The organism is Sphingopyxis sp. BE259 (genome assembly GCF_031457495.1).
Classification (GTDB): Bacteria; Pseudomonadota; Alphaproteobacteria; order Sphingomonadales; family Sphingomonadaceae; genus Sphingopyxis.
Window position 1 is genome coordinate 3,175,449 of record NZ_JAVDWM010000001.1, and the last position, 109,112, is coordinate 3,284,560.

At 65.1% G+C, this 109,112-nt stretch carries 120 protein-coding genes and 1 tRNA gene (2 of these 121 cut by a window edge); 67 read left to right on the forward strand and 54 right to left on the reverse strand.

What is annotated here, in order from left to right; translation table 11 throughout:
* From J2X44_RS15215 to J2X44_RS15245, 7 genes are all read right to left on the reverse strand, one after another.
* Nucleotides 1-135, reverse strand: the 5' portion of a protein-coding gene (locus tag J2X44_RS15215; protein WP_310085829.1) for a DUF2283 domain-containing protein. 81 nt of this gene lie to the left of the window's left edge; 135 of the gene's 216 nt are visible here — the first part of the coding sequence; its start codon is at nt 133-135; its stop codon lies beyond the left edge, outside the window.
* Nucleotides 132-383, reverse strand: a complete 252-nt coding sequence (locus tag J2X44_RS15220; RefSeq protein ID WP_310085830.1) for a hypothetical protein — start codon at nt 381-383, stop codon at nt 132-134. The genes J2X44_RS15215 and J2X44_RS15220 overlap by 4 nt, the downstream gene beginning before the upstream one ends.
* On the reverse strand, nt 380-1,705 hold the full coding sequence (locus tag J2X44_RS15225; RefSeq protein WP_310085833.1) for a site-specific DNA-methyltransferase: 1,326 nt from the start codon (nt 1,703-1,705) through the stop codon (nt 380-382). Before J2X44_RS15225 ends, J2X44_RS15220 begins: the two co-directional genes overlap by 4 nt.
* A gap of 198 nt (nt 1,706-1,903) precedes the next feature.
* Nucleotides 1,904-2,311, reverse strand: a complete 408-nt coding sequence (locus J2X44_RS15230) for a site-specific DNA-methyltransferase (protein WP_310085836.1) — start codon at nt 2,309-2,311, stop codon at nt 1,904-1,906.
* Nucleotides 2,312-2,533: 222 nt separating this feature from the next.
* Nucleotides 2,534-3,445: a transposase gene (locus tag J2X44_RS15235; protein WP_310085838.1), complete on the reverse strand. Its 912-nt coding sequence runs from the start codon at nt 3,443-3,445 to the stop codon at nt 2,534-2,536.
* A gap of 90 nt (nt 3,446-3,535) precedes the next feature.
* Nucleotides 3,536-4,561, reverse strand: coding sequence for a HEAT repeat domain-containing protein (locus tag J2X44_RS15240; protein WP_310249337.1), 1,026 nt, complete (start codon nt 4,559-4,561; stop codon nt 3,536-3,538).
* Between the two features lie 54 nt (nt 4,562-4,615).
* Nucleotides 4,616-4,762: a hypothetical protein gene (locus J2X44_RS15245; protein WP_310085844.1), complete on the reverse strand. Its 147-nt coding sequence runs from the start codon at nt 4,760-4,762 to the stop codon at nt 4,616-4,618.
* A 165-nt stretch (nt 4,763-4,927) separates the two neighbouring features.
* On the opposite strand from J2X44_RS15245, the gene J2X44_RS15250 reads away from it, so the two are divergent.
* Nucleotides 4,928-5,875 carry a hypothetical protein gene (locus tag J2X44_RS15250; RefSeq protein WP_310085847.1) on the forward strand — a complete coding sequence of 316 codons (948 nt, stop codon included), beginning with the start codon at nt 4,928-4,930 and terminating at the stop codon, nt 5,873-5,875.
* Here the strand turns inward: J2X44_RS15250 and J2X44_RS15255 are convergent.
* From J2X44_RS15255 to argH, 5 genes are all read right to left on the reverse strand, one after another.
* The gene (locus J2X44_RS15255) at nt 5,872-6,240 is read right to left on the reverse strand and encodes a hypothetical protein (RefSeq protein WP_310085848.1); all 369 of its coding nucleotides are present in this window, start codon (nt 6,238-6,240) and stop codon (nt 5,872-5,874) included. The two genes, J2X44_RS15250 and J2X44_RS15255, sit on opposite strands and share 4 nt — an antisense overlap.
* Nucleotides 6,241-6,278: 38 nt before the next feature.
* Complete coding sequence (locus J2X44_RS15260) at nt 6,279-7,046, reverse strand: siroheme synthase (protein WP_310085851.1); 768 nt, start codon at nt 7,044-7,046, stop codon at nt 6,279-6,281.
* Between the two features lie 141 nt (nt 7,047-7,187).
* Nucleotides 7,188-8,447 (reverse strand): diaminopimelate decarboxylase, encoded by a 1,260-nt coding sequence (lysA, locus tag J2X44_RS15265; protein WP_310085854.1) that lies wholly within the window; start codon nt 8,445-8,447, stop codon nt 7,188-7,190.
* Between the two features lie 182 nt (nt 8,448-8,629).
* Nucleotides 8,630-8,893, reverse strand: a complete 264-nt coding sequence (locus J2X44_RS15270) for a hypothetical protein (protein WP_405053377.1) — start codon at nt 8,891-8,893, stop codon at nt 8,630-8,632.
* Nucleotides 8,890-10,293, reverse strand: coding sequence for an argininosuccinate lyase (gene argH / locus J2X44_RS15275; protein WP_310085857.1), 1,404 nt, complete (start codon nt 10,291-10,293; stop codon nt 8,890-8,892). The genes J2X44_RS15270 and argH overlap by 4 nt, the downstream gene beginning before the upstream one ends.
* On the opposite strand from argH, the gene J2X44_RS15280 reads away from it, so the two are divergent.
* Nucleotides 10,265-10,885, forward strand: coding sequence for a TlpA disulfide reductase family protein (locus J2X44_RS15280; protein ID WP_310085859.1), 621 nt, complete (start codon nt 10,265-10,267; stop codon nt 10,883-10,885). The genes argH and J2X44_RS15280 overlap by 29 nt on opposite strands.
* Nucleotides 10,886-11,085: 200 nt before the next feature.
* Here J2X44_RS15280 and J2X44_RS15285 read toward each other — a convergent pair whose 3' ends face one another.
* From J2X44_RS15285 to zwf, 11 genes are all read right to left on the reverse strand, one after another.
* Entirely contained in the window at nt 11,086-11,424 is a 339-nt protein-coding gene (locus tag J2X44_RS15285; RefSeq protein WP_310085862.1) for a hypothetical protein, read from the reverse strand.
* 225 nt (nt 11,425-11,649) lie between these two features.
* Nucleotides 11,650-12,651, reverse strand: coding sequence for an NAD(P)H-dependent glycerol-3-phosphate dehydrogenase (locus J2X44_RS15290; RefSeq protein ID WP_310085865.1), 1,002 nt, complete (start codon nt 12,649-12,651; stop codon nt 11,650-11,652).
* A gap of 93 nt (nt 12,652-12,744) precedes the next feature.
* Complete coding sequence (locus J2X44_RS15295) at nt 12,745-13,731, reverse strand: alpha/beta fold hydrolase (RefSeq protein ID WP_310085867.1); 987 nt, start codon at nt 13,729-13,731, stop codon at nt 12,745-12,747.
* Between the two features lie 118 nt (nt 13,732-13,849).
* Complete coding sequence (locus J2X44_RS15300) at nt 13,850-14,695, reverse strand: alpha/beta hydrolase (RefSeq protein ID WP_310085870.1); 846 nt, start codon at nt 14,693-14,695, stop codon at nt 13,850-13,852.
* A gap of 2 nt (nt 14,696-14,697) precedes the next feature.
* Nucleotides 14,698-16,149, reverse strand: a complete 1,452-nt coding sequence (locus J2X44_RS15305; protein ID WP_310085873.1) for a DUF3336 domain-containing protein — start codon at nt 16,147-16,149, stop codon at nt 14,698-14,700.
* A gap of 147 nt (nt 16,150-16,296) precedes the next feature.
* On the reverse strand, nt 16,297-17,883 hold the full coding sequence (locus J2X44_RS15310; protein ID WP_310085876.1) for a wax ester/triacylglycerol synthase family O-acyltransferase: 1,587 nt from the start codon (nt 17,881-17,883) through the stop codon (nt 16,297-16,299).
* Between the two features lie 112 nt (nt 17,884-17,995).
* A complete protein-coding gene (locus J2X44_RS15315) occupies nt 17,996-20,341 on the reverse strand; it encodes a glycerol-3-phosphate 1-O-acyltransferase (protein WP_310085880.1) in 2,346 nt (781 codons plus the stop codon).
* A 117-nt stretch (nt 20,342-20,458) separates the two neighbouring features.
* Nucleotides 20,459-22,054 carry an HAD-IB family hydrolase gene (locus J2X44_RS15320; RefSeq protein WP_310085882.1) on the reverse strand — a complete coding sequence of 532 codons (1,596 nt, stop codon included), beginning with the start codon at nt 22,052-22,054 and terminating at the stop codon, nt 20,459-20,461.
* 167 nt (nt 22,055-22,221) lie between these two features.
* The gene (gene eda / locus J2X44_RS15325; RefSeq protein WP_310085886.1) at nt 22,222-22,842 is read right to left on the reverse strand and encodes a bifunctional 4-hydroxy-2-oxoglutarate aldolase/2-dehydro-3-deoxy-phosphogluconate aldolase; all 621 of its coding nucleotides are present in this window, start codon (nt 22,840-22,842) and stop codon (nt 22,222-22,224) included.
* A 170-nt stretch (nt 22,843-23,012) separates the two neighbouring features.
* Nucleotides 23,013-24,854, reverse strand: coding sequence for a phosphogluconate dehydratase (gene edd / locus J2X44_RS15330; RefSeq protein WP_310085889.1), 1,842 nt, complete (start codon nt 24,852-24,854; stop codon nt 23,013-23,015).
* On the reverse strand, nt 24,847-26,316 hold the full coding sequence (gene zwf, locus J2X44_RS15335; RefSeq protein ID WP_405053405.1) for a glucose-6-phosphate dehydrogenase: 1,470 nt from the start codon (nt 26,314-26,316) through the stop codon (nt 24,847-24,849). Before zwf ends, edd begins: the two co-directional genes overlap by 8 nt.
* A gap of 117 nt (nt 26,317-26,433) precedes the next feature.
* On the opposite strand from zwf, the gene glpD reads away from it, so the two are divergent.
* Nucleotides 26,434-27,942 (forward strand): glycerol-3-phosphate dehydrogenase, encoded by a 1,509-nt coding sequence (gene glpD / locus J2X44_RS15340; protein WP_310085892.1) that lies wholly within the window; start codon nt 26,434-26,436, stop codon nt 27,940-27,942.
* A 126-nt stretch (nt 27,943-28,068) separates the two neighbouring features.
* On the opposite strand, the gene J2X44_RS15345 is transcribed toward glpD, so the two are convergent.
* Complete coding sequence (locus J2X44_RS15345; protein WP_310085894.1) at nt 28,069-28,734, reverse strand: MOSC domain-containing protein; 666 nt, start codon at nt 28,732-28,734, stop codon at nt 28,069-28,071.
* Between the two features lie 82 nt (nt 28,735-28,816).
* Between J2X44_RS15345 and fdhD the strand changes: the two genes are divergently transcribed.
* A complete protein-coding gene (gene fdhD, locus J2X44_RS15350) occupies nt 28,817-29,620 on the forward strand; it encodes a formate dehydrogenase accessory sulfurtransferase FdhD (protein WP_310085896.1) in 804 nt (267 codons plus the stop codon).
* Nucleotides 29,617-30,129, forward strand: coding sequence for a molybdenum cofactor guanylyltransferase (locus tag J2X44_RS15355; RefSeq protein ID WP_310085899.1), 513 nt, complete (start codon nt 29,617-29,619; stop codon nt 30,127-30,129). The genes fdhD and J2X44_RS15355 overlap by 4 nt, the downstream gene beginning before the upstream one ends.
* Here the strand turns inward: J2X44_RS15355 and J2X44_RS15360 are convergent.
* From J2X44_RS15360 to J2X44_RS15375, 4 genes are read right to left on the reverse strand one after another with little or no spacing between them, the layout of a single operon-like run.
* Nucleotides 30,124-30,774: a DUF1345 domain-containing protein gene (locus J2X44_RS15360; protein ID WP_310085901.1), complete on the reverse strand. Its 651-nt coding sequence runs from the start codon at nt 30,772-30,774 to the stop codon at nt 30,124-30,126. The genes J2X44_RS15355 and J2X44_RS15360 overlap by 6 nt on opposite strands.
* Entirely contained in the window at nt 30,771-33,035 is a 2,265-nt protein-coding gene (locus J2X44_RS15365; RefSeq protein WP_310085904.1) for an FdhF/YdeP family oxidoreductase, read from the reverse strand. Before J2X44_RS15365 ends, J2X44_RS15360 begins: the two co-directional genes overlap by 4 nt.
* Nucleotides 33,036-33,068: 33 nt before the next feature.
* Entirely contained in the window at nt 33,069-34,361 is a 1,293-nt protein-coding gene (locus J2X44_RS15370) for a HAMP domain-containing sensor histidine kinase (protein WP_310085907.1), read from the reverse strand.
* Entirely contained in the window at nt 34,358-35,044 is a 687-nt protein-coding gene (locus J2X44_RS15375; protein ID WP_310085910.1) for a response regulator transcription factor, read from the reverse strand. The genes J2X44_RS15370 and J2X44_RS15375 overlap by 4 nt, the downstream gene beginning before the upstream one ends.
* A gap of 145 nt (nt 35,045-35,189) precedes the next feature.
* Here J2X44_RS15375 and J2X44_RS15380 point away from each other — a divergent pair, with 145 nt between their 5' ends.
* A complete protein-coding gene (locus tag J2X44_RS15380; protein WP_310085913.1) occupies nt 35,190-36,242 on the forward strand; it encodes a type 1 glutamine amidotransferase domain-containing protein in 1,053 nt (350 codons plus the stop codon).
* A gap of 1 nt (nt 36,243) precedes the next feature.
* Here the strand turns inward: J2X44_RS15380 and J2X44_RS15385 are convergent.
* Nucleotides 36,244-36,320 (reverse strand) — tRNA-Arg (locus tag J2X44_RS15385).
* 71 nt (nt 36,321-36,391) lie between these two features.
* On the opposite strand from J2X44_RS15385, the gene J2X44_RS15390 reads away from it, so the two are divergent.
* Nucleotides 36,392-37,180 carry a queuosine precursor transporter gene (locus J2X44_RS15390; RefSeq protein WP_310085916.1) on the forward strand — a complete coding sequence of 263 codons (789 nt, stop codon included), beginning with the start codon at nt 36,392-36,394 and terminating at the stop codon, nt 37,178-37,180.
* 3 nt (nt 37,181-37,183) lie between these two features.
* Nucleotides 37,184-37,582, forward strand: a complete 399-nt coding sequence (locus J2X44_RS15395; protein ID WP_310085918.1) for a hypothetical protein — start codon at nt 37,184-37,186, stop codon at nt 37,580-37,582.
* Here J2X44_RS15395 and purQ read toward each other — a convergent pair.
* Both purQ and purS read right to left on the reverse strand, forming a co-directional pair.
* Nucleotides 37,544-38,209, reverse strand: a complete 666-nt coding sequence (purQ, locus tag J2X44_RS15400) for a phosphoribosylformylglycinamidine synthase subunit PurQ (RefSeq protein WP_310085920.1) — start codon at nt 38,207-38,209, stop codon at nt 37,544-37,546. The genes J2X44_RS15395 and purQ overlap by 39 nt on opposite strands.
* Before the next feature lie 15 nt (nt 38,210-38,224).
* Complete coding sequence (purS, locus tag J2X44_RS15405; protein ID WP_310085923.1) at nt 38,225-38,455, reverse strand: phosphoribosylformylglycinamidine synthase subunit PurS; 231 nt, start codon at nt 38,453-38,455, stop codon at nt 38,225-38,227.
* Nucleotides 38,456-38,649: 194 nt separating this feature from the next.
* Here purS and J2X44_RS15410 point away from each other — a divergent pair, with 194 nt between their 5' ends.
* The 3 genes from J2X44_RS15410 to J2X44_RS15420 all read left to right on the forward strand — a co-directional run bounded on the left by J2X44_RS15410 (nt 38,650) and on the right by J2X44_RS15420 (nt 40,116).
* Nucleotides 38,650-38,823: a bacterioferritin-associated ferredoxin gene (locus J2X44_RS15410; RefSeq protein ID WP_088442455.1), complete on the forward strand. Its 174-nt coding sequence runs from the start codon at nt 38,650-38,652 to the stop codon at nt 38,821-38,823.
* Between the two features lie 99 nt (nt 38,824-38,922).
* Nucleotides 38,923-39,405, forward strand: coding sequence for a bacterioferritin (gene bfr, locus J2X44_RS15415; RefSeq protein ID WP_310085927.1), 483 nt, complete (start codon nt 38,923-38,925; stop codon nt 39,403-39,405).
* A gap of 291 nt (nt 39,406-39,696) precedes the next feature.
* Complete coding sequence (locus tag J2X44_RS15420) at nt 39,697-40,116, forward strand: addiction module antidote protein (RefSeq protein ID WP_310085930.1); 420 nt, start codon at nt 39,697-39,699, stop codon at nt 40,114-40,116.
* A 175-nt stretch (nt 40,117-40,291) separates the two neighbouring features.
* Here J2X44_RS15420 and J2X44_RS15425 read toward each other — a convergent pair whose 3' ends face one another.
* From J2X44_RS15425 to purC, 5 genes are all read right to left on the reverse strand, one after another.
* Entirely contained in the window at nt 40,292-43,186 is a 2,895-nt protein-coding gene (locus J2X44_RS15425; RefSeq protein ID WP_310085933.1) for an insulinase family protein, read from the reverse strand.
* 43 nt (nt 43,187-43,229) lie between these two features.
* A complete protein-coding gene (locus J2X44_RS15430; protein WP_310085936.1) occupies nt 43,230-44,375 on the reverse strand; it encodes a diguanylate cyclase domain-containing protein in 1,146 nt (381 codons plus the stop codon).
* A 100-nt stretch (nt 44,376-44,475) separates the two neighbouring features.
* Entirely contained in the window at nt 44,476-45,312 is an 837-nt protein-coding gene (locus tag J2X44_RS15435; protein WP_310085938.1) for a sterol desaturase family protein, read from the reverse strand.
* A gap of 15 nt (nt 45,313-45,327) precedes the next feature.
* Nucleotides 45,328-45,969, reverse strand: a complete 642-nt coding sequence (locus J2X44_RS15440) for an isoprenylcysteine carboxylmethyltransferase family protein (RefSeq protein WP_310085940.1) — start codon at nt 45,967-45,969, stop codon at nt 45,328-45,330.
* Between the two features lie 89 nt (nt 45,970-46,058).
* A complete protein-coding gene (gene purC / locus J2X44_RS15445) occupies nt 46,059-46,838 on the reverse strand; it encodes a phosphoribosylaminoimidazolesuccinocarboxamide synthase (RefSeq protein ID WP_310085943.1) in 780 nt (259 codons plus the stop codon).
* Nucleotides 46,839-47,096: 258 nt separating this feature from the next.
* On the opposite strand from purC, the gene J2X44_RS15450 reads away from it, so the two are divergent.
* On the forward strand, nt 47,097-48,020 hold the full coding sequence (locus J2X44_RS15450) for a crotonase/enoyl-CoA hydratase family protein (protein WP_310085947.1): 924 nt from the start codon (nt 47,097-47,099) through the stop codon (nt 48,018-48,020).
* 189 nt (nt 48,021-48,209) lie between these two features.
* Here the strand turns inward: J2X44_RS15450 and J2X44_RS15455 are convergent, their stop codons facing one another.
* The gene (locus tag J2X44_RS15455; protein ID WP_310085949.1) at nt 48,210-49,841 is read right to left on the reverse strand and encodes an alkaline phosphatase D family protein; all 1,632 of its coding nucleotides are present in this window, start codon (nt 49,839-49,841) and stop codon (nt 48,210-48,212) included.
* Between the two features lie 83 nt (nt 49,842-49,924).
* A complete protein-coding gene (locus J2X44_RS15460) occupies nt 49,925-51,049 on the reverse strand; it encodes a DUF3667 domain-containing protein (protein WP_310085950.1) in 1,125 nt (374 codons plus the stop codon).
* Nucleotides 51,050-51,128: 79 nt separating this feature from the next.
* On the opposite strand from J2X44_RS15460, the gene J2X44_RS15465 reads away from it, so the two are divergent.
* From J2X44_RS15465 to J2X44_RS15515, 11 genes are all read left to right on the forward strand, one after another.
* Nucleotides 51,129-52,415, forward strand: a complete 1,287-nt coding sequence (locus J2X44_RS15465) for a glutamate-5-semialdehyde dehydrogenase (protein WP_310085953.1) — start codon at nt 51,129-51,131, stop codon at nt 52,413-52,415.
* 31 nt (nt 52,416-52,446) lie between these two features.
* The gene (locus J2X44_RS15470) at nt 52,447-52,710 is read left to right on the forward strand and encodes a ribbon-helix-helix protein, CopG family (RefSeq protein ID WP_310085955.1); all 264 of its coding nucleotides are present in this window, start codon (nt 52,447-52,449) and stop codon (nt 52,708-52,710) included.
* Complete coding sequence (locus J2X44_RS15475; RefSeq protein ID WP_310085957.1) at nt 52,710-52,985, forward strand: type II toxin-antitoxin system RelE/ParE family toxin; 276 nt, start codon at nt 52,710-52,712, stop codon at nt 52,983-52,985. The genes J2X44_RS15470 and J2X44_RS15475 overlap by 1 nt, the downstream gene beginning before the upstream one ends.
* A complete protein-coding gene (locus tag J2X44_RS15480; RefSeq protein ID WP_310085960.1) occupies nt 52,982-53,635 on the forward strand; it encodes a nicotinate-nucleotide adenylyltransferase in 654 nt (217 codons plus the stop codon). The genes J2X44_RS15475 and J2X44_RS15480 overlap by 4 nt, the downstream gene beginning before the upstream one ends.
* A complete protein-coding gene (rsfS, locus tag J2X44_RS15485) occupies nt 53,632-54,042 on the forward strand; it encodes a ribosome silencing factor (RefSeq protein ID WP_310085963.1) in 411 nt (136 codons plus the stop codon). The genes J2X44_RS15480 and rsfS overlap by 4 nt, the downstream gene beginning before the upstream one ends.
* 145 nt (nt 54,043-54,187) lie before the next feature.
* A complete protein-coding gene (locus J2X44_RS15490; RefSeq protein ID WP_310087085.1) occupies nt 54,188-54,616 on the forward strand; it encodes a 23S rRNA (pseudouridine(1915)-N(3))-methyltransferase RlmH in 429 nt (142 codons plus the stop codon).
* Complete coding sequence (locus J2X44_RS15495) at nt 54,613-55,827, forward strand: peptidoglycan DD-metalloendopeptidase family protein (RefSeq protein WP_310085966.1); 1,215 nt, start codon at nt 54,613-54,615, stop codon at nt 55,825-55,827. Before J2X44_RS15490 ends, J2X44_RS15495 begins: the two co-directional genes overlap by 4 nt.
* Before the next feature lie 283 nt (nt 55,828-56,110).
* A complete protein-coding gene (locus tag J2X44_RS15500) occupies nt 56,111-57,511 on the forward strand; it encodes a S41 family peptidase (protein WP_310085969.1) in 1,401 nt (466 codons plus the stop codon).
* 12 nt (nt 57,512-57,523) lie between these two features.
* The gene (locus J2X44_RS15505; protein WP_310085972.1) at nt 57,524-58,006 is read left to right on the forward strand and encodes a disulfide bond formation protein B; all 483 of its coding nucleotides are present in this window, start codon (nt 57,524-57,526) and stop codon (nt 58,004-58,006) included.
* Nucleotides 58,003-58,536 carry a demethoxyubiquinone hydroxylase family protein gene (locus J2X44_RS15510; protein ID WP_310085975.1) on the forward strand — a complete coding sequence of 178 codons (534 nt, stop codon included), beginning with the start codon at nt 58,003-58,005 and terminating at the stop codon, nt 58,534-58,536. Before J2X44_RS15505 ends, J2X44_RS15510 begins: the two co-directional genes overlap by 4 nt.
* 170 nt (nt 58,537-58,706) lie before the next feature.
* Nucleotides 58,707-59,315, forward strand: coding sequence for a hypothetical protein (locus J2X44_RS15515; protein ID WP_310085978.1), 609 nt, complete (start codon nt 58,707-58,709; stop codon nt 59,313-59,315).
* Between the two features lie 148 nt (nt 59,316-59,463).
* Here the strand turns inward: J2X44_RS15515 and J2X44_RS15520 are convergent, their stop codons facing one another.
* Nucleotides 59,464-61,401, reverse strand: a complete 1,938-nt coding sequence (locus J2X44_RS15520) for a prolyl oligopeptidase family serine peptidase (protein WP_310085980.1) — start codon at nt 61,399-61,401, stop codon at nt 59,464-59,466.
* A gap of 316 nt (nt 61,402-61,717) precedes the next feature.
* Between J2X44_RS15520 and J2X44_RS15525 the strand changes: the two genes are divergently transcribed.
* Genes J2X44_RS15525 through J2X44_RS15540 form a run of 4 tightly spaced genes read left to right on the forward strand, consistent with a single transcriptional unit; the run spans nt 61,718 to nt 64,792 of the window.
* Nucleotides 61,718-62,116 carry a hypothetical protein gene (locus J2X44_RS15525; RefSeq protein WP_310085983.1) on the forward strand — a complete coding sequence of 133 codons (399 nt, stop codon included), beginning with the start codon at nt 61,718-61,720 and terminating at the stop codon, nt 62,114-62,116.
* Nucleotides 62,117-62,167: 51 nt separating this feature from the next.
* Nucleotides 62,168-63,511 carry a metallopeptidase TldD-related protein gene (locus tag J2X44_RS15530; protein ID WP_310085986.1) on the forward strand — a complete coding sequence of 448 codons (1,344 nt, stop codon included), beginning with the start codon at nt 62,168-62,170 and terminating at the stop codon, nt 63,509-63,511.
* The gene (locus J2X44_RS15535; RefSeq protein WP_310085989.1) at nt 63,511-64,323 is read left to right on the forward strand and encodes an inositol monophosphatase family protein; all 813 of its coding nucleotides are present in this window, start codon (nt 63,511-63,513) and stop codon (nt 64,321-64,323) included. The genes J2X44_RS15530 and J2X44_RS15535 overlap by 1 nt, the downstream gene beginning before the upstream one ends.
* Nucleotides 64,324-64,378: 55 nt before the next feature.
* Nucleotides 64,379-64,792 (forward strand): hypothetical protein, encoded by a 414-nt coding sequence (locus tag J2X44_RS15540; protein ID WP_310085992.1) that lies wholly within the window; start codon nt 64,379-64,381, stop codon nt 64,790-64,792.
* On the opposite strand, the gene J2X44_RS15545 is transcribed toward J2X44_RS15540, so the two are convergent.
* Nucleotides 64,767-65,312, reverse strand: a complete 546-nt coding sequence (locus J2X44_RS15545; protein ID WP_310085994.1) for a TetR/AcrR family transcriptional regulator — start codon at nt 65,310-65,312, stop codon at nt 64,767-64,769. The genes J2X44_RS15540 and J2X44_RS15545 overlap by 26 nt on opposite strands.
* A gap of 218 nt (nt 65,313-65,530) precedes the next feature.
* On the opposite strand from J2X44_RS15545, the gene rpsM reads away from it, so the two are divergent.
* From rpsM to J2X44_RS15585, 8 genes are all read left to right on the forward strand, one after another.
* The gene (rpsM, locus tag J2X44_RS15550; RefSeq protein WP_137753127.1) at nt 65,531-65,899 is read left to right on the forward strand and encodes a 30S ribosomal protein S13; all 369 of its coding nucleotides are present in this window, start codon (nt 65,531-65,533) and stop codon (nt 65,897-65,899) included.
* Nucleotides 65,900-66,001: 102 nt separating this feature from the next.
* The gene (gene rpsK / locus J2X44_RS15555; protein WP_137753126.1) at nt 66,002-66,391 is read left to right on the forward strand and encodes a 30S ribosomal protein S11; all 390 of its coding nucleotides are present in this window, start codon (nt 66,002-66,004) and stop codon (nt 66,389-66,391) included.
* Nucleotides 66,392-66,497: 106 nt separating this feature from the next.
* Nucleotides 66,498-67,556 (forward strand): DNA-directed RNA polymerase subunit alpha, encoded by a 1,059-nt coding sequence (locus J2X44_RS15560; protein ID WP_039576660.1) that lies wholly within the window; start codon nt 66,498-66,500, stop codon nt 67,554-67,556.
* A 115-nt stretch (nt 67,557-67,671) separates the two neighbouring features.
* On the forward strand, nt 67,672-68,094 hold the full coding sequence (gene rplQ / locus J2X44_RS15565; protein WP_310085998.1) for a 50S ribosomal protein L17: 423 nt from the start codon (nt 67,672-67,674) through the stop codon (nt 68,092-68,094).
* Between the two features lie 202 nt (nt 68,095-68,296).
* Nucleotides 68,297-68,626, forward strand: coding sequence for a helix-turn-helix transcriptional regulator (locus tag J2X44_RS15570; RefSeq protein WP_310086001.1), 330 nt, complete (start codon nt 68,297-68,299; stop codon nt 68,624-68,626).
* A gap of 93 nt (nt 68,627-68,719) precedes the next feature.
* Entirely contained in the window at nt 68,720-69,295 is a 576-nt protein-coding gene (locus J2X44_RS15575; protein WP_310086004.1) for a MarR family transcriptional regulator, read from the forward strand.
* A gap of 11 nt (nt 69,296-69,306) precedes the next feature.
* Nucleotides 69,307-70,002 carry a DUF4166 domain-containing protein gene (locus tag J2X44_RS15580; RefSeq protein WP_310086007.1) on the forward strand — a complete coding sequence of 232 codons (696 nt, stop codon included), beginning with the start codon at nt 69,307-69,309 and terminating at the stop codon, nt 70,000-70,002.
* Nucleotides 69,995-71,119, forward strand: a complete 1,125-nt coding sequence (locus J2X44_RS15585) for a saccharopine dehydrogenase NADP-binding domain-containing protein (protein WP_310086009.1) — start codon at nt 69,995-69,997, stop codon at nt 71,117-71,119. The genes J2X44_RS15580 and J2X44_RS15585 overlap by 8 nt, the downstream gene beginning before the upstream one ends.
* On the opposite strand, the gene J2X44_RS15590 is transcribed toward J2X44_RS15585, so the two are convergent.
* Entirely contained in the window at nt 71,102-72,115 is a 1,014-nt protein-coding gene (locus J2X44_RS15590) for a radical SAM/SPASM domain-containing protein (protein ID WP_310086010.1), read from the reverse strand. The two genes, J2X44_RS15585 and J2X44_RS15590, sit on opposite strands and share 18 nt — an antisense overlap.
* Before the next feature lie 3 nt (nt 72,116-72,118).
* Nucleotides 72,119-72,367 (reverse strand): hypothetical protein, encoded by a 249-nt coding sequence (locus J2X44_RS15595; protein WP_310086012.1) that lies wholly within the window; start codon nt 72,365-72,367, stop codon nt 72,119-72,121.
* A gap of 373 nt (nt 72,368-72,740) precedes the next feature.
* Here J2X44_RS15595 and J2X44_RS15600 point away from each other — a divergent pair, with 373 nt between their 5' ends.
* From J2X44_RS15600 to J2X44_RS15630, 7 genes are all read left to right on the forward strand, one after another.
* On the forward strand, nt 72,741-74,903 hold the full coding sequence (locus J2X44_RS15600; protein WP_310086014.1) for a prolyl oligopeptidase family serine peptidase: 2,163 nt from the start codon (nt 72,741-72,743) through the stop codon (nt 74,901-74,903).
* Between the two features lie 176 nt (nt 74,904-75,079).
* Nucleotides 75,080-75,568 (forward strand): GAF domain-containing protein, encoded by a 489-nt coding sequence (locus J2X44_RS15605; protein WP_310086017.1) that lies wholly within the window; start codon nt 75,080-75,082, stop codon nt 75,566-75,568.
* A gap of 350 nt (nt 75,569-75,918) precedes the next feature.
* Nucleotides 75,919-76,755: a glycine zipper 2TM domain-containing protein gene (locus J2X44_RS15610; protein WP_310086019.1), complete on the forward strand. Its 837-nt coding sequence runs from the start codon at nt 75,919-75,921 to the stop codon at nt 76,753-76,755.
* 189 nt (nt 76,756-76,944) lie between these two features.
* Entirely contained in the window at nt 76,945-77,490 is a 546-nt protein-coding gene (locus J2X44_RS15615; RefSeq protein ID WP_310086021.1) for a hypothetical protein, read from the forward strand.
* 198 nt (nt 77,491-77,688) lie between these two features.
* Complete coding sequence (locus J2X44_RS15620) at nt 77,689-78,213, forward strand: hypothetical protein (protein ID WP_310086023.1); 525 nt, start codon at nt 77,689-77,691, stop codon at nt 78,211-78,213.
* A gap of 66 nt (nt 78,214-78,279) precedes the next feature.
* Nucleotides 78,280-79,602: a M28 family peptidase gene (locus tag J2X44_RS15625; RefSeq protein WP_310086027.1), complete on the forward strand. Its 1,323-nt coding sequence runs from the start codon at nt 78,280-78,282 to the stop codon at nt 79,600-79,602.
* A 104-nt stretch (nt 79,603-79,706) separates the two neighbouring features.
* Nucleotides 79,707-80,156: a PilZ domain-containing protein gene (locus J2X44_RS15630; protein ID WP_310086029.1), complete on the forward strand. Its 450-nt coding sequence runs from the start codon at nt 79,707-79,709 to the stop codon at nt 80,154-80,156.
* Between the two features lie 232 nt (nt 80,157-80,388).
* Here J2X44_RS15630 and ctrA read toward each other — a convergent pair whose 3' ends face one another.
* Both ctrA and J2X44_RS15640 read right to left on the reverse strand, forming a co-directional pair.
* Nucleotides 80,389-81,096 (reverse strand): response regulator transcription factor CtrA, encoded by a 708-nt coding sequence (gene ctrA / locus J2X44_RS15635; protein ID WP_088443381.1) that lies wholly within the window; start codon nt 81,094-81,096, stop codon nt 80,389-80,391.
* 140 nt (nt 81,097-81,236) lie between these two features.
* Nucleotides 81,237-82,166, reverse strand: a complete 930-nt coding sequence (locus J2X44_RS15640) for a LysR family transcriptional regulator (RefSeq protein ID WP_310086035.1) — start codon at nt 82,164-82,166, stop codon at nt 81,237-81,239.
* A gap of 255 nt (nt 82,167-82,421) precedes the next feature.
* Between J2X44_RS15640 and J2X44_RS15645 the strand changes: the two genes are divergently transcribed.
* The 6 genes from J2X44_RS15645 to J2X44_RS15670 all read left to right on the forward strand — a co-directional run bounded on the left by J2X44_RS15645 (nt 82,422) and on the right by J2X44_RS15670 (nt 86,239).
* Complete coding sequence (locus tag J2X44_RS15645; RefSeq protein WP_310086037.1) at nt 82,422-83,120, forward strand: pirin family protein; 699 nt, start codon at nt 82,422-82,424, stop codon at nt 83,118-83,120.
* Between the two features lie 140 nt (nt 83,121-83,260).
* Nucleotides 83,261-83,857, forward strand: coding sequence for an NAD(P)H-dependent oxidoreductase (locus J2X44_RS15650; protein ID WP_310086040.1), 597 nt, complete (start codon nt 83,261-83,263; stop codon nt 83,855-83,857).
* A gap of 292 nt (nt 83,858-84,149) precedes the next feature.
* Nucleotides 84,150-84,833, forward strand: coding sequence for an RNA pseudouridine synthase (locus tag J2X44_RS15655; protein WP_310086042.1), 684 nt, complete (start codon nt 84,150-84,152; stop codon nt 84,831-84,833).
* The gene (gene arfB / locus J2X44_RS15660) at nt 84,826-85,227 is read left to right on the forward strand and encodes an alternative ribosome rescue aminoacyl-tRNA hydrolase ArfB (protein ID WP_310086045.1); all 402 of its coding nucleotides are present in this window, start codon (nt 84,826-84,828) and stop codon (nt 85,225-85,227) included. The genes J2X44_RS15655 and arfB overlap by 8 nt, the downstream gene beginning before the upstream one ends.
* A gap of 9 nt (nt 85,228-85,236) precedes the next feature.
* Nucleotides 85,237-85,827, forward strand: coding sequence for an SOS response-associated peptidase family protein (locus tag J2X44_RS15665; RefSeq protein ID WP_310086047.1), 591 nt, complete (start codon nt 85,237-85,239; stop codon nt 85,825-85,827).
* 88 nt (nt 85,828-85,915) lie between these two features.
* The gene (locus J2X44_RS15670) at nt 85,916-86,239 is read left to right on the forward strand and encodes a PilZ domain-containing protein (protein WP_310086049.1); all 324 of its coding nucleotides are present in this window, start codon (nt 85,916-85,918) and stop codon (nt 86,237-86,239) included.
* Nucleotides 86,240-86,254: 15 nt separating this feature from the next.
* Here J2X44_RS15670 and J2X44_RS15675 read toward each other — a convergent pair whose 3' ends face one another.
* Nucleotides 86,255-86,680 carry an EVE domain-containing protein gene (locus J2X44_RS15675; protein ID WP_310086052.1) on the reverse strand — a complete coding sequence of 142 codons (426 nt, stop codon included), beginning with the start codon at nt 86,678-86,680 and terminating at the stop codon, nt 86,255-86,257.
* Nucleotides 86,681-86,807: 127 nt separating this feature from the next.
* On the opposite strand from J2X44_RS15675, the gene J2X44_RS15680 reads away from it, so the two are divergent.
* Nucleotides 86,808-87,737, forward strand: a complete 930-nt coding sequence (locus J2X44_RS15680; RefSeq protein WP_310086055.1) for a 2-oxoglutarate and iron-dependent oxygenase domain-containing protein — start codon at nt 86,808-86,810, stop codon at nt 87,735-87,737.
* Between the two features lie 232 nt (nt 87,738-87,969).
* Here the strand turns inward: J2X44_RS15680 and J2X44_RS15685 are convergent, their stop codons facing one another.
* Genes J2X44_RS15685 through J2X44_RS15695 form a run of 3 tightly spaced genes read right to left on the reverse strand, consistent with a single transcriptional unit; the run spans nt 87,970 to nt 89,827 of the window.
* Nucleotides 87,970-88,395, reverse strand: a complete 426-nt coding sequence (locus J2X44_RS15685) for a ribose-phosphate pyrophosphokinase (RefSeq protein ID WP_310086058.1) — start codon at nt 88,393-88,395, stop codon at nt 87,970-87,972.
* Complete coding sequence (locus tag J2X44_RS15690) at nt 88,371-89,189, reverse strand: DUF1295 domain-containing protein (RefSeq protein WP_310086060.1); 819 nt, start codon at nt 89,187-89,189, stop codon at nt 88,371-88,373. The genes J2X44_RS15685 and J2X44_RS15690 overlap by 25 nt, the downstream gene beginning before the upstream one ends.
* The gene (locus J2X44_RS15695) at nt 89,186-89,827 is read right to left on the reverse strand and encodes a lysophospholipid acyltransferase family protein (protein WP_310086061.1); all 642 of its coding nucleotides are present in this window, start codon (nt 89,825-89,827) and stop codon (nt 89,186-89,188) included. The genes J2X44_RS15690 and J2X44_RS15695 overlap by 4 nt, the downstream gene beginning before the upstream one ends.
* Before the next feature lie 309 nt (nt 89,828-90,136).
* Between J2X44_RS15695 and parC the strand changes: the two genes are divergently transcribed.
* Together parC and J2X44_RS15705 are read left to right on the forward strand one after the other, a co-directional pair.
* On the forward strand, nt 90,137-92,437 hold the full coding sequence (gene parC / locus J2X44_RS15700; RefSeq protein ID WP_310086063.1) for a DNA topoisomerase IV subunit A: 2,301 nt from the start codon (nt 90,137-90,139) through the stop codon (nt 92,435-92,437).
* Nucleotides 92,438-92,526: 89 nt separating this feature from the next.
* A complete protein-coding gene (locus tag J2X44_RS15705) occupies nt 92,527-94,209 on the forward strand; it encodes an EAL domain-containing protein (RefSeq protein ID WP_310086067.1) in 1,683 nt (560 codons plus the stop codon).
* Here J2X44_RS15705 and J2X44_RS15710 read toward each other — a convergent pair.
* The 4 genes from J2X44_RS15710 to J2X44_RS15725 all read right to left on the reverse strand — a co-directional run bounded on the left by J2X44_RS15710 (nt 94,182) and on the right by J2X44_RS15725 (nt 97,191).
* The gene (locus J2X44_RS15710) at nt 94,182-95,378 is read right to left on the reverse strand and encodes a CCA tRNA nucleotidyltransferase (RefSeq protein WP_310087087.1); all 1,197 of its coding nucleotides are present in this window, start codon (nt 95,376-95,378) and stop codon (nt 94,182-94,184) included. The genes J2X44_RS15705 and J2X44_RS15710 overlap by 28 nt on opposite strands.
* A complete protein-coding gene (locus J2X44_RS15715; protein WP_310086069.1) occupies nt 95,375-95,959 on the reverse strand; it encodes a CoA pyrophosphatase in 585 nt (194 codons plus the stop codon). Before J2X44_RS15715 ends, J2X44_RS15710 begins: the two co-directional genes overlap by 4 nt.
* Nucleotides 95,959-96,543 carry a DUF1285 domain-containing protein gene (locus J2X44_RS15720; protein WP_310086071.1) on the reverse strand — a complete coding sequence of 195 codons (585 nt, stop codon included), beginning with the start codon at nt 96,541-96,543 and terminating at the stop codon, nt 95,959-95,961. The genes J2X44_RS15715 and J2X44_RS15720 overlap by 1 nt, the downstream gene beginning before the upstream one ends.
* A 144-nt stretch (nt 96,544-96,687) precedes the next feature.
* Nucleotides 96,688-97,191 carry an N-acetyltransferase gene (locus J2X44_RS15725; protein WP_310086074.1) on the reverse strand — a complete coding sequence of 168 codons (504 nt, stop codon included), beginning with the start codon at nt 97,189-97,191 and terminating at the stop codon, nt 96,688-96,690.
* A gap of 90 nt (nt 97,192-97,281) precedes the next feature.
* On the opposite strand from J2X44_RS15725, the gene J2X44_RS15730 reads away from it, so the two are divergent.
* The gene (locus J2X44_RS15730) at nt 97,282-97,653 is read left to right on the forward strand and encodes a dihydroneopterin aldolase (RefSeq protein WP_310086076.1); all 372 of its coding nucleotides are present in this window, start codon (nt 97,282-97,284) and stop codon (nt 97,651-97,653) included.
* Nucleotides 97,650-98,411, forward strand: a complete 762-nt coding sequence (locus tag J2X44_RS15735) for an SDR family oxidoreductase (RefSeq protein ID WP_310086079.1) — start codon at nt 97,650-97,652, stop codon at nt 98,409-98,411. The genes J2X44_RS15730 and J2X44_RS15735 overlap by 4 nt, the downstream gene beginning before the upstream one ends.
* Nucleotides 98,412-98,529: 118 nt before the next feature.
* Here J2X44_RS15735 and J2X44_RS15740 read toward each other — a convergent pair whose 3' ends face one another.
* Nucleotides 98,530-99,963, reverse strand: a complete 1,434-nt coding sequence (locus J2X44_RS15740; RefSeq protein WP_310086081.1) for an NAD-dependent succinate-semialdehyde dehydrogenase — start codon at nt 99,961-99,963, stop codon at nt 98,530-98,532.
* 126 nt (nt 99,964-100,089) lie between these two features.
* Nucleotides 100,090-100,689 (reverse strand): TIGR02466 family protein, encoded by a 600-nt coding sequence (locus J2X44_RS15745; RefSeq protein ID WP_310086084.1) that lies wholly within the window; start codon nt 100,687-100,689, stop codon nt 100,090-100,092.
* A gap of 46 nt (nt 100,690-100,735) precedes the next feature.
* Between J2X44_RS15745 and J2X44_RS15750 the strand changes: the two genes are divergently transcribed.
* The 14 genes from J2X44_RS15750 to J2X44_RS15815 form a co-directional block, all read left to right on the forward strand.
* On the forward strand, nt 100,736-101,656 hold the full coding sequence (locus J2X44_RS15750) for an SMP-30/gluconolactonase/LRE family protein (protein ID WP_310086087.1): 921 nt from the start codon (nt 100,736-100,738) through the stop codon (nt 101,654-101,656).
* A 32-nt stretch (nt 101,657-101,688) separates the two neighbouring features.
* Nucleotides 101,689-101,946, forward strand: a complete 258-nt coding sequence (locus J2X44_RS15755; RefSeq protein WP_310086090.1) for a type II toxin-antitoxin system prevent-host-death family antitoxin — start codon at nt 101,689-101,691, stop codon at nt 101,944-101,946.
* Nucleotides 101,943-102,329, forward strand: coding sequence for a type II toxin-antitoxin system VapC family toxin (locus J2X44_RS15760; protein WP_310086093.1), 387 nt, complete (start codon nt 101,943-101,945; stop codon nt 102,327-102,329). Before J2X44_RS15755 ends, J2X44_RS15760 begins: the two co-directional genes overlap by 4 nt.
* 9 nt (nt 102,330-102,338) lie before the next feature.
* A complete protein-coding gene (locus tag J2X44_RS15765) occupies nt 102,339-103,028 on the forward strand; it encodes a VIT family protein (RefSeq protein WP_310086095.1) in 690 nt (229 codons plus the stop codon).
* Between the two features lie 92 nt (nt 103,029-103,120).
* Nucleotides 103,121-104,224, forward strand: coding sequence for a DUF2855 family protein (locus J2X44_RS15770; RefSeq protein WP_310086097.1), 1,104 nt, complete (start codon nt 103,121-103,123; stop codon nt 104,222-104,224).
* Between the two features lie 48 nt (nt 104,225-104,272).
* Complete coding sequence (locus J2X44_RS15775) at nt 104,273-104,677, forward strand: hypothetical protein (protein WP_310086100.1); 405 nt, start codon at nt 104,273-104,275, stop codon at nt 104,675-104,677.
* A 17-nt stretch (nt 104,678-104,694) separates the two neighbouring features.
* Nucleotides 104,695-105,348, forward strand: a complete 654-nt coding sequence (locus tag J2X44_RS15780; protein ID WP_310086101.1) for an HAD-IA family hydrolase — start codon at nt 104,695-104,697, stop codon at nt 105,346-105,348.
* Nucleotides 105,345-106,052: a CoA transferase subunit A gene (locus tag J2X44_RS15785; protein ID WP_310086103.1), complete on the forward strand. Its 708-nt coding sequence runs from the start codon at nt 105,345-105,347 to the stop codon at nt 106,050-106,052. Before J2X44_RS15780 ends, J2X44_RS15785 begins: the two co-directional genes overlap by 4 nt.
* A complete protein-coding gene (locus J2X44_RS15790; protein ID WP_310086105.1) occupies nt 106,052-106,921 on the forward strand; it encodes an HAD family acid phosphatase in 870 nt (289 codons plus the stop codon). Before J2X44_RS15785 ends, J2X44_RS15790 begins: the two co-directional genes overlap by 1 nt.
* Before the next feature lies 1 nt (nt 106,922).
* A complete protein-coding gene (locus tag J2X44_RS15795) occupies nt 106,923-107,558 on the forward strand; it encodes a CoA transferase subunit B (protein ID WP_310086108.1) in 636 nt (211 codons plus the stop codon).
* Nucleotides 107,559-107,978, forward strand: a complete 420-nt coding sequence (locus J2X44_RS15800; protein ID WP_310086109.1) for an HI0074 family nucleotidyltransferase substrate-binding subunit — start codon at nt 107,559-107,561, stop codon at nt 107,976-107,978.
* 25 nt (nt 107,979-108,003) lie between these two features.
* Nucleotides 108,004-108,303: a nucleotidyltransferase domain-containing protein gene (locus J2X44_RS15805; RefSeq protein ID WP_310086112.1), complete on the forward strand. Its 300-nt coding sequence runs from the start codon at nt 108,004-108,006 to the stop codon at nt 108,301-108,303.
* Nucleotides 108,304-108,342: 39 nt separating this feature from the next.
* A complete protein-coding gene (locus J2X44_RS15810) occupies nt 108,343-108,792 on the forward strand; it encodes a hypothetical protein (RefSeq protein ID WP_310086113.1) in 450 nt (149 codons plus the stop codon).
* A gap of 80 nt (nt 108,793-108,872) precedes the next feature.
* Nucleotides 108,873-109,112, forward strand: the 5' end (the start) of a protein-coding gene (locus tag J2X44_RS15815; protein ID WP_310086116.1) for a serine hydrolase domain-containing protein. The gene runs 1,035 nt beyond the window's last position; the window shows 240 of its 1,275 coding nt (coding positions 1-240); its start codon is at nt 108,873-108,875; its stop codon lies off the right edge, out of view.

The window sequence follows — 109,112 nt, forward strand, 5'->3', positions numbered from 1 at the left end:
GTCGATCCCGACGACGACGCCATTGGCGTCCAGATCGGCATTGAGCCCGTCAGCGATTTCGCGCGTTTCGGTTCCCGGTCCGGCCTTCAACTCGATATAGAGGCTGTCGGTTTCGGGGTAATAATGCAGCTTCATGCCTGATCCTCGGTAAAGTCGCGGTCGATAAACGCATTGTGCAGCGTTTCGCCGTCCGCCAGCGTGACGACGCGCAAGATGCGCTCTTTTGCTTCATTTGCCAAGCGCACCGGCCCCCAATGGCGAATGCGCCCGTCGGGCTGGACGGTGCGCCGCACCGGCGATGCCACCACGTCCTGGCACATTTCGACCGTCAGATAAGGGCGCTTGCGCAGCACCTGTTCGGTGAAATAGCGCGTGGTTTTCAACGATCGCCCTCATAAAAAGCCTTGTTCACCGCAATGTCGGCGGCGGACAGGCCATAGGCGGCGTCGGCGATGTCACCATGATTGACGTAAAGATGATTGGCGTCGAGCGCCTCCAGCAGCGTCGCCTTACGCTGGTCGAATTCCAGCGTGGCAAAGGCGTCCCAATCCCATAGCGCCTGATCGACCGTGTAACGCCAATAGCCGTTAGCGCGCATGTCCGCGGTCACTTGCCCCAGCGCCTGTTCGTCGTCCGCTTCGCGGATCCGGCTCCCGAGGGCTTCGTTCCATTCGGCGAGTTCCAGATAGACGAACGAACCGCCGCCCTGCCAGTTCTGCGCCTTTGAAACGCCGCCCTGTTCGCCTTCGATGACTTTTTTCAGGCGCGTCATCGTGACGTCGCCGACATAGTCCATCTGATCGACGCCGATCCAGCGGCGACCCATTTTGTGCGCAACGGCGCAGGTCGTGCCGGAGCCGAGGAAGAAGTCGAGAATGAGGTCCTTGGGTTGGGTTGAAATTTCAATGATCCGCTCGATCAACCCTTCCGGCTTCGGCGTATCGAATGCTGCCTTCTCACCAAAAATGAGTTCCAGTTCCCGAGCGGCGTGTTGGTTAAAACCAACATTGTCCCAAATAGAAGGTGTCGTCATTCCCCGGGTTGCTTCAGACTTGAACAGCTTTCGCATCGGGGTGCCGGCACGTCCATCTTTTCCCCAAAAATATCGGCGGTCGGCGATAAGTCGCTTCATTTCAGTTTCGTCGTAAACCCAGCAACGCCCCTTTCGCGGGTAAACGATTTCGCCTGTGAAGGGATTTTGGACGCCATAGGTTAGGCTCTCAACATAGCGACCGCCCTTCGCGTTGCCTGTCGAATCTACTTTGCGGAATGGCCCACGGTCATCAATACCAAACGGCTCTTCATATTCGCGATACTCAGCGTCGGCCTTCTCTGTCCGCCCCATAGGATATAGAGATGCCGACGCCTCGCTATTCTCTTTCTTCGCAACGCCCTTTGAGTAGATCAAGGTGTGGTCATGGATCGATCCAATTCGCTTATCGTTCGGCGGACCGTCACGGCGTTGCCATGCGACGTCGACGATAAAACGATCTCGTCCGAAAATTTCGTCCATCAAAACCTTGCAGTAGTGAGCTTCTCTACTGTCTAGATTAACGAATATGACACCCGAAGACGAAAGCAAATCTTTGGCGATTTCAAGTCGGCTTTTCATAAAAGTTAGCCACGCGGAATGTTCAAACCGGTCGTTATAGCCGAACCCCTCGTTTTCTGTATTATAGGGCGGATCAATATAGACTAGCTTCACCTGCCCGGCATAACGCGCCTTCAGACTGTGAAGCGCGAGCAGATTATTGCCCTTGATCAGCAGATTGTCGTCGGCGCCGATGGTGCCGACCGGCTTCGGCTTGCCCGCCGCGACGGCTTCGGCATCCCAGCGTTCAAAGCCGGTCAGCGCCTTGGGTTCGAACAGCCGGGTGATGTCGTCGGGCGCAAGCGTGGTATTCTAGAACAGCTCGTCGCGTTTGGCATCTTCCTTCGTCATCCCGCCTTCGAGCACGCAATCCTTGTACGGCCACGCCAGCACGACGTCGCGGCTGTCCTTCAGATAGCGGCCCTGCCCATCAGTCAGGCCGATGCGATTGCGAAAGGCGGTGTAGCTGTCGGGCAGGAATGCCTTGTTCGACACAAATTCGGCAAATTTCACCTTGTCGAACACCAGCGTACCGCCGACGTCGGCAAAGAAATGCGCCCGGATCGGGTCCGACGACAGCAGGGTTTGCAGGAAATCGGCATCAAGCCGTGTCGCCCGGTCGATGACCGCATTTTTGATGAGATGGCCGCTCCCGTCGATCAGCGCCTCGTTCGTCGCCAGCAGTTGTTCAAGATCGTGGAACAGGTTTTGCATCATCATCCCTTCGTCGCGCCTCCTTGCATCAAGTCGGCGTCGATTGGCAACCGGGATGGGCCGGGCCAACACGGGAATGGCGCGGGCGGGTTTGGGAATCCTCCCTGTGCCTCAGGCATGGGGAGGGGGACCGTCCGAAGAGTGGTGGTGGGGCTGCGACGGTAGCGCCAAAGCCCCTCCGTCAGCGCTTCGCGCTGCCACCTCCCCATGGCTTCGCCACAGGGAGGATTATTGCGTTAGCCACCGCCTGCAATCATCCCGGACCCGCGCATCGCTGTCCCGCATCCCCCGCTCCAGCACCGCCGCCCTGCCCTCGCCCTCCGCCACCGCCGCCAGCGCGGCGATGGCGCCCGCGCGGACTCTCGGGACGGGGTGCGTCTGCGCGATGTGGTCGGCGATGCCCTGCGCCTCTTCGCTCAGGTGGACGGCGCAGCGGAGGAGGAGTTCGCCGCTGGTCAGGGTGGGGCGGCGGGCGATGGTGGGGGGCTGGCCCGCGCGCGCGCGCGCTTCGCTGCCCAGATCGACGATATATTGGTCGCGCCAAGGGACATGCTCGCCCTCGTCCATGATGTTCAAGCTGACCGACAGGCTGGCGGGGGGCTGCTGGCAGTGGAGGTCGCGGTGGGCGCGATAGAGGAGCATCTGGCCTTCGCCAAGCTGGCTGCGCCCGGTGAAGGTCGGGGTCAGCGGCTCGCCGTGGCGGCCGTCGATCGCCTCTGGATCGACCTCATAATCGTCGCTGAGATAGCCGGGGCCGAAATAGCCGATGGTGAGGAAGTTGAAATTATGGTCGTGCGCGACGCCGTAGGAGAAGGCCGCGGCGCCGCTGGTCCGATAGGCGGCGTCGGGCGCGGCGGGCCAGATGTTGGCGCGCAGGTACCAGCCGCGCGGGCTGCGGTGGAGGAGGATGACCTGCGCCGAATAGCGGTTGGCGGGCTGTGGTTCGGCGGCGTCGGATACGAGCGCGGCGATGAGGTGGTCGGCGAGAAAGTCGCGGTTGCGCTGGAGGCCGGCGAGGAGGGTGGCGCAGCGGTGGATACTGGCCTCGTCGGTGAGGTCGACACCGTGCTGGTCGAGGGTGCCGGTGACTTCGGCGAGGGTGAGCGGGGGTCCGGGGGGTGGAGTTACTGGGCGGGGCATGGAGTTTCCTCTGCTCCCCTCCCGCAGGCGGGAGGGGTTGGGGGTGGGGTTGGCGGTTTGGCGCTGTGCTTGATGCCCACCCCGCTGCGACTAGCCAGCAAGCTGGCAAGTCTCGCTGCCCCTCCCCTGAAGGGGAGGGGATTGGAGGAGTGCGAGCGTGGCTTGGGCTGCGGCGCGCACTTCGGGGTGCGGATCGTCCGCTGCCATCGCGGCGAGCGGGGCGTGGGCGGCGGTGGGGTTGAGCGCGATCAACTCGCGCATTGCGTGCCAGCGGGCGGCGAAATCCTGGCTGTGCGTCTCGACCTCGAACAACGCCACAGCGTCGGGGCGACCGAGGTGGCGGAGCAGGGTCAGCGCCATGGCGCGGAAGCTGCTGTCGCGGCGCGAGGCGCTGATGTGGAGGAGGTGGCCGGTGGCAGGGTCGTAGCTGCGGATCGGGAGCGGCGACGGCGGCTGGACGGTGAGTTCGAGGAGGAGCGTGTCGTGCGCACCGGGGACGAGAGTGAAGCCTTCGCGCGCGGTGTCAAGGTCGAGCGTCTCGCCGGTCCTGAGCGGGCGCGGCGGATCGCTTTGGCAGGGCGCGGCAGCGCTGGCGGTGAACGCGCCCGCTTCCTCGGCCGGGGTGAGCGCGACATGGTGTTGGCAAAGCTGCGCCCCGCCGCTGGCAAGGACATGGATCGCGGTGCGTCCGGGGACGAAAATGGCGGGCGTTTCGGGCGGTGCGGAGGAGGCGAAGGGCCAGACGCGCAAGGTCAGGCGGACGTGGCCGCGTTCGGCAAGCACGAGTCCGCCCGGCGCCGGGTCGCCGCCGGCGCCCTCCCCGCCACCGAAGGCGCGCAGCGGTGGGCGCGCGAAGGGGTCGGCGCGGAGGAGCGCGAGCGCGCTGTCCAGTCGGCGTTCCAGCCAGCGCCTATCGGTGAGCCATGGGCGCAGCGCCGCCATGGCATCAGCGGGGGCGGCGTCCGCCTGCGCCGCGATCGCAGTGAGCAGCCCGTCGGGCGCGGTGTCGGCGGCGGTCCACGCGGCGTCGACCCTGGCCACGGCGGTGCGGATCGTATCACGGCGCGCGCCGTCGTGGCGCGGGAAATGATCGTGGCGGGAGGCGCTGACGGGCATCGCGGTGGGGCGGGAAAGCCGGGGCGCCATGCCCCGTCCCTTCCCGCCGCCCTGTCAGTCGTACACGATAAGCGCGATGGTGACCGCGATTTCGAACACCGACGGCCCCGACGATGCGCTGTCACCGACGAACGAGCCGAAAAGCCCGACCGCGGTGTCCAGCAACGGCAGCGCGTCTATATCGATAGGTGGCAGATCCATGTGGCATTCCCCTGGCAAACGGCGGCGCGACCCGCCGCCAGGGGTGAGGCTAGGTGGCGCTGCACGGGGTGCCAGTTAACTTACCGTAATGTCGCTGGTCGAAGGTAGCTTGCTCCGGCGGCGGCGCGGCATAGGATGGTGTGGAAACGAACCGGGAGATTTGCCATGCGCCATATCTTTGCCGCCGCCCTCGCCCTGCTGCTGGCTACGCCCGCCGCCGCCGAAACATTGCTGATCGGCAACAAGGGCGAGGATACGTTGAGCCTGGTCGCGTTGTCATCGGGCGCGGAACTAGCGCGATTGCCGACGGGCAAGATGCCGCACGAAATCGCAGTGTCGCCCGACGGCAAGCAGGCGGCGGTGGTGGCTTATGGCGGGACGACGATCGACGTGTTCGATGTCGCGGCGCGGACGAAGGTCCGGACGATCGACCTCAGCCCCAACCAGCGGCCGCACGGGCTGCTGTGGCTGACCGACGGGCGGTTGGTCGCGACGACCGAGGGCAGCCAGTCGGTCGCGGTGGTCGCCCCGGACGGATCGGTGACGTCGATTGCGACGGGGCAGCAGGGGTCGCATATGGTCGTCGTCGCGCCTGACAACCGCACTGCCTATACCGCCAACATCGGGTCGGGCACGGTGAGCGTGCTGGATTTGCAGGTGGGGGCGAAACTGCGCGACCTGACCATCGGCGGCAAGCCCGAGGGGTTGGCGCTGACGAAGGGCGGGCGCGAGCTGTGGGTCGGCGACCTCGATGCACCGCGGGTGACAGTGTGGGACACGGCGAGCGGCGCCAAGGTCGCCGAGCTGCCGGTCGATCCGGTGGCGATTCGAGTGCTGGCGAGCCCCGACAGCAAGCTGATCGCGACGAGCAATATCGGCAAGGGGACGATCAGCCTGTTCGACGCCGAAACGCGCGCGCCGATGCGGACGATCCAGGTGTCGGAGGGCGATGCGGCGCGGCAGGTGACCTTGCTGTTCAGCCCCGATTCCAAGCGGCTCTATGCGGCGGAAACGGGGATCGACAAGGTGGCGGAGATCGATGTCGCGACGGGCAAGGTGCTGCGCCGGATCGCGGCGGGCAAGCAAGGCGACGGATTGGCGATTGCGCCTTAGCGGGGCACCTTCCCGGTTTTGATATAGCTTTCCTGATCGGCAGCGAACGCGGTTCGCCCGTTGACGATGTTGCCGTCGATTTCTGCCAGCGCCGCGGCTTCCGAACGGCCGCTGGCCATGGCCACCTTGACGGCGAGGGGGCGGAAACGGGCTTCCTGCTCGAGGCAGCTTTTCGCCAGACCCTCCTTGAATTTTGCCGGATCCATCTTCGTCGTCATGCCCATTTGCACGGTCGCTCGCAGGCACCCGATAAAGGCGTTTGCGGCGGCTTCGAATTCGGCGCGATCGGCCTCGCCGACCTGCGCCGCGGCGCCGACGGGCACCGCCAATGCGACAAGCGCGGCCAGCGAATTTGCTCGTAACATCTTACTCTCCTGATGCTCATTAATATCCAACGATATCTTCAGGCCATAATCCACAGCGATAGCCCCGGCGGCGGGTCAGCTGGTGGCATATCCGCGACATGGCGCACCGCATCGGCGCGCGCGCGGGCGAGGATGGCGGCAGGAATGGCGGCGGGGTGGAAGATATGATCGGCCTCGCCGAGCAGGCGGGCGGCGCGGAGGGTGAGGTCGTCGGGGTCGGGGCTGGTCAGGTGGATCGTTTCGAGGCGCGACGGTTGGATCGCTGCTTCGCTCGCTAGCCAGCTTTCCAGCTTGTCCGCCGCATCACCAGCCAGCGGATCGAGCGCGCCGCCACTCGCCAGCGCCGCGTCGATCGCGCGGCGGCGGTCGGCGGCGGCGGGCCAGCGCACCTTCATCGCGTCGCGCGCGGCGTGCAGCGCCGATGCGAGCGCGCCCAGCCGCGCGGGGAGCAGCGCCTCGATGCGTTGACGGACGGCTTTCGCAAGCCCCGCCGACGCGCCGCCGGTGCCAATGGCGATGGTGACGGGGGCGCGGTCGACGATTGCAGGGGTGGTGAAATCGCAGAGGTCGGGGCGGTCGACGACGTTGACGAGCAGGCCGTGGGCGCGGAGTTTGCCGGCGGCGGCGCGGGCTTCAGCTTCGTCGTCGAGCGCGACGAAGGCGATGGTCGCGCCTTGCTCCCATGCCCGGACAATGCGGCCCCCGGCGCGCTCGATCAGCCGCGCCTTGGCTTCGGCGGCCTCGCCCTCCCCCACCAGCACGACGGTGCGGCCGGTGAGGGTCAGGAAGATCGGGAGTTGGTGCATGGATTTGCCCTTTTTCTCGTCATGCCGGACTTTATCCGGCATCCATGAACCCTGCCGCGCGGTTGGGCCATGGGCCCCGGATCAAGTCCGGGGTGACGAGGAAAAGATAGTGTCGCTGCACAGCGGCGCAACCGCGCCGTATCAATCGATCCAGTCCGGCACGCGCTCGGCGGCCATGATCGTGCTCGCGGCGATGCGGTCGGCGACCTTGATATAGCGATCGCCGTCGACCAGCACTTCGGGCACCAGGCTGCGGCTGTTGTACGTCGATGCCATCGTCGCGCCATAGGCACCCGCGGTGCGGAACACCGCGAGGTCGCCCGATTCGACCGCGTCGGTCACGCGGTCGCGCGCGAAGGTGTCGCCGGTCTCGCACACCGGGCCGACGATCGATGCGGTCATCTTTTCGCCGCTCGGCTTGACCGCGACGAAATCATGATAGGCGTCGTAGAGCGCGGGCCGCGCCAGATCGTTCATCGCCGCATCGACGATCACGAACGGATTGGTCGCGCCCGGCTTGACCCACAGAACCTCGGTCAGCAGCACCCCGGTGTTGCCCGCGATCACGCGGCCGGGTTCGAACATCAAGGTGACGTCCCAATCCCTGGTTACCCGCGCGACCATCGCGCCATAATCGGCCATCGACGGCGGATTGTCGTCGGCCTTGTATCGGACGCCCAGCCCGCCGCCGAGATCGACATGGGTGATGCTGTGTCCCGCGGCGCGCAAGTCGGCAACGAGACGCCCGACGCGCTCGAACGCCGCCTCAAGCGGGTCGAGGCTGGTCAGCTGGCTGCCGATATGGACCGCGATGCCGCGCATCTGAAGTCCCGGCAGCGCGGCGAGGCGGTCGAACATCGCGGGCGCGACGTCGATGCCGACACCGAACTTGTTGTCGGCCTTGCCGGTCGAAATCTTGGCATGGGTGCCTGCATCGACGTCGGGATTGACGCGCAGCACCGCGCGCGCTGTCATTTCCTTCGCCAGCGCGATTTCGGCGAGCGCGATGCCTTCGGGTTCATGTTCGATATTGAACTGGCCGATGCCGCGGTCGAGCCCCTGCGCCAGCTCGGCGCGGGTCTTGCCGACGCCCGAAAAAACGATGTCGTCGGGCGCCATGCCCGCGGCGAGCGCACGTTCGAGCTCGCCGCCCGACACGACGTCGGCGCCATAACCCTGCCGCGCGAGAACGCGCAGCACGCCGAGGTTGGGGTTGCTCTTGATCGCAAAGGCCAGGTGCTTGCGCGGCACGTCCTTCAGCCCGTCGCGGAATTCCTGCGCGTGGCGTTCGAGCATGGCGCGCGAATAGACGTAAACGGGCGTGCCGATTTCTTCGGCGATGCGGGGCAGCGGAATATCTTCGGCGTGGAGGACGCCGTCACGAAGGGCAAATTGATCCATGGAATGAAATCCTAAAGGTCGGTCTTGATCACATTGAGCCGTTCGTTCTGAGGAGGGGCTGAGCCTGGCGAAGACCCGTCTCGAAGGATGCCTATGCAACGATCCTTCGAGACGCCATTTCGACAAGCTCGATGGCTCCTCAGGACAAACGGATATTATTCTTCCCGATCATTCGCCCGATCTCAGCCCGGAGGCGGCAGGTCGAAATCGTCGGGTTCGCGTTGTTCGGACCGTTTGAGAAGTTCGTCGCTGCGCGCAGGCCGGGCCTGCGCGTCAGGCGTCGTAAGCTCCTCCGTGGTCGGGGCGCGCGTCGCGCCCAACGGGACGACCGGGGCGGGCTGGCCCGCCACCGGCTTCAGATCTTCCTTGCTGCCGCACGCACCAAGCGTCGCGAGCAGGGTGGCGCCCGTCAGGGCGGCGGCGATTGTGCGGCGATGCGCCATCATGCGGTTCCTTCCAGCGCGGCGCGCGCCGCGGATATGGCCTGCCTTACCCGTTCGGGGGCGGTGCCGCCATAGCTGGTGCGGCTGGCGACCGACGCTTCGACGGTCAGCGCCGCGAGCACGTCAGGGGTGACCGCGACGTGGATCGCGGCAGCGTCGGCGGCGGGCAGCGCCGACAGCTCGACGCCCAGTTCCTCGGCGCGCTTGACGCAGGCGCCGACGACATGGTGCGCCTCGCGGAACGGCAGCCCGTTTTCGCGCACTAGCCAGTCGGCGAGGTCGGTCGCGGTCGAATAGCCCGAGGCGGCAAGCGCGCGCATCCGGTCGGTGCGAAAGGTCAGCGTTTCCACCATGCCGGTCATGGCGGCAAGCGACAGCGCCAGCGCGTCGAAAGCGCCGAACACGGTCTCCTTGTCGTCCTGCAGATCCTTCGAATAGGTCAGCGGCAGGCCTTTGACGATCACCGCCAGGCGCTGGAACGCGCCGAGCAGCATCCCCGCGCGCCCGCGCACCAGTTCGGCGGCGTCGGGGTTGCGCTTTTGCGGCATGATCGAGCTGCCGGTCGACCAGGCGTCGGGCAGGCTGATGAAGCCGAAGGGCTGGCTGGCCCAGATTACGATTTCCTCGGCGAGGCGCGACAGGTGGATCGCGGCGATCGATGCCGAGGCGCAAAATTCGAGCGCGAAGTCGCGGTCGGACACGGCGTCGATGCTGTTTGCCATCGGGCGGTCGAAGCCGAGCGCGGCAGCGGTCGCGGCGCGGTCGATCGGAAAGCCGGTGCCCGCCAGCGCCGCCGCACCGAGCGGCGATTCGTTGAGGCGGCGCCGCGCATCGGCGAAGCGGCTGCGGTCGCGGCCGAACATCTCGACATAGGCGAGCAGATGATGGCCTAGCGTCACCGGTTGCGCGACCTGGAGGTGCGTAAAGCCGGGCATGATGCTGCTGGCATGTTCGTCGGCGCGCGCGAGCAGCGCGGCCTGGATCGCCGTTAGCCCCGCGTCGATGCGTTCGCAGGCTGTCCGCGTCCACAGCCGGAAATCGGTCGCGACCTGATCGTTGCGCGAGCGTGCGGTGTGGAGGCGCCCGGCGGCGTCGCCGACGATCTCTTTCAGCCGTGCCTCGACCGTCATGTGGATATCTTCGAGCGCGAGGTCGACGGGAACGCCGTTCGCGGCAAATTCTTCGGCGATCTGGGCGAGGCCGCGGTCGATCTGCACCGCGTCGTCGGCGCCGATGATCCCGGCGGCGCCGAGCATCGCAGCATGGGCGCGGCTGGCGGCGATATCTTCTTCCCACAGGCGTTTGTCGATCGGGATCGAGGCGTTAATCTCTTGCATGATCGCCGCGGGTCCGCCACCGAAGCGGCCGCCCCACATGCTGTTGCTGTCCGGAGTATTCGCCATCCGCCGCGTTCCAAGCCCGTATCTTGCGATCCTCGCCGTGTTTCTGGCCGGATCGATCGCGGGCTGCGATAGGGAAAAGCCGTCGGGCGGGCAAGCGGCAGACGGCCAAGCAAATGTTTCGGCTGGCCAAGCGAAGGCCATCGGCAAATTCGAATATGTCGTCGACCGCAGTCACAAGGGCGAAGCGGCGCCGACGGCGGCATTCACTGGCCCCGACGATGCCGCGGTGACGTTGGCGACGTTCAAGGGCAAGCCGTTGCTGCTCAACCTGTGGGCGACTTGGTGCGCGCCGTGCGTGGCGGAAATGCCGACGCTGGATGCACTGGCGGCTCAGAGCAGCGAGACGATGGCGGTGATCGCGGTGGCGCAGGATCTGCAAGGCGCCGAGGCGGTCGATCCGTGGTTCCAGAAGGCGGGATTGAAGGCGTTGCAGCCGTATCTCGATCCCGAGAACGGGTTGCTGGATGCGTATAACAGCGCGTTGCCGACGAGCATTTTCTATGACGCTGAAGGTCGCGAATTGTGGCGCGTTGTTGGCGCGATCGATTGGCAGGGGACCGAGGCGACGGCGTTGCTGGCGGAGGCGGCTTAGTCCCCCTCCCGCGCGCGGGAGGGGATAGGGTGGGACGAGCGTAGCGAACAGCGGCGTGTAAGCAACCCACCCCGCTGCGACTAGCGAACAAGTTCGCAAGTCTCGCTGCCCCTCCCGCAAGCGGGAGGGGAAAAGAAAAGGGCGAGCGCCCCATGACGCCCGCCCTTCCCTTGCGACCCAGAGCAAGCTCCGGGGAAACTCTAGCCGCCGACGGTCACGCGGCCGGTGCGATAGCCCTTCTTGCGCATTTCCTTGGTGTAATCCTTGTCGGCGTCGACCACTTCGTTCTGCCATTCGTCCCAGGCATCCCAGCGATCCTCGCGGTCAGTCGCATGGCGAAGGTCGCTGGTCAGTTCTTTCTCCGCCTCCAGAATGTCGGCCTTGTAATTATACCATTGCTGGTTGACGATGCCCGCGATCGGCGAAGTACGGATATGCGGCGTTTCGAAACCCGGGGGCTGCGATCCATAGGGAACGGCGGCCATAGCGGCGGTGGCGGGCAGGGCCACTGCGACGGCAAATAGGGTCCACTTTTTCATCGTCCATCTCCTGATTGCCCGCCCGGTCGAGAGGCGGTCCGGGGAGTCAACGAAGCAGGAGGCGATTTTCTTCCCCGCTAAACCGAGATTCGGCACGGCTGGCAGCGGATTTTTCTATTTTCGTCATTGCGACCCCGGCGAAAGCCGGGGGAAGCAATCCAGAGCGGTTACCGCACACTCTGGATTGCCGCGTCGCTTTGCTCCTCGCAATGACGGGAAGAGAGGTTATCCCGGATGCGCTTCGTCGCCGACCGCCGAGCGGAGCAGGCCGCGAAAGACGTCCTGCGCGGTGCGTTTGCCCTGGGTCACATCGAACACGTCGCGCGCAATCGGCATGTCGACGCCATGCTTTTCGGCCAGCGCGATCACGGTCGGGGCGCTTTTCACCCCCTCGGCAACCATGTTCATGCCCGCGATGATCTCGTCGATCGGGCGCCCCTTGCCGAGTTCGACCCCGACATGGCGGTTGCGGCTCAAAGGGCTGGTGCAGGTCGCGATAAGGTCGCCCATGCCGGTCAGCCCGGCGAAGGTTTCCGGGCGCCCGCCCATCGCGACTCCCAGCCGGGTGATCTCGGCCAGCCCGCGCGTCATCAGCGCCGAGCGGGTGTTGTCGCCGGCGCCCTGTCCGTCGCCCATGCCGACCGCGATCGCGATGATATTCTTGAGCACCCCGCCGAGTTCGCAGCCGAGCAGATCGGTGTTGGTGTAAACGCGGAACAGCCCCGAATGGAACACCGGCTGGAGCGCGCGGACGACGATCTCGTCCTCCATCGACAAGACGCTGGCCGCCGCCTGTCCGGTCATGATCTCACGCGCCAGATTGGGGCCGGTGAGGACGCCGACCGGGTGACCGGGCAGCACGTCCTCGATCAACTGGGTCATCCTTTGTCCTGACGACAGTTCGAGGCCTTTGGTCAGGCTGATCACTGGCACCCACGGGCGCAGATGGTTGCGCGCTTCCTCCAGCACGGCGCGAAAGCTGTGCGAGGGCACGCCCATGATCAGCACGTCGGCGCCAGCGACGACTTCAGCCATGTCGCGCGTCGCGCGCAGCGTCGTCGGCAGCTTGATACCGGGCAGATATTTGCGGTTCTCGTTATACTGGTTGATGCCCTCAACCGTTTCGGCATCGCGCGCCCACAGGGTGATCGGCGCGTTGCGCGACACCACCGCCGCGACCGTCGTCCCCCAGCTGCCCCCACCGAGCAGGCCGACCTTCAGGCGCATATGTCTCTCCCCTGTTTCAGGGGAGAGTGGCGTGGGAATGGGGGGTTGGCAAGCATCCCGTCGCCCCCGCGACGGCGGGGGCCGTTGGAGGCCTTACCCTGCGCCGTTAGATAGAACGCCTGCGGCCCCCGCCTGCGCGGGGGCGACGGGATGCTGCGCCAGAAACGCCTTCATCACCGCCGCCGTCGCTTTCGGATCCTCGATCATCGGGACATGGCCGACATGCTCGAAGACGTGACTCTGGCTGCCCGCGATCCCCGCTTCGAGCACCGGCACGCAGCTGACGTCGAGCAGGCGGTCGTGGCGGCCCCAGATGATCAAGGTCGGCGCCCTGACCTCGCCCAGCCGGTCGTTGAGCGGATGGTCGCGGCCCTCATTCGCGATCGTCCAGAAAATGCCGTCGAGCTGGTCGCGATATTTCAGCGCGTCGGCGTAAAGCACCGGTTTCAGCCGCGCGGGGATATAGGGCGGTTTGTGGACGACCATGCCGACCAGCCGGTCGGCGTCCTCCAGCCCCGCGAGGACGAGCGGGTTGTAATCCTCGTTCGCCGCCTGTTTCTGCAGGTCGCTTTCATGTTGGCCGTTGACCCCGGCGTTGTTGAGCAGGATCAGGCTGGCAAGCGCGTCGGGGTAGTCGATCGCGTAGCGCAGCGCGATCCAGCCGCCCATGCTGTTGCCGCCGACATGCGGACGGACGAGGCCGAGGGTGTCGGCGAATTGCTTGAGCCGCGCGGTCTGGGCGCCAAGATCATAGGCGAGGTCGGGGTTGCGCTCATTCTCGCCGAAGCCGGGCAGGTCGGGGGCGATGACATGATAATCACGGGTCAGATACGGCGCGATCATCGACCAGTTATCCTTGTCGCCGGCAAAGCCATGCACAAGCAGCAGTAAGCGTTTCGCGGGGTCGCCGCCCTCCAGATAGGGCCAGTTGCGCCCGTCGACGGTGACGCTTTTCTGCACCATCCGGCCGCGCTGACGCAGCAACGCGCGCCCAAGCGCGACGAGGCGGCCGGGGAAGACGAAATATAGCAGCGCCAGCGCTATCAGCGGCGCGAAGAGGAGGATCAGGAGGATTTTCATCTGTTTCTAACTCGGTCCTAAATCCGTTCGTGTCGGACGAAGTCGAGACACCTGTCGGGGCAGCGCAAGTGCTCGGGGTGTCTCGACTTCGCTCGACACGAACGGGATTGGGGTTTGTTCAAGGTTTCGGAACATGCGCGTCGAACCAGCCGATCAAATCGTCCAGCACCGCTTCGCGTTCCGGTTCGTTGTAAATTTCGTGGAACAGGCCCGGGTAGATTTTGAGCGTCTTGTCGGTCGAGGCGACATGATCGAACAGATATTGCGAACCCGCCACCGACGCGAGGCTGTCATCCGAACCATGCTGGAACAGGATCGGCAGGGCGATGCGCGGCGCGCTCGCCTGCGCTGCGGCCATCGCGTCCATGAATTCCTTGCCCAGCCGTGCGCCGATCTTGCCGGTGTAAACGAGCGGGTCTGCGAGATAGGCGGCGACTACGGCGGGATCACGGCTCACGCCGTTCGCGTCGAGCGACAGCACGCCAAGCCGCGGGAAGAAGCGCGAGAGGAAGCGGCTGATCCAGACGGTGAAGCGCGACGGCGGCGCGGCGGGGACGATCGCGGGGCCGGAGAGCGCGGCGGCGGCAAATGCCTGCTGCCGCTCAATGAGGAACAGGGTCGAAATCAGCCCACCCATGCTGTGGCCGAGCAGCAGGCGCGGCCTGTCGCCGTGGTTGACCTCCACGAGAGTCAGCAGTTCGGCCATGCCGTCGGTGAAGGCCGAGAAGTGCGGGACGAAACCGCCCTCGCCGTCCGACTGCCCATGCCCCCAATGATCGATCGCATAGACGGCATAACCCGCGTCGGTCAGCCGTTTAGCAACATGGACGTAGCGGCCTGCGTGTTCGGCATAGCCGTGCGCGAGCAACACCACGGCTTTCGGCAATCCGGCGGGCAGCCAGTGGGTGACGTGGAGCTTTGCCCCGGCGCCGGTCGATCCCGCGGGCAGGATCACCGCAGTCATGGTCAGCGCACCGCCTTTTTCAGCGCCGCGGTGCTGCGGTGGCCAGGGCCGTCGTCGCCCGCCTTGTCGATCCGCGCCAAAATGCCTTCCAGCGCGCGGCTGATCGCGGTCTGGGTGCGGACCATCTCGACCTTGGGCCAGGCGGTGCGCTCGCCGGTATCGATCAGCTCGTCGATATCCTCCTGCCCCAGATCGCTCAATATCTTGGCCGGCGACCAGAATTTGGGCGGGCGGATGATATTGATGTCGCCGGTATATTCCTGATTGATCACCGACCGTGCCATATTGGCGAGGCTGTTGAGCGGCGGCACCCATTCGAGCGGTTTCTGGAAGATGATCATATTGGCGTTCAGCCACGCCTTGAAGGTCGCCATCGACGCATGTTGAATGGCCTCGATCGGCGCCATCTGCTTGCGGGTGTCGGTCGCAAAGGGCAGCGCGATCGGGTTCGCCTGGCTGACAATATGATGGTTGACCCCGTAGAGCCGTTCGAGCCGCTTGGTCGGGATGTCGTGGGTCACCGACCCGTCGACCCAGCGCCGGTCGGGCTGGTACGGGACGCGGTTGCCGCTGTCGTCGCGCGCCATCAGCATCACCGGGGGAAAGACGCCGGGAACCGCGCATGATGCAAGGACGGCTTCGCGGATCAGCACGTTGGGGGCAGTGATCGCGTTGAGCAGGCGGCCGTTCTGATGCTTTTCGGCCGGGGCGACCGAGACGTTCAGGTGACGGCCGCTGATCTCGAACGCTTCCTGAAACGTCAGGTCGGGGATGAGGTCGGCAAGCCGGTCGCGCACTTCGTCCGAGGCGAGGCGCTTTTGCTTGGGATCGCGCGCGGGGTTGGCGAGGCGCTCGCTTTCGAGCAGCGCGCCGATTTCGCTGTCCTTGCGGGTGCAGACGACTGCGGCGACGATCGATCCGCCGCTGGCGCCCGACATGATCGCGGGGAGCACGCCTTCGGACCACAAGGCTTTGACGACACCGATGTGGAAGAACAGGAAGCTCCCCGAGCCCGACAGCAGCAGCGCCGAGCGGCCGTAGCAATGCTGGGCACGGCGGAAGAAGTCGCGCTTTTCCTCGCGGGGGATGCTGCGCGCGGCGGCGATCTTGTCGAGCGAGGCGACGACCTCGGCGACATAATCCTCGATCAGCTTTTTGGTGCCGAAGCGCGCCTTTTGGTAGAGGCGCTCGTGGCCCATGCCGTCGATATTGCCGTGAATGCCTTCGTTGAGGACAAACAGCAGCCCCTTGACGTCACCCGCCGCCGACAGCTTGCGCAGCCGTTCGAGCCGCGCGCGGATCGCCTTATAATCGAAATGCTTGCTCTCGTCGGCGTCGCGCCACGTTTGCAGCCCCGATTTCTTGTCATGCGCGCGCGCGGCCTTGGCCCAGGCGATGTAGTCGGGTGCGGTCACGAGATCGCGGTCGGCGCTGAGCGTCGGGGTGAAAAGCATTCAATGTTCCTGTTGCGCATGGTCTATTTTTTCGGAGTCTTGCGGGTTGCGTTGCCTTTGGCAACTGTTTTGACATTGGTCTCGCCACCACCGTCATCCCGGACTTGATCCGGGATCCATTCCAGCGCCGGCGTCATGGATCCCGGATCAAGTCCTGGATGACGAAGAGGAGGGCTTTTTCTTTCCCTTTGCCGGGGCTTTCGGTTTTACGCCGGGGTTGGCGGCAGGTTTTGGGACGACTTTCGCTTTTGCCTTGGGTTTTGGCGCTGTTTTGGCCGTCGGTTTCGGCGTTGCCGTAGCGGCTTTGGGCGTTTCGGCTTTCGGCGCCGCCGCCATCAGATCGGCGAAACTTTCCTCGATACACTCCCTGAAAAAGGCGATGTCGGGCATGATCGCGCGTTCGCAGATGATCGAAAAGGCGATGCGGCCGTTGTAGCTGGGGGTCGCGACGAACAGCCCCATATTGTTCGCCAACGGCGCCATGCCGTGCTGCATGACAAGCTGCGCGCCCGCGAGATAGAGCGGCACCTGCGCGCCCGGCACGTTCGAGATGAACAGATTGGTGCCGCGCACCGCGAACCGTTCGCTGGTGACGAGCCGCGCGACCGCCGCCATCGTCGCGCCGGGAATATGTTGCGACAGGTCGGTCATGATCCGCGCGCTGACGCCAGCCTTCGCCTCCTTTGCCTCGACCGTATAGTCGCGGATCGCGGCGAGCCGCGCGAGCGGATCGGCGATGTCGCTGCGCACCGGCACGCTCATCGCCGACACCTGATTGCCGGGGGTCGAGGCTTTGCCAGCCGCCTTTTCCTTGCCGCGCAGGTTAATCGGCGCGACCGCGACCAGACTGTCCTTGGGCAATTCCTTGTGCTTCGCCAGATATTTGCGCAGCGCGCCGCCGACCGTGGTCAGCACGACGTCGTTGACCGTCGCGCCCGGCACCTTCTTGCGGACCAGCGCAACATCGGACAGCGCGACCGACGTCCCGTCGAACATCTTGTGCGGCCCGACGGGGACGTTGAAGCGCGTCTCGGGAACCCCCGCGGTCATCCCGCCCTCGATCGCCTTGCGCGCCGACGAGAGGATCGCGGGCGACATTTTCATCAGCGCGTTCATGAATTTGACCGGCGATTGCAGCGACGCCGACCAGGCGCGCGACAGCGTTTCGGCGCTCGACGGCGGATCGCCGAGATCCTCGACCGGCGGCGGTTCGGGAATCGCGGGGGTGCCCTTGGCATCGATGTCGCTCATCGCGATGAAGGCGTGCGCGCCCGACGCGCCATCGACCGCCGCGTGGTGGACGCGGTGGAGCATCGCGAAGCTGCCCTTGGGGATGCCAGGAATCCGGTCGAGCCCCTCGATGATATAGATGTCCCACAGCGGGCGGTTCATATCCATCGGCTTGGAAAAATAGCGCGCCACCGCGATGCAGAATTGCCGCCAGTCGCCGGGTTCGGGCAGCCGCGCATGGCTCATATGCGCCTCGATGTCGAAATGCTCGTCCTCGACCCAATAGGGGTGGTCCATGTCGAACGGCAGGCGGTGGAGGCGCCGCTTGAACAGCGGCGATGTGTCGACGCGGCTTTCGACGTGGCGGATGATGTCCTTGAAGCGCACAAAGCCGCCCGGTGCGGTCGAGGGGTCGTAGATATAGACCCCCATGATGTGGGTCAGGTTGTTCGCGGTCTGGGTGTAGAGGAACTGGGCGTCCTGCGCGCTGAGCTGTTTGAGCATCTTTATTCCCCATTCCAATCTAAAACTTCGTCATTCCCGCGAAAGCGGGAACCCAGTTGCGACGGTAGCTCGCTGGGTTCCCGCTTTCGCGGGAATGACGAAGAAAGGCCGGTCACACTTGTCCTCCCGATCCCGGCAACCGATCGGCAAGAGCCACCGTCGACAGTCGCATCGTTTCCATCACGTTCGCCAGCCCGCGCAGTTCCAACAGCAGCGCGCGGCGCGCGGCGAGGAGGTTGGGGGTCGCGGGCTCGGCCAGCCCCATGTGGCGCATCAGCGACAGGCCGTTGGCGAACAGCAATTTGCCGATCGCGGCCTCGCTGCTGATCCGGCGGAGCAGATAGGCTTGCTTGCCCTCGGTCAGCGCAGCATCGAGCAGCGCCTTGTCATCGACCGCATCACCCGGCCGCGCGCGGGCGAGCAGGTCGGCGACGACCGAATAGGCCTCTGCGAACGGCAGCAGGATCGCGTGGCCGACGACGGGCTGGCAGCGGCGCAGCAACTGCGCGATGCCGCGGTCGCCGCTGGCGAGGCGGCGGTCCCACACCGGGTCGATGCGTTCAAGTTCGGCGCGCAGGGCGGCCATATGCTCGTCGCGCGGCGGATAGAAAAATTCGAATTTGAACAGGTCGCGGAGGCGATCGATCTTGGCCCAGAACGCCGCGGTGGCGTCGCCGCTGTCGCCGTCGCGCAGTTCGAACAGCGCGAGTTCGATCATCGCGCGGTCGAGGAAGTGATGCGCGATGATGTTGCGATAATAGCTCGCCATCGGATGCTTGGCGGGGTCGATCGAATAGACGCGCTCGCTGCCCGCTTCAAAACGCGTCAGTAGCCCGCTTGTCACAAGCGTATCGACGGTAACCGCCAGCGCCGCCCGATCGCCGCTTTCCAGCTCGCTGCTGATCCGGATACCGCGCACCCGCGCCCAGTCGGTCACCGCGCCGATCGCGCCGAGCAGTTCGGCAGCGGTGGCGCCGCGCGGCGCCATCCCGAGCAGGATCAGGCACATCACCGACGTGACGGTCAGCGGGGTGACGCGATTGGCCTCGACCGCGACGGCAAAGGCGATTTTTTCGAGCGCGCGCTTGTCGTCGGGGCCGGGCGCGGCGTCGATCACCACCGGGTTGCCGATGTCGAGCCGGATGCGACCCGAGGGTTCTTTCAGGCTTTTCATATAGCCGAGGAACCACGACAGGCTCTCGGGCTTCTTGTTCCGCCCCGTCTGTTCGGCGGCATATTCCTCGACGTCGCGGATCAGGTCGAAACTGGTGACGAACGGCACAAAATGCACCCCGCGCGTCCCCGTCGCGTGGGCGGCGTCGAGGACATATTTCATCAAGCCATATTTGGGCGGCATCAGCTTGCCGAGCCGCGAGCGCGTCCCTTCGAAAGCCCAGCTCAAGGGGAAACGCTTGGCGAGCAGCCAGGCGATATAGTGGCGCAGCACGAGCTTGTAGACTGGCTGGTCCTGAAAGCTGCGGCGGATGAAGATCATCCCCGAGCGGCGGAAAAATTCACCCATGATCGCGAAATCGAGATTGGCGCCGCCGAAGCTGTGCAGCATCGGCATGTCGTTTTCATAGGTGAGGCGGCTGGGGGTCGCGCCGTCGATATAGGTTTTGTGGGTGAACAGGATCGCGGTCGGATGTTCGCGCAGGATCGCGCGCAGCCGCGCGAGTTCGGCGGCGTCGACCTCCATCTCGGGCGCGTAGCCGCCGAACATCATCCGGTCGAGCCGGGCGCGCAGATCGAGGAAGATCGCACTGGGCCGCGCGATGACTTCCTTCATCAACGGCCGCGCCTCGCGGAACAGGTCGGCGACCGGACGGCCTGTCGCTTCGGCGAGATCGGCGAGCGCGGCGCGGAACTTCGGGCTGGTGCGCAGGCCATCGGCGACGAAGCGCGGTACCTTGTAGCGCGTCCCGCGGATGCCGCGTTCGGCGACGTCGAGCGCGAGCGACGCCTGCCGCGCGATGAAGGCGGCAAATTCGGCGCTGTCGCAGCCCGCGCCATCGCCGCCGCCGGTCTGCGCGGCGAAGCGGTCGCGCAGCGCGTCGAGCGTCGCCGCCTCGCCGACCAATATCTGTGCGCGGCGGCGGTCGCGGAGCAGGATCAGCCGCGAGCGCAGCGAGCCGGGATGGCGCGGGTCACCGAACAGGATGTGGCGGAATTTGAGTGCGCGGTCCTTGTCGAAGCCCGGGATGCGCCACGCGACGCGCAGCGGCACGACCTGCCGCGACGGCTGCCCATCAAGCCGGGCGCGGAGGGTTTCGAGCGGGAGGGCGTGATCGTCATCCTCGATCGCGAGGCTGGCCCATTGCGGATCGTTATCGCCAGCGGTGGCGTGGACCCAGTCAAGCAACAGCTGCCGCTCGACCCCGTTGCGCGCGTCGATGATATAGAGCCGGTCGGCCGCGTCCTCCGTTGCGACGGGCTGGCGAGGCGTGCCGTCGGCCACCGGCTAAAACCCCTCCGTCATCGCGAGCGAAACGAAGCAATCCAGGGTGTGGCAAGCCGCTCTGGATTGCTTCCCCCGGATCAAGTCCGGGGTCACAATGACGAGGTGAGACATGCGCTAGGCCGTCCTTCCCTTTCGCGGGGAGGCTTTCTTGGCCACGGCTTTCTTGGCTGGCGACTTTTTTGCGGCGGCCTTTCTCGGTTTCGCCTTTTCGGCCTTCGCCTCTGGCGGTGCGGCCTCGGCGACCTCTTCCTTCGCCACCGATTCCGCAACGCTCTCCTCGGGCTGGCCCAGCGTCCGCAGGAACATGTTTCGCACGTCGCGGACATGATTGTTGATCGTCCGCGGGGTCCACTTCGACGTATCGACCGGCGGCAGCACGGTGACGCGCACCGTCGCGGGACGCATCACAAACTCGTTCTTCGGCGCGACGTCGGTCGCATTGTGAATGACGATCGGGACGATCGGCACCTCCGCCTGCATCGCGAGGTGGAAGGCGCCCTTCTTGAACGGTTCGAGCTTCGGGGTCAGGCTGCGCGTGCCTTCGGGCGAGATGCAGATCGACTTGCCCTCGATCTTGATCGCATCGACCAGCGGCTCCATCGCCTTGATCGCGCTCTTGCCGTCGGCGCGGTCGACGAAGACGGTGCCGCCCCATTCCATCAGCTTCCCCAATATGGGGATATTCTTGATCTCTTTCTTGCCCACCCCGCCCATGTCGCGGCGGATGAGCTTGGCGAGGATCATCACGTCCGCCTTGCTCTGGTGGTTGAAGATGAAGACGCACGGACGCGACGACCACAGGTTCTTTTCGTCCTCGACCTCCAGCTCGACCCCGGTGATCGCGGTCGCGAAATCGCCAAACAGCCCGATCGAGAAATTCGCCGCCTCACGCTGCGAGCGGGTGAGCGCCCAGATCGGCAGCCCGGCGGCAAAGGCGCCGACGAGCGAGCCGGTGGCATAGATGGTGCGGGTATAATCGACCCACGACGGCGTGCCGCGGCTGCCGAACCGTTGCACCGGCCAGCCATTTTCCTCGGCGATGGCTTTCAATTTCAGGTTCGGGTTCAGCGGGCGCGGCTTGCCGACGCGTTCGAGCAGTTCGATATCGTCGTCGCTGTCCGAGTAGAAAAAGCTCTGATCGAGATCGAGGCCATATTCGGCCGCAAGTTCCTCCGCCGCTAGCACCTTGCCCTCGCCGAAGCACAGCGGGCGGATGATGTCGCCGGTGAACACCCCGTCCTCGATCTCATAGGCCGAGCATTTGATGTCGGTGATGCCAAGGTCGCGCGCGGTCGGTTCGATCTGGTAGATCGTCGCCGACGAGATGATCGCGACGCGGTGACCCTTCGCCTGATGCGCCTCGATGATCGCGCGGGTTTCGGGGTAAATCTTGCGGGCGATATGCTTTTTGTAGAGTTCCTCGCCGAATTGGGTGAAGCTCTCTTCCTCGACACCCTTCATGAATTTCGCGGCGCCCGACATCAGCCCCGAAAAGCCGATGGTGCCGAGGCTGTGTTGCGCGATGACCTGCGCGGTCTCGGCGATTTCCTCCATCGACATTTCGCGGCGCTGGAATTTCTCGCGCAGCATCGCGGTGGCGGAGTAGCCCGAGATGATCGTGCCGTCGAAATCGAACAGGGCGGCGATATGCGATCCAGGCTCTGATGCGAGCACTTCTTCCAAATGCGGCTGCAGTCTCGGCACGCACATCTCCCCAAGGGCGGCTATATTGCCGCTTACCCTAGGCACAGTGGCAGTAAAGATGGCGTTTATCAATGCGGCCCTTCGTCGTCCCAGCGAAAGCTGGGACCGCTGGCGGTTTACGCAGCGACGAAGGAAAAGACCGACAGCGATCCCAGCTTTCGCTGGGATGACGATCAGGCTTTGAGCGCCGCCGCTTCTCTTGCCAACGCCTCGACCCGAGCCGGATCGAGCGGCCCCGATGGCACCACCCAGCTGCCGCCGACGCACAGCACCGCTTCGAGCGCGAGCCATTCGGGCGCGGTCGCGAGGCTGATGCCGCCGGTCGGACAGAAACGCGCCTGACCGAACGGTCCCGCCAGCGCTTTCAGCGCCGGGATGCCGCCACTGGTCGCGGCGGGGAAGAATTTGAAGCGGTCGAGCCCGAGGTCCATGCCGCGCATAATGTCACCGGCATTGGCAGTGCCGGGCAGGAACGGGATGCCGCTGGCCACCGCCGCCTTGCCGAGATTGTCGGTGAGGCCCGGCGAGACGATGAACTCCGCACCCGCATGGATCGCGGCGTTCAGCATCGCGGGATCGAGCACCGTCCCCGCGCCGACAACCGCGCCCTTGACGCTTTTCATCGCCGCAATCGCGTCGAGCCCGGCGGGGGTCCGCAGCGTGACTTCGAGCACGGTCAGCCCGCCCGCGACGAGCGCCTCGGCCATCGGCACCGCGTCCTCGACCCGGTCGATGACGATCACCGGGATGACGGGGGCAACGCGCATGATCTGGTCGATGGATTTGTCGGTCATTCTTCACTCCATTTGCGCCGATTGCGGCGCATTTCATTTTCCGTTCGTGCTGAGGAGTGATTGAGACTGAGCTTCGGCGAAGGCTCGATCGCGTCTCGAAGCACCGCTCCCGGTCCTTCGAGACGCCGCTTCGACAGGCTCAGCGGCTCCTCAGGACGACCGGCTGAAAATCAAATCACCGTCTCCATCGCTGCCAGCACCGCCGACCCGCCCTTCTCAGCCTCATCGGCGTAGTGGCGGAACAGCGCGAACAATTCGCGCCCGACGCCCAGCGCGGGCGGCGGCGGCACCGCGGGCGAGCGTGCCGCCCAGATCGCAGGATCGACCAGCGCCAGCACTTCGCCCTGCCGCGCGCAGACGCGGACGATGTCGCCGTCGGTCAGGAAGGCGAGCGGGCCGCTGACCCCGTCGGCGCCGGGCAAGGCTTCAGGCGAGAGGTGGATCACCGCAGGCACCTTGCCGCTGGCGCCCGACATCCGGCCGTCGGTAAGCAGGGCGACGCGGAACCCGCGGTCCTGCAACACGCCGAGCGCCGGGGTCAGCTTGTGCAATTCGGGCATGCCATTGGCGCGCGGCCCCTGAAAGCGGACAACGACGATGACGTCCTGTTCGAGCTCGCCCGCCTTGAACGCCGCCAGCACCGCGTCCTGATTGTCGAAAATCCGGCATGGCGCCTCGATCGTCCAGCGATCCTCGGCGACGGCGCTGGTCTTGATGATCGCGCGACCGAGGTTGCCCGCGAGCAGGCGCATGCCGCCGTCGGGCGAGAAAGGCGCCGCGACGGGGCGCAGCATCGTGTCGTCGCGGCTGGTCGCGGGGGCGGCCTGCCATTGCAGCGCATCGTCGACCAGCACCGGCTCGCCGCCATAATCGGCCATCGTGCCGCCGACGGTCAGCACATCGCCGTGGAGCAAACCGGCATCGAGCAGTTCGCGCACGACATAGCCGATGCCGCCCGCCGCGTGAAAATTGTTCACATCGCCCGCACCGTTCGGATAGACGCGCGCCAGCAGCGGCACCGCATGGCTGAGTTCGTCGAAATCCTGCCAGTCGATAATTATCCCCGCGGCGCGGGCGATGGCGGGGAGATGGATCGCATGGTTGGTCGAGCCGCCAGTGGCGAGCAGACCGATCGCGGCGTTGACGATCGCCTTTTCATCGACGCAGCGCGCCAACGGTCGGTAATCACTGCCGTCCCAGCCGATTTCGGCGACGCGGTGGGTCGCGGCGCGGGTCAGTTCCTGGCGCAATTTCGTGCCGGGATGGGTGAAGGCACTGCCGGGGATATGCAGCCCCATCAGCTCCATCATCATCTGGTTGCTGTTCGCGGTGCCATAGAAGGTGCAGGTGCCTGCGCCATGATAGCTTGCCGCCTCGGCTTCGAGCAGTTCGTCGCGCGTCGCCTTGCCCTCGGCATAAAGCTGGCGGACGCGCTGCTTTTCCTTGTTGGCGAGGCCCGAAGGCATTGGCCCCGCGGGGATCAGGATTTGCGGCAGATGGCCGAAGCGCAATGCGCCGATCAGCAGCCCGGGGACGATCTTGTCGCAGATGCCGAGCAGCAGCGCGCCCTCGAACATTGCATGGCTGAGCGCGATCACCGTGCCCTGCGCGATATTGTCGCGGCTGAACAAAGACAGGTCCATCCCCGCCTGCCCTTGCGTTACCCCGTCGCACATCGCGGGAACGCCGCCCGCGACCTGCGCGGTGGCACCGACTTCGCGCGCGAAGAGTTTGATCTGTTCGGGATAGCGTCCGTAGGGCTGATGCGCCGACAGCATATCGTTGTAGCTGGTGACAATGCCGATGTTCATCGCGCCGCCGGTGCGGATCACCGCCTTATCATCGCCAGCCGCCGCGAAACCGTGCGCGAGATTGCCGCAGGAGAGATTGCCGCGGTTCGTCCCGGCCTCGCGCTGGCGCTCCATCAGGTCGAGATAGGCGGCGCGGCGCTGGGCGCTGCGGGCGACGATGCGGTCGGTGACCGTAGCGATGGTGGGGTGAAGTTCAGTCATGCCAGCTTGCCCCGTCGCGTTCGATCAGCGCGATCGCGCTCGACGGACCCCAACTGCCGGCCGTGTAAGTCTGCGGCGCCATGTCGACCGCGGCCCAGGCATCGCGGATCGAATCGATCCACTGCCACTGCGCCTCGACCTCGTCGCGGCGCACGAACAGGGTCTGGTCGCCCTCGATGAAATCGAGCAGCAGGCGTTCGTAGGCAATGCGCCGCCGCTCACCCGCAAAGCTGTGCGAGAGCGAGACGTCCATCGTCACTTCCTTCAGCTTCACTCCGTCGCGGTCGAGGCCCGGCTGCTTCGCCATAACCTTGACCCGGATATTCTCCTCGGGCTGGAGGTTGATGATCATCATATTCGCATCGAGCTTGCCCGCGCCGACCCGGGCGAAGATATTGTGCGGCACCGGCTTGAACTGGATGAGCACCTCGGACTTGCGTTCGGGCATGCGTTTGCCGGTGCGCAGGTAGAAGGGCACGCCCTTCCAGCGCCAATTGTCGATATAGGCCTTGATCGCGACGAAGGTTTCGGTGTTCGAAGGCTGACCGAGCTCGTCGGCATAGCCGGTCACCGCACCGCCATTGACTGCGCCGCTGCTATATTGGCCCTTGACGCTGTGCGCCTTCACATCCGCGGCGGTCATGCGGCGGAGCGAACGGAGCAGCTTGACCTTTTCATCGCGCACCGCGGTCGACGATACGCTAGCCGGCGGCTCCATCGCGATGATCGCCAGCAGCTGGAGCATATGGTTCTGGACCATGTCCTTCAATGCACCGACCCCGTCATAATAGGAGACGCGACCTTCAAGGCCGACAGTTTCGGCGACGGTGATCTGGACATGGTCGATCGCCTGCGCGTTCCACAGCGGCTCGAAGAGCATGTTGGCAAAGCGCAGCGCGAGCAGATTCTGCACCGTTTCCTTGCCGAGATAATGGTCGATGCGGAACACGCGGTCCTCGGCAAAGGCATCGCCGACCTGCGCGTTCACTTCTCGCGACGAGGCGAGGTCGTGGCCGATGGGCTTTTCCATCGCGATGCGGCATTCGGTGCAGGCGATCCCGGCGGCGTTCAGCCCCTGTGCGATCGGGCCGAACATCGACGGCGGGGTCGACAGATAGACGCCGATCGGGCGCTGCATACGGTCGCCGAGCAGCGCGGCCAAATCGTCATAGCCGGTGCCCGCCCCGGCATCGATCGCACAATAATCGATGCGCGCCACAAAGGCATCGACAGCAGCCGACTCGATCCGATCGGCAGGTAGATGCTCGGTAAGCGCCGCGCGGACCTGCACATGAAAGGCGGCACGATCCATCGGCGAGCGTCCCGACCCGATGATCGTCAGCGCGTCGGCCAGCAGGCCGTCGAGATGGAGATTGTAGAGCGAGGGAAAGAGCATGCGCTGCGCCAGGTCGCCGGTCGCGCCGAACAGCACCAATGTTTCGACTTTTACGCTCACCACCATCCCCTTGGACATCCATTACGGGAAATGGCGGAGCGGGGGCATGATTGCAACGCGCATACGTAGGCCGATGATGATGTCCCCTTGGCAAAATCGGCATTGCTGGCATAGGGACAGCCGATGCCCGACAGTCCCCAACCTTATGACGTCATCGTTATTGGCGGCGGCGTCAACGGCGCCGGGGTGGCGCGCGACGCCGCGGGACGCGGCGCGCGGGTGCTGCTGCTCGAAGCAGGCGATCTGGCGCAAGGCACCTCGTCGGCGTCGACCAAGCTGATCCACGGCGGGCTGCGTTACCTCGAACATTATGAGTTCGGGCTGGTCCGCGAGGCGCTGAAAGAACGCGAAACCTTGTGGGGCATCGCGCCGCATATCATCTGGCCGCTGCGCTTTGTCCTGCCGCACCGGCCGGGGCTACGGCCGCGCTGGCTGCTGCGACTCGGACTGTTCCTGTATGATCATATCGGCGGGCGCAAGAAGCTGCCTGCGACGCGCTCGATCGACCTCAAGCGCCATGTCGCGGGCGAGCCGTTGCAGCCGCAATATGCCCGCGGGTTCGAATATTCGGACGGCTGGGTCGACGACGCACGGCTGGTAGCACTCAACGCGCGCGACGCCGCCGACCATGGCGCCAAGGTCCGCACCCGCACCCGCGCCGAGGCACTGCGCTGCGAAGACGGGCTGTGGGTGGTCGAGGCGAGCTGCGACAATGGCCACAGCTATCGCTTCACCGGCCGCAGTGTCGTCAATGCGGCGGGTCCGGCGGTGCTCGATCTGCTGCGCCGCGCCGATGCCGAGCCCGATCATGCGATGCGGCTGGTGCGCGGATCGCATATCGTGGTGCGGCGGCTGTTTCAGCATGACTATGCCTATTTCTTTCAGCTCCCCGACGGGCGCATCTTCTTCGCCATTCCCTATGAGCGCGACTTCACCCTGATCGGCACGACCGACGTCGATCACGACGGGCCGGCGAACAAAGCGCGCGCGAGCACCGAGGAAATCGCCTATCTGTGCGAGGGGGCCAGCCTGTATTTTCGCGAACCGATTACCCCCGCCGACGTGGTGTGGACCTATTCGGGGGTGCGGCCGTTGATCGAGGATGGATCGGGGCGGCCCGAAGCCGCGACGCGGGGTTACCGGATCGACCTCGATCTGGCCGAAGGCGCGCCGCTGCTCACCATCTATGGCGGCAAGATAACCAGCTATCGCCATGTCGCCGAGGCTGCGGTCGATGAGCTGGTAGGACATGTTCCGGCGCTGACCGGCAAGCGCTGGACCGCCAGGGCGGCGCTACCGGGCGGCGATTTTCCGACCGGTGGCGTCGCGGCGCTCAAGGCCGAAATCAAGCTCGCCCACCCCTTTCTGTCCGTCGATACCGTCGATCGCATCGTCAAGGCCTATGGCACCGACGCGCGGAAATGGCTGGGCGATGCCGAAAGCTGGGCCGCGCTCGGCGGCGAAATCTCCCACGGCCTCTCCGCCGCCGAAGCGGCGTGGCTGGTGGATCGCGAGTGGGCGCAGACCAGTGACGACATATTGTGGCGGCGTAGCAAGCTGGGGCTGCATTTCAGCGCCGAGGATGCGGCGAAGCTGGATGCGTGGCTGGGTGGTAAGAGCGAACGCGCTTAGAGCAGAATGCCTTCAGTTTGAATCGTCATTGCGAGCGAAGCGAAGCAATCCAGGGTGTGCGTACACTGCCCTGGATTGCTTCGCTTCGCTCGCAATGACGAGTGTGTAACCTAAGCTCATCAATCTCTAACGGTCGGCGCCAAATTGCTCCGCCAGCTTGGCGCGCCTGACCTTCCATGTTTCGGCAAGCATCGATACGTCGCGCAGCGCGCGCAGGTCCGCCAGGCGATCCTTCGCTTCGCCGCCGATCAGCAGACCGAACAGCGAGGCGAGCGGCCAGTCGGGCCAAGGCCGTTCCACCAGTTCAAGCGTATCACCCGCGCGGACCTGCCCCGTTTCGAGGACGCGGTAGTACCAGCCCGAACGGCGGGTCTTCACGACCGCGGCCATCACCCCCTTTGTCCCGAAGCGATGGTCGAGTTTCCAGCACGGCTGGCGCGCCTGACTGACCTCGACCAGCGCGGTGCCGAGGCGGAAGCGGTCGCCGAGGCAGACGTTGGTTTCGTCGAGACCGGTCGTTGAAATATTCTCGCCGAACGCGCCGGGCGCATCGAGCAGCGGCACATCGCCCAGATGCGCGCGCCACCATGCGTAATGATCGGCGGGATAGTGGTGGACCGCCTTGTCGATGCCGCCATGGACGGTGCGATCGGCCTGCTCGTCCCCCGCCAGCCCCATGGCGCCGACCGCGACCGCGGCGGTGACCGGCAGCTTGCCGATCGCGCTGGGTTCGTCTTCGCCGCGGAACGGCTGAACCTGTCCCAGCAGGACCGCGAGAATGTCACTTTGCATGGCGGTGATTGATAGGCCGCGCACCGCAAATGGCAATCGTCGCGGCGGGGACAAGCGCGCCGCGATACGTTAGGGTGCCGCCATGAACGATGCGACGATCGACCTGCCCGTCCGGCGATTGGGCCTGGCCAACCCCGGCGATGCCGCGCTGATCCGCAGCATGGCGGTCGAGGCGCCGGTGTCGGTCGAGGTCGGCGGCATCGGCTATGCCGTGATGATGGCGACCCCCACCGATCTGGAAGATTATGCGCTGGGCTTTGCGCTGAGCGAAGGGCTGGTCGAAACCCCCGACCAGGTCGAGCGTATCGACGTTCACCCGGTCGAGGGCGGCTGGGCGCTGCGCCTCTGGGTGCCGCCCGAGCTTAAGGCGCGCGCACTCGAGCGCGCGCGCCAGCGGGTGAGCGAAAGCAGCTGCGGGCTGTGCGGGATCGAGAATATCGAACAGGTCTTGCGCCCGCTGCCGCCGCTGACCGCGCGCATCGCGACCGATCGCACCGCGATCGCCGCGGCGCTGGCGGCACTGACCGGTCATCAGCCGCTCGGCGGCGCCACCGGCGCGGTCCATGCTGCCGCTTTCTGTTCGCCAGCAGGCGAAATTCTGTGCGTGCGCGAAGATGTCGGGCGGCACAATGCGCTCGACAAACTGATCGGGGCGCTGGCGCGCGCGGGTATCGATCCCGCCACCGGTTTCATCCTGCTGTCGGCGCGGTGCAGTTACGAACTGGTTGAAAAGACGGTGCGCGCGGGTTGCCCGATGCTGATCACCTTGTCAGCGCCGACCAGCCTCGCCGCAACCCGCGCGGCGCAGGCGGGGCTGACGCTGGTCGCGCTGGCGCGCGCCGACGCGGCGCTGATCATCTGCGACGCCGCGGGCATGATCGCATGACGACATTAGGCGCCGTGCTCGCGGGGGGGCGCTCCAGCCGCTTTGGTTCGGACAAGGCGCTGGCCGTGCTCGACGGGCGGGCGTTGATCGATCATGCGCTGGCCGCCCTCCGCCCCCATTGCGACACGCTGATCATCGTCGGGCGCGCGGGCGGCATCGCCGACTGGCCGCGCCCCGACATGGGGCCGCTGGGCGGGATCGCCGCCGCGCTGATCGACGCCGCCGATCGGGGCTTTGACCAAGTGCTCACCGCGCCGGTCGATTGCGTCCGCCTGCCGCCCGACCTCGGCGCGCTGCTCGCACCCGCGCCCGCTTTCCTTGCCGCCCAGCCGGTGATCGGGCTGTGGCCGACCGCCGCGATCGACGACCTGAAAGCGCAACTGAGCGATGGCAGCGACTTGGCCGTTCGCGCCTTTGCCCGGCGGATCGGGGCGCGCGCAATCGACAGCGATTTCGTGCCGCCCAACGTCAACAGCACCGCTGATCTGGCGCGGCTGGGCGGATCATGATCCGCCGATGGCGTTCACCGTGAACGCCAATATGCCCATGTTGAAAATGAACGCCGCCATGCAATGGCCCAGCACGACGCGCCGCATATGTGCGCCCGAAATGCTGACGTCCGACGTCTGGAACGTCATCCCCAGGGTGAAGGCGAAATAGAGGAAGTCGGGGTATCCGGGTTCGTCGACCCCCGGTACTTCGATCCCGCGCTGGTCGCGGCCATGGTCTTGCCGATAGTAAAGATGGGCATAGTGGAGCGTGAACACCATATTTGCGAACAGCCACGCCAGCGCCAGCGTCGCTATGATCAGCAAAATGGCGCCGCGATCGAGCTGCCCCGGACCGGCGATCAATGTCCCCACCGCGAACAGGATCACCAGCGACAGCAGGACCGCAATCGCCAGCAGCCCGGCGCGGTTGGCGTCGTTACTTGCGGCCGTCCGCCGCATCTGCTGCGGGTCGGCACCGAGCAGCGGCACGAGGACGCCCAGAAAGACGAGCGTGGCGACGTCGAACCCGATCAGCAGCGCTGTGCGCGGATCGCAGCCGAGCGCCGACGCGATGCCGCCCGCGGCGACCAGCGCCCCGGCAAAGATCAGGAAGCGCGCCGGGGCGATGCGGTGCCCCACCGCGATGTCGGCGCGCTTGGTCAAGCGACGACCCGCACCGGGATGGCTTTGGCGGCCGGACAGCCGCTGGTCTTGTCATAAAAATCGAGCGGCAGCAGCGGGTTGAGTTCGGGATAATAGCCCGCGACCGACCCGCGCGACATCGGATAGTCGACGATGGTCAGCCCCTCGACGCGGCGGATGACGTCATCGTCGCTGAAGGTTTCAAGGGCAATTTTGGCGCCCGCCGCCAGCCCGCGATCGGCCATATCCTCGGCGTTCATGAACAGCACCATCCGGTCGCCCGACACGCCGCGATAGCGGTCGTTGTAGCTGTAGATCGTCGTGTTGAACTGATCGTGCGAGCGCACCGTGGCAAGCCGCAGCATCGCCGGATCGGCAACCGGCGCGTTGACCGCGAGGCCCGGCAGGATCAGGAAATTAGCCTTGCCGTTGGGGGTCGCCCACGCGCGGCGGCGCGGCGGGATGTCGAGATGAAAGCCCAGCGGCGCCTTGATCCGTTCGGAGAAGCTCTCGTAGATCGCCGGATAGACCGCGGCGATCTTGTCGCGGATCAGGCTGTAGTCGTCGATATAACTGGCCCAATCGACCATGCTGTCTGGCAAGGTCGCCATCGCGATGCGGCAGACGATTTCGGTTTCGGGCAGCAGATGTTCGCTGGCGGGTTCGAGCACGCCGCGCGAGGCGGTGACGTTCGACATCGAATCCTCGATGGTGACGAACTGCTCGCCCGCCGCGGTCTCGATCCGTTCGGAGCGCGCGACGACGGGCAGGATCAGCGCATCCTTGCCATGGACCAGATGGCCGCAGTTGAGCTTGGTCGCGATCCCGACGGTCAGGTCGAGCTGGCGCATCGCCGCATAGGCACGGTCGGTGTCGGGCACCGCGCGCACGAAATTGCCGCCAAGACCGATGAACACCCTGGCGCTGCCGTCCAGCATCGCCTGAATCGACTCGACCGTGTGATGGCCATGGCTGCGCGGCGGTTCGAAGCCGAATATGTCGCGCACCTTGTCGAGATAGGTCTGGCTCGGCCGTTCATCGATGCCGACGGTGCGGTCGCCCTGCACGTTCGAATGGCCGCGGATCGGCGAGATGCCCGCCCCCGGCTTGCCGAAATTGCCCTTGAGCAGCAGCAGGTTGGCGATCTGCTGAACCAGCTGCGACCCCAGCTGGTGCTGGGTGATCCCCATGCCGTAACAGATGATCGTCGCGTTCGAGCGGATATAGATGTCGGCGCAGCGGCGGATCTGCGCCTCTTCGATCCCTGCTGCCGCGATCAGGTCGGGCCATTGCTGCGCCTCGATATCGGCCTTCAGTGCCTCGAAACCCGCCGTATGTTCGGCAAGGAAATCATGGTCTAAAACCGTCTCGCCCGCCGCCTCGCGCTCGAACATGACCTTCATCATGCCCTTGATCAGCGCGAGATCGCCGCCGATCTTGATATGGACGAACTCGCTGGTGACCGCGGTCGACCCGAAGGTCGCCATCTGGACGATGTCCTGCGGTTCGGTGAACTGGATCAGCGCGCGTTCGGGCATCGGGTTGACCGCAACGATCGGCACCCCGCGTTTGCGCGCCTCGACCAGCGGGGTCATCATCCGCGGTGCGTTGGTCCCCGCGTTGTGCCCGATCAGGAAAATCGCCTCGGCATGGTCGAAATCGTCGAGCACCACCGTGCCCTTGCCGATGCCGATCGCTGGCGGCAGGCCGCGGCTGGTCGGTTCGTGGCACATGTTCGAACAGTCGGGGAAATTGTTCGTCCCGAACTCGCGGACAAAGATCGAATAGAGGAAGGCTGTCTCGTTCGCGGTGCGGCCCGAGGTGTAGAATTCGGCCTGGTGCGGACTGTCCAGCGCGCGCAGATGCTGGCCGATCAGCGCGAAGGCATCGTCCCAGCTGACCGGCACATAATGGTCGGTCACGGCGTCATAACGCATCGGCTCGGTCAGCCGCCCCTGCATTTCCAGCCAATGGTCCGACTGCTGCATCAGGTCGGACACGCTGTGCGCCGCAAAAAATTCGCGCGTAATGCGAAACTTCGTCGCTTCATGCGCCAGCGCCTTGGCGCCATTTTCGCAGAATTCCAGCTTTTTGGTGCAGGTCGCGTCCGGAAACGCACAGCTGGGGCATTTGAACCCGCCCGGCTGGTTCATCGCCAGCAGCGCGCGCGATCCCTTGGTCACGACGCTCTGTTCCATCAGCACCTTCGCGGTCGCCGCAGCGGCGCCCCAGCCGCCCGCGGGGCTGGTGTAGGTTCGATAGCGCGGTTTCCGATCGGCCATGGCGACGCGATTACCGCATTGCGCCGCGCTTTTCTATCGAGCGCGGAATTTTAGTGCAAAGCACGCGCCCTGACCGTCGGCACCCGCGCCGACGGTCAGGGCGATGTCCGTTGCCGCGCACAGGCGGCGCACGATGTCCAGGCCCAGCCCACTGCCGATACTGGCGTCCCCCTTGGCAAAAGGCGCCAGCGGATCGGCGACCGCGGCGAGGCCGGGGCCGTCATCGCAGATCGTCAGGACGTTGCCGCTGAACCGGATGTGCAGTGGAGCCGCGGCGGCATGTTGAAAGGCGTTGCCGATCAGGTTGTTCAGGATCAACTGCAACGCCGTCGGCTCGGCCAGCGCCAGTGTTTCGGGCGGCATTTCGATCGTCACGACCGGCTGCGGGGCGGGAAAGCGCAGCGCCGCTGACACCAGCGCCTTTTCGACCACGGGATACAGCATCACCGGCTGCGACGGCAGCATGTCGCCTTCGCGCGCCAAGGCGAGCAGCAGGTCGAGGGCGTGCATCATGTCGATCGTCGCGGTTTCGATCCGGCGCAGCGCATCGGGCACCGGCGCGGGCAGGTCTTTGTGCAGCGCGATGACTTCGGCGGCGCCGCGGATCACCGCCAGCGGAGTCCGCAATTCATGGCTGGCGTCGCGGGTAAAGCTGCGCTCGCGATCGACAAAGCCGCGGATGCGGTCGAACGCTTGGCCCAGCGCGCGCGCCAGCACGCCGATCTCGTTTGCCGGATAATCCGCGGCCCGCACCACCGGGACCGCGGCATCGCCAGCCCCGACATCCCTGGCCAGCCGACTCAGCGGCCGCATCGCCCGGCTGGCCAGCCACCAGCCAAGCAGCGCCATGACCAGCGCGACGAACAGGCTGAGCCCGATCAGAAACCGGATCATCCCATCGCGCACCGGCCGTACGAGCAGATAGCGGCCGACCTCGGCCACCGCGATCGCGCGTTTTGCGTCCTGCCCCGCGCCGCCCCGCTGATCGAGGCGGAAACGGGCGACATGATAATGCCGCCCGCCGGTGCCATAAAATTCGCTCTGCCGCGGGTTGGCGGCGACTTGCCGCGCCAGATCGGGTGGCAGAGCGGCGGCCTGGCGATAAATCCGGATATAGGGAAGTTCGGGCGCGGGCAATTGGCCATCGCGGCGCCAGCCTTGCTGTTGCCGCGCAATCTCGTCGGCGATCGCGTTGCTGAACAGCCGATCTTCGAGCGTGTAGGCAAAGATGAAGGTCGCGATCCCGAACAGCGCGCTGGTCGCCAGGACCGCCGCGACCAGCGCCGCGATGACGCGGCGGCGCAGGCTGTGCCGCGCGGCGATCATTGCGGCGCGCTCAGGCGAAAGCCGATGCTGTGCACGGTTTCGATCATCGCCCCATCGAACGGCTTGTCGACGATCTGGCGGAGCAGGTGAATATGACTGCGCAGCGCATCCGACGACGGCGGCTCGTCGCCCCACAGCTTGCGCGCGAGCTCGGCGCGGGTGACTGGCTGCGGCGCCGCTTCGGCGAGCAGCAGCAGGATGTCCCACAGCAGCGGTGACAGCCGTAGCGATTGTCCGGCCCGCGTCGCGGTCCGCATCTGGCGGTCGATCGTCAGCGATCCGATCACCAGGCTGTGCGACTGACCCAGTTGCGGCCGCAGCGCAAGCGCCTGGATACGCGCCGCCAGCTCGGCGAGCGAAAAGGGTTTGACCAGATAATCGTCAGCGCCGCTGGCAAAGCCCGCGAGTTTGTCATCAAGTGTATCGCGCGCCGTCAGCATGAGGATGGGGATCCGATGGTCGCTGCGGCGGCGGATTTCGGCACATACGCTCAGACCTTCGCGGCGCGGCAACGCCAGGTCGAGCAAGATGACGTCGATCGCACGGGTCAGTGCCTCGCGCAGCCCCGCCTCTCCGTCGGCCGCGTAATGGAGCCGGTGACCGAGCGCCTCGAGATAATCGATAACATTATCGGCCAGATCGGCGTTGTCCTCGATCAGCAAGATGTCGAACGCATTGTTCAAGCGATGCCCTTTGTCCCGCGCGCCTTACTCCGCCGCAAAGCCTTGGCGATGCAACGTCAAAATAGCGTCAAACCCGCTTTGACGTCGTCCCGACGTCCACTCTGCCAGACCGCACACCATCGTGAAACGGTTTGGAGTTTGGACAATGCAGAATCGGAAAAACATCGTGGCAGCATGGGCGCTCGGCCTGATCGTCATGGGCGCCGTGCCCGCACAGGCGGAGACGGGCGCTGGATCCGACCGCGTGCTGCTCGTGGTCAGCAGCCATGGCGCCGACGAAGGCAAGACCCGCCCCGGCTTTGAAATGGACGAGCTGACCCAGGCCTATGCGGTGTTCGCCGACAACGGGCTGACGGTCGATATTGCCAGCCCAAAGGGCGGCGTGGTCGTTGCCGACAGGTTCAACCCGAAAAAATCCTACAACAGCCGGTTCACCGCCGACCCCGTCGCCAGCGCCAAGCTCGATGCCACGCTGACGCTCGCCAGCGTGCGCGACAAAAAATATTCGGCTGTATTTCTTGTCGGCGGCAAGGGCGCGATGTTCGACCTGCCGGTGAACGCCGATCTGAAAACGTTGCTCGCGCAAACCTATGACGCGGGCGGGGTCATCGGCGCCGTCTGCCACGGCCCGGCGGCGCTGATGAACGTGCCGATGAAGGACGGCACGTCGCTGATCGCCGGACGCGCGGTCACCGGCTTTTCCAACGAGGAAGAAGCGCTGTTCGGCAAAGGCTGGGCGATCGCCTTTCCCGTCTTGCTCGAGGATGGCCTGCGCGGCGCCGGAGCGCGGTTCAGCGAAGCGCCGATGATGCTGAAGCACGTCGTCACCGACGGCCGCATCGTCACCGGTCAGAACCCCCATTCGACCTTTGGTGCTGCCGAAGCGGTGGTACGCGCGCTGGGCCGCAAGGTCGCGCCGCGCGAGATGCTGGCCGAAGAACGCAGCATCGCGTTGATCGGCCAGGTGCTGGCGGGCGAAGCGGCCCAAGCAGGCGCCGCGCTGACCGCCAACCCGGCGCAATATGACGTGCCGCTGGTCGCGATGTGGGGATTTTACCGCGCTCAGACGCCAGGCGCCGACCGCGCAATGCTGGAAAAAGCGGTCGCGGTGATGGAGGTCGCCCAGCCGCATTTTTCCGAGCCGCAACTGGCGACCGCGATCATCAATGCCCGCAGCAAGCTGGCGGCAGGGCAATAGGTGGTGCGCCCGGCAGGATTCGAACCTGCGACCACCCGCTTAGAAGGCGGGTGCTCTATCCAGCTGAGCTACGGGCGCGTGCACAGGGTTGTGGCCTGCGCGAATAGCGTGGTTTGCGTAGGCTGCAAAGCGGGTTAAGCAGCGTGCCGATGACCGAATCCACGCCCGCCGCTGTCCAGCCCGCCCGCACCAGCGCGGCCGCCGTCCATCAGTTCCGCTATTACGACCTGGTCATGGCGGCGTTTGTCGCGGTGCTGCTGCTCAGCAACATCATCGGCGCGTCGAAACTGGCGATGGTCGGCGGGCTGACCTTTGGCGCCGGGATCCTGTTTTTTCCGATCAGCTATGTGATCGGCGACGTGCTGACCGAAGTTTACGGCTATGCCCGGGCGCGGCGGGTGATCTGGGCCGGGTTCGGGGCGCTGATCTTCATGGCGGTGATGAGCTGGATCGTGCTGGCCATGCCGCCCGCGCAGGATTGGTGGTGCAGCGGCACCGAAAGCCTGACGTTGAAATCGGGCGAAGCCAGCGGCACCGGCGCCGTGTGCCAGGCGACCTACGACAGCGTGTTCGGCAGCGCCTGGCGCATTGTGCTGGCGTCGATCGTCGCCTTCTGGGCAGGGGAATTTGTGAACAGTTACGTGCTCGCGCGGATGAAGGTGGCGACGGGCGGGCGGTTCCTGTGGATGCGGACGATCGGATCGACCATCGTCGGACAGGGGATCGACAGCCTGATTTTCTATCCGATCGCTTTCCTGGGCATCTGGGAAACCGAACAGGTGGTGCTGGTGATGGCGACCAACTGGGCAATGAAGGTCGCGTGGGAAGCGGCGCTGACCCCGGCAACCTATGTCGTGGTGGGCGCGTTGAAGTGCCGCGAAGGTGTCGACGTGTTCGACGAGGGCACCGATTTCACGCCGTTCGCGGCCAAGGTCTGATCGATGACGCTGATTGAAATTGCCTCGCTGTTCGAGGAACGGAAGCTCTCGGTCATCGAAGCCAGCGGCCTCGGCAAGGACGCGCTGCATATCTATTTCGGGTTAGCGCTGTTCCTGGCGGTGCGGCTGGTGTGGCGGTGGCGCGGCGGTTGGGTCGTTGCCTGGCTGGCGGTGCTCGCGATGGCGTGCGGCGGCGAATGGCTCGACATGACCGCCGAGCACAGCCGATCAACGATCCAGCCCGACGCGGCGCATTGGCACGACATCTGGAACACGATGTTCTGGCCGACGGTGCTGCTGGTCATCGGCCGCTGGCTGCAACCGGTGGGAAAGCCGAAAGACGAGACCGCTGATGCGGGGTCGTTAAGCGAGGACGCCGAGCGCCGCCTCGAACAGGCGTAGCCCGTCGGTGCCGCCGTGGGCGCGGTCGATCGCGCGCTCGGGGTGCGGCATCATGCCGAGCACATTGCCCGCGTCGTTGAGCACGCCCGCAATGTCGCGCGCCGACCCGTTGACGCTGCCCGTGTAGCGGAATGCGACGCGGCCTTCGCTCTCGATACGATCGAGCGTCGCGGCATCGGCGAAATAATTGCCGTCATGATGCGCGACCGGGATGTTGATCATCTCGCCCGCCTGATAGCTGGCGGTGAACAGAGATTGGCTGTTCTCGACGGTCAGCTCCACGGTGCGACAGACGAAGTTGAGCCCGGCGTTACGCATCAGCGCGCCGGGCAGCAACTGCGCCTCGGTCAGCACCTGAAAGCCGTTACACACCCCCAACACCGGCACGCCGCGACCCGCGGCATCGGCCACCGCGCGCAGGATCGGCGAGCGCGCCGCCATCGCGCCCGAACGCAGATAGTCGCCATAGGAAAAGCCGCCAGGCAGCGCGATGAAATCGGTTCCCACGGGCAGGTCGGTGTCGCGGTGCCACACCATCGCGGGGGCTTGGCCGGTAACCTGTTCGAGCGCGACCGCCATGTCGCGGTCGCAGTTCGAGCCGGGAAAGACGATGACAGCGGTCTTCATGGATCGCGGCTCCTGTTACGGGCGTTCGATGCGGTAGTTTTCGATCACCGTGTTGGCGAGCAGCTTGGCGCACATCGCGTCGAGATCGGCATCGCTGGTGCCGTCGGCGACGTCGAGTTCGATGAAACGGCCGGCGCGCACGTCGGCCACCCCGGCAAACCCCAGCCCTTCGAGTGCATGATGGATCGCCTTGCCCTGCGGGTCGAGCACCCCCGGCTTGAGCGTCACATAGACATTCACTTTCATCGGGGCAGACCTTTGCTGGGCGGGGTGCGGGAGGATGGCCGCGCCTATGCCCGCGAATCACTTTGGGAGCAAGGGGCCGGGGGCGCGGGTAGCGGCGAAAAATCGCGCTGTTCGGATTGCGAACCAGTCGCATCTTTCCTGTTGCGAATCGCTCGCACTATCCCTACATCCAACTTGTTGAGAAGGATTCGCACATGGTCGTCTGTGTCTGCAACGCAATAAGGGAAAGCCAGCTGCGCGATGTCGCGCGGACAGGCCAATTGCGCTGTGCCAAGGCCGCCTACGCGCAATTGGGTCGCAAACCCAAGTGCGGGCAATGCCTGCCTTTCGCTCGCAATATCATCAGCGACGTCGCCGCGACCGCCTGATTTTTCTTGGTTTTCCGCCATTTTTGACCTTGGCCTGATGGGCCCGGGGCGCGTATAATGCGCCCATTCCATTCCAAGATTACATGACGGGACTACATCATGAAGGGCGACGAAAAAGTCATCGATTTTCTGAACGAGGCGCTCAAGAACGAGCTGACCGCGATCAACCAATATTGGCTGCACTATCGGATGCTCGACAATTGGGGCGTCGCGAAGCTCGCCAAATTCGAACGCGAAGAGTCGATCGACGAGATGAAGCACGCCGACCAGCTCGCCGACCGCATCCTGTTTTTGGGCGGGCTGCCCAATTTCCAGATGCTCGGGCGGCTGCGCGTCGGAGAGACGGTCGAGGAAATCCTCAAGGCCGACTTGGCGCTCGAGGAAGAAGCGATCCCGTTGCTCAAAGATGCCGTCGCCCACAGCGAGAGCGTTCGCGACTATGTCAGCCGCGACCTGTTCGGGTCGATCCTGGCGAGCGAAGAACATCATGTCGACGAGCTGGAAAAGCAGTTCGAGATGATCGAGCGGATGGGGATCGAGAATTACATCCAGCTGCAATCAAAGTCGGTCCACGACGACTGAACTCGATACGTCGCCCCCGCGCAGGCGGGGGCCGCTATCGTTTTGCTCAGCACTGCGGGACAAGGTCGATGGCGGCCCCCGCCTGCGCGGGGGCGACGGAGAACATATCATATTCCGGAGGCGCTTTCGAGCGCCTCTTTTTTTCCTTGCACTTGCGATTAATTCTCAATAGCAAGATCGAGCAGTCCCCTCCTGCCGGCCGCACCAAATTTGAAGCGATGCTTCAAAGCGGCCGGCATCTTTTTGGGTAGCCGACCCGCAGGACTGCAAAGGCCGGGAGACGATAGAGCCATGCAAAGCAGCATCCTGATCCGGCAATTGGCCCAGCAGCCGCTGATCCGCGACCTGTCGGTCGAAGCCGCGCAGGCGGTGCTGGCGCTGCGCTATTGCATCGTCTGCCGCCGCAGCGACCGCGACCCAATGCCCGAGCTGGAGCGGCGCTGGGGCAATATCCTGGCCGCGCGCCGCTACCGGCTGGTCGTCGAGGCGATCGGCCACAGCTGGCCAGACCCCTTTGCCGTCGCCCCGCCCTGCTGCCCGCGCGCCAGTTTCGACGAGGCGCTGCTGGCCGACATGGTGACCGCCGCGGCGCACGGCAATCGGGTCCAATTCGACTGGCTGACCGCCGAGATGCTGGGCAGCGACGCCCGCGAAATGATCTTTGTCGCGCTCGAGAATTTCATCCGCGCCCGGACGCCGGGCCGGGTTTAAGTGACGTCGGCTTTGGGGTGGGAAGCGGACATTCCCCACCCCTCGTCACCCCGGACTTGATCCGGGGTCCATGAGGCCTTGCACCGGCCTATGCCGAGACGGCGGATGGATCCCGGATCAAGTCCGGGATGACGACAGTATATCCGTAATCGGTCGTTGGCGGACGCTTCGATTTCTACTTCCCCGCCTTGTCACTCACCGCCTTGATCACCAGCGCCTTGTCATCGATCAAATAGCGCCGCGCCAACGCTTGCAACTCTGCCGGGGTCGCGGCCTCGACTTCACCAATCCCCTTACGGCTTCGGTCAAGCCGGTCGGCCTGGCTTGTCGCTTCGGCGACATAGTTCAGCCAATAGGCGTTTTCGCGGCGCGACTTGGTCATCGCCTCGACGAGCGGCTTGCGCGCGCGGTCGAGCAGATCGGCATCGACGGGCGCATCGCGCAGTTCTTTCGCAATGGCAAAGATCGCGGCGCGCGTGGTCGTCAGATCCTTGTAATCGACATTGCTCGCGGCAAAAACATGCCCATAGCCTGGAAACTCGTCTGACAGGCTGGCGGCGGCGCCGGGGCTGTAGCTTTCGCCGAGCTTTTCGCGCAGTTCCTCGGTCAGTTTCAATTGCATCACCCGGGCCAGCAGGTTGAGCCGCATCGCCTGACCCAGATCGCTGTCGTCGCGGGCGGGCCAATAGACGCGCAGCTCAGCCTGTTCGGCCGGCCCCTTGTGGATTAGCGTCCGCTCGCTCTGATCGGTCGCATATTCACGCACCCGCGCGTCGGCGCGCGGATCAAAGGCGGCGCGGCGTTCGGGGAGCGCCCCGAAGGTCGCGGCGATCGCAGCGATCGCCGCGACCTCATCAATGTCGCCGACGACGCCGATTTCGATCGCGCCATTGGCGAAGCTATCGGCAACCACCGGTTTCAGCTGCGCCCAGTCGAGCGCCATCAGCTTGGCGAGCGACGGGGTTTGCGAACGCGGATCGTCGTTGGCGAGGATGCCCCCCACGTCGCGGCCTATGACCGCCGCCGGGGTCGCGTCGTTCCCGGCATATTGCTGCGGCAGCACGCGGCGGATCAGCGCCAGCCCGTCAGCGCGATAGCCCGGATGGGTCAAGTAGGCGGCCATCAGCTTGGCCTGAAGCCCGAAATCTTCGGGAGAGGTCAGTGCGCTGCCGCCGAACGCATCGGTGGCATTGCCGAAGCTGGGGCTGACGGTCTTGCCGGCCAGGATCGAGCGCAGTTCGTCAAGGCTATGCGCTTCGAGCCCGCCGAGCATGAGCGAGCCGGCCAACGACACTCTGGTCGGATCGTCGCGCGTCGCGAGCAGATTTCCGCCGTCGACGCGAAGCGAGAGCAGGACGCGGTCCTTCTGGAAATCGGTCTGCTTGATATTGAGCATGACATTGTTGGCAAAGCGGATGCGGCGGATGCCCAAATCCTCGACCCGCTCGTCGCGGACGATTTTGCCAGGCTTGCCGAAATTGTCATAGGCAAAAGCCGCATTGGCAGCCTGCGTCGGCGCCGCGACCGCGACCTGCGCCGAAGCGCGCAAGGCGCCGAGGATCGCGTCGGTGCCGCCCTCGATCGGCGTCTTTGCCGATACCCGGGCCAATGGGGCGCTGAAGCCGTCCATCCGCTTGCGGAACGCCGCGGTGACCGCCGCGGCGCTCAGCGACGGAGCGGTCGCCTCGAACAGCGCCTGCGACGTTTCCGGCCGAACAAAGACGAAATCGCCCTTTGCGGCCATGATCAATGCGTCGGCCAGCGCATCGCTGCGCCGCGTGGTCACCCCGGCGACGGCGTTTTTGAACGCGGTGCGGCGGTTCGCCAGTTGCTCGTCAACCTCGGCCTGGGTGAAGCCATGTTCGATGGCGCGGCGCTGCTCCTGTTCGATCAGCGCCAGCGCTTCTTTCCACGCCCCCTCTTTCGCAACCGCGCCGACGGTGACCTGGTCAAACACCTTCCAGCCACCCGCTTCGGCGAAATAGCCCGCCAGGATCGGCGAATCCTCGTTCAGCGCGATCTTGGCCAGTCGGCGGCTGACGATCGCCTCGCCGACGTCTTCGGCCAGGGTGCGGGCGCGCTTGGCCTTGGTATCGGCTTCGTCGACCCATGGCTTGAAGGCCGCCAGCGTCACCGAGTCCTGAATGGCGGGGTCGATGAAATCGTCGGCTGCGGCCGCGCGTTTATAATCGACTGTGCCAATGTCGGGATCGGCGCCCGCCGGGCCGCGGCCCTGCCAGTCGCCGAAACGCGCCTTGATCTTGGCCTCGACCGCCGCCGGATCGAAATCGCCGACCATGACCAGTGTCGCCCGTTCGGGGCGGTAATAGCGGTCGTACAGGTCGCGGATGCGCGCCGCGGGCGCGGTGCGGATGACCGCTTCGGTGCCGACCGGAAGCCGGTCGGCGACGTGCATGCCTTTCATCTGGAAATCGAGCTGGTCGATCACGTTACGCAATTGATAGGTGTCGCGCGCGCGGCGTTCGGACAGGATGATGCCGCGTTCGCGATCGACCGCGGCGGGATCGATTTTCAGCTCGCTGCCGGTTTCGCGCATCAGCATCAAACCGGTGTCGACCAGATCGTCCGACGCATTGGGCAGGTCGAGTTGATAGACGGTCTCGTCGAAATTGGTCACTGCATTGGTATCGGCGCCGAACGCCAGCCCCTTGCGTTCGAGCAGCTTGATCATCTCGCCCTCGGGCACGTTGGTCGAACCGTTGAACGCCATATGTTCGAGGAAATGGGCGAGGCCGCGCTGGTCGTCCGCCTCGGCAAAGCTGCCGACGTCGAAGCGCATCCGCAGGACGACGCTGTCCTTGGGCGTGCTGTTTTTCAGCAGCGCATATTTCATCCCGTTGGGCAGCACACCAAAGACGATGTTAGGATCGACAGGCACATCGCTGGCGGCGAAATTCCACGCCTTGGCGGCGGCGGTCTGCGGGTTGGTTGCGGTGGCTGTAGCGGCCGGGACCGGCGCGCCCTGAGCATGGGCCGGCGCGGCGGTGGCGGCGAGAAGGACAAGGGGCGACAGGGCGGTCGAAGCACGCCGGACAAGGGATTTGGTCATGCCCGCCGGTGTGGCCGCCGCCCTGCGGGCGGTCAAGCCACGCTTATGCGACCCAGCCGATGCTTTCGACCGGCGACGTCTGGGCGCGACCGACAGCCTTGGCAGCATAGAGCGCGGCGTCGGCGACCTCACACAGCTGGCGGGCGGTTTCGCCATGATCGGGCCACCGCGCGGTGCCGACGCTGGCGCCGACGCGGATCGGGCGCCCGTGAATGCGATAGGGCGCGGCGAGCGCCGCCAGCACATGATCGGCGAGCGAGGTTTCCAGCAATGGCGATCCGGCGGGCGCGAGGATGGCAAATTCGTCGCCGCCCTGCCGCGCCACCATCGCATGCGGGCCGCAAGCGCGGCGCAGGCGCTCGGCGATTTCGCACAGCAACAGATCGCCGACGGCATGACCATGCTGATCGTTGACCGGTTTGAACCCGTTAAGGTCGAGCAGCGCGATGGCGAACGGGCTGGATTCGTCCGCCTTCGCAATCTCTTCCTCGATCCGCAGGTCGAATTCGCGGCGATTGGCGAGGCCGGTCAATGGATCGGTGTGCGCCAGATCGCGCATTTGCCGCTGCAATTCGAGCAGGGCGATGACCTGGCCGTGCTGCTGGATCACCATGCGGAACAGGAACAGGGTCGCGATCACCAGGCTGGTGCCCGCAGCGATTTCCGCCGGATGCCCCGACGTCAGCATCAGCAGTGCGACCGGGCCCAATCCGACCCCGAGGTTGAGGAAGGTCGCAAAGCGGATCGACGACAGGCAATAGGCGGTCGCGAGCGACCCCATCGCCATGATCATCGCATAATAGCTGTGCGTTGCCGCCGGCGCGGCGAGCCAGTTGGTCACCGTCCACACGCTGCACATCAATCCGGTGATGCCCGATACCCAGCTCGATTCGCGGATCATCCGCCGCGCACGGCGCGGGCTCATCCGCCGTCCGCGATTGTGGACCAGGAACAGGAAACCCAGGATGCCGACGACGAACAGAATGACCGGAAACCCGATACGGATCATCGGATGGACCGTCGCCGCCCCGGCATAGATCGCGGTCGGCGTCGTCGCCGCCAGCATCAGGAACAGCATCGGGGTCAGCGTTTCGATGCGGTTGGCGCGCAAAACCGCGACGTCGTCGCGGATCGCGTCCGGCACCGGCGGAAAAATCCGCGTGATCACGCTGTGAACGACCCCCGTCATGTCCTTCGGATAACCAGCGTGAGTAAAGTATCAGTTAAGTATGTGAATCGCGCCTTATCATCTACTTGGCCGACATGATGTTGGCAGATGGCACCGTAAGTTAACCTTGACCGGCGACGGCCGTGCCATCTGTGTGGGCGCTGGGCGCGGCCCCAATGTCGTCTTGGTCGCGGCGAAACGGATACAGCAGTTGCCGGGCGTAGGTGGCCGGGACATCGTCATCGATGCCATAACGCGTCGGCATCGCATCGCGCCGCATATGGGCGGTGCCAAAGATGACGTCCCAGATTGGAAACTGGGCGGAAAAATTGCGGTTCCACGCCTCCGGATGATCGGCATGATGCCAATGATGGAAACAGGGCGACGCAAAAACCCAGTGCAAGGGACCGAAACCGATCCGCAGATTGGCGTGCAGCATCAGCGAATGCCATTGATACAATAGGAAGAAAATCGCGATCGCGCCGTCCGCAAAGCCGAGCGCAAAGACCGGGGCGATCGAGGCGCCCTTGGTCAGGATCTGGTCGACCGGGTGGACGCGGTGCGCGGCCAGCCAGTCGAGTTCCTCGATGCTGTGATGGATCGCATGAAAACGCCACAGCGTCGGCAGCGTATGGAACAACCGGTGCATCGCATAGAAACACAGGTCGGCGACCAGCATCAGCGCCACGACCTGAAGCCATAAAGGTTGCTGCGCAACGCTGGCCCGGAATTCAGTCGGCAGCACCGCTTGGCCGACGGCGATCGAACCGGCCGCCACGACCAGCAGGCCGATGCCGATCGGGATGCGGTTGAGGATGAAAAAGACCGTGTCGTTGAACCAGCCGCGCCGCAACGGACCCTGGTTCGGGCGCGCGGGCAATAGCCGTTCGAGCGGCAGAAAGATCAGCGCGATCAGCCAGGCGCTTTGCAGGTCAACCAGTTTCAGCAGGGTATCCACCGCCGCGCCGCTCCGTCAAAAAATATAGGGGATCAGCCGGTAACGCACTTTCCGGCTCAACTCCTGATAGGCCGGATCCGCCATCAACACGCGTTCCTCGGCCAGGATGCGCGAAATATTGAGCGCCAGCCCCAGACTATAGACCCCCAGATTCCACCAATTGGGGCCGCTGAGCAGAAAGCCGAGGTGGGTCAGCGTATACCCGGCATACATCGGGTGGCGCATGAAACGATACGGCCCGCTGACCTTTACCCCGCGGTTGGCGGCGATCACTCCGAAGCTGAAGCGCAGCGTGAACTTGGCGTAAAGTTGAAACAGCATGCCGCCGATGATCAGGAAACTGCACAGCGCCAGCGGCACCAGCGGCGTATCGCTGGAAGCGGTGACGAGCATCGGCGCCAGCGTGCCGCCAAATCCCAGCGCCCAATCGAGCGGGCGGCGCGAGATCGTGTTGGTCGACCGGCGAAACAGGACAAAGAAAACGACGCAGCTTTCGGCGACGAGCAGCAGCCAGTTTTGATAATGGCCGGTTTCGATCGCCGAAGGGATCAGCCGCGACGCGAGCAAGCCCAAGAGCACGACGACAACGACCTTTTCCAAAAGGTCCCAATCGAAACTGCGCGCTGCTGGCTGCGCCTGGCCACTTGATCCGTTCATGATGCCATATCCCCACTATCTGGGGACCGGATAGCGCCGGGATGGTTACCAACTGGATAATTTCCCCGCGTTGCGGGGGGAGCAACCGCTTATTTGTCGCGTTTCTTGCGGTGGCTTTCCAGGTCGAGCACCGCATTCTCGCCGCCTTCGGGAAGCAGGCCAAGCCGGCGCGCAACTTCCTGATAGGCTTCGACTTCACCGCCCAGGTCGCGGCGGAAGCGGTCCTTGTCGAGCTTTTCGTTCGTGGTCATGTCCCACAGGCGGCAACCGTCGGGGCTGATTTCGTCGGCCAGGATGATGCGGCTGAAATCGCCTTCATACAGGCGCCCGAACTCGAGCTTGAAATCGACCAGACGAATGCCGACTGCGGCGAACATGCCCGACATGAAGTCGTTGATGCGGATCGCCATGTCCTGGATATCGTGCAATTCTTCCTGGCTGCACCAGTTGAAGCAGGCGATATGCTCCTCAGCGACGAGCGGATCGCCGAGCGCGTCGTCCTTGTAGCAATATTCGATGAGGGTGCGGGGGAGCTGCGTCCCCTCCTCGATGCCGAGCCGTTTCGACAGCGTGCCTGCCGCGACGTTGCGCACGATCACCTCGATCGGCACAATCTCGACCTGGCGGATCAACTGCTCGCGCATGTTGAGGCGACGGATGAAATGATGCGGCACACCGATATTGCCGAGCAGCGTGAACACATGCTCCGAAATCCGGTTGTTGAGCACGCCCTTGCCGCTGATCGTGCCCTTTTTCTGGGCGTTGAATGCCGTCGCATCATCCTTGAAATATTGAATCAGCGTGCCCGGTTCGGGACCTTCGTACAGGATCTTCGCTTTGCCTTCGTAAATCTGGCGGCGACGGGACATGGCGTGCAAACTTTCTGTCGGAACCAAATGAATGACCCCGGCAAGCGACTCAGATTGAGGCGCGGCGCCGGGGCGGTCGCGCGGCCTATAGCGACAAAGGTCGGGCGCGTCATCAGTCACGTCGCCCCCTCCCCTTTCGCGGGAATGACGAACTTTTGCGTAACGACTGCACGATGCGGCCCACTATCTTTACGTTTACGTAAAGTGCTTGCACTCCCCGGCATCGCTTGCAACGATGCCGGAAACAAGGAGAGACAGATGAGCTTCGACCAGATTCGCCTCGACCGCCATGAGGGTATCGCGCTGCTGACGCTGCACCGGCCCGACCGGATGAACGCCTTTACCACCGAGATGATGCTGGAGATCGTCGCCGCGCTCGACGAATGCGACGCCGATGACGGGGTGCGCGCGGTGATCTTTACCGGATCGGGCGAGCGCGCCTATTGCGCCGGCGCCGACCTGGGCCAGGGCGCAGCGACATTCGATTATGCCAAGCGCGCCGACAAGGCGGCGTTGCTGCCCGACGGCATGGCGGCAAGCCCGGTCGCCGAAGACGGCACGATCGACTGGTCGCACCCGCTGATCCGTGATTCGGGCGGGCGCGTGTCGATGCGGATCTTTGACTGCAAGAAACCGGTGCTGGGCGCGATCAACGGCGCTGCCGTTGGCATCGGCGCGACGATGACGCTGTCGATGGACGCGCGGCTGGCCAGCGAGACAGCGCGCTATGGCTTCGTGTTCGCCCGCCGCGGCATCGTGCCCGAAGCGGCGTCGAGCTGGTTCCTGCCGCGATTGGTCGGCATCCAGACCGCGGTCGATTGGTGCTATTCGGGACGCCTGATCGACGCCGCCGAAGCGCATGAGAAAGGGCTGGTCCAATCGGTCCATGCCCCCGGCGCGCTGGTCGACGCGGCGATCGCCAAGGCGCGCGAACTGACCGAGCATAGCGCGCCGGTGTCGGTCGCGCTGACCCGCCATATGCTGTGGCGGATGCTGGGCGCGCCGCACCCGATGAGCGCGCACCGCTGGGACAGCCGCGCCATTTTTGCGCGCGGCCGCAGCGCCGATGCCGCCGAGGGCGTGTCGAGCTTCCTCGAAAAACGCCCGGCAAACTTCACCGTCAGCGTCGCCAACGACTATCCCTGGTTCGCTGAGTTCGAGGATACGCCGCCCTATAGCTGACCCCCCTCCCCCTTGCTGGGGGAGGCAGCGAGACTTGCCAGCTTGCTGGCTTAGTCGCAGCGGTGGGGGTGCGCTCGCGGTCTGCGATGACGGGCCAAGGACGCACCGTCATCCCCATCCAACTCCGCGTAGGCGCTTCGCGCCAAGGCTGCGTATCCTTCCCCCATCAAGGGGGAAGGCAATCGATGATCAGGCCGCGTCGTATTTCCGCCGCCCGCGCGCCGCGGTCATGCTGTGCGTCGCTTTCAGCCCCGGCGTGCGGGTGCGGATCGTTTCGACATTGTGCCAGTTCGCGGTGACCCGGTCGCGGGTGAGCTGCACCGTGACATAGCCGCGATCCTGGGTGTTGGCCCATTTGAGCTGCGGCGACGAACGGCGGAGCGCCGCGACGCGCGCCTCGTCGGTGACGCCTTTGATATAGGATTCATAGCCCGGCGACGTGACGCTCTGACCCGCAATCTCGATGCCCGCCGGTCGGCCGTCCTCGGCCAGGTCGAGCGCCCAGGCATTGTGCGTGTCGCCGGTCAGCGTGACCAGGTCAGCGTCGGCGCGCTGTGCCGCGGCGAGCAGGCGGCTGCGCGCGGCAGGATAGCCGTCCCACGCGTCGAGGTTGAGCGGCAGCCCGGCCTTGGCCGCCAATTGCCCCGCGTCGACGCGGCGGCGGATATAGTCGGGCTGGGCGCCGCCGAACCAGTCGCGCGTTTCGGGCGGCGTGAAAATCGTGCCCATGATCACCTGCTGGGCGCAGACCTGCCACCGCGTGCCGGCCTTGGTCGAGGCCGCAAAGCCGCCGAACAACCAGTTTTCCTGCTCGGCGCCCAGCATCTGGCGCGCCGGATCGCGATAGGCGGTTTCGGCAAACTGCTTCAACTTCGCCGCCGCATCGCCGCCGCCCGCGATAATCTCGTCGATCTCGAACTGGCGGTCGCGCGCAGTGACGCGCGTTTCGGGGAGAAAGATCGTCGCGAGGTCGCCAACCTGATAATCGCGCCAGCGGGTGTCGGCGACGGGCATCCATTCGCGATAGGCGCGTTCGGCCGCGATCACACGATCCGCCCACTCGCCCTCGCCCGCATTGTGGTTTTCGGCCCCGCCCTTCCACGCATCGTTGGTCATCTCATGATCGTCCCACTGGGCGATCATCGGGAACAGTGCGTGGAGCCGCGCCAGATCGGGGTCGCTGCGATAGGCGGCGTAGCGGAGGCGATAGTCGGCCAGTGCCACCATCTCGTGCGCCGGTTGAATGTCGCGGCCGGGCACCGCCTGTTTCAGCGAGGGATAATCGCCGATCGGATATTCATACAAATAATCGCCCGAATGGACGACCAGATCGATGTCCTGCCGCGCCGCAGCATGGGCATAGGCGTTGAACCAGCCGAACGGCAGGTTCGAACAGGAAAACAGCGCGAGGGTGAAGGCGCTGGTCGGCCCGGCAGGCAGGGTGCGGGTGCGGCCGGTCAGCGACATGGTGCCGTCGGGCGCGACGAAGCGATAATAATACCAGCGGCCGGGTTCGAGGCCCGAAACGACCAGTTTGGCGGTATGATCGCGCTCGCCTATCGCGCTGACGCTGCCGCCGCCGACCACTTTGACGAAATCGGCGGTTTCGGACAATTCGGCGGTCAGCGTCGTGTCGCTCGCCGCGGCATAGCGCGTCCACAACAGCACCGAATTGGCGCCCGGCTCGCCGCTCGCGACGCCGTGGGTAAAGCCCTGCGCCATCATCGCCGCCGCCGCGCCGGGCAGCGACAGAGCCGCCAGACCCGCCGTTCCCAGCGCGATCAGCTGCCGCCGGTCCATTTCGCTCCAGTGATGGTGCATCGCAAATCTCCTCCTCGATCGGCGGGTTCTTTGCCCGGCCTTTGTTACGATTCGGCGCGCGCTGCCAACGACGGTCTTGACGCTTAGCCCATGATCCCCAGCGCGAGCAGCAGGAACATGAACATCATCACCGAAAACAGACTGAAAAACAGCAGCAAACTGGTGCGAACGAATGCCCCGAACCGCGACGACCGATAGGCGCCGCGCAGTTGGCGGTACATATGGAACGGCACATAGAGAAACGCGAAGGCGGTCGCGACATCACCGAAGATTGTCAGATTGAACAGCCGCACGACGACGAACAACAGCAGCATGAAGCTGATCGAATAGGTCACGAAGACGAAATGATCATAGGTATGGAAGCGGCGGCTGAACGGATAGAGCAGCCACATGAAGGGCAGCGACATCGGGATCAGCGCCCAGGCGAATTTATACGCGTTCGCCTGGAGTTTGTAGAACATCAGCGCCGGGTTCGCGATCGCCTTTTGCAGACTTTGATCGACAAAAGGCACTCCGGTATCGACCTTGGTTCGCGACAGGAAATCGGCGCCGGTCATCACCTGGTCGACCGGATCTTCAAGAACCGGCGGCCCGTTGTCGCGTTCCTTCTCGCTTATGCGGCGCGCGACACCAAGATAGTCGGCACTTTTCTGAAGCGTCGCGCGTTCCGCTAACAGCTTCTGCCGCTCGGGAGCAGCAAGCGCCTTGCTCGCCAGCTGCGCATCGACGCGCTCGACTTCCGCCTCAAAACTGTCTTTGAGCGCGTTCGACCGCGTCTGCTCGGCCGCCGCCTTGGCAATATTCTCGCCCACCCCGCCGCCGCTGCCGACCATCGCGAGCACCGCATAGGTCAGGAACACCGCGAACAGAAACAAGGCGAGCGGCGAGATGAAACGCGCGCGCTCGCCGTGGATATACCGGCGCGTCAGGTCGCCCGGTCGCCACGCGAGCAGCGGCAACGTGTTCCAGATCTTGCCCTCGAAATGAAAGATCGCGTGGACCAGATCATGCCCGATCGCACCGAAGCTGCGGTGGACGTCGGCGCGCTGGCCGCAATGATGACAGTGCGAGCCGACCAGGCTGGTGCCGCAGTTCAGGCAGCGCAGTCCGCTCGCCGGTTCGCGTCTGCCGCCATGCTGCGGCTCGGCCACGCGGCCCGCCAGCCCCGCGGTGACCGCCGCCCCGATACCTTCGATGTCCCCGCTCATGCCACCTTGCCTAAAGGGGGGCGAGGCCGGGCGCAACGGGACTTTCGGGCGTCACGCAAAACGTGATAGGGGCAGCGCCATGAACGCCGAAGCTCTCTCCGCCCCGCCGATGCCCGGCGATGCCGCCGCCCTGATCGCCGATATGGGCGCGCGCGCGCGCGTCGCGGCGAAGCAGTTGGCGTTGGCAGCGACCCCGGATAAAGCCGCAGGGCTGGTCGCCGCAGCGGCCGAGATCCGTGCACGGGCGAACGAAATCCTGTCCGCCAATGGTCTGGATATGGCGGCGGGACGCACGAACGGCCTGTCGGGCGCGATGCTGGACCGATTGCGGCTCGACGAGGGACGGTTGTCGGCCGTCGCCGATGCGATCGACGCGGTCGCCGCGCTGCCCGACCCGGTCGGCGCCGAGATCGACCGGGGGACGCGGCCCAACGGGCTGGTGCTCAGCCGCGTTCGCGTCCCGCTCGGCGTCGTTGGTATCATCTATGAAAGCCGCCCCAATGTGACCGCCGACGCCGCGGCGCTGGGGCTGATGTCGGGCAATGCGGTGATCCTGCGCGGCGGCAGCGAGGCGGTCCATTCCAACCGTGCCCTGCACGCGGCGTTCGCGGCGGGGCTGGTCGAGGCGGGCCTGTCCGCCGATGCCGTGCAACTGGTGCCGACGCAGGACCGCGCCGCGGTCGGCGCGATGCTGCGCGCGCAGGGGCTGATCGACATCATCATCCCGCGCGGCGGCAAGGGGCTGGTCGCGCGGGTGCAGGACGAGGCGCGGGTGCCGGTGCTCGCGCATCTCGACGGGATTAATCACCTGTATATCGATGGCTCCGCCGACCCGGCGAAAGCGGCCCTGCTGGCGGTCAACGCCAAGATGCGGCGTACCGGCGTGTGCGGCTCGACCGAGACGATCCTGATCGACCGTGCCTATCCCGCGCCGCTGGCGATCATCGACGCGCTGGTCGCGGCGGGATGCGAAGTGCGCGGCGACAAGGCGGTCGCAGCGCTGAGTCCGCATGTCGATGCGGCATCGGCCGGCGACTGGGACACCGAATATCTCGACGCCATCGTATCGATCGCCATGGTCGATGGCGTGCAAGGTGCGCTGGCGCATGTCGACGCGCACTCGAGCCGTCACACCGACGCGATCGTCACCGAGGATGCGGAGGCCGCCGAACGCTTCCTGGCGGGCGTCGATAGCGCGATCGTCATGCACAATGCCTCGACGCAATTTGCCGACGGCGGCGAATTCGGCCTCGGCGCCGAAATCGGCATCGCCACGGGGCGGCTGCATGCGCGGGGTCCGGTCGCGCTGGAAGGGCTGACGACGTATAAATGGCTGGTGCGAGGGACCGGTCAAACGCGGCCTTGAATCATTTGTATACAAATGATACATCGGCTAGATGACCAAACATTCCGTCATTTCTGCGCGCATCGACGCCGAGACTCTGGACATGGTGGACAAGATCGTCGCCGAACAAGGACGCAGCCGCGCCTGGTTTGTGGCGCAGGCCGTTCGCCATGCCGCCGAACAGGAAGCGCGTTTTGCTGCTTTCATTCAGGAGGGCCGTGACGACATCGCGGCTGGACGGACGGTGGATCACGCCGACGTCCTGAAGATGATGGACGATATGATTGCCGGTCACGAGGCCCGATGCCCCGAATAATGTGGTCGGAAAGGGCCGTCGCCGATCTGGTCGCGCTGAACGATTGGCTGACACAATATCGGCAGTCGGATGAAGCAGCGGAAGCCGTTCGAGCCATTCGGAATCAAGTCGCAAATCTGGATCAATTCCCGGCCGTTGGGTCGCCTGTCTATGCCGGCACGCGCAAACTGCTGATCAAGGACCAGCCGTTTGTGCTTCTGTACGAGGTTGTCGATGGCAAGCTGACGATCCTTCGCCTCGTCCACAATCGCAGCGATTGGCAGTCGCTCCTGTGACCCCCACCGGGCTCCTTGGCGGCAGCTTTAACCCGGCGCATGGCGGGCATCGCGCGATCAGCCTCAATGCGATCGAGGCGCTGGGGCTGGGCGAGCTGTGGTGGTTGGTGTCGCCGGGTAATCCGCTCAAGCCCAAAGCGGGCATGGCTTCGCTGCCCGCGCGGCTCGCCTCGGCCCAGCGCATGGCACGGCGCGCGCCGATTCGCGCGACCGCGATCGAGGCCGAACTGGGCACGCGCTACACGATCGACACGCTCAAAAAACTCGTCCACCGCTACCCCGATCGCCAATTTATCTGGATCATGGGGGCGGACAATCTGGTCCAGCTGCCCCAATGGCGCGACTGGCGGGGGATCGCCCGACTCATGCCGATTGCGGTTGTCGCGCGTCCGGGCTATAACGACCGCGCCCACGCAAGACGTGCGATGGGTTGGCTGCGGCGATTTGTCCGGCCCGCAGCCCAGAAACAGCAATGGACAGACTGGAGACCGCCCGCCCTCGTGTTCCTGCGATTTTCGCCCGATGTGCGATCCGCAACTGCGATACGGCAGGCCAACCCCCGCTGGTTCGAACGCTATGAAGGCCGCGCGCTGCGCGACCCGCTCACGCGTTCATGGCTGGTGGAACCGACCAAGAAAGGACGCATTTGATCTCCGCCACCCAGGATGCCGCCAATGGCGCCGCATCCGCCCAAAAGTCTTCGGACGCCAGCGTGGAATCACTCCACGCGCTGATCCTCCACCAGCTGGACGAGGACCAGGCTCAGGAAACCATCTCCATCCCGCTTGCCGGCAAAAGCAGCATCGCCGATCATATGGTGATCGCGAGCGGCCGGTCGACGCGCCATGTGTCGGCAATCGCCGAAAAGCTGGCGCAGCGGATCAAGCAGGAAGCGGGCCGCCAGGTTCGTGTCGAAGGGCTGCCCAATGCCGATTGGGTGCTGCTCGATGCGGGCGACGTCATCGTCCACCTGTTCCGTCCCGAGGTGCGTAGCTTCTACAACCTGGAACGCATGTGGTCGTTCGGCGACGCGCCGCCGGTAACGCTGGCAAATTGACGTTTTTGGTCTGTTCGGACTAAAGCCCGAACAGAAGCGGCACCAGCCCGCTCCCCCTCCCGGCCTCCCATAGGCTACTATCGTCAGGGAGGCCGGGAGGGGGAGCGGGCTGGTGCCGCTTTCACCGAAGGTGAACGAAAACATCATGTTGCTGCACATCATCGCGCGCGGGCGCATCGGGCGCGGGCCCGAGGCCGAGCTGGTCGAGCGTTATATGAAGCGCGTGACCTGGGCGCAGAAGATTTCCGAGCTGCCGGATATGGGCGGACGTATGCCCGCTGCCGCCGACAACAGCCGCACCGTCCTGCTCGACGAGGGCGGCGAACAGATGTCGTCGATCGAATTTGCCAAATTGCTGGAAGGCTGGCGCGACGGCGGGGTGCGCGAGGCACGCTTCTGCCTCGGTGCCGCCGACGGCTTTACCCCCGACGAGCGCAAGGGCGCCGACAAGGTCATTGCCTTTGGCCGCGCAACCTGGCCGCATCTGATGGCGCGCGCGATGCTCGCCGAACAATTGTGGCGCGCCACCAGCATCGCGGCGAACCATCCCTATCATCGCGAGGGGCGGCAATGAGGCTCTTTGTCGCCGGTTTGGCCGTCACCGCAGTTTTTGCGGGCGGCGCGCTCGCCTTGGCGCAGAGCGATATCTTTGATCCGCAGGCGATCGCCGCGCGCGAACGCGAGCAATTGCTCGGCGCCAAACAACAGTCGGCCGAGGCCATGGCGCGCAGCACCCGGCTGGAGGCGCAGGCCGCCGCCGCAAGCAGCGAAGCCGACCGGTTGAAAAAACGCAGCGCCGCGCTGGCGGCGCGCATCCAGTCGGCCGAGGCCGACATCAGCGCCGGTGAAGCGCGCGTCGCGCTGGTCAGCCGCCGCCTGGCCGGGCAGCGCGCCCGGCTGGCGCAGCAACAGCAGCCCTTGCTGGAACTCGCCGCTTCGCTCCAGCAACTGTCGCGCCAGCCGCCGGTCAGCGTCCTCGCGCAGCCCGGTTCGCTGCGCGATATGGTCCACGCGCGGGCGGTGATTGACGCCGCGATGCCGGTGATCGAGCAGCGCACCGCCGGGGTACGCCAGGAATTGACCCAGCTGCAAACGACGCGCCGCCAGCAGGCGGTCGCACTGCGGGCGCTGTCGGCCAGCAAGGCCCAGCTGTCGCAGCGCCGCGGCGCGCTGACGCGGCTGGAGAATGAAGGCCGGATGCGTTCGCGCGAACTGATGAGCAGCGCGCAGCTCGAGGCCGACCGCGCGCTGGGGCTGGGCGAGAAAGCGCGCGACATCGTCGATCTGATGGATTCGCTGGAAACCGACGGCGCGGTGCGCGCCGAACTGGCGCAATTGGCGGGACCGCTGCCGCGGCCGCGCAACCCCGCCGCCAGCATCGCAAGCACCGCCCCGCCGGCGCCTACTGCGGCAGAGCTGACCCAAGGCGCCTACCGCCTGCCCGTCGTCGGGCGCATCGTCGCCGGGCTGGGCGAGGTCAACGACAGCGGGGTGCGATCGCGCGGCGTCACCATCGCAGCGCGGCCGGGGGGGCAGGTCGTCGCCCCCGCCCCCGGCCGGGTCAGCTTTGCCGGCGATTATCGCGGTTATGGCAAGATCGTCATCATCGACCATGGCGGCGGCTGGATCTCTTTGCTCACCGGGATGATCGGGCTGTCGGTTGGGGTCGGCGACACACTGGACAGCGGCGCCCCGATCGGGCGCGCCGGGTCCGACGACAGCCGCATCACCGTCGAACTGCGCCGCGGCGGTCGTCCCGTCGATATTGTCGCGATGATCGGTTGACGCCCGAGCCACCCCCAAACTCCGTTCGCCCTGAGGAGGGACTGAGCCCGGCGAAGGCCCGTCTCGAAGGGTCTGCACAGCATGTCGGTCCTTCGAGACGCCATTTCGACGAGCTCAATGGCTCCTCAGGACAAACGGAAATCTGTAGAATCGAGCGCCCGTTAATCCCGCGTTCCACCGCTGTCCCCTATCGGGATGCACCGCTTGACGCCCGCGCAAATGCGTAGGAGGATGGGGTGCCGGGGTATATAGACGGGAAATCCCGCCTGACTGAAAGACGCAGATGACCGACTTGATCAAAACGCCCGTGTCTCCGAAGCGCCGCTTTGCGTTGTGGCAGGGCGCCGCGGCGCTCTCGACGCTGGCGCTGATCCCGCTCGCGACCGGCGCCATGGCGAGTGTCGACAGCAAGACGCAGGAAGAAATTTCGCGTTTCATGGACGTCTATCTCGAGGTCAAATCCAATTACGTCGAACCTGTCGACGATTCGAAACTGATCGAAGGCGCGATCAACGGCATGCTCGCCAGCCTGGATCCGCATTCGGGCTATCTCGACGCGCGCGGCTTTTCGAACCTGCGGACGCAGACCGATGGCGAATATGGCGGGCTGGGCCTGTCGGTGACGATGGAAGACGGCGTCGTGAAGGTGATTGCACCGACCGCCGACACCCCCGCCGACAAGGCTGGGATCAAGTCGGGCGACTATATCACCCACATCAACAAAGAACTGATCTTTGGCCTGACGCTGGACGAAGCGGTCGAACAGATGCGCGGGCGCCCGGGCACCAAGATCGACGTCACCATCGTCCGCGAGGGTCAGGACAAGCCGATCGAAATGTCGCTGACGCGCGAAGTCATCGACCTGAAACCCGTCAAATGGGAAGTCAGCGGCGACGTCGGTGTGCTCACCGTCACCAGCTTCTCGGCCGACGCGACCACCGACATGCGCGCCGCGATGATGGCGGTCGAAAAATCGCTGGGTCGAAAACCGCGCGGCTGGATTGTCGATCTGCGTTCGAACCCGGGCGGGCTGCTCGACGAAGCCGTCGGGATCAGCGACCTGTTCCTCGAACGCGGCGAAATCGTGTCGCAGCGGGGCCGCCGCAAGGGCGATATCGAACGCTATTTTGCCGAGCCCGGCGATCTGGCGGGCGGCGCACCGGTCGTCGTACTGATCGATTCGGGATCGGCGTCAGCCTCCGAAATCGTTGCGGGAGCCTTGCAAGACCAGCACCGCGCCGTCGTGATGGGCGAGCGCAGTTTCGGCAAGGGTTCGGTGCAGACCGTGCTGCCGCTGTCCGACACCACCGCGCTGCGCCTCACCACCGCGCGCTACTACACTCCGTCAGGGCGCAGCGTGCAGGAAGGCGGGATCGACCCCGACATCCGCGTGCCGCAGCTGTCCGACCCCGATTACGCGTCGCGGCCGAAATTCCGCGAGAGCGACCTGCGCCGTCACCTGATCAACGAGAAAAAGGTCGACGATGGGCTGATCGAAAAGGACGAAAAGGCCGATCCGCGCTTCACCGCGACCGCCGCCGACCTGAAGGCGAAGGGGATCGAGGACTTCCAGCTCCACTATGCGTTGCAGACGATCGGGCGGATCAGCCCGACCGCGCCGCGGATGGCGCAAGCTGGCAAACCGGCAGCCAAGCCCGCCGCCAAGCCGACCGCGCGCAACTAAGGGTTCGCCGACATGCTTCGCTCGCGCCTCGCCGCACCCTTCGTCGCGCTCGCCGCACCGCTGCTGCTTTATGGCGGGGCGCTGGTGTCACAATATGGCTTTGGCCTCGCCCCGTGCGAGATGTGTTACTGGCAGCGCTGGCCGCATCAGGCCGCGATCGTGCTGGCGCTGCTCGCGCTGTTGCTGCGCGGCAATGACCGGGCGATGCGCGCGCTGACCCTGCTCGCCGCACTTGCCATTGCGGTCTCGGGCGCGATCGGCGTGTTCCACGCCGGGGTCGAATACGGCTTTTGGGAAGGCCTCACCACCTGCGCGACGGGCAGCGGCGGTCCGGTGTCGCTTGATGCGATCATGAACGCGCCGCTGATCCGCTGCGACACCGCGCAATGGACGCTGTTCGGCATATCGCTCGCGGGATTCAACGCGATCTTTTCGCTCGGCGCCGCGGCGCTCGTCTTGACCTTGCTGCGCCGTCGGCCCACATCGGCGGCATGACCAACGCTCCGGAAAAGACCAATCGGCGCACCGCGTCGATGATCCGCGTCGACCAGGCCGGCGAGTATGGCGCGACGCGTATCTATGCAGGGCAGCTCGCGGTGATGGGCGATCGCCACCCGATGGCGCGCGAGATCGCGCATATGGCCGAACAGGAAGAGCGCCACCGCAAATTCTTTGACGACATGATCGCCAGCCGCGGGGTGCGCCCGACCGTATTGCAGCCGTTCTGGAACGTCGCGGGTTTCGCGCTTGGCGCGGTCACCGCCGCGATGGGACCGCGCGCCGCGATGGCGTGCACCGCCGCGGTCGAGACCGAAATCGACCGCCATTACCGCGATCAGCTCGATGAACTCGGCGACAGCGATCCGGAACTGAGCGCCGCGGTCGCCGATTTCCGCGCCGAGGAATTGGAGCATAAGGACGCCGCGCTCGCCGCGGGTGCCGAAAGCGCGCCGGGCTATCCGGTGCTGAGCCTCGCGATCCGCGCCGGTTGCCGTGCAGCCATCGCGCTGTCGAAGCGTATCTAGAGAAGATCGTCCATCTCTTCTCCGTTCGTGTCGAGCGAAGTCGAGACACCGGGAAGACACGCACGACCGATAGGCATCTCGACTTCGCTCGATGCGAACGGAAATGGGATTGTTCATTGTTCGTGCAGAGAGCACATGGCATTCCGACACATATGACAAAGGAATATCCGATGACCCGCCTGCCCCTGTTCGCGCTGATCCTGGCCGGTAGTGCCGTCCCCCTGCCCGCCATGGCGCAGGAAGCGACGGTCGATGGCGAAAAGGTCAACCAAGTCGTCGTCTATGGCGACGATCAATGCCCCAAGGGGGCCGCCGACGAAATTCTGGTCTGTGCCAAACTGCCCGAGGGCGAACGTTACCGCGTTCCCGAGATGCTGCGCGGCAATCCGCTCGACGTCCGTAACGAGGCGTGGGCGAACAAGGTTGTCGCGGTCGAGCGCATCGGTCGTTTCGGCACGGACAGCTGCTCGCCGACCGGGCTCGGCGGCTTTACCGGCTGCACTCAGGCGCTGGTCGCGGGCGCCAAGGCCGAACGTCAAGCCGCCGACAAGACCGACTGGCAGGCGATGATCGCCGACGAACGTGCCAAGCGGCTTGCCGGGATCGATGCGGCGGCGGATGAAGTCGAGGCCGCGGTGCAGGCCGAAGAACGTGCCCTCGCCGAGCGGCAGAAGGCGGCCGAGGAACTGGAACGGCAGGCGAGCGGTATGGCGCCGATGCCGCAAACGGCGCCTGACGAGGCCGATGCCCAGCCGCTGCCGACGCCGCCGCAGGGCTGATCTCAACCGACCGAATATTAAACCGTTCGTCCTGAGGAGGGGCTGAGCTTGTCGAAGCTCCGTCTCGAAGGACTGGAACGTCAACGTCCTTCGAGATGCCATTTCGTCAAGCTCAATGGCTCCTCAGGACGAACGGTGATTATAGATCTCAATTCAGCAAATATTGCTTCCAGAACAGCAGCGACGCCCAGAAATTATAGTCGGCATTTTCCTTTTTGGCGAAGCCATGGCCTTCGTTCGTGCCGACCAGATGCCAGGCGGTGCCGCCATTTTTGCGCACCGCCGCGACGATCTGGTCAGCTTCTGATGCGGGAACGCGGGGGTCGTTGGCGCCGGTGACGACGAACAGCGGTTTCTTGATATCGGCAACCCGCGTCAGCGGCGAGATTTCCATCAGCTTGGCGCGCTGTTCGGGCACCCGTTCGTCGCCATATTCGACGCGGCGCAGGTCGCGGCGATAATCCTGGGTGTTTTCCAGGAAGGTGACGAAGTTCGAGATCGCCACGACGCACAGATTGGCGCGCAGCTTGGCGGCATAATGGGTCGCGGCGGCATAACACATATAGCCGCCATAGCTGCCACCGGTCAGCCCGAAGCGTGCCGCGTCGAGGCTCCTGTCCTTGGCCAGCGCGTCGAGAAACGCGCCCATGTCCTTGACGCTGTCCTCGCGCTTGAACGGCCCGTTGTCGAGGCTGACGAAGGTCTTGCCGTAACCCGTCGACCCGCGGACGTTGGGGTAGAACAGCGCGATCCCCATTTCATTGAGCATGTAATTGCTGCGGCCCATGAACCCCGGGCGCGACTGGCCCTCCGGGCCGCCATGGACGCTCATGATCAGCGGCCGTTTGCCGGGGAATTTTGCCGGGTCGGGGCGATAGAGAAAGCCCGATACCTCCAGCCCGTCAAAACTCTTCACCTTGACCAGTTCGGGTTCGATATTCTGGGTCACGTCCAGCCCGCCCGTTTCGCTTTCGGTCCAGCGGGTGATTGCCAGCGTTTTGGGATCGATGCTGAACGCATCGGCGGCGCTGCGCGCCGAAGTGAAGCTGATGCCGATTTCGCCCCACGGCGCGATCTCCAGCCCGCCGATGATCCCCGCGGGCAGCTTGTCGACGGTCCGCACCGCGCCGGTCGCGGGGTCGAACAACCGCAATTTCGACGTGCCCGCTTCGTTCACGACATAGGCGATGAAACTGCCGTCCTCGGCGATGTCGAAGGTGTCGACGTCCCATTTTTCGGTCGGTCCCTTCGGCGTGAACTTGCCCGTCGCCGGATCGAGCGTGCCGAGCCGCTGGAAATCGCTGCCTTCGTCGCTGGTCATCCAGATCGTGCCGTCGGGGGCAAAAGCAGCGCCGCCAAGCGCGACGGTCTTGCTGTGGTCGCCGATCGGCGTCATCGCGCCGCTGACCAGATCGAGGCGGAACAGGTCGGCTTTCTGCACCGACGTATATTTGCCGACCAGCGCCCAACTCTTGTCAGGCGTGAAATCGAGCAGGCCCCAGCCGCCGCCCTCTACCTGCGCCACCATCCGGCGCGTCTTCGGGTCGCGTGGGTCCATCACATAAATATCGCTGTCGCGCCCGTTGCGCAGCGTCGAGGTAAAGGCAACGAGCTGGCCGTCCTGGCTCCAGGCGTTGAGCCCATTGCGGCTCTTGCCATCGGTGAGCAGGTCGAGGCGCCCGTCCTTCATCGCATAGATCTGATAGAATTCATTGCCGCCGATGTCCTTCTGGACCAGCATCACATCGGCCTTTTTTGGCGCCCAACTGCCCGACCCGACCGGCTCGGCCTCGAAGGTGATCTGCTTGCGCGCGCCCATCGGCATCGCGACGCGGTGCAGCTGCACAGTGTTGCCGAAGCGAGTCGAGATCAGCATCGATTTGTCGACCGGGTTCCAGCCGACAAAACCCGCCCCACGATTTTCCATATAGGGCCGTGTCGCCGCCGACAGGTCGGCCGGCACTTCGGGCATGCCGTCGGCGATCAGCGCCGCCGGTTTGGGTTCGACCGCAGGCTTGTCGCCCTCGGCCGCCGAAGCAGCGGCAAGCGGCAGGGTCAGGGCGGCGAGAAAGGCCAGATAGCGCATGATGATTTTCCCCGTGTTGCATAAAACTGATCGACTGAAGTTAGACGCTAGCGGGGCGCGCTTTGGATGCAAGGCTTCGACAAACGGCGCCGCGCATTCGACCACCGCCGACCGTATTTTCACGTCGCCTCGGCGACCGTCACACGTCTCACCGCGCCGAAATTTTAGCGTTTTTGGCGACCTGACGCGATTTGGTTGCGAATCCGGGGTGAATCGAGCGGGTTTGTTAACGAATCGGTGCCAACCTGTCTTGACTCGGGAATAGTGGGCTGAAATCGTGGCGTTCTGGGAATCGCCAGCCTAAGGGGGCTGAAAAATGGCATCAGCATTCGGACCGCGCCTGTGGCGGCGCACGTCATCTAGCGTGCCGGCGGCACGCAGTCTTGGCCGCCGCATGACCTGGCACGCCGCGACCGCACTGGTCGCCTTTGCCGCTTTGCAGATCTGGCTGGTGTCGAGCGCGATTGCCCATGGGGCTTCGTCGACACTGATTTTCGTGGCTTTGATTGTCCTGCTGGCGCTTGCGGTCCCCGTTGCGCGCTCGACCGAACGCCGCTGGTATCACCTTAGCCGTCAGGCGCTCGCCAGCTGGGGTCTGCACGCCCGCTTTCGCCGCGATGTCCGCCGCCTGTGGGTCGCCGCGCTGACGCTGCCCTTTCTGTGGGTCAGCGGCGCGATGGCGGCGACCGACGCAATCGCCGCAATAGCGGGCTGACCCCCGTCAACCAAGTTTGACGCCCTGCCGCGCGCCGTATAGGGCGCGGCAATGCTGACCGTTTCCGAAGCCCTCGACCGCGCGCAGTTGCTGTGCGACGCCGCCGCCAAAGCCGGGGCCGACGCCGCCGACGCGCTCTATTATTGCAATGCCGCCACATCGGTGTCGATGCGGCTCGGCGCGCTGGAGGATGTCGAACGGTCGGAAGGGCAGGATATTTCACTGCGCGTCTTCGTCGGCCAGCGCAGCGCGAGCGTGTCGACCGCCGACATGGACGCGGGCGAACTGACCAAGCTGGTCGAACGCTGTGTTGCGATGGCGCGCGAGGCGCCCGAAGACCCCTACGCGGGCCTCGCCCCCGAAGAATTGCTGTTCAAAGGCCCGGTTCCCGATTTCGACCTCGACGACGGCAGCGAGGCCGATCCCGCGGCGCTGCGCGCGGGTGCACTGGCGGTCGAGGAAGCCGCGCGCGCCGTCGCCGGGGTGACCAACAGCGAAGGCGGCAGCGCCAGCCACAGCCGGACCCGCTTCGCGCTCGCCACCAGCCACGGCTTTGCCGGCGGCTATGGATCAAGCGGCCACAGCCTTTCGGCGAGCGTCATCGCGGGCGAAGGCGCGAATATGCAGCGCGACTATGGCTGGCACAGCGCGCATCATCTGGCCGATCTGGAAAGCGCCGCCGACATCGGCGCCCGCGCCGGAACCCGCGCCGTCGCACGGCTGAACCCCGGCAAGGCGCCGAACGGCAAGGTGCCGGTGCTGCTCGACCCGCGGGTCAGCGGCGGCATCGTTGGCCATCTGCTCGGCGCGATCGCCGGACCCGCGATCGCGCGCGGGACGAGCTTCCTGCTCGGCAAGGAAGACCAGAGCTTGTTCGACCGCAGTATCGTCATCCGCGACGACCCGCACCGGCCGCGCGGGCTGCGCAGCCGCGCCTTTGACGGCGAAGGCCTGCCGACCGCGGCGCGCGATCTGGTCGCCGACGGCAAGATCACCGGCTGGCTGCTCGACACGGCATCGGCGCGGCAGCTCGGCCTGACCCCGACCGGCCACGCCAGCCGCGGCGGCGGCGCGTCAGGGGTCGGCGCCAGCAACCTGCATCTTGCCGCAGGCAGCGTCGCCCCTGCGGCGCTGATGGAAGGCATTGCTGACGGCGTCTATATCACCGAACTGATCGGCCACGGCGTCAATCCCGTGACCGGCGACTATAGCCGCGGCGCATCGGGGTTCCGGATCAGGGACGGCGTCATCGCCGGGCCGATTGCAGAATTCACCATCGCCGGCAATCTGATCGACATGTTCGCGGCGCTGATCCCCGCCAACGATCTGGAGTTCCGCCATGGCATCAACGCGCCAACGCTGCGCATCGACGGCATGACCGTCGCCAGTAGCTGATGCCCGGCCGCAACCTCGAAGCCGCGATCGCCGCGACCCGCGAGGTCGGCGACATGGCGATGGCGCGGTGGCGCGGCGAGGGACAAGCGGTCAATGTCTGGAACAAGTCGCACGACAATCCGGTCAGCGATGTCGACCTCGCGGTCGATGCGCGACTGAAGGCCGTGCTCGGCGCGATGGTGCCCGAAGCGGGATGGCTGTCCGAAGAAACCGCCGACAACGAAGACCGGCTGGCGTGCCGCGCGATGTGGTGCGTCGATCCGATCGACGGCACGCGCGACTTCATCCGCGGCCGTCCCGGCTGGTGCGTGTCGGTCGCGCTGGTGATCGACGGAACCCCCGAATTCGGTATCCTCTATGCCCCCGCGCTCGACGAGTTATGGGTCGCGCAGCGGGGCCAGGGGGCGCAACTTAATGGCGAGACGCTCCACGCCAGCCGTCGCACCGATTTCGCCGGATCGCGAGTCCCCGCCGATGCCTTGCCGCGCGTCGATAGCGATCTGGTAATCGTCACCAAGCCGAACAGCATCGCGCTGCGTATGGCGCTGGTCGCCGACGACCGCGCCGATCTGGTCGCGACGTTGCGCTGGGGGTTCGAATGGGATGTCGCTGCTGCGGCGCTGATCGCGGCCGAGGCTGGCGCGGCGGTCACCGATGCGTTTGGCGCGCCACTGCGCTTTAACACGCCCCACGCGCAGGCCTTTGGCGTCATCGCCTGCGCCCCCGGCATCCACGCCGCCGTCGTCGACCGGCTGGCGACGCGCGCGGCCGAGATTGCGCCGCGAACCGAGCGCAGTGAGCAAGGCTTGTAGCGATCGCTACGAGATGGTAGAGACCTTTGTAGCAAACGCTACAGGGAGAATGCTGATGTCTGCACCTGCGAACCGCCTGCCGTTTTCCAGCGGCCAGATGGCGACGCTGATTATATCGGGGGTGATCTTCTGGTTTATTGGCGCGCTGATCTGCCGCTGGGTCGGCGCGATCGGGGCGTTCGAGGGCGCCAACCGCGTGCTGCTTTATGCCGCCCTGGTGCCGGGCACCCTGCCGGTCATCCTGCTGGTGCGCCGCATCGCGCGGCTGTCGCCCGATCAGGTCGCGCTGGGCAGTGCGATTGTTACCGCCGCGGCAATCGCGTGCGACAGCGTCGCGCTGGTCATCATTCCGGACCTTTACGGCGCAGGGGTCGAACAGACCGCCGCGTCGGGCGCGGTCATCCTGTGGGGCGGCGCGGTGGCGATTGCGATCGGCTGCTGGCTCAACCGGGTTCCGTCCCGGGGCTGACCGCGAGCGCCGCGTCGACGGCATCGCCTAGACCCAGGCTAGTCAGCAGCACCATCCCCTCAATCTCGGTCAGCAAACGGGCGGCCAGCCCGGCACGATCGGCGGCAGCGCAGGCCAGTTGCTCGCCCGCCCACGCCAGAAAGCCGCGTCCGATGCTTTCCCCGACCCGCGCATAGAGCGCATCGCCATGCGCCGCGCGCGCCGCCATATCGAGCCATAGCCGCATATAGGGCCATAGCGCCGGATCGCGCAGCTGCCCCGCGAGCGCGGTTCGCAGCAGCGCGTAGGGCAAAGGCTGCGGCGGCGCGGCGACGGCCAGCAGCGCGGTCATCCGCGCCGCGATCCGTTCGACCGTCGCCGCCATCACCGCATCCTTGTCGGCGAAATAATAGAGCAGCATCCGGTCGCTGGTCCCCGCTGCGCGCGCCAGCGGGCGCAGGCTTGACGCCGCCAGCCCATGCGCCAGCACATAGTCGGCGAGGCGGTCGAGCAGAGCGGAGAGACGGTCGTCGCTGGCCATGGTTCTGCCGCTGTGGCATATCCTGCGGCGCGGGGAAATCCCCGGCACAATGCTTGACAAACAAGCCGACTCACCGTAACGGCCCAGCCATTCCGACAATATAACCGGACGGCGACGCACTTCAGTGCGATTTCGTTGTCCGCTTTTTGCGTTGGAAATCAGACGCTTTGAGATGGGGCCGATTGCCTACGGCCCTGTGGAGCAGGAGAAAATTACCAATGGCACGTATCGCGGGCGTCAACCTGCCCACCAACAAGCGCGTGATCATCGCGCTCACCTATATCCACGGCATCGGTCGCAAGACCGCCGTCGACATCGCCACCAAGCTGGGGATCGACCAGTCGCGCCGCGTCCAGGACCTGTCCGACGCCGAAGTGCTGCAGATCCGCGAAACGATCGACGCCGACCTGACGGTCGAGGGTGATCTTCGCCGTACCACGTCGATGAACATCAAGCGGCTGATGGACCTCGCCTGCTACCGCGGGCTGCGTCATCGCAAGGGTCTGCCAGTTCGTGGCCAGCGCACGCACACCAATGCGCGCACCCGCAAGGGCAAGGCCAAGGCGATCGCTGGTAAGAAGAAATAAGGTTTGAGCGCGTCCCTTCCGGGCGCGCCTCCTTGTTTCCCCTGCCGGAGCAGCGGCCCATCGCCCGCCACCGGCCATTCAGGATTAGGTTAGGATTACATCATGGCTCGTGAACCGCAGCGCCTTCGTCGGCGCGAACGCAAAAACATCTCGTCGGGCGTCGCCCACGTCAACGCGACCTTCAACAACACGATGATCACCATCACCGACGCGCAGGGCAACACGATTGCCTGGTCGAGCGCCGGCATGATGGGTTTCAAGGGCAGCCGCAAGTCGACCCCCTATGCGGCGCAGGTCTGCGCCGAAGATGCTGGCAAGAAAGCCTCCGAACACGGCGTCCGCACGCTGGAAGTCGAAGTGAAGGGCCCGGGCGCCGGTCGTGAATCGGCGCTGCGCGCGCTGCAGGCGGTCGGTTTCCACATCACCTCGATCCGCGATGTGACCCCGATCCCGCACAATGGTGTCCGCCCGGCCAAGCGCCGCCGCGTCTGATGCCTGCTTGGGATGCGCCCCATTTCCGGGGCTGCATCCACACTCTCTCTACGCCGGACAGATTGGTCGACCCCCAATCCGTCCCGCCAAAAGCAAAGGGAAGACCATGACTGTCAATATCCGGAACTGGCAGGAATTGAAGAAGCCCAGCAACCTGGAAATCAAGGCTGGCAGCGACGGCAAGCGCAAGGCGACCTTCGTCGCCGAACCGCTTGAGCGCGGCTTTGGCCTGACGCTCGGCAACGCGCTGCGCCGCGTGCTGCTCTCGTCGCTCCAGGGTGCGGCGATCACGTCGATCAAGATCGAGAATGTTCTCCACGAATTCTCGAGCCTGGCCGGCGTGCGCGAAGATGTCACCGACATCGTCCTGAACGTGAAGCAGATCGCGCTCAAGATGGAAGGCGAAGGCCCGAAGCGGCTTCAGCTTTCGGCCACCGGTCCCGCGACCGTCAAGGCCGGCGACATCATGGTGTCGGGCGACATCAAGGTGATGAACCCGAACCATGTCATCTGCCATCTCGACGACGGTGCGACGCTGAACATGGAACTCGTTGCCGACACCGGCAAGGGTTATGTCCCCGCAACTGCCAACCGTCCGATCGACGCGCCGATCGGCCTGATCCCGGTCGACTCGCTTTACTCGCCGGTGCGCCAGGTCGCCTACAAGGTCGACAATGCCCGCATCGGCCAGGAACTGGACTATGACAAGCTGAACCTGACCGTCGAAACCGACGGCACGATCACCCCGGAAGACGCCGTGGCTTACGCCGCGCGCATCCTCCAGGACCAGCTGCAGGTCTTCGTCCACTTCGAAGAAGCGATGAACGACAGCGGCATGATCGGCATGGCGGCTTCGCCCACCACCGCCGACGAGTCGGACGTCAATCAGCTCAACCGCTTCCTGCTCAAGAAGGTCGACGAGCTCGAATTGTCGGTCCGTTCGGCCAACTGCCTGAAGAACGACAACATCATCTACATCGGTGATCTGGTTCAGAAGACCGAAGCCGAAATGCTCCGCACCCCGAACTTCGGCCGCAAATCCTTGAACGAAATCAAGGAAGTGCTGTCGTCTATGGGTCTGCGCCTGGGCATGGACATCCCCGGCTGGCCGCCGGAAAACATCGAAGAAATGGCCAAGAAGCTCGAACAAGAGCTGCTGGGGTAATCGAGATAGCGCCCCGGTTCGCCGGGGCGTCATCACAACGGGAATGGGTCGGCCCGCACATCGACCTGGCTTGGGGTACCTCGCACGGCCCCTCTGACAAACGAAGGACAAGAACATGCGTCATAAATCGGGTGGCCGGAAGCTGCAGCGCACGAGCGCGCATCGCACGGCCCTGTTCCGCAATATGTCGGCTTCGCTCATCAAGCATGAGCAGATCACGACGACCGTCGCCAAGGCGAAGGAACTGCGTCCCTATATCGAAAAGCTGATCACGCTGGCCAAGCGCGGCGGCCTGGCCAATCGCCGTCTGGCGATGAGCCGCCTGATGGACGACGTTCAGCTGGTCAAGCTGTTCGACACCCTCGCCGAGCGTTACAAGGACCGCAACGGCGGTTATGCGCGCGTCATCAAGGCCGGGATCCGCGCCAGCGACGCGGCGCCGATGGCGATCATCGAACTCGTCGATCGCGACGTCGATGCCAAGGGCCAGGATTCGGGTCCGGTCGAGCAGTATGACGAGGATCTGGCGGAAGCCTGAGCTTCGCTCCAACCGCAAGAAATCAAGGGCGGCCATCCGACAGGATAGCCGCCCTTTTTCTTGGGCGGGTGCCGTTCGCCGAGTCCGCCAAACCGCCGGTGTACTCGCACACAATAGCACCGCGCATCGCGATGCCGCTGGTGTATCCAAGGCAGGATGAAAAGCCAAAGCAACGTCCGCCGATGCCGGTGATCGAATAGCAATGGACTCACCGCCGCGCGCCACTTCGGGGACCGAATCCTTTGGTACCCGCCTGCGCCGCCTGCGCGTGACGCGGCGGCTCAGCCAGATGCAGTTGGCGGCCGATCTCAACGTCAGCGTTCCCGCCATATCGGCGTGGGAAAAGGATCGCACCCGGCCGCGACATGGCCGTATCGAGGCGCTCGGCGCGCTACTCGGCGTGTCGACCGCCGAATTGCTCGGCAGCGACGGCCGCGAGTTTTCGCCCGACATGCTGGCCGAAAGCCGCGCCCATATCGCCCGCGTCGTCGGCACCACGCCCGACAAGGTTCGGATATTGATCGAGTTTTAGCGCAGCGCGGCATCGGCCGCATGGCGCCGCGAACACTTCCGCACCGACAAAGCCGTTCTTGACAATTGATCCGTTTTGCCTGATATTTCTGTTATGACAGAAATTATCGAACATGAGTCGAAACTGTCCCCCGCGGCGACGGAGTTCATCCTGCATTGGGGCAATCTGGGCGGCCAGTGGGGGGTCAACCGGTCGGTGGCGCAAATCCACGCGCTTTTGTTCGTGTCCGACCGTCCGCTCCAGGCCGAAGAGATTGCCGAGACGCTGGGGCTGGCGCGCTCGAACGTGTCCAACTCGATCAAGGAGTTGCTCGGCTGGCGGCTGATCCAGCGGGTGCCGGTGCTGGGCGACCGGCGCGACCATTTCGCCGCGGAAACCGACATCTGGGAAATGGTGACGCGGATCGCCGCGGGGCGCAAGGCGCGCGAGATCGATCCCGCCGAAGCGGCGCTGAAAATGTGCGTCACGCGGGCGGCAAATGATCCCGAACTGAGCGCCGGGGCCAAGGCGCGGCTCGCCGACATGCTCGATTTCGTGACGACGATGAGCCGCTGGCACGACGAGATGCTGAACGTCCCCAAACCCGCCCTGATGCGGCTGATCAAGCTGGGCGCCGGAGTAACGAAACTGATCAACTGGCGCCCGGGCAAAGGCAAGGACGCGGGATAGGGAGACGGGCCATGGAAGACCGTTTGCGCGAAAACCCAGGGATGGATCGGACCGCGGCTTCAAATTCGGCGTGTGTCGAGCGGGACTGCGGGGACCGCGGCCAAATTTCCGACCACCGCTTTCGCCGCCTCGTCCCCGCCGCCGCCTGGGACGCGCTGCCCGATGACGTTCGCCGCCGCTTTTCCAAGCGGCTGACGGGGCAGGCGACCGCGACCTATAGCGGCGAGATCGTGTGGACGCGCCTGTCTCGGTCCGGCTGGCTGCTCGCGCAGGCTTGCCGCCTCATCGGGGCGCCGCTGCCGCTGGGTCCGAGCGGCCCTGCCCCCGCCGCGGTCGCGGTCAGCGAGGACAGGCAGAGCGGCGGGCAATGCTGGACGCGGCTGTACGGCCGCGCGCGCGGACACCCGCAGGTGATCCACAGCGCCAAGAGCTTTTCGGGTGCGACGGGGCTCGAAGAGCATATCGGCGGCGGGTTCGGCATGGCGCTGACGGTGCGGGCCGAGGGCGATGCGCTCATTTTCACGTCCGACCATTATTTCTGGCGGATCGGCAGGGTCCGGCTGCGGCTGCCCGGGTGGGTGGCACCAGGACGAACGGTCGTGACGCACCAGCATCTCGGCAGCGGCCGCTTCGCCTTTGACCTGAAGGTCACGCACCCGCGGCTCGGCGAATTGGTCAACCAGCACGGGCTGTTCCGCGATGGCTGACCTGCGCGTCCTGTTGATCGGGGCGACGGGGGTGTTCGGCAGCCGACTGGCCGAGCGGGCGGTGCGCGAGCCCGGCATCGCGCTCACCCTGGCGGCGCGCGACCGGACGAAGCTCGACGCGCTGGCGGCGCGGCTGGGCGGGCTTGCGGTGCGGGTGATCGATCGCGACCGGGTCACCGGCGCCGACCTGGCCGGGTTCGACGTCGTGGTCGATGCGGCGGGGCCGTTTCAGGCATCGGCGCCGACGGTGATCGTCGCGGCGGTCGCCGCGCGGGTTCATTATATCGACCTCGCCGACGGGCGCGATTTCGTCGCGGCGATCGGCGATCATGATGCGGCGGCCAAGGCAGCCGGGGTCAGCGTCACCTGCGGCGCAAGCTCGATCCCGGCGCTGTCGCATGCAGTGATCGACGCGCTGACTGCGGGATGGGCAGGCATCGACAGCATCCGCATCGGCATCTTCCCCGGCAACCGCGCGCCGCGCGGGCTGGCGGTAGTGCAGGCGATCCTGTCCTATGTCGGCCACCCGGTGCGCGTGTGGCGCGGTGGCAGGTGGACCGATGTGCCGGGATGGGGAATGACGCAGCGCTGGGCAGTGCCGGGCGTCGGTCGGCGCTGGGCCAGCGTGTGCGACACCCCCGAACAGGATCTGCTCGTCGCGCGCTATGCGCCACGCGAAAGCGCCGAATTTTTCGCCGGAATGGAACTGAGCCTGCTCCATCTGGGGCTGGCGCTGCTGGCGTTGCCGGTGCGCTGGGGATGGATAAGCAGCCTGCGCCCCGCGTCACGGCCGTTGCTGGCGGTGGCGAGGCTGTTGCTGCCGTTTGGCAGCGATGTCGGGGCGATGGACGTCATTGTGACCGGCCGGGATGCGCGCGGCGCTCCGGTGGACGCGCGCTGGACGCTGCGCGCCGACGGCAATCGCGGGCCGTATGTGCCGGTGCTCGCAGCGCTGGCGCTGCTGAGGCGGTTTGGGACCGGGCGCACGCCGGCGCCCGGTGCGCGTGCGTGCACCGGGATGCTGACGCTGGCCGAGTCCGAGCAGGATTTTGCGGCGCTGGGGATTACGACCCGCGGGGTGGAAGAGGATCGCTCCCGCTTAATGCACCAGCTGTAGCTGCGCCCGCGTTTCGAGCAGTTCGTACCAGTTGAGATACGGCCAGCCCTCTTCGTCGTCGACCACCTCCTGCCACAGGTCGCGGCACAGGGCGCTGAGCTCGCCGAGCGTCGTGGCGCGGAAGCGGCGAACGATGTCGGGCAGCGGCTCGCTGCCGAGGCGGCCGAAACGGAAAGCTGGCCCCATCGCGTGACAGATCGGGCTGAGATCACCGTTGGACATCACGACGAGCGGGTTGAGGATGTCCGACAGTTGCGGATTGTCCGCTTCGCCGCCCTCCCCCGGCACCACCAGGTCAGGCCGCGCGGCGAGGGTGGCGCGGTTGAACAGATCGACATGGATCGCCAGCCGCTCGCCATAGTCGGCCTGCAACGCCAGCGCCGTCAGCCACGTCCGCGCCAGGATTTCGCCGTCGAGCTGGGCGCCCGCAAGCCCGTCTTGGGCCGCGCCAACCATGCCGAGCGGATGTAACTGCAGAATGTGTGCGCCCTGCTCGACCGCAAATTCGGCCATCCAAGGCAGATCGGGCAGGCTGGCGCGCGTCACCGTATGCGCGATCCCGAACGGCAGCCCGGCATCGCGCACGACGCCCAGCCCCTTGAGCATCCGCGCAAAGGCGGTGGGTGAGCGGCGGATACTGTTGTGCACCGCCTCGCGGCCGTCGACACTCACCGCCACCAGATCGAGCAGCGCGAGCGCCTCCAAGCACCGCCCGGTCAGCACCGTGCCGTTGGTGACCGCCAGCCGCCGCAGGCCTAGCGCTTTTGCGGTTTCCAGCACCACCGTGAAATCGTCGTAGAGAAACGGCTCGCCGCCTGAAAAGGCGACGACGCCATAGCCCTCGTCCGCCGCCTCGGCCAAAAATTCGATCAGCGCGCCCGTCGGCAAGGCCTCAGTTTCCCGCGGCCCCGAAGCGGAATAGCAATGCGCGCAGGCGAGGTTACAACGACGGTTCAGGTGAACCTGAACCGTCTTGCTCGCAATGGCACCGACCAACGGTCAGCGCCCACGCACCGCGACATGGACATTGACCAGCCGCTCAGCCGGGATGCCGTTGATGATCACGCTGGGGTTGAGCGTTCCCGCGCTGAGCAGGTCACCAAGAATCGTGCCGATCTTGGTCCGCGGCACCTTGAAATGCACGCTCGCCAGATCTTCGAACGGCGGGATGCCGTTGTCCAAAATATCGATGATCTGGATGTCGCCGCTGGCCTCGATCTTGGCCACATGCTCGGCAAAGGCCTTCATTCGGGCCTTGTCGAATCGTGCAGACGAAAATTTTGTGGCTAAATCATGGGTCGCTTTCATCGGGAATATCCCTTCCGGTTACGCAGTCCGAACAATTGCGACCCGTGACTGCGCCGACTTCGGTAAATCGATGCGCGGTATCTGACAAGTTAGATGTCACCTTATACTGTAACCGATACACAAGATTAGTCCTAAATAATTTATACACTATTATTTCTGACCCAGCTCGGCACATATCGGCGCTAAACCGAACAAATAGACGCCCGCGCGAGCGTTGCCAGCGATGCCGGACAAATCCGCTTGCCCCCGGCTTTTCCATCCTTACATATCGGCGCACGATAATGTCCCCCGGATGATTGAGGATCGCCTTGCCATGTCCCCCAAAACCCTGTTCGCGCCGCTCGCGCTGGTTGCCCTTTCGATGACCCCGACGGCGCTTCAAGCAGCGGAATCTGCGGCGGCGGCTACCGCGGCGCCGACGCTCGCCTATCCCGACACCGCGCGCGGCGACACCGTCGATCCGCAATTCGGGGTCGATGTCGCCGATCCCTATCGCTGGCTGGAGGACGATGTCCGCGTCAATCCGAAGGTCGCCGATTGGGTCGCGGCGCAGAACAAGGTCACCGATGCCTACCTCGCCACCCTGCCCGGCCGCGACACGTTCAAGAAACGGATGACCGAACTGTATAATTACGAGCGCTTCGGCCTGCCGACCAAGGCGGGGACGCGCTATTTCTATACGCGCAACGACGGGCTCCAGCCGCAGTCGGTGCTCTACGTCCGCGAGGGGCTCAAAGGCGAAGGCCGGGTGCTGATCGACCCCAATTTGTGGGCCAAGGACGGCGCCACCGCGCTCGCCGAATGGAACCCGTCAGAGGATGGCAAACATCTGCTCTATTCGGTGCAGGACGGCGGCACCGACTGGCGCATCGTGCGGGTGAAAGATGTCGCAACCGGCGAGGATCTACCCGACGAGGTGCGCTGGGTGAAATTTTCGGCGCTCGACTGGGCCAAGGACGGCAGCGGATTTTATTATTCGCGCTTCCCCGAACCGGCCGCGGGCGGCGCCTTCCAGTCGCTCAATGAAAATCACGCCGTCTATTTTCACAAGCTCGGTACGCCGCAGAGCGCCGACGTCCTGATCCACGCCACCCCCGCCAGGCCCAAGCTCAACAACAGTGCGGTGGTCACCGATGACGGCAAGTATCTGCTGGTTTTCGGGTCCGAGGGCACCGACGCGCGGCTGGGGCTGACGCTGTATCCGGTCGGCGCCGAGGGCGTCGGCAAGCCGATCACGCTGGTCGATGATTTCGCGAACAACTGGGACTATGTCACCAATCAGGGACCGCTTTTCACCTTCATCACCAACAAGGGCGCACCGCGCGAGCGGCTGGTGTCGATGGACATCCGCAAGCCGGGCAAGCTGACCGAACTGGTCGCCGAGAACGCCAACACGCTGGTCGGCGCCTCGCGCGTCGGCGACCGCATCATCCTGTCCTACCTCGGCGATGCGAAATCGCAGGCCGAAATGATCGCGCTCGACGGCAAAAAGATCGCCAACATCAACCTCGCCGACATCGGGTCGGCATCGGGGTTCGGCGGCAAATCGAGCGACCCTGAAACCTTCTACGCCTTTTCCAGCTATGCGCGGCCGACCACCATCTATCGGCTCGATACCGCGACCGGCAAAAGCGAGATTTTTGCCGAGCCCAAGCTGACCTTCGACCCCAGCCAATTCTCGGTCGAACAGCGTTTCTACAAATCGAAGGACGGCACCGAGGTGCCGATGTTCATCGTGATGAAGAAGGGTCTCGACCGCAGCAAGGGATCGCCGACGCTGCTCTATGGTTATGGCGGGTTCAACGTGTCGATGACCCCCGCCTTCTCGCCGACGCGCCTGGCGTGGGTCGACAAGGGCGGGGTGCTGGCGATCGCCAACCTGCGCGGCGGCGGCGAATATGGTAAGGCGTGGCACGATGCCGGGCGGCTCGCCAACAAGCAGAATGTCTTCGACGATTTCATCGGCGCAGGCGAATATCTGATTGCCCAGGGCATCGCGGGCAAGGGTCAGGTCGCGATCGAAGGCGGATCGAACGGCGGCCTGCTGGTCGGCGCGGTTACCAACCAGCGCCCCGACCTGTTCGCTGCGGCGCTGCCCGCGGTGGGGGTGATGGACATGCTGCGTTTCGACCGTTTCACCGCCGGGCGTTACTGGGTCGACGATTATGGCTATCCGTCGAAGGAAGCCGATTTCCGCAACCTGCTCGCCTATTCGCCCTATCATAATATCAAGGCGGGCGCCGCCTATCCCGCGGTGCTGGTAACCACCGCCGACACCGACGACCGCGTCGTGCCGGGGCACAGTTTCAAATATACCGCGCAGCTCCAGCATGCCAACGCAGGCGACAAGCCGCATCTGATCCGCGTCGAAACCCGCGCCGGGCACGGCAGCGGCAAACCGACCGACAAGATCATCGCCGAGGCGGCCGACAAATATGCCTTCGCGGCGAAATGGACGGGGCTGGCGGTCGAATAATCCCACCCCGTTTGTCCTGAGGAGCCATTGAGCCTGTCGAAACGGCGTCTCGAAGGAGCTGGCGCCGCGCTTGGTCCTTCGAGACGGGCCTTCGCCAAGGCTCAGTCCCTCCTCAGGACAAACGGAATTTAGCTCCATGACCAAGCCGCTTGGCTCTAGCAAATCGAAGGTATCCCATGTCCACCGCCCTCGCCTTCACCGCCACCGACCCGGCCGAATTATGGGCCGAGGCAGGTGACGCCGCCGCGGCGCTGGTTGCCGGGGAACCCGACGGTATCGCCAATATGGCGAATGTCGCGGCGCTGATCTGGCAGGCGATCCCCGACCTCAACTGGGCGGGATTCTATCGCTTCGATGGACAAGAACTGGTGCTCGGCCCGTTCCAGGGCAAGGCGGCGTGTATCCGCATTCCGCTCGACAAAGGCGTGTGCGGCGCCGCCGCACGGCTGCGCGCCACACAGCGCGTTGACGACGTCCACGCCTTTCCGGGCCACATCGCCTGCGACGCCGACAGCCGCAGCGAATTGGTGGTGCCGGTGATCGCGAACGACCGGCTGGTCGGCGTCCTCGACCTCGACAGCCCGCTGCCGGGGCGGTTTGCGGCCGCCGATCAGGCGGGGGCAGAGGCGCTGGTGGCGCGGATTGCGGGGGCGCTGGGTTCCTGACAAGGCGCGATATTGTTGTAAATGCGGCCGTCGGCTTTGGGGGAAGCGGACCTAAGGATCCTCCCCATCGACTTGCGATGGGGAGGCGGACCGCCGCCGTAGGCGGTGGTGGAGGGGTAGCGACGCCGCGCCATTACCCCTCCGTCAGCGCTTCGCGCTGCCACCTCCCCATCGCAAGTCGATGGGGAGGATCGAATTACGCAACCGGTCGAACCCGACGCCGTTCACTACCCCACATCTGACCCAAATCGGGACGTAAACGTCACGGTTAACGGATTCGCGAAAACCCCTCGATTTTGCTAACAAGCTGTTAACCAATCGGTCTGGGCCGAGGGAACAGGGAGTTAGTCATGCGCACGTTCGTTTTGTTGGGGGTGGCCGCAGGGTCGTTGTTGCTGGCAGGCCATGCGCGTGCCGAAACGCCGACAACCGACGCGCGCGCTGCGACCGACGTGGCGCACGGCGTGTCCTATAGTCACGATCCGCGCCCGGCGCTCGATTATGGCGCCCCCGCCGATGCGGACGTGCGCGTCTATACCGGCCATGCCGACCGGATCCCCAGCGAAGTCGAATATCGCCGCGTGTCGGGTTATGACGCCGAGGGCCGCTGGACCGGCACCTGGAACGGCACCTATGAAACGCCCGACGGTCGCCGTTACGATGGCAGCTACGAAGGCACCGTCGAAGGCCATGGCGCCGGCTATCCGCCGCCGCATCACGGGCATCATGGCGGCGGGTACGACCCGCGGCACGACGAAGAAATGGAACGCCGCTGTGGCCGGGGGGGCACAGTGGGCGGCGCGGTTGTCGGCGGAGTCGTGGGGGGCATCGCCGGCAACCGCATCGCCGGGCGCGGTGATCGCACTGCGGGCACGCTGATCGGCGCGGGCGTCGGCGCGATTGCCGGCGGGGCAATCGGCGATGCGTCGGACAAGAAGAAATGCGAAGCCTGGTGGTCGAGCCGTGGCTCCTACCAGGGTGCGTCGAGCTATTATCAGAGCGGCTATGGCTATGGCTATTACACCCCGGGCGTCGTGGTCACGACGATCATCACCGGCGGCGCGCCGGTGGTGACCGAAACGGTCGAGACGACGACGCGCACCTATTATGAAAACGCGCCGGTGCGGAAACGCTATGCGGCAAAGAAAAAGTGGAAGCCCCGGCCCAAGCCCCGCTGCGCCTGCTGATACCCGACAGGTCTGGTCACCTAAATCTGGTCTGAAGGCCCGCTATCGCATGATAGCGGGCCTTTTCTATTGCAGGCCTCGCTCCGTCGTTCCCCGGTAACGGTTCAGCGGCGCGAAAGCATCGGCGACCTAGAACAGCCGCATTCCGGGCCGGACCGTCCTTTGCCCGTCCTTGGGGAGTGTCCCTCGATGCGTAAGTTCACCAGCCTTGCCGCCGCAGCCGCTGTCGTCGTCACCTCGGTCGGCATCAGTGCCGTCCCCGCCGAGGCCCGCCAGCGTCACGGCGGCTGGGGTTATCGCCATCATGACCGCGTCAGCACCGGCGATGTGCTCGGCGGCCTGCTGATCATCGGCACCATCGCCGCGATCGCCAGCGCCGCGAGCAAGGACAAGCGCGAGCGCGCGCCCGACTATCGTTACGACCCGCCGTATCGCGACAACCAGCGTTATGAGCAGCGCGACAGCGACTATGTGCCGCCGGTGGACGACCGTTCGCCAAGCGGTGACGCGGCCGATTATGGCAATGGCGACGTCCAGAGCCGCGCCGCCGATGCGTGCAGTTGGGCGGTCGAGGCCGAAATGGGCGACGATGCGCGGGTCGATCGCATCGACGGCACCGAGGCCAATAACGGCGGCTGGTACGTCACCGGCACCGCGTCGCGGCTGGGCGGCGAGGTCCGCAGTTTCGGGTGCAGTTACCGCAACGGCCGCGTCGTCGACGTCAATTTCGGCTGAACAAGCAATTCGATCAACAACTTGTACAGGGCCGCGTCACCTTTGGGTGGCGCGGCCCTTCGCTTTGAAGCTGAACGCCAGCAAAACCAAGGCTGAACGCCAGATAAGCGACGGGTTCAGCACCGCGTCACCGCCGAATCGGTAGAAGCTCCTCAACAGGCTGCAACGCTGCTGCCTGCGCCTGAAGGAGACCGAACCATGGCTATCAAGACCAACCTGACCAAGGCCGCAATTGGTGCGGCCACCGCTGGCGCGATGTTGATGAGCGCCGCCCCCGCCGCCGCCCGCGACCGGTACGACCGCGACGGGATCAGCGCGGGCGAAGTGATCGCCGGCGCCGTCGTGCTTGGCGGCCTCGCCGCGATCCTGTCGAGCGGCAATAACGACCGCTACGATCGTTACGACGACCGCTATCGGGGTCGCTACGACGATCCGCGCTACGGCTATGGGTATGACTATAACCGCTATGGCAACAGCCGCAGCGCCGTGAACCAGTGTGTCGGCGCGGTCGAAAACGGCAGCCGCCGTTATGGCAACACCGACGTCACCCAGGTGACGAGTATCGATCGCAAGCGCGACGGGTATAAAGTGAAGGGCCGCGTCGTCGTTCGCGACGGTTACGGCGGTCGCTGGGGTCGTGGCGGCTATTACGACCAGGGCAAGTTCACCTGCGACATCCGCTATGGCCGCGTCCAAGACATTCGTTTCTCGGGCCTGCGCTGACCTTCCAAGCCCCTCCCCCCGCGGGGAGGGGCTTTTCTTTGTCCGCTGGGCACCGCATGATGCGGCATGATCAAACACAGCCTGCTCGCCGCCCTGCTCCTCCTCGCACCCGCCACTGCGAACGCGAACGATGCCACCCCCGCCGCCGACCCGGCGCGACTGAAAGCCGACGTCGAAAAGCTGGTGTCGTTCGGCACCCGCCATACGCTGTCGTCGGCGACCGATCCGAAACGCGGCATCGGCGCGGCGCGCAATTGGAGCTCGGCCGAGTTTGCACGCATTTCCAAGGCCTGCGGCGGCTGTCTGACCGTAGAACGGATCGCCGATCGCTTTGACGGACCGCGCGCGCCGGACGGCGTCATCGTCGAGAATGTCCTGGCGATCCAGAAAGGCAGCGGCGACCCCGCGCATGTGATCATCATCGCCGGGCATATCGACAGCCGGGTCAGCGACCCGATGAATTTCACCGCCGACGCCCCCGGCGCCAACGACGATGCGTCGGGCTCCGCGCTGGTGATCGAGGCGGCGCGACTGTTGTCGAAACAAAAGCATCGCGCGACGATCGTCTATGCTTTGTTGTCGGGCGAGGAGCAGGGATTGTGGGGCGGGCGCCTGCTCGCGCGCCATGCCAAAACAAAAGGTTGGGCGGTCGCGGCGATGCTGAACAATGACATCGTCGGCGGCATCAAGGGAACCGACGGCACGATCGTCGATAACCGCGTGCGGGTGTTCAGCGAGGGGATTCGTGCGTCGGAGGATCTGGCGGCGCAGCTCGCGCGGCGCGGGATCGGCGGCGAGGACGATGGTCCGTCGCGCGCGCTGGCCAAGGCGGCGATCCGCGCCGGAAAACACAGCCCCGCGATCGGGCTTGAGGTGCTCGCGGTGCGGCGTCCCGACCGCTTTCGTCGCGGCGGCGATCACCTGCCGTCGCTCGAACTCGGTTATCCGGCGATCCGCTTCACCGTCGGAGTCGAGGATTATGACCATCAGCATCAGGATCTGCGGACCGAAAACGGCCGCAAATTTGGCGATACGGTGGACGAGATGGATTTTACCTATCTGGCCCGCGTCACCGCGCTGAACGTCGCGTTGGCCAGCGAGCTTGCCGCCGCGCCGCCCGCCCCTGCCAGCGTCAGCATCGACGGTGCGGTCAGCTCGAACACGACGGTGACCTGGACGCCGGTCAAGGATGCTGCCGCCTATCGCATCCATTGGCGGCGGAGCGACATGCGAGACTGGACCGACAGCAAGCAGGTGGCGGGCGATGCGGCGACCGGGCTGGTGCTGCCCGGCGTCGTCATCGACGATTATTTCTTCGGTGTTTCAGCACTTTCAGCTGATGGCAGCGAAAGTGTCGTCACGTTCGGCGGGCTGCCTCCGGCGCAATAATTACCGAACACGCTATACGAATATTTACCTTCTGCGGTTACCGCGAGAACGGGACCATAATCATCGGTCGACGTGGGGGTCGGGCGACAGCGATGGGTCGCGCCATGTCAATTCCTGAGGCTCCCCCAGCCTCACCTCCGCCCGACGCACAGCGCCAGCCGCGCCAGTCACGGCTGGTCAAGGCGGCGCTGGCCTGCACCCGGCTCGGCCAATTCGATGTGACGATCCGCAACGTGTCCGAAACCGGCATCGGCGGGCAGGCGCCCGGCGCGCTGCACATCGGCGAGCGGATCACGGTCTTTCTGCCGGGGCATGAACCGATGCTGGGCACGGTGCGCTGGGTCGCGGGCACACGTTTCGGGATCGAAACCGACCGCCCGGTCGAAACCAGCCGCCTGCGCGCCGCGCACGGCAGCGGAGCGCCTGCCGCCGAACATATCGCGGGTTTCGAGATCGTGCCGCCGCCAATGGCGCCCGCCCGGCGGCCGGGACTGGTGCTGGGCGCCGCCCGACCCGCGCAGTTCGGGCGCAGCGTGTGGCAGGACAAACGGTAGTGGGGGGATGAGGATGGGCCAAGTTGGCGCTGGCTGCGTCGCGATATGACCGTCGCCCCCGCGAAGGCGGGGGCCGCAGTCGGTTTAACCCAGCGACGAAAGAATGTCGCCTCTCGCGGCCCCCGCCTTCGCGGGGGCGACGACAAAATGGGCAACCCGACCCCAAACGAAAACCGGCGCGGATCGCTCCGCGCCGGGTTCCCTCGGTAAACTTGGTTCGAAGCGTTACGCGTCAGGCGACGCGGCGCACCTCATTGCCTTCATCGTCGATGTCGCGCAGGACATAGCCGCGGCCCCAGACCGTCTCGATGTAATTTTCGCCTTCGCACGCCAGCGCCAGTTTCTTGCGCAGCTTGCAGATGAAGACGTCGATGATTTTGAGCTCGGGTTCGTCCATGCCGCCATAGAGGTGGTTCAGGAACATTTCCTTGGTCAGCGTCGTGCCCTTGCGGAGCGAAAGCAGCTCGAGCATCTGATATTCCTTGCCGGTCAGATGCACGCGGGTCGTGTCGACCTCGACCGTCTTGGTATCCAGGTTGACCGCCAGCTTGCCGGTCTTGATGACGCTCTGGCTGTGGCCCTTCGAGCGGCGGACGACCGCATGGATGCGGGCGACCAGCTCGTCGCGATGGAACGGCTTGGTGACATAATCGTCGGCGCCGAAGCCGAACGAGCGCACCTTTGAATCCATTTCGGAAATGCCCGACAGGATCAGCACCGGCGTCTGCACCTTCGCAGTGCGGAGCTTTTTCAGCACGTCATAGCCGTGCATGTCGGGCAGGTTCAGGTCGAGCAGGATGATGTCGTAATCATAGAGCTTGCCCAGGTCCAAGCCTTCTTCCCCCAGATCGGTGGTATAGACGTTGAAGCCTTCGGTCGTGAGCATCGTGTCGATCGCCTTGGCGGTCGTCGGCTCGTCCTCGATCAGCAATACACGCATTGGGCACCCCTTGATTGTTTCCCACGACAGCCCTGCCTTTTCGATCACCTGGCTATCGTGCGATGCCACCGACCGACCCCTCTTGCGGACTGCCGGAACATTAACCACGAAACTAATGAAGGGAAAAGGTTAATTTTGATTTAACCCGCGGAATCCGGCGAGTCGCGGCCAATGCACGACCGCTTCAGCGTCTCAACCAGATGGTCCGACAGCGCGCGCACCCGCGCCGGACGCAGCCGGGACGGCGGCGACAGCAGGTGCAGATAGGCCTGCGGCATCGACCAGTCGGTCAGGATACGGACAAGCGCCCCCGACGCCAGCGCCTCCTCCGCGATAAAGTCGGGCAGCACCGCGATGCCGCCGCCCGCGATCAGCAGCGGGATCATGATATCGCCATTGTTGGTGAACAGCGGACCGGTCGGGATCACCGTCGCTTCCTCGCCGCCGCGATGGAAGTGCAGCGGCAGGGTGCGCTCCCGGTGGCCGTAACCGATCAACCGATGCGATCCGAGATCGAGCGGGTGGCGGGGGGTACCGCTTTGTTCCAGATAGGCGGGGCTGGCGATCACCGACGCGGCGACCGGCGCGATCGTCCGCGCCAGCAGGCTCGAATCCTCCATGCTGGCGATGCGCAGGCTGAGGTCGATGCCCTCGGCAATCAGGTCGTGGCGCGCATCGCTCAGCATCACCTCGATCTCGACCGCCGGGTGCATCGCGAGGAACGCGGCAAGCGGCGCGCCGAGCACTTTGATCCCGAAACTCATCGGCGCAGCGAGGCGGATCGGACCCGCCAGATCGACGCGGTCGCCGCGCGCCGCCTCGGTCGCTGCGGTTGCCGCTGCGACCATCGTATGCGCTTCGCCAAGCAGCCCCGCGCCGGCGGTCGAGACGGTGACCGTGCGCGAGCTGCGATGGAGCAGCGCGATACCGAGCGATGTTTCGAGGCGGGTGACCGCCTTCGACACGCTCGCCTTTGACATGCCCAGTGTCGTTGCCGCGGCGGTAAAGCTGCCGCTGTCGGCAACCGCGGCGAAACAGGCCCAGCCTTCGTAATCGGGTAGCGACATCATTTTCCTCTCTTTCGCGCCGAGGATTGCCCCCGTCACCGCGTCATTGCGAGCGAAGCGAAGCAATCCAGAGCGGTTTACGCACGCTCTGGATTGCCGCGTCGCTTCGCTCCTCGCAATGACGATTGAGGTGATTCTGGAAACGATAGATTTCTATCTACGCTATTTTAGAAACAATCCCAATCGCTATCTTGTCCTCAACACCGCAGCATCGCCGGGCATCCCGCTACGGCGCGGCGCGACAGAAAGGACAAGGCCATGATCGACATTCGCAAATTCGACACGCTGGGCCACGCCGACCACGGCTGGCTCGACGCCCGCCATCACTTCTCCTTCGCCAACTATTATGACGAAGGCCGGATGGGCTGGGGTGCGCTGCGCGTCTGGAACGACGACGCCATTGCGGCGCAGTCGGGTTTCCCGCCGCACCCGCACCGCGACATGGAAATCATCACCTACGTCCGCACCGGCGCGATCACCCACCGCGACAGCATGGGCAACAGCGGCCGCACCGCCGCGGGCGATGTCCAGGTGATGAGCGCCGGCACCGGGGTGACCCACAGCGAGTTCAATCTGGAGGACGAGGAAACTACCTTGTTCCAGATCTGGATCATGCCCGATCGTGATGGCGGCAACCCCGGCTGGGGCGCGCGGCAGTTTCCTCAGGCCGATCGCTCGGGCCAGTTTGTCACGCTGGCGAGCGGCATCGAAAGCGACGCGGACGCGCTACCCATTCGTGCCAATGCCCGCGTCGCTGCGGCGACGGTGAACGCCGGTGAGAGCGTTTCCTACGATCTCGAAGCCGGACGCCACGCCTATCTGGTTGCCGCCAAGGGTCGCATCCGGGTCAACGGCACCGAAGCCGACCCTCGCGACGGCATTGCCCTGCGCGATGTCGGCACGATCACCGTCGAGGCGATCGACGACGCCGAACTGGTGCTGGTCGACAGCCTCTGACGACCGCTTGGGCCGCCGCCTTGTCCCCTCCCTTGAGGTGGCGGCCCGCTCTGGTGCCGCGAGTTTCCCCCCCGGCTCGCGGCACCTCCCCTCCCGTCCCCTTCAAGTCCGACCCAACCCAAACAAAAAGGATTCATCCCATGTCCCATATTCTTCGCATCGACGCCTCGGCCCGCCACAGCGGTTCGACCACCCGCCAGCTGACCGACCAGCTCGTGACCCGCCTGGTCGAACGGGACTATGGCGCCGCGGTCACCCGCCGCGACCTCGCGGTCACCCCGCCCGCGCTGCTCACCGAAAGCTGGGTCGGTGCCAACTTCACCGACGATGCCGAGCGCAGCGACGACCAGCGCGCTGTCCTCGCCCATTCGGACGAACTGATCGCCGAACTCGAAGCCGCCGACACGATCGTCATCGGCGTTCCGGTCTATAATTTCGCCATCCCAGCCGCGCTGAAGGCCTGGATCGACCAGATCGCCCGCGCCCGCCGCACCTTCCGCTACACCGAAACCGGTCCCGAAGGCCTGCTGACGGGCAAGAAGGCCTATCTGGTCGTCGCATCGGGCGGCGTGCCGGTCGGCAGCGACTATGATTTCGCGACCGGCTACCTCCGCCACGTCCTCGGCTTCGTCGGCATCACCGACGTCACGATCATCGCTGCCGACCAGCAGATGATGGACGGCGAAGCGATCGCCCGCGCGACCGCGTCGATCGAAGAGTTGAAGCAGGCGGCCTGAATTCCAATCCTCCCTGTGGCGAAGCCATGGGGAGGATTTCTCTTCATCGCTATTCTGGAATGCTGAATGTCAGGAATCGAGCGGTTGCGGACGTTCCGCATTTCCTGACTTCGTCATCCCCGCGCAAGCGGGGACCCAGAGCGTGCGTCGGCGGGCCTGTCCCTGGGATCCCGCTTTCGCGGGAATGACGAGCGTGGGGTATGTCCGCTCCCCACTCCAAAGCCGACCCTTTCTCCGCTGGCCCGGTAACCTTTCCGCTTTCGGCGGACCTTCGCTGCGCCTATAGCGCGCCATGCTCCTTTCAGACCGTGTCCTGTTCCTCGATGGCGAAGCTCTTGTTATCGACAAGCCCGCCGGCCTGCCGGTCGACGCTCCGCGCGACGGCAGCATCAGCCTGGAAAACCATCTCGACCTGCTCAAGTTCGGGTTCAAGCGCTGGCCGCTCGCGGTCCACCGGCTCGATCGCGACACCTCGGGCTGCCTGCTCCTCGCGCGAAATCCCAAAGCGCATGGACGTTTCACCCGGGCGTTCGAGGACCGCGAGGTCCAAAAACAATATCTGGCGATCGTCGATGGCGTTCCCGACGCCGACAGCGGCACGATCAACCTGCCGCTGAGCAAGGTATCGACCGCCGAAGAGGGCTGGCGGATGGTCGGCGATGCGAAAGGCAAACCGTCGATTTCGCATTGGGAAAAGCTCAGCGTCGTCGATGGCCGTAGCCTGCTGCGCTTCCGCCCCGAAACCGGCCGCACCCATCAGATCCGCGTCCACGCGCTCGAAGGCCTCGGCTTCGCGCTGGTCGGCGATCCCGTCTATGGCCGCGGCGGCACCAAAACCCGCACTTTGCTCCACGCTGAACGGCTGGTGGTAAAACGTGACGTCAAGCCGTCAGTAATTGCCGAGGCACCCTTCCCCGACAGCTTCATCGCGCTGGGCTTTGCGGCGCCGGAGGGCGCGGCACCGACCCGTGGCTGACATCCCGGAAAGCGCGCTAACGGAGAAGTTTCTCGCCGGAACCGGGCCGGGCGGGCAGAATGTCAACAAGGTCGCAACCGCGTGCCAGCTGCGCGTCAATGTCTTTGCGCTGGGCCTGGCGCCCGATGCCTATAAGCGATTGAAAACGCTGGCGGGTAGCCGGATGACGAGCGAGGGCGAGCTGATCATCCTAGCGCGTCGCTATCGGACCCAGGAAGCCAACCGCGCCGACGCCCGCGCCCGCCTGTCGGACCTGATCGACGCCGCGCTGATCCGTCCCGAACGCCGCATAAAGACCAAGCCAAGCAAGGCCGCCAAGGCGCGCCGCGTCGATACCAAAAAGGCCCGCAGCAACGTCAAAGCCGGACGCGGGCGGGTGCGCGGAACCGACTAGTCGGCTGGAATGACAAGCCTTTACCATCTCGACGCGCCCGCCGCCGCGATCGCCGCCACGTTCGGGGCCGAAGCCGGGGATGACCCATGGCGCAGCGATTATGTCGCCCCCGGTCGCCCCGCGCCGGTGATCGTCAGCGACGGTCGCGGCGGTGCACGCCGCTTTCTGCGCCCCAAGCTATGGGGCGTCCCCCCGCCGCCGCGCGGCGACCGGCCGGTCACCCACGTCCGCAACCTCACCAGCCCGTTCTGGATCGGGACGCTGCGCCACGCCGAACTGCGCTGCCTGATCCCCGCCACCGCCTTTGCCGAGTGGTCGGGGCCCGAGGGCGCGCGGCGTCAACACTGGTTTTCGGTGCCGTCGCAGCCGATCTTCGCCTTGGCCGGCATCCATCGTCAGGGTGAGGATTGGCCCTGTTTTGCGATGCTGGCGACCGACCCCAACCGGCTGGTCGGCCGGTATCAGCCGCACGCGATGCCGCTGATCCTGCATCCCGACCAGCACGTGACCTGGCTGAGCGGCGAATGGCGCGATGCGGTGGCACTTGCGGTTCCCTATCCCGGCCAATTGATGGCGGTCGGCGACGCCCCGCCCGCTTGAGCAATTTTCACCATGTTTCTTCACTTCGAGGTAACCACCGGCGCCGTAAAAGCGGGCGAATCAAATCACAACCGCTGGGACCAAAACAGTGTTGGGGAATCGCATCATCGAGGCCAAACGGCCTGCCACCACCGGCCGCCGCGCCGAACGCGCACCGGTTCAGGCGCGCGCGCGCTATCGCGAAGCCGGGCTGAACCCGTTTGACGTCGAACTGTTCGACCTGTCGTCGACCGGCTTTCGCATGGTCACATTTTTCCGGCCGCAGATCGGCAAACATATCTGGGTCAACCTGCCCGGGCTGCAACCGCTCGAAGCCATCGTCCGCCGCGCCGACGGCAACAGTTACGGGTGCGAGTTCGTCCACGCGCTGCACCCGTCGGTGGCGAAACATTTGCAGGTGAAGTTGCGCTAAGCTCGGACCCGGCGATCAAACCGCCGGTTTTTCCGACTTCTTCAAAATATGCGCCCACTCGGCCGGCGTCACCCTCGCGACCGACAGCCGCGACTGCCGGATCAGGTCCATGTCGGCGAGTTTCGGATCGGCCTTGATCGCCGCCAGCGTCACCGGGTGGGTCAGCGCCCGCACCGGCGCGACGCGCACCACGACCCAAGGCGACCCTTCGTCGGCGGTCGGATCGGGAAAGGCGGTTTCGGTGATGCGCATGATCCCGACGCATTCCTTGCCGATATTGCTGTGATAAAACAGCGCCTCGTCACCGACCCGCATCGCTTTCAGATTGAGCTTCGCGGTATGGTTGCGCACCCCATCCCAGATGCCGGTGCCTTCGCGCACCAACTGCTCCCACGGATAGGCGTCGGGTTCGGATTTCATCAGCCAATATGATTTTGCCATGGCGCTCTCTTAGCAAGCATCGGCGGTTTGAAAAGAGCGAGCCTCTTTCCCTGCCCCGCCGACACCCCTACATGCGGGAACAGAGTCGCGGTGGCGCACGCCCCGCCCCAAATTGGATGATGATAATATGACCGCCGCTGTTCCCACCATCTCGATGGCGCTTCCCGCCGACCAGTTCGCCAAAGACTTTGGCGCGTCGTTCGAACGCTTCGGTTTTGCGATGATCACCGATCATGGCATCGACCCCGCGCTGATCGACGATGCCTGGGCGAAAGCGAAGGACTTCTTTGCGCTGCCCGAGAAGGTCAAGCGCGCCTATCACATCCCCGGCGGCGGCGGCGCGCGCGGCTATACGCCTTTCGGGACCGAGATCGCCAAGGGCGCGAAGGAAGTCGACCTCAAGGAATTCTGGCACGTCGGCCGCGACCTGCCAGCCGGGCACCGGCTCGCCGCGCAGCAGCCGAACAATGTCTGGCCCGCCGAGGTCGAGGGCTTCCGCGCGGTTTATGACCAATTATTCGCCGAGTTCGACCGCGTCGGTGGCCAATTGCTGTCGGGCATCGCGCGCTACCTGGGCCTCGCGCCCGATTTCTTCGACGACACGGTGCTCGACGGCAACAGCGTGATGCGCCTGCTCCATTATCCGCCGGTCGAAGCGCCCGCCAAAGGCATCCGTGCCGAGGCGCATGAGGACATCAACACCATCACGCTGCTGCTCGGCGCCGAAGAAGCCGGGCTCGAAATCCTCGACAAGGACGGCAGCTGGCTCCCGGTCAGCCCGCCGCCGGGCGCGATGGCGGTCAATGTCGGCGACATGCTGCAACGGCTGACCAACAACAAGCTCCCGTCGACCACCCACCGCGTCCGCAACCCCGACGCGGGCCGCGCGAGCGTCGCGCGTTACTCGATGCCGTTCTTCCTGCACTTCCGCTCGGACTATCCGATCGAGACGCTGGAAAGCTGCATCGATGACGCGCACCCGAACCTGTATCCGACGTCGATCACGGCGGATGAGTATTTGCAGGAGCGGCTACGCGAGATTGGGCTCAAGAAGTAGCAAACCCCTCGTTCGTCACCCCGGACTTGATCCGGGGTCCATACCTGAGCCTTCGTCTGGATCCCGGATCAAGTCCGGGATGACGAGAGAGGGGAGGCTGCTTTGGGGTGGAGAGCTGCTATTCCCCAAATTCGTCATCCCCGCGAAAGCGGGGACCCAGAGCGTGCGTAGGCTAACCCCACCCTGGGTTCCCGCTTTCGCGGGAATGACGAAGTTGTAAGGTCCGGAACGTCTACTTCCGGTCGTTCATTGCCCTACCCCCCTCCCAATATTCAAAAACCCCATGCTGCTGCTCGCGGATAAACCGCGCCGCCGGTGCGCCCTCCCACGGGCCGTCATAGCCGAGCAACAGCGCCGTCCCGCCGACCCACCAGCCCTGCCCCGGCAGCCGATCGCTTTCGCGCACCACCAGCACCGCGAGGTCGGGCTCGCCGTCGAGCGCGCACAGCCGGTCGACCTCGGCCAAGGTCTTGCACAGCGCGCGCATCTTGGGGCGGGTGAAACGGAAGCCCAGATCGCCGAGCAGTTCGGAATAGCTGACCGCGCGGCCCTCGCGCGCGGCTTCGGTCAGGATGGCGCGGATGCGCGGCGCGTCACTGAGGGCGCTGGCGTCGGCGGCCAGCGCCTCGCCGCCTAGACCTTGGTCTTTGGCGGCCACGGGATGAATCCGGAAGTGCGCGCGACATAGGCGGCATAGTCGGGCCGCGTCTTGTGCAGCCCCTTTTCGAGCAGCGCCTTGCCCGACCATTTGGTCAGGGTGAAGGTCAGGAACAGCGGCCCGATCACAGTCGCCAGCGCGACCCACGGCCCGATATCGGCGGCGATCAGCCACAGCCCCCACCAGGTCAGCGCGTCGCCGAAATAATTGGGGTGGCGGGTGTAGCGCCACAGCCCGGTGTCGAGCACCTGCCCCTTGTTCGCGGGATTCTTGCGAAACGCGTCAAGCTGCGCATCGCCGATCGTCTCGAACGCGATGCCGATCAGCGCCGCGACCACCCCGACGATGGCGAGGATGCCGACGCCGTCCGCGGCCGCGCCGCCGCTCGCCCAGATGCCGATCTGCGCAGGCAGGCACGTGATGAACAGCAAGGGCGCCTGCGTCAGGAACACGGTGAGCAGCGCCGTCTTGGCCCAGCTCCACTTTTTCGTTTCCATCGTACGCGACAGGATCTTGGCATAGCGCGGATCCTCGCCCTGTTTGACCCAGCGCAGCCCCAAATGGAGCGCGAGCCGCAGCCCCCACAGGCTGGTCAGCCCGAGCAGCAGCTTGGCATGCAGCGCGTCAAACCCCGCCTGCCACGCCGCGCCCCACGCCAGCAGCACCATGCCGAGCGCCCAGAAGGCATCGATGAACGACACGTCGCGGATCGCCACCGAAATCGCCCACAGGATCAGGATCACCCCCAGCAATCCGGCGAAATTGAGGGCCAGCATCATCAGCAGTTCGGTCATGCGCGCATCTCCATCTCGTCCGGGCCGTCGTCGTCGCCGACAATATCGTCGATCGAGCGCACCGCGCGCTCGGGGATTTTGGGGATGCAGGTGCGATACACCTCGAGCACCTTGAGCATGTCGGCGCGAAAATCGCCGCTGGGCCAGATCAGCGGGCCGAGCCCGCCGGTCTTGGTCCCGTAATCCATGAAGCCGACGACCATCGGCACCTTGGCCGCCAGCGCGATCTGATAGAAACCGGTGCGCCATTTCGTCGTCTTGCCGCGTGTCCCCTCGGGGGCGACGGTCAGCATGAATTCGGCGCGGCGCGCGAACTCGGCGACCATCTGCTCGACAACATTGCCGCCGCCGCGGCGATCGACCGGCACCCCGCCCATCTTGCGGATGAAGCCGCCGAGCGGCCAGCGGAACAGCGACAGCTTGGCCATGAAAAAGGGACGAATTTTCAGATCGGCGGTCAGGCCAAGGAAATTCACAAAGTCCCAATTGCTGGTGTGCGGCGCCGCGATCAGGATGAAGCGTCGCGGTTCGGGCACCGCCCCGACCGCTTTCCAGCCGCGCAACCGGTATAATGCCAGCAACAATCGGCGCACCGCCCGCGCCACCCATCCCGGCGGCTGATCGTCTATCCGCGTCACATACTCTCCTCTGCCCACCGGACGGCTTGCGCGAAAGATCGGGGGTTCGCAAGGGGGCGCGGTCACGGCGGGTGGTGGCCGATGCTTTCTACTGACTTTTACGAGCAATCGAGGAGAGGCGATCGATGACAATGCGGGCGCCGCGGCTTTGTCCGTGCTGCCGATTACCATATCATGATATTTCTGCCTGCCGCGCGCAGAAGCCGCGGCGCTTGTCGTGGCGATTTTTCACGAGCGGATGGATTTGCGGCACGGCGTCCCCGATCGCCCTTTGCCTTGCTGCGCTAGCCTTGCTATCGCGCCGCGACCATGGCGACCACCACCGACGATCCCGACAATCCCGAACCCGTCCCCGGCATGATCGACACGCCGTTCGGCAGCGCGCTGTCCGAACGCTATCTGGTCTATGCGCTGTCGACGATCACCGCGCGTTCGCTGCCCGATTTGCGTGACGGGCTGAAACCGGTGCACCGCCGTTTGCTGTGGGCGATGCGCGCGATGCGGCTCGATCCATCGCAGGGATACAAGAAATCGGCGCGCGTCGTGGGCGACGTCATCGGCAAGTTCCACCCGCACGGCGATGTCGCGGTGTATGACGCGATGGTCCGCCTCGCGCAGGATTTCTCGCTGCGTTATCCGCTCGTCGATGGTCAGGGCAATTTCGGCAATATCGATGGCGATAACGCCGCCGCCTATCGCTATACCGAAGCGCGGCTGACCCGCGTCGCGGTCGACCTGATGCAGGGGCTTGACGAGGGCACGGTCGACTTCAAGCCGACCTATAATGGCGAAGATGAAGAGCCCGAGATCATGCCGGGGCTGTTCCCCAACCTGCTGGCCAATGGCGCCAGCGGGATCGCGGTCGGCATGGCGACGAACATCCCGCCGCACAATGCCGCCGAAGTGATCGACGCGGCGCTGTTGCTGATCGAGAATCCGCGCGCCGAACTGTCCGAACTGCTTGAGCATGTCAAAGGCCCCGATTTTCCGACCGGCGGCATCGTCGTCGACAGCGCCGAGACGATCGCCCACGCCTATGCCACCGGCCGCGGCGGCTTTCGCGTCCGTGCGCGCTTTTCGACCGGCAAGGCCGACGGTGCGTGGGAGGACAGCGGAATCGAAAAACTGCCCGGCGGCACCTGGCAGCTGGTGATCAGCGAAATCCCCTATGGCGTCGCCAAGGGCAAGCTGATCGAACAGATCGCGCAGCTGATCGCCGACAAGAAATTGCCGATCCTGGAAGATGTCCGCGACGAGAGCGCCGAGGATCTTCGCATCGTCATCGAGCCGAAAAGCCGCAACGTCGATCCCGACATCCTCAAGGAAAGCCTGTATCGGCTGACCGACCTCGAGAGTCGCTTCGCGCTCAACCTCAACGTCCTTGACGCGACGCGGACGCCCAAGGTGATGGGGCTGCACCAGTTGCTCACCGAATGGCTCCAGCACCAGATCGTCGTGCTCGTCCGCCGCGCCCAGCATCGCATCAACAAGATCGACGATCGGTTGGAACTGGTCGCCGGTTACATCATCGCCTTCCTGAACCTCGATCGGATCATCGAAATCATCCGCACCGAGGATGAGCCCAAGCCAGTCATGATCGCCGAATTCGTCCTGACCGACCGCCAGGCCGAGGCGATCCTCAATATGCGGCTGCGGTCCTTGCGCAAACTCGAGGAAATGGAGCTGAAGCGCGAGCAGGCCGACCTCACCGCCGAGCGCGAGGAGCTGGTCAAGCTGGTCGAAAGTCCGCAGCGTCAGCGCACAAGGCTCCGCAAGGATCTGGAAAAGCTGCGCACGGTGTACGGGCTCGATACGGTGCTCGGGGCGCGCCGCACGACGATCGCCGAGGCCGCCCCGGCGCGCGACATTCCGCTCGACGCGATGATCGAGAAGGAGCCGGTGACGGTCATCCTGTCGAAACGCGGCTGGATCCGCGCCCAGCGCGGCCACGTCGCCGCTGACCAATGGGGTGAATTCAAGTTCAAGGAAGGCGACGAGCTGTTGTTCGCTGCGCACGCCCAAACCACCGACAAGCTGCTGATCGCGGCAAGCGACGGCCGCTTTTTCACCATCGGCGCCGACAAGCTGCCCGGCGGGCGCGGCTTTGGCGAGCCGCTGCGGTTGATGGTCGATATCGATCCCGAGGCGAAGATTGTCGCGATGGTCCCGGCGAGCGCCGAGGGCCGCCTGCTGCTCGCCTCAACCAGCGGCCATGGCTTTATTGCCCAGATGGGCGAAGTCGTCGCCGAAACCCGCAAGGGGCGTAACGTGGTCAACCTCAAGACCGGGGCCCAGCTGGCGATCGTCCGCGCCATTGGTCCGGGCGACGACAGCGTCGCGGCGGTCGGTGACAACCGCAAGCTGGTGGTGTTCCCGATCAGCGAAGTGCCGGTGATGGCGCGCGGCCAAGGAGTGATGCTGCAACGCTACCGCGACGGCGGGCTGTCCGACGCGGTCAGCTTTGCCTTTGCCGAAGGGCTCAGCTGGGCGATGGGCGGCGACACCGGCCGCACGCGGACCGAAACCGACCTCGTGCCATGGCGGGTCGCGCGTGGCGCCGGCGGGCGGATGCCACCGACCGGTTTCCCGCGCAACAATCGTTTCGGCTGATCGCATAATCCGGTTGCCGTAAATAGCTTCTTTACTCCCCGCCCCTTAGGTCATGACCAATGGGGAAAGGTCGCACAAAACCCGCTATCATGCCTATTGATCGAACCGGCGAAGACCGGCCCTTGTTGTTCGTCGGTTGGATCGACGCACTCCCGGTGCCGGCGGCGCTGATCCGGCCGCTCGCGCGCGGCAATTTTCGGCTGCACGCCAGCAATGCGGCGTTCGACCGGTTGCGCCTGTCCCCCATCGGCGCCGACGCGCCGATCGAATTGTTGCGCGCGATCGAACGTGCCGCGCAGCAGCCCGACGACACCCAGGAATTTTCGTGCCAACTCGGCGACGGCGTCGCTGCGCGCGATCTGCGCGGCTCGATCGGACCGCTGCCCACCGAATCGGGCGACGAGAGCCTGTTCCTGCTAACGCTGATCGACCGCACCCAGGAAATGATGACCGAGCGCAATCTGCGCCGCGAACTGGTGTCCGACAGCCTGACCGGCCTGCCCAACCGCGCCGGGTTCGAGGAGCTGGTCGAACAGCGCGGCGCGACCGACGGGGTCGGCGCCGACCATGCCATCCTGCTGCTCGACCTGGCCCGGTTCAGCCGCATCAACGAACATATCGGGCCGATGGCGGGCGACGAACTGATCATCACCGTCGCGCGGCGGCTGAAATCATCCTTGCGCAGCGGCGACATATTGGCGCGCACCGGCGGCGACGAATTTGCCATTTCGTCGCGCATCGCCGGCGGCCGCGCCGATGTTCGCGAGATGGCACGGCGAATCCGGGGCTGTTTCGACCACCCCTTCCGCATCGGCGAGTTGAAGGTCAGCGTCGATTGCGCGATCGGCTGTGCGATCCAGCCCGCGGCCGAAAAGGACGTCGCCGACCAAATTCGCCACGCCCAGATCGCCCTGAAACGCGCCAAGCAAACCGACCGCATCGAAATCTATGAACCCGAATCGGCGATGCTGTCGGACAATCGCTTCGGTCTCGAAACCGAACTCCGCAACGCGATCGAGGAAGACCGGCTGCATCTGGCCTTTCAGCCGCTGATCGAGTTGGCGACCGGTCAGGTCGCCGGGTTCGAGGCACTCGCGCGCTGGGACAAACAGAATGGCGAGTCGATTTCGCCCGCCGAATTCATTCCGATCGCCGAAGATTCGGGGCTGATCGTCCCGCTCGGCCAATGGGCGATCGGCAAGGCGGCAGCGGTGCTCGCCGACTGGGACAAGCAGAATGGCGGCACCATCGTCGATTGCTATTTTTCGGTCAATGTCTCGGCGATCCAGCTGCTGCGCGACGACATCGCCGCGGTCGTCCGCCAGGCGATGGCCAAGCAGCGGATCGGCGGCGAGCGGCTGATGATCGAACTTACCGAAAGCGCGATCATCGGCGACCCCGACCTCGCGCTGTCGGTGCTCAGCGAATTGAAGGCGCTCGACGCGCGCGTCGCGATGGACGATTTCGGCACCGGCTATTCCAACCTCGCCTATCTCCAACGCTTGCCGATCGACGTGCTCAAGATCGACCGCAGCTTTGTCGAACATATGGTCGACGACCGCGACAAGGTGGCAATCGTCCGGACGATCCAGAGCCTGGCCGAAGTGCTGGGAATGAAAACCACCGCCGAGGGCGTCGAGACGGCCGACCAAGCGCGGCTGCTGTCGGCGCTCGGCTGCGATTTCGGGCAGGGCTATTTGTTCGCGCGGCCGCTGGAAAGCGGCACGGCGCTCGATTTCTGGCGTCAGTCGCTGGTGCGGCCGATCTTCTGATCGACCAGTTCGGCAACCCGCGCCGCATCAGGAAAATCTTCGGCAACCCACGCCGCTTCGACATCCTTCAGGATGCGCGCGACCTCCGGCCCGACCGCAATCCCGCGCGCGACGATTTCGCCGCCTTTGACCGGTAGCTGCGGCACCTCCCAACCATTAAGGTCGCGCACGGCGGCCGATTCCACCGCGATCAAATGCACGTCACGCGCCGCCTCGGTTCCGATCGCATGCGCCAGTTGCCGGATCGGGCGCGCGGTGTTGCCACGATGCCCCGCGACAGCGGCCAGATATTTGCGCTGGCGTGTCGATAGCCGCAGGCGGCTGGCCACCTGTTCGGCGGTCGCCGGGTCAGGAGGAAGCAGCGCCGCCAGTCGGCGGTGCGCCGCAACGGATATGCCTGCCACCTGCTCATTGGCGATCAGCCGATCGAGCGTCGCGGCAAAACCCGGATCGAGTTCGGGGAGCAGCACCGCCAAAATGCCATCGACCGCCATCTGGCCGACAATGGCGCGCGGGTCGGGCAGCGCCAAAATCTTGGTCAGTTCGTCGGCGATGCGTTCGCGCGACAGGCTTTTGAGCGACTGGCGCGCGGTGACCACCGCAGCGTGGCTGACGGCATCAAGGGTGCCGCGGCCGAACCGCGCCGCGAACCGGTAGAAGCGCAGGATTCGCAGATGATCTTCGGCGATCCGCGTTCCGGCATCGCCGATAAAGCGCACGCAACCGTTTTTCAGATCGTCGAGGCCGCCAAAATAGTCATCGACCGCGCCAGTGGCCGGATCGGCATACAGTGCGTTGATGGTGAAATCCCGCCGCGCCGCATCGTCACGCCAGTCATCGGCAAAGGCGACCGTCGCCCGTCGCCCGTCGGTTTCGACATCGCGGCGCAGCGTCGTGATCTCGTGATGGTCGCCGCTGGCGATCGCGGTCACGGTGCCGTGCGCGATGCCGGTCGGGATGACCTTGATGTCCGCCGCCGCCAGTCGCCGCGTCACCTCCTGCGGCAACAACGGCGTCGCCAGGTCGACGTCGGTGACCGCCAGCCCCAGCAACGTGTCGCGCACCGCGCCGCCGACGATCTTCACCGCCCCGCCATCGGCGACCAGCGCCGCGACGATCCGGCGCAATCCCGGACGCGACCGCCATTCGGCGTCGGGCAGCACCGTCATCGGTGCCAGCCCGTCGGCATCCGCCGCGCCAGATTGATGATGATGCCCGCCGTCACGCCCCAAATCCGCCGCCCTTGCCAGTCCATGTCATAATAATGCCGATCCTGACCCTGCCAATGCGCCTGCTGCCGCTGATAGTTATCGGGATCGAACAGCGTGTCGAGCGGCACTTCAAACCAGTCCTCGACCTCATCGGGGTTGGGATCGAGCGGCAGGTCGGGCGGGATGACGCCCAGCACCGGGGTGATCCGGTAACCGCTGCCCGACGAATAGGCTTCGGTCACCCCTGCAACCATCACGTCGCGGCGATCGAGGCCGATTTCTTCCTCGGCCTCACGCAGCGCCGCATCGACCGCGTCGCGGTCGCCGGGGTCGATCTTACCGCCAGGAAACGCGACCTGCCCCGCATGGCTGCGCAGCCATTGCGGGCGCTGGGTCAGGATGACGCCGGGGTCGGGACGGTCGGTAAAGGCGATCAGCACCGCGGCGTCGCGCAAGGTCGGTGTGCCCAGATACGCCTCGTCCTCGCCCGCATCGGGGAGCAGATTGTCCAGCGCGACCCGCAGCTTTGCCGACAACATCAGCAACCGACCAACGGAAATTGCACGCCGTTCGACCAGATCGCGGGGGGATCACTTTGGTCGGCCAGCGCCATGTCGACGATCTCATAATAGAGCGCACGGTCGATCCGGGCTTCGAGGCCGTTGCCGATGGCGCCGCGGACGTGCAGCCGCGGGTCGGGACTGTCGGGGTCGGTGCCGAAGGTCAGCGGATACTCGGGCCCGGCCATGACCAGATCATCGGTGTCGAGGCGGAACACGAGCGAGCGAGCGCGGCCTTCGCCCTCACTCTTCATCTCGACCGCGCGGAAAGGCAGATCCTCGACCGCGATGCTCAGCTTTTCCGCGGGGGTAACCAGCACGTGGCTGCCATCGGCTTCGCGGCGCAGGATCGTCGAAAACAGCTTGACCATCGCGGGCCGGTTGATCCGCCCGCCCTCATGATACCAGCTGCCGTCGGCGCGAATTTCCATGAAACTTTCGCCGCTGCGCTCGGGGTGCCATTGCTCGACCGGCGGCAGTTTGCGCGCCGCGAGCAGTTCGGCGGCCTCGGTGAGCGACAGTTGCGCGAAGTCCTTGGGAAGCGAGGGCGCGGGTGTGACCATGGGACCGACATAGGGGGCGAGGCGCGCTGCGCAACCCCGCTGCCCCTCCAACCAGGTCGTCACCCCGGCGAAGGCCGGGGTCTCGCCGCTGCGTCAGGCAGAGACGGTGAGATCCCGGCCTTCGCCGGGATGACGATCGTGTAACTATCTCGGCCCGATCATCCCCGCACCCATCGGCAGCCCATGCCCGTTCACCGCGCGCGCCAGCAAACGCCGCTTCTCATGCGGCCCCGGCAAATCCCACGCGCCCGTCGCAGCGGCATCGAAGCCAAAAAAGCGCCCGTAATATTCCGGATCGCCGATCATCATCAGCGCCCCGTCGGCGGCAGTCTCTGCCGCTGCCAGCATATGCGTCATCAGCATCCGGCCATGCCCGCCGCGCTGAACGTCGGGGCGCACCGCGACCGGACCGACCATCACCAGCGGTGTCGCTGTGCCGTCGGCGGCGCGATGCGCGACCGGCCAGCACTGAATCGTCCCGATCAGCACGTCATCCTCGACCGCTGCAAAGCTGAGCGCCGCCACCGCCTCCATGCCCTGCCGGATGCGATAGGCGGTTCGTCCAAAGCGGTCGCTCCCGAAAGCCGCGTCGAGCAAAGCCTCGACCGCCTGCGGTGCAATGTCCGATAATGGAAGTAACTCGACCAACGCGCGCCCTTTCGCTAATGCGGCGGCGCTTTAGGGTCCGGGGTCGACATTGCAAAGTCGAATGTCGCCGCGGCAGGAACAGGATTTCTTGTGACCGATACATTGTGGCTGGAGGTGGACGGGCTGATCGCCCAGGTGCTGACCGGCATTTATTCCGAAGAAACCCACCTGCCGCAGCCGCTACGCATCGGCGTGCGCGCCCGGCTGGCGATGGCCGATCATTATGATCCGACGACGCCGCTCAGCGCCTCCAAAAACTATATGCACCTGAAATTCGCGGCGACCGAGGGGATTCCCAATGACGTGCATTTCGTGCTGATTGAAAGCGTCGCCGATCATATCATCGACACCCTGTTCCTGCAGGACGACAAGGTCGAAGAGGTCGAGGTGAAGATCGTCAAGCTGGCGATCGCCGAGGACGGCGAAGAGATCGGCATCACCATGCGGCGCGCCCGCAAATGACGCAAAAGCTCGCTCTGGTGACGGGCGGGCTCCACCGCGTCGGCGCCGCAATCTCGGCGCGGCTGGCGCGCGAAGGCTATGCGCTGGCAATCCACAAGCGCAGCCCGGGCGATGCCGATCCGGTGCTCGCCGACGCGCTCGCCGAGACCGGCGCGATCAGCCATCGCTTTGCCGCTGACTTGGCCGATCCCACCGCGGTCGAGGCGCTGATCCCCGCGGTCATCGAAAAATTCGGCCGCGCGCCCGACCTGCTCGTGAATAACGCCGCGCTGTTTGCCGAAGGCGAATGGACCGACCTGTCGGCCGAGGCGCTCTCCGAGATGATGCAGGTCAATCTGACTGCGCCGGTGATGCTGGCAAAAGCGCTGGTCGTCGCCAGCGAAGGTCAACGCCCCGCGATCGTCAACATCGTCGATCAGCGCGTCGCGCAGCCCGTCCCCGACCAACTCGCCTACAGCCTGTCGAAATCGGCACTGTGGCAAGCGACCGCGACGCTGGCGGTGGCGTTCGGGGGCCGAGCGCGCATCAACGCCGTGGCACCGGGGCTGACGCTGGCGACCGACGACTATTCACCGGCGCAGGTCGATCGGCTGGCGAGGCGGATGCCGCTGGGCGCGCTTCCGACGCCAGCCCAGGTCGCCGACGCGGTGGTCTATCTGGCGCGCGCCGAGGCGGTGACCGGGCAAACGATCTTTGTCGACGGCGGCGCGCATCTGGCGCCGATGGGCCGCGATTTCGTGGCGCTGGAGCGGGATTAGATCGTTAAACCCTGCTTATCGGCTCTATTGCACTCCTGCGAATGCAGGAGCCCAGGGCGAAATGGCAATGCCGTGACGCCCTGGGTTCCTGCGTTCGCAGGAACACAGAATCCCGGCCTCAATAAATATGCACCGCCTTGGTCACCAGATACCCATCCATCCCCTCCGGCCCGCTCTCGCTGCCAAAACCCGATTCCTTGATCCCGCCGAACGGCGTGTCGAGGGTCGAGATGACGAAGCTGTTGATCCCGACCATCCCGCTTTCGACGCCATCGGCGATGCGGTTGATACGGCGGCCGTTCTCGGTGAACGCAAACGCCGCGAGGCCATAGGGCAGCCGGTTCGCCTGCTCCAGCGCCTCGTCCTCAGTGCCAAACGGGCGGATCAGCGCCATCGGGCCGAATGGCTCGTGATTCATCGCGTCGGCGTCGAGCGGCACGTCGGCAATTGCGGTCGGCTGAAAGAAATAACCCTCGCCCGTCGCCTCGCCGCCCGCGATCACCCGCGCGCCCTTCGCCTTGGCATCGGCGACGAGCGCCGCCAGTGCCGGGGCGCGGCGCGCGTTGGCGAGCGGTCCCATCTGGGTATCCGCATCAAAGCCGCTGCCGATCTTCACCTTCGCAGTTCGTTCGGCAAAACCTTTGACGAAGGCGTCATAAATGCCCTGTTGCACATAGAATCGCGTCGGCGAGATGCACACCTGTCCGGCGTTGCGGAATTTCTGTGTCACGACCTTGTCGAGTGTGCTCTCCAGATCGCAATCGTCGAAGATCAGCACCGGGGCGTGACCCCCCAGCTCCATCGTGATCCGCTGCACCCGGTCGGCGGCAAGTTTCATCAGATGTTTGCCCACCGCGGTCGACCCGGTGAAGCTGACCTTGCGGATCACCGGGCTGGCGAGCAGATAGCGGCTGATCCTGTCGGGGTCGCCGTAAACAAGCTGAACCACGTCGCCCGGAATGCCCGCGTCGGCGATGCAGCGCATGATCGCGCTGGTGCAGCCCGGGGTTTCCTCGGGCGCCTTGGCGATCACGACGCAGCCCGCGGCGAGCGCCGGCGCGATCTTCTTGACCATCAGGTTGACGGGGAAGTTCCACGGGCTGAACCCCGCGACCGGCCCGACCGGCTGGCGCAGCACCATCGTGCGCTGCCCCGCGGGACGTTGGAGCACGCGGCCCTCGATGCGCTTGCCCTGCTCGGCAAAATAATCGAACAGCCCCGCCGCCGACAGCACTTCGCCGCGCGCCTCGGCGATCGGCTTGCCCTGTTCGAGGGTCAGCAGCGTCGCGATATGCTCGACCCGTTCGCGGATGATGCCCGCGGCCTTGTGCATCAGCGCGGCGCGCTCATCGAAGCTCTTGGCGCGCCACACCGGCCAGCCACGCTCCGCCGCTGCCAGTGCCTCGTCAAGGTCGGCTGCGGTCGCGACCGGCAGTTCGGCGATCGTGGCTGCGGTCGCGGGGTTGTAAACCGGCCTCCCCTCGCGCCCCTCGCCGCTCCGCCAGGCACCGTTGATGAAAAGCTGAAGGTCGGCGTCGTAGGTGGCGGTCATGGGGGGAACTTTCATTCTAGAGCCTCGTCATTGCGAGCGAAGCGAAGCAATCCAGGGTGGTTGACGCGGGCTCTGGATTGCCGCGTCGCTTCGCTTCTCGCAATGACGGTCGTGATATAGTCGCGCTCAGCGATAGTTAAAGCTGATGCTGATCCGTTCGCCTTTGCCGCTATGCGGCATCACTTCGTGGCGCAGCCAGCTTTCCCACAGGAACACCCGCCCCGCGACGGGCTCGGCATAGACGAAGGGCAGCAGATGCTCGGGCGCATCGTCGCTACGCCCCGGCGCCGCCATCAGCATCGCGAGCCGCGGGTCTTCCAGCTTCAGCGCGCCCGATCCCGGCGGCACCGTGACATAGAAGGTTCCCGACACGATGCTGTGCGGGTGGATATGACCGCTATGCGTGCCGCCGGGTTTCAGAACATTGACCCACAGGCTGTCGAGTTTCAGCGGCTTGGCGAGGTCGAAATGCGCCGCTTTGGCGAACGCCTTCACTTCCTTGTCGAGCAGTCGCTTGAGGTCGTGGAACGCCGGGTCGCGCTCGGGCAGGTCGTTCAGGCTCGCGTAGCTGGTATAGCCCCTATAGCCATGCGCGCGGCTCCACGCGCGCCCCGCGCCATCCTCTGCGGCGAACAACCGGCTGCTGTCTTCCAGCTCGGCGAGCAGATCGGGGGCGCCGATGTCGGCTTCATAGAAAAGACTGGCGAACAGCGATCGAACGGGCATGATGGCCGCAAAGCACAGCAAGTGCGCGCACGCAAGGGAGACGGGAATGGCCGAGTTCGAATTGATCGCCGACGGATTACGCTTTCCCGAAGCGCCGGTCGTCATGGACGACGGCAGCGTCATCGTCGTCGAGATCGAGGCCGGACGCATCACCCGCTGCTGGCCCGGCGGCAAGAAACAGGTCATCGCGACCCCCGGCGGCGGCCCCAACGGCCTGGCAATCGGCCCCGACGGCAAGCTCTATTGCTGCAACAACGGCGGGTTCAACTATGTCGAAAGCGATGGCTATCTGGCCCCGCATGGCATCGCCAGCGACTATTCGGGCGGCCGCATCGAATGCATCGATATCGAAACGGGCGCGGTCGAAATCCTCTATAAATCGGGCGATCATGGCGTCACCCTGCGCGGCCCCAATGACATCGTGTTCGACGGCCACGGCGGCTTCTGGTTCACCGACCATGGCAAGGTCGATTATGCCAAGCGCTGCCACGACATCGTCGGCATCTTCTATGCCAAGGCCGATGGCAGTTTCATCGAGGAAGTCATCTTTCCGTCGAACAACCCCAATGGCGTCGGCCTGTCGCCCGACGGCGACGCGCTCTACGCTGCCGAAACCTACACCTGCCGCCTGATGAAGTTCAACATCGTCGCCCCTGGGAAGGTCGCGCCCGACGCTGGCCCCGGCGGCCCCGGCATCCCACTGTATCGTCCCGCTGGCTATAAATTCTTCGACAGCCTGGCGGTCGAGGCGTCGGGGAACATCTGCGTCGCGACGATCGGCGAATGCGGCATTTCGGTCGTTTCGCCCGCGGGCGAGTTGGTCGAATTTGTCGCGACCGACGATATTTTCACCACCAACATCGCGTTCGGCGGCCCCGACCGACAGGACGCCTATATAACCCTGTCGGGGACCGGACGGCTGGTGAAGACGCGTTGGGCGCGGCCGGGGTTGCAGCTGCAACATTGACTTAGCTAAGTGACTTAGCTAAATTAGCCAATATGACGATCGTGACCATCCACGAAGCGAAGACTAACCTGTCGCGCCTGATCGCCCGCGTCCTTGCAGGCGAAGATGTCACGATTGCGCGCGGCAAGGAACCGGTGGTCAAGCTGATGCCGGTGAAGGAGCCGCCAAAGGCGAAGCGCGTTTTGGGGACATTGAAGGGCAAAATCGACCTCGACGCCGGTTTTTGGGATCCCCTGCCAGAAGAGGATTTGGCGCTGTGGAATGGCGAAACTGGCCCAGAGGCGCAATGAACTTGCTGCTCGACACCCATGCGCTGATTTGGGCGGCCAATGAACCGGAGAAACTGCCCGACGCCGTGCGATCCGCCATCGAAGACCCGGACAATCATATCTGGATCAGTGCGGTCTCGGCCATCGAGGTCGCGATAAAATTCCGTATCGGGAAGCTGGAAGGCGCTGACGAGCTTGCCGGACGCTTCGAAACGGTCATTGCAGGCTTCGGTTTTGGTCAACTGCCCATTTCGGTCGCCCATGCCAGTCTGGCGGGCCTGCTGCCGTTCGATCATCGCGATCCGTTCGACCGCATATTGATCGCTCAATCGCAGATCGAGCAATATGCGCTCGTCTCGAATGAAAAGATGTTCGACCAGCTCGGCGTCATTCGTTTCTGGTAGGAGCCCGCGATGCACGAGGAAACCCACGCGGTCACCCGGATCGGCTGGTTGCGTGCGGCGATCTTGGGCGCCAATGACGGGATCGTTTCGACCGCCAGCCTGATCGCCGGGGTCGCCGCGGCGGGTGCCGCGCAATCGTCGATTCTGATGACCGGCACCGCAGGGCTGGTCGCGGGCGCAATGTCGATGGCGGCGGGCGAATATGTGTCGGTCAGCTCGCAGGGCGATGCCGAAAAATCCGACATCGAGCTGGAAAAACGCCACCTCGCCGCCGATCCCGAATTCGAGTTGGAGGAACTCACCCAAATCTATCAGCAGCGCGGGCTCGACCGCGCACTCGCCGAGCAGGTCGCGGTGCAGCTGACCGCGCACGACGCGCTCGACACTCATTTGCGCGACGAACTGGGGCTGACCGACGCGATGGCGGCGCGGCCGGGGCAGGCCGCTGCGGCTTCTGCCGCAAGTTTCGCGATCGGCGCGGTGCTGCCGCTCGCGACGGTGCTGCTCGATAGCGGCGACTCCTTGCCCTGGACCGTTTCGACAGCATCGCTGGTCTTCCTCGCCCTTCTCGGCGCGCTCGGCGCCCGGGCAGGCAACGCCCCGATACTGCGGCCCGTCGTCCGCGTGACCTTTTGGGGCGCGGCGGCAATGGCGGTGACGATCGCGATCGGATCGCTGTTTCACACCGCCATCGGCTGACGTTTGCGCCGCGGCGATTGTCAGCGCGGACTGCATCTGTATGACTGGCGCCCATCCCGCGTGGGCGGGCAAGACAATCGGAGGGGTCCGGAATGAAAGCAACAAGCTGGGCGATCGACATCGATCGCGACGATATCACGCAAGCCCAACTGGTCGCCGATCCCGACACGCCGCTCGCGTCGGGGCAGGTGCGCGTCCATATCGACAGCTTTGCGATGACCGCGAACAACATCACTTACGCGGTGTTCGGCAAGCCCGCCGGGCTATTTGGCAATGATCAGGGCTATTGGGATTTCTTTGCCGAACCGGGCAGCCCTGGCCGCCTGCCCGTCTGGGGATTCGCGACGGTGACCGAAAGCGCCGACGACGACGTCAAGGTAGGCGACCGCTTCTACGGCTATTATCCGATGGCGGAGGGTGCGGTGCTGACCGTCGGCAAGGCGGGACCGGGCGGCTTTACCGACGTCACCCCGCGGCGCACCACGCTGCCACCGATCTATAACCAGTATCAGCGGATCGAGGGGCTGGCCGACTATCGCGCCGCCGACCATGATTATTGGCCGGTGTTCCGCCCGCTGTTCCTGACCGGCTGGCTGATCGCCGACCAGTTCGAGGATGAGGGCGATTATGGCGTCCAGCAGATCCTGATCGCCAGCGCGTCGAGCAAGACCGCGATCGGGCTGGGCTTTGCGCTCAAACAGCGCGCCGATCGCCCCGAAACGATCGGGCTGACCAGCGCCGCCAATGTCGAGGCGCTTGCCGCGCAGGGCATTTACGACCGCGTGATCAGCTACGATCAGATCATGACGCTCAATGCGTCCACCCCCGCCGCGCTGGTCGACATGGCAGGCAATGGCGCGGTGACCCGCGTCGTCCACAGTCATTTCGGCGGCCAGCTCCAGGCATCGATCATCGTCGGCAAATCGCATTGGGACGCGCAGGCCGATGTCGAGGGATTGCCCGGCCCCGAGCGCCAGGGCTTTTTTGCCCCCGGCCGCAGCCAGAAACGGATCGCCGACTGGGGAGGCGCGGTGTTCGGGCAAAAGATCGCCGCGGCGTGGCTGGCGTTCATGGATATTGCCCCGCGCCTGGCATCGGTCGATAAGCGCAGCGGCGGCGACGCGGCGCTCGCTGCCTATCGGGAAATGCTTTCGGGACAGGCCGACCCCCGAACGGGGATCGTCGTCGTCCCATGAGGGTCGTGAGCGAGCATCCCGTCGGTCTGCGCCGGAAAGGATAGATCCATGCTCCGTACCCTGATCATCGCCGCCACACTCGCCCTGTCGCTCCCGGCCATCTCCACCGCCGCCGAACCGGCCGAGACCTCCCCGACGCGCAAAGCCGATCTCGCCGATCGCGTCGCCGGTACCTACAAGGGCGCCGTAATTTCCGACGCGCGCGGGTCGTCGCGCGACAATGTCACGATCACTGTCACCCGCGTCGGCCTGAACAAGGTCGAGATCACATCGGACTATCCGCGCATCCCGACCGTCACCATCCCTGTGGAAAAGGCGATGGACGCGATCCTGGCGGCGAGCGGACCCTATGTGTTCCTGCTCGACACCGTCCGCGCGCCCGACCGGCTCGACCTCAGCATCGACGATGCCAGCTGGTACGGAACGCGCATCGCCAACCCCGCCGCCAAATAGGGATGCCCTCCTCTCCCATGACCTACAGCACCGTGATTTTCGATTTCGGCGGCGTCATTACGTCGTCGCCGTTCGAAGCCTTTAATCGGCTGGAAGAGGAGCGCGGGCTACCGCGCGATTTTGTCCGCCGCGTCAACGCCGCCGATCCCGACAGCAATGCTTGGGCAAAGTTCGAGCGCGCCGAAATTGACGCCGCGACCTTCGACACCTTGTTCGCCGCCGAAGCCCGCACGCTGGGGCATGAACTGGAAGGCGAAGCGGTGCTCGCAGTGTTGGCGGGTGCGGTGCGCCCGGCGATGGTCACCGCGCTCGATACGCTCAAAGCGCGCGGGTTCACGATCGGGTGCATCACCAACAATGTGCCGTCGGGACACGGCGCGGGCATGGCGCGCAGCTTTGCCAAGGCCGAGGAAGTGGCGGCGATCATGGCACGGTTCGATCATGTCATCGAATCGAGCAAGGTCGGCGTGCGCAAGCCCGATCCGCGGATTTATCAGATGATGTGCGACGCGCTCGGGGTTGCACCAACCGCCTGCATCTATCTCGACGACCTTGGCATCAACTGCAAACCCGCCGCCGGGCTCGGCATGCACGCCATCAAGGTGACAAGCGGCGAACAGGCGCTTAAGGAGCTGTCGCAGATTCTGGACCTGGAGCTCTCTCACCCATGAAAAAGATCTATCCCGACGCCGCTGCCGCCCTCGACGGCCTCTTGTTCGACGGTATGCACATCTGCGCCGGTGGCTTCGGCCTGTGCGGCATCCCCGAACGGTTGATCGATGCGATCCGCGATGCGGGCACCAACGGGCTGACGATCGCCAGCAACAATGCCGGGATCGACGGCGAAGGGCTCGGCAAGCTGCTCCGCACCCGTCAGGTCAAGAAAATGATCAGCTCGTATGTCGGCGAAAACAAGGAATTCGAGCGCCAATATCTGGCGGGCGAGCTCGAGGTCGAATTCTGCCCGCAAGGCACGCTCGCCGAACGCTGCCGCGCCGGCGGCGCGGGCATTCCGGGCTTTTACACCAAGACCGGCGTCGGCACCGCGGTGGCCGAGGGCAAGGAGGTCAAGAATTTCGACGGGCAGGATTATATCCTGGAACGCGGCATTTTTGCCGACCTCGCGATCATCAAGGGGTGGAAAGCCGACGAGAGCGGCAATTTGATTTTCCGCAAGACCGCGCGCAATTTCAACGCCCCGATGGCAACCGCCGCCAAAATCTGCGTTGCCGAGGTCGAGGAAATCGTCCCCGTCGGCAGCCTCGATCCCGACGCCATTCACCTACCCGGCATCTATGTGAAACGCATGATTATCGGCGCGCCTTACGACAAGAAGATCGAGTTCCGCACGGTTCGCCCGCGCGAGGCGGCGTGATGCGCGCGTTCCCGATCACGGCGGCGTTGCTGCTGGCGGGCTGTGCGAGCGCGCCGGCCGCGGTGACAACGGCCCCGACTCCGCCCGCGACCATAGAAGCGACGAAGCCGCCAGTCGCGCTGCAATATCTCTACGGCTCAGCCGAAGCCGCCATCGCGGTACGCGCGACCAATACGCGCATCGCCGACTATGGCGTCGCCCGGATCAAGCAGCGGCCGACCGATAGCGTGGTTCTCGCCGCTGGTGCGACAATGGATGCGCCGCGCTTCGAACCGTGCGGAACCAAGCCCTACGCCGCGGTGTTCGACGCCGACGAGACGTTGATCTGGAACCTTGGCCCGATGCGCTATTTCGCCGAGCAAAACTCAACCTACGATCCCAAAATCTGGGACCAGTGGGAAAAAACCGGCGCGGGCAAGGCAGCCGCCATGCCCGGCACCGCCGAGATGCTGGCCAAACTGCGCGCCGCCGGTATCACCGTGATCGCCAACACCAATCGCAGCGCCGTCAATGCGAAGGGCAGCGAGGATACGTTGCGCGCCGCGGGCCTGGGCGAGTTCAAACATGGCGAAACCCTGTTCCTGATGGGCGACGATTCCACCGGATCGAGCAAGGACGGGCGCCGCGCCACGATCGCCGCAAAATATTGCGTCATCCTGATGGCGGGCGACCAGCTCGGCGATTTCAGCCAGCAGTTCAACGCCAAGGATCTGCCCGCCGCAACCCGCACCGCGCTTGCGACCGGCCCCGCCGCCGCCGCGCTGTGGGACAAGGGCTGGTTCCTGTTCCCCAACTCCGTTTACGGCCCGTGGGAAAAACTGGGCTGGGACGACACCTTCCCCTCCGACAAGAATTGGGAGCCGAAATAAGATGCCCTGGACCCGCGACGATATGGCGGCGCGCGCCGCGCAGGAACTGCAGGACGGCTATTACGTCAACCTGGGGATCGGCATCCCGACGCTGGTCGCCAATCATATTCCCGCCGGGATGACGGTCACGCTCCAGTCCGAAAACGGTATGCTGGGCATCGGCCCCTTCCCCTATGAGGGCGAGGAGGATGCCGATCTGATCAACGCGGGCAAGCAGACGATCAGCGAAGTGCCGCAATCGGCCTATTTCAGCTCGTCGGACAGCTTCGCGATGATCCGCGGCGGCCATATCGACCTGACCGTCCTAGGCGCGATGGAGATTGCCGAAAATGGCGACATCGCCAACTGGATGATTCCGGGCAAGATGATCAAGGGCATGGGCGGCGCAATGGACCTCGTCGCCGGGGTCAAAAAAATCATCGTCGTGATGGAGCACAACGCCAAGGACGGCAGCCCGAAATTCATCCCGGCCTGCACGCTGCCGCTGACCGGCAAGAATGTCGTCGACATGATCATCACCGACCTCGCGGTGTTCAAGCGCGACGATCACGACAACCCGTTCAAGCTGATCGAACTGGCGCCGGGGGTGACGGCGGAAGAGGTTGCTGCAAAAACGACGGCAAGCTACTCATCCTGAATGGATGACAAGCCTCCACCGCGGTCCCAGCTCCGCCTGGACAATTTTTCACGCGCCTTGTCAGGCCTGAAAGAAGCGGTTGATCTGCGCTACAGCCGCCCACTGACCGAACTGGAAAAGGCTGGAATGGTCCAGCGTTTCGAAATTGCCTGGGAATTGGGCTGGAAACTGCTGGCCGATCGGCTTTCGGAAGAACTGGCACCACCAGAAGCGCTGACCCCGGCATCGACCATTCGCGCCGCCCACGCCGCCGGCATGATCGCTACGGCCGACGAATGGCTCGCGATGGGCAAGTTGCGCAACCAGCTGTCGCACACCTACAGCGAGCCGATCCGTGATCAGGGATTAAAACTGATCGCCGATCAATTCCTCGCGATATTGATCGCACTGAAACGGGACGCCGATGCGCGTGGAGCATGATGCCGTCGGCCTGTCGGTCGATGACATGCGGATCGTTGCCGAGATTCTCTCACGCTATGCCGAACATATCGACCGGGTGAGTGTTTTCGGCTCACGCGCAGCCCGCGCAGCGCGCCCGGGCTCCGATCTCGACCTTCTCCTGAGCGGGCCTATCGACTTCGCCGACATGCTGAATCTCGGCGTCGCCTTTGAGGAAAGCGAGCTGTCCGTCGCGGTCGATCTGCAACATGAGCGCAATCTGATCGACCAGCGGGTGCGCGACGAGATTTTGAAACGCTGCCGCCTTTTGTTCACCCATGATGATCTGATGAAGATCGAACCATGAGCGGGCAGCGGGCCTCCGCGACGACCGCGGATCATCGCCATGCCTGACGTCACCGCCAACCCCGGGTCGACCTGGTTGCTGATCGGCGGCGGATTGTCGGTCGCGGCGGCGCTGCTCCATATCGCGTGCATCTTTGGCGGCCCCGACTGGTATCGCTTCTTCGGCGCGGGTGAAGGCATGGCGCGCGCGGCGGCGCGTGGCGACTGGGCGCCGACCCTGATCACCCTGGCGATCAGCGCGATCCTGCTGATCTGGGCTGCCTATGCCTTTTCGGCTGCGGGCATGCTCCCGCGCCTGCCGCTGCTGCGCACCGGATTGGTGACGATCACCGCCATCTATCTGCTGCGCGGCCTGATCTTTGTCCCGCTCCATTTTTGGCGGCCGCAACACACCGACGGTTTCGCGGTGTGGTCGTCGCTGATCGTCTTCATCTACGGCACGGTTTACGCCGTCGGAACGGTCAAGGCGTGGGACGACCTGAAGCCCTGAACCGTGCATGGGGGTGACGACGGCGAAAGTCGCGGCTAGAACGACGATCATAACTAGGTCGCAGTCCAGTCACGAGTTGCATGAAGCGCGTTTTTAGCATTTCGATCGGCGCCGCCGTGCTGGCCGCCGCCGGCTGGTTCGGCATTCACGCCTTGGGCGGCAGCGCCCCGCTGGCCAGCGTTCCGATCCCGATCAAGCCGCCCGAAAATCTGCCTGATACCCCCGCTGAATGGCGCGGACGGATCGACTATCGCGCTCTCGACCAGCAATTGACCGACCTGTCGTTGCGCCCCGAAATGGCGGGGCTTGCCGTGGCGGTG

Excerpts from the sequence above, each read along its gene's own strand:
- J2X44_RS15505 (WP_310085972.1), top strand. The coding sequence starts at position 57,524 with ATGCTTCGCTCGCGCCTCGCCGCACCCTTCGTCGCGCTCGCCGCACCG.
- J2X44_RS15640 (WP_310086035.1), bottom strand. The coding sequence starts at position 82,166 with ATGATGTCGCTACCCGATTACGAAGGCTGGGCCTGTTTCGCCGCGGTT.
- J2X44_RS15250 (WP_310085847.1), top strand. The coding sequence starts at position 4,928 with ATGCGCCATATCTTTGCCGCCGCCCTCGCCCTGCTGCTGGCTACGCCC.
- J2X44_RS15595 (WP_310086012.1), bottom strand. The coding sequence starts at position 72,367 with ATGAAGGCCTTTGCCGAGCATGTGGCCAAGATCGAGGCCAGCGGCGAC.
- J2X44_RS15380 (WP_310085913.1), top strand. The coding sequence starts at position 35,190 with ATGCAGAATCGGAAAAACATCGTGGCAGCATGGGCGCTCGGCCTGATC.
- J2X44_RS15805 (WP_310086112.1), top strand. The coding sequence starts at position 108,004 with ATGCGGATCGTTGCCGAGATTCTCTCACGCTATGCCGAACATATCGAC.
- eda (WP_310085886.1), bottom strand. The coding sequence starts at position 22,842 with ATGACCGACAAATCCATCGACCAGATCATGCGCGTTGCCCCCGTCATC.
- J2X44_RS15650 (WP_310086040.1), top strand. The coding sequence starts at position 83,261 with ATGTCCCATATTCTTCGCATCGACGCCTCGGCCCGCCACAGCGGTTCG.
- J2X44_RS15395 (WP_310085918.1), top strand. The coding sequence starts at position 37,184 with ATGACGCTGATTGAAATTGCCTCGCTGTTCGAGGAACGGAAGCTCTCG.
- bfr (WP_310085927.1), top strand. The coding sequence starts at position 38,923 with ATGAAGGGCGACGAAAAAGTCATCGATTTTCTGAACGAGGCGCTCAAG.
- J2X44_RS15570 (WP_310086001.1), top strand. The coding sequence starts at position 68,297 with ATGGACTCACCGCCGCGCGCCACTTCGGGGACCGAATCCTTTGGTACC.
- J2X44_RS15625 (WP_310086027.1), top strand. The coding sequence starts at position 78,280 with ATGATCAAACACAGCCTGCTCGCCGCCCTGCTCCTCCTCGCACCCGCC.
- J2X44_RS15795 (WP_310086108.1), top strand. The coding sequence starts at position 106,923 with ATGCCCTGGACCCGCGACGATATGGCGGCGCGCGCCGCGCAGGAACTG.
- J2X44_RS15745 (WP_310086084.1), bottom strand. The coding sequence starts at position 100,689 with ATGCCCGTTCGATCGCTGTTCGCCAGTCTTTTCTATGAAGCCGACATC.
- J2X44_RS15810 (WP_310086113.1), top strand. The coding sequence starts at position 108,343 with ATGCCTGACGTCACCGCCAACCCCGGGTCGACCTGGTTGCTGATCGGC.
- J2X44_RS15235 (WP_310085838.1), bottom strand. The coding sequence starts at position 3,445 with ATGCCCCGCCCAGTAACTCCACCCCCCGGACCCCCGCTCACCCTCGCC.
- J2X44_RS15580 (WP_310086007.1), top strand. The coding sequence starts at position 69,307 with ATGGAAGACCGTTTGCGCGAAAACCCAGGGATGGATCGGACCGCGGCT.
- J2X44_RS15665 (WP_310086047.1), top strand. The coding sequence starts at position 85,237 with ATGACAAGCCTTTACCATCTCGACGCGCCCGCCGCCGCGATCGCCGCC.
- fdhD (WP_310085896.1), top strand. The coding sequence starts at position 28,817 with ATGAACGATGCGACGATCGACCTGCCCGTCCGGCGATTGGGCCTGGCC.
- J2X44_RS15280 (WP_310085859.1), top strand. The coding sequence starts at position 10,265 with ATGCTGTTGCTGTCCGGAGTATTCGCCATCCGCCGCGTTCCAAGCCCG.
- J2X44_RS15515 (WP_310085978.1), top strand. The coding sequence starts at position 58,707 with ATGACCCGCCTGCCCCTGTTCGCGCTGATCCTGGCCGGTAGTGCCGTC.
- J2X44_RS15630 (WP_310086029.1), top strand. The coding sequence starts at position 79,707 with ATGTCAATTCCTGAGGCTCCCCCAGCCTCACCTCCGCCCGACGCACAG.
- J2X44_RS15585 (WP_310086009.1), top strand. The coding sequence starts at position 69,995 with ATGGCTGACCTGCGCGTCCTGTTGATCGGGGCGACGGGGGTGTTCGGC.
- J2X44_RS15310 (WP_310085876.1), bottom strand. The coding sequence starts at position 17,883 with ATGCTCAAACAGCTCAGCGCGCAGGACGCCCAGTTCCTCTACACCCAG.
- J2X44_RS15455 (WP_310085949.1), bottom strand. The coding sequence starts at position 49,841 with ATGCACCATCACTGGAGCGAAATGGACCGGCGGCAGCTGATCGCGCTG.
- J2X44_RS15690 (WP_310086060.1), bottom strand. The coding sequence starts at position 89,189 with ATGACCGAACTGCTGATGATGCTGGCCCTCAATTTCGCCGGATTGCTG.
- lysA (WP_310085854.1), bottom strand. The coding sequence starts at position 8,447 with ATGGATCAATTTGCCCTTCGTGACGGCGTCCTCCACGCCGAAGATATT.
- J2X44_RS15495 (WP_310085966.1), top strand. The coding sequence starts at position 54,613 with ATGAGGCTCTTTGTCGCCGGTTTGGCCGTCACCGCAGTTTTTGCGGGC.
- J2X44_RS15490 (WP_310087085.1), top strand. The coding sequence starts at position 54,188 with ATGTTGCTGCACATCATCGCGCGCGGGCGCATCGGGCGCGGGCCCGAG.
- purQ (WP_310085920.1), bottom strand. The coding sequence starts at position 38,209 with ATGAAGACCGCTGTCATCGTCTTTCCCGGCTCGAACTGCGACCGCGAC.
- J2X44_RS15255 (WP_310085848.1), bottom strand. The coding sequence starts at position 6,240 with ATGTTACGAGCAAATTCGCTGGCCGCGCTTGTCGCATTGGCGGTGCCC.
- J2X44_RS15390 (WP_310085916.1), top strand. The coding sequence starts at position 36,392 with ATGACCGAATCCACGCCCGCCGCTGTCCAGCCCGCCCGCACCAGCGCG.
- J2X44_RS15240 (WP_310249337.1), bottom strand. The coding sequence starts at position 4,561 with ATGCCCGTCAGCGCCTCCCGCCACGATCATTTCCCGCGCCACGACGGC.
- J2X44_RS15605 (WP_310086017.1), top strand. The coding sequence starts at position 75,080 with ATGTCCACCGCCCTCGCCTTCACCGCCACCGACCCGGCCGAATTATGG.
- rpsK (WP_137753126.1), top strand. The coding sequence starts at position 66,002 with ATGGCTCGTGAACCGCAGCGCCTTCGTCGGCGCGAACGCAAAAACATC.
- J2X44_RS15755 (WP_310086090.1), top strand. The coding sequence starts at position 101,689 with ATGACGATCGTGACCATCCACGAAGCGAAGACTAACCTGTCGCGCCTG.
- J2X44_RS15705 (WP_310086067.1), top strand. The coding sequence starts at position 92,527 with ATGCCTATTGATCGAACCGGCGAAGACCGGCCCTTGTTGTTCGTCGGT.
- J2X44_RS15790 (WP_310086105.1), top strand. The coding sequence starts at position 106,052 with ATGCGCGCGTTCCCGATCACGGCGGCGTTGCTGCTGGCGGGCTGTGCG.
- J2X44_RS15710 (WP_310087087.1), bottom strand. The coding sequence starts at position 95,378 with ATGACGGTGCTGCCCGACGCCGAATGGCGGTCGCGTCCGGGATTGCGC.
- J2X44_RS15750 (WP_310086087.1), top strand. The coding sequence starts at position 100,736 with ATGGCCGAGTTCGAATTGATCGCCGACGGATTACGCTTTCCCGAAGCG.
- J2X44_RS15320 (WP_310085882.1), bottom strand. The coding sequence starts at position 22,054 with ATGTGCGTGCCGAGACTGCAGCCGCATTTGGAAGAAGTGCTCGCATCA.
- J2X44_RS15500 (WP_310085969.1), top strand. The coding sequence starts at position 56,111 with ATGACCGACTTGATCAAAACGCCCGTGTCTCCGAAGCGCCGCTTTGCG.
- J2X44_RS15530 (WP_310085986.1), top strand. The coding sequence starts at position 62,168 with ATGCTGACCGTTTCCGAAGCCCTCGACCGCGCGCAGTTGCTGTGCGAC.
- J2X44_RS15645 (WP_310086037.1), top strand. The coding sequence starts at position 82,422 with ATGATCGACATTCGCAAATTCGACACGCTGGGCCACGCCGACCACGGC.
- J2X44_RS15715 (WP_310086069.1), bottom strand. The coding sequence starts at position 95,959 with ATGTTGTCGGCAAAGCTGCGGGTCGCGCTGGACAATCTGCTCCCCGAT.
- J2X44_RS15735 (WP_310086079.1), top strand. The coding sequence starts at position 97,650 with ATGACGCAAAAGCTCGCTCTGGTGACGGGCGGGCTCCACCGCGTCGGC.
- J2X44_RS15775 (WP_310086100.1), top strand. The coding sequence starts at position 104,273 with ATGCTCCGTACCCTGATCATCGCCGCCACACTCGCCCTGTCGCTCCCG.
- J2X44_RS15305 (WP_310085873.1), bottom strand. The coding sequence starts at position 16,149 with ATGCTTTTCACCCCGACGCTCAGCGCCGACCGCGATCTCGTGACCGCA.
- J2X44_RS15270 (WP_405053377.1), bottom strand. The coding sequence starts at position 8,893 with ATGATGGCGCATCGCCGCACAATCGCCGCCGCCCTGACGGGCGCCACC.
- J2X44_RS15425 (WP_310085933.1), bottom strand. The coding sequence starts at position 43,186 with ATGACCAAATCCCTTGTCCGGCGTGCTTCGACCGCCCTGTCGCCCCTT.
- J2X44_RS15285 (WP_310085862.1), bottom strand. The coding sequence starts at position 11,424 with ATGAAAAAGTGGACCCTATTTGCCGTCGCAGTGGCCCTGCCCGCCACC.
- J2X44_RS15740 (WP_310086081.1), bottom strand. The coding sequence starts at position 99,963 with ATGACCGCCACCTACGACGCCGACCTTCAGCTTTTCATCAACGGTGCC.
- J2X44_RS15780 (WP_310086101.1), top strand. The coding sequence starts at position 104,695 with ATGACCTACAGCACCGTGATTTTCGATTTCGGCGGCGTCATTACGTCG.
- J2X44_RS15620 (WP_310086023.1), top strand. The coding sequence starts at position 77,689 with ATGGCTATCAAGACCAACCTGACCAAGGCCGCAATTGGTGCGGCCACC.
- J2X44_RS15545 (WP_310085994.1), bottom strand. The coding sequence starts at position 65,312 with ATGGCCAGCGACGACCGTCTCTCCGCTCTGCTCGACCGCCTCGCCGAC.
- J2X44_RS15675 (WP_310086052.1), bottom strand. The coding sequence starts at position 86,680 with ATGGCAAAATCATATTGGCTGATGAAATCCGAACCCGACGCCTATCCG.
- J2X44_RS15245 (WP_310085844.1), bottom strand. The coding sequence starts at position 4,762 with ATGGATCTGCCACCTATCGATATAGACGCGCTGCCGTTGCTGGACACC.
- J2X44_RS15800 (WP_310086109.1), top strand. The coding sequence starts at position 107,559 with ATGGATGACAAGCCTCCACCGCGGTCCCAGCTCCGCCTGGACAATTTT.
- glpD (WP_310085892.1), top strand. The coding sequence starts at position 26,434 with ATGCCCGACAGTCCCCAACCTTATGACGTCATCGTTATTGGCGGCGGC.
- J2X44_RS15345 (WP_310085894.1), bottom strand. The coding sequence starts at position 28,734 with ATGCAAAGTGACATTCTCGCGGTCCTGCTGGGACAGGTTCAGCCGTTC.
- J2X44_RS15510 (WP_310085975.1), top strand. The coding sequence starts at position 58,003 with ATGACCAACGCTCCGGAAAAGACCAATCGGCGCACCGCGTCGATGATC.
- J2X44_RS15450 (WP_310085947.1), top strand. The coding sequence starts at position 47,097 with ATGAGCTTCGACCAGATTCGCCTCGACCGCCATGAGGGTATCGCGCTG.
- J2X44_RS15460 (WP_310085950.1), bottom strand. The coding sequence starts at position 51,049 with ATGAGCGGGGACATCGAAGGTATCGGGGCGGCGGTCACCGCGGGGCTG.
- J2X44_RS15440 (WP_310085940.1), bottom strand. The coding sequence starts at position 45,969 with ATGAACGGATCAAGTGGCCAGGCGCAGCCAGCAGCGCGCAGTTTCGAT.
- J2X44_RS15470 (WP_310085955.1), top strand. The coding sequence starts at position 52,447 with ATGACCAAACATTCCGTCATTTCTGCGCGCATCGACGCCGAGACTCTG.
- J2X44_RS15560 (WP_039576660.1), top strand. The coding sequence starts at position 66,498 with ATGACTGTCAATATCCGGAACTGGCAGGAATTGAAGAAGCCCAGCAAC.
- argH (WP_310085857.1), bottom strand. The coding sequence starts at position 10,293 with ATGGCGAATACTCCGGACAGCAACAGCATGTGGGGCGGCCGCTTCGGT.
- edd (WP_310085889.1), bottom strand. The coding sequence starts at position 24,854 with ATGACTGAACTTCACCCCACCATCGCTACGGTCACCGACCGCATCGTC.
- ctrA (WP_088443381.1), bottom strand. The coding sequence starts at position 81,096 with ATGCGTGTATTGCTGATCGAGGACGAGCCGACGACCGCCAAGGCGATC.
- J2X44_RS15410 (WP_088442455.1), top strand. The coding sequence starts at position 38,650 with ATGGTCGTCTGTGTCTGCAACGCAATAAGGGAAAGCCAGCTGCGCGAT.
- J2X44_RS15720 (WP_310086071.1), bottom strand. The coding sequence starts at position 96,543 with ATGGTCACACCCGCGCCCTCGCTTCCCAAGGACTTCGCGCAACTGTCG.
- J2X44_RS15475 (WP_310085957.1), top strand. The coding sequence starts at position 52,710 with ATGTGGTCGGAAAGGGCCGTCGCCGATCTGGTCGCGCTGAACGATTGG.
- rpsM (WP_137753127.1), top strand. The coding sequence starts at position 65,531 with ATGGCACGTATCGCGGGCGTCAACCTGCCCACCAACAAGCGCGTGATC.
- J2X44_RS15655 (WP_310086042.1), top strand. The coding sequence starts at position 84,150 with ATGCTCCTTTCAGACCGTGTCCTGTTCCTCGATGGCGAAGCTCTTGTT.
- J2X44_RS15785 (WP_310086103.1), top strand. The coding sequence starts at position 105,345 with ATGAAAAAGATCTATCCCGACGCCGCTGCCGCCCTCGACGGCCTCTTG.
- J2X44_RS15600 (WP_310086014.1), top strand. The coding sequence starts at position 72,741 with ATGTCCCCCAAAACCCTGTTCGCGCCGCTCGCGCTGGTTGCCCTTTCG.
- J2X44_RS15535 (WP_310085989.1), top strand. The coding sequence starts at position 63,511 with ATGCCCGGCCGCAACCTCGAAGCCGCGATCGCCGCGACCCGCGAGGTC.
- J2X44_RS15295 (WP_310085867.1), bottom strand. The coding sequence starts at position 13,731 with ATGAAAATCCTCCTGATCCTCCTCTTCGCGCCGCTGATAGCGCTGGCG.
- zwf (WP_405053405.1), bottom strand. The coding sequence starts at position 26,316 with ATGGTGGTGAGCGTAAAAGTCGAAACATTGGTGCTGTTCGGCGCGACC.
- J2X44_RS15770 (WP_310086097.1), top strand. The coding sequence starts at position 103,121 with ATGAAAGCAACAAGCTGGGCGATCGACATCGATCGCGACGATATCACG.
- J2X44_RS15610 (WP_310086019.1), top strand. The coding sequence starts at position 75,919 with ATGCGCACGTTCGTTTTGTTGGGGGTGGCCGCAGGGTCGTTGTTGCTG.
- J2X44_RS15575 (WP_310086004.1), top strand. The coding sequence starts at position 68,720 with ATGACAGAAATTATCGAACATGAGTCGAAACTGTCCCCCGCGGCGACG.
- J2X44_RS15465 (WP_310085953.1), top strand. The coding sequence starts at position 51,129 with ATGAACGCCGAAGCTCTCTCCGCCCCGCCGATGCCCGGCGATGCCGCC.
- J2X44_RS15290 (WP_310085865.1), bottom strand. The coding sequence starts at position 12,651 with ATGCGCCTGAAGGTCGGCCTGCTCGGTGGGGGCAGCTGGGGGACGACG.
- J2X44_RS15230 (WP_310085836.1), bottom strand. The coding sequence starts at position 2,311 with ATGATGATGCAAAACCTGTTCCACGATCTTGAACAACTGCTGGCGACG.
- J2X44_RS15525 (WP_310085983.1), top strand. The coding sequence starts at position 61,718 with ATGGCATCAGCATTCGGACCGCGCCTGTGGCGGCGCACGTCATCTAGC.
- J2X44_RS15365 (WP_310085904.1), bottom strand. The coding sequence starts at position 33,035 with ATGGCCGATCGGAAACCGCGCTATCGAACCTACACCAGCCCCGCGGGC.
- J2X44_RS15430 (WP_310085936.1), bottom strand. The coding sequence starts at position 44,375 with ATGACGGGGGTCGTTCACAGCGTGATCACGCGGATTTTTCCGCCGGTG.
- rplQ (WP_310085998.1), top strand. The coding sequence starts at position 67,672 with ATGCGTCATAAATCGGGTGGCCGGAAGCTGCAGCGCACGAGCGCGCAT.
- J2X44_RS15760 (WP_310086093.1), top strand. The coding sequence starts at position 101,943 with ATGAACTTGCTGCTCGACACCCATGCGCTGATTTGGGCGGCCAATGAA.
- J2X44_RS15540 (WP_310085992.1), top strand. The coding sequence starts at position 64,379 with ATGTCTGCACCTGCGAACCGCCTGCCGTTTTCCAGCGGCCAGATGGCG.
- J2X44_RS15680 (WP_310086055.1), top strand. The coding sequence starts at position 86,808 with ATGACCGCCGCTGTTCCCACCATCTCGATGGCGCTTCCCGCCGACCAG.
- purS (WP_310085923.1), bottom strand. The coding sequence starts at position 38,455 with ATGAAAGTGAATGTCTATGTGACGCTCAAGCCGGGGGTGCTCGACCCG.
- J2X44_RS15765 (WP_310086095.1), top strand. The coding sequence starts at position 102,339 with ATGCACGAGGAAACCCACGCGGTCACCCGGATCGGCTGGTTGCGTGCG.
- J2X44_RS15355 (WP_310085899.1), top strand. The coding sequence starts at position 29,617 with ATGACGACATTAGGCGCCGTGCTCGCGGGGGGGCGCTCCAGCCGCTTT.
- J2X44_RS15520 (WP_310085980.1), bottom strand. The coding sequence starts at position 61,401 with ATGCGCTATCTGGCCTTTCTCGCCGCCCTGACCCTGCCGCTTGCCGCT.
- J2X44_RS15615 (WP_310086021.1), top strand. The coding sequence starts at position 76,945 with ATGCGTAAGTTCACCAGCCTTGCCGCCGCAGCCGCTGTCGTCGTCACC.
- J2X44_RS15420 (WP_310085930.1), top strand. The coding sequence starts at position 39,697 with ATGCAAAGCAGCATCCTGATCCGGCAATTGGCCCAGCAGCCGCTGATC.
- purC (WP_310085943.1), bottom strand. The coding sequence starts at position 46,838 with ATGTCCCGTCGCCGCCAGATTTACGAAGGCAAAGCGAAGATCCTGTAC.
- parC (WP_310086063.1), top strand. The coding sequence starts at position 90,137 with ATGGCGACCACCACCGACGATCCCGACAATCCCGAACCCGTCCCCGGC.
- J2X44_RS15300 (WP_310085870.1), bottom strand. The coding sequence starts at position 14,695 with ATGACTGCGGTGATCCTGCCCGCGGGATCGACCGGCGCCGGGGCAAAG.
- J2X44_RS15370 (WP_310085907.1), bottom strand. The coding sequence starts at position 34,361 with ATGATCGCCGCGCGGCACAGCCTGCGCCGCCGCGTCATCGCGGCGCTG.
- J2X44_RS15260 (WP_310085851.1), bottom strand. The coding sequence starts at position 7,046 with ATGCACCAACTCCCGATCTTCCTGACCCTCACCGGCCGCACCGTCGTG.